Annotated in this window: 105 protein-coding genes, 1 tRNA gene, 1 pseudogene and 1 riboswitch (1 of these 108 cut by a window edge); of the genes and pseudogenes, 74 read left to right on the forward strand and 33 right to left on the reverse strand. The window is 72.4% G+C overall.

Annotated elements, in window-relative coordinates; translation table 11 throughout:
* Positions 1–76: 76 nt before the first annotated feature.
* From AAW13_RS10345 to AAW13_RS10355, 3 genes are all read left to right on the forward strand, one after another.
* Positions 77–1,012, forward strand: coding sequence for a hypothetical protein (locus AAW13_RS10345; protein WP_046728480.1), 936 nt, complete (start codon positions 77–79; stop codon positions 1,010–1,012).
* A 171-nt stretch (positions 1,013–1,183) separates the two neighbouring features.
* Positions 1,184–1,630: a hypothetical protein gene (locus AAW13_RS10350; RefSeq protein WP_240528589.1), complete on the forward strand. Its 447-nt coding sequence runs from the start codon at positions 1,184–1,186 to the stop codon at positions 1,628–1,630.
* A gap of 202 nt (positions 1,631–1,832) precedes the next feature.
* Positions 1,833–3,881, forward strand: a complete 2,049-nt coding sequence (locus AAW13_RS10355; RefSeq protein ID WP_046728482.1) for a phosphocholine-specific phospholipase C — start codon at positions 1,833–1,835, stop codon at positions 3,879–3,881.
* A gap of 164 nt (positions 3,882–4,045) precedes the next feature.
* On the opposite strand, the gene AAW13_RS10360 is transcribed toward AAW13_RS10355, so the two are convergent.
* Positions 4,046–4,999, reverse strand: a complete 954-nt coding sequence (locus AAW13_RS10360; RefSeq protein WP_046728483.1) for a DMT family protein — start codon at positions 4,997–4,999, stop codon at positions 4,046–4,048.
* Complete coding sequence (locus tag AAW13_RS10365; protein WP_046728484.1) at positions 4,996–5,790, reverse strand: phosphatase PAP2 family protein; 795 nt, start codon at positions 5,788–5,790, stop codon at positions 4,996–4,998. Before AAW13_RS10365 ends, AAW13_RS10360 begins: the two co-directional genes overlap by 4 nt.
* A gap of 250 nt (positions 5,791–6,040) precedes the next feature.
* Here AAW13_RS10365 and AAW13_RS10370 point away from each other — a divergent pair, with 250 nt between their 5' ends.
* Positions 6,041–6,655, forward strand: a complete 615-nt coding sequence (locus tag AAW13_RS10370; protein ID WP_046728485.1) for a TetR/AcrR family transcriptional regulator — start codon at positions 6,041–6,043, stop codon at positions 6,653–6,655.
* 148 nt (positions 6,656–6,803) lie between these two features.
* Here the strand turns inward: AAW13_RS10370 and AAW13_RS10375 are convergent, their stop codons facing one another.
* From AAW13_RS10375 to AAW13_RS10385, 3 genes are all read right to left on the reverse strand, one after another.
* The gene (locus tag AAW13_RS10375) at positions 6,804–7,961 is read right to left on the reverse strand and encodes a DUF2510 domain-containing protein (RefSeq protein WP_046728486.1); all 1,158 of its coding nucleotides are present in this window, start codon (positions 7,959–7,961) and stop codon (positions 6,804–6,806) included.
* 133 nt (positions 7,962–8,094) lie between these two features.
* Positions 8,095–9,237, reverse strand: coding sequence for an anhydro-N-acetylmuramic acid kinase (locus tag AAW13_RS10380; protein ID WP_046728487.1), 1,143 nt, complete (start codon positions 9,235–9,237; stop codon positions 8,095–8,097).
* Between the two features lie 4 nt (positions 9,238–9,241).
* A complete protein-coding gene (locus AAW13_RS10385; RefSeq protein ID WP_046728488.1) occupies positions 9,242–10,513 on the reverse strand; it encodes an MFS transporter in 1,272 nt (423 codons plus the stop codon).
* Between the two features lie 179 nt (positions 10,514–10,692).
* On the opposite strand from AAW13_RS10385, the gene AAW13_RS10390 reads away from it, so the two are divergent.
* Positions 10,693–13,374: an ATP-binding protein gene (locus tag AAW13_RS10390; RefSeq protein ID WP_046728489.1), complete on the forward strand. Its 2,682-nt coding sequence runs from the start codon at positions 10,693–10,695 to the stop codon at positions 13,372–13,374.
* A 67-nt stretch (positions 13,375–13,441) separates the two neighbouring features.
* Here the strand turns inward: AAW13_RS10390 and pcaDC are convergent, their stop codons facing one another.
* The 7 genes from pcaDC to AAW13_RS10425 all read right to left on the reverse strand — a co-directional run bounded on the left by pcaDC (position 13,442) and on the right by AAW13_RS10425 (position 20,004).
* Positions 13,442–14,614, reverse strand: a complete 1,173-nt coding sequence (gene pcaDC, locus AAW13_RS10395; protein ID WP_046728490.1) for a bifunctional 3-oxoadipate enol-lactonase/4-carboxymuconolactone decarboxylase PcaDC — start codon at positions 14,612–14,614, stop codon at positions 13,442–13,444.
* Complete coding sequence (gene pcaB, locus AAW13_RS10400; RefSeq protein ID WP_046728491.1) at positions 14,611–15,942, reverse strand: 3-carboxy-cis,cis-muconate cycloisomerase; 1,332 nt, start codon at positions 15,940–15,942, stop codon at positions 14,611–14,613. Before pcaB ends, pcaDC begins: the two co-directional genes overlap by 4 nt.
* A complete protein-coding gene (gene pcaG, locus AAW13_RS10405; RefSeq protein WP_046728492.1) occupies positions 15,939–16,541 on the reverse strand; it encodes a protocatechuate 3,4-dioxygenase subunit alpha in 603 nt (200 codons plus the stop codon). The genes pcaB and pcaG overlap by 4 nt, the downstream gene beginning before the upstream one ends.
* A gap of 6 nt (positions 16,542–16,547) precedes the next feature.
* Entirely contained in the window at positions 16,548–17,321 is a 774-nt protein-coding gene (gene pcaH, locus AAW13_RS10410) for a protocatechuate 3,4-dioxygenase subunit beta (protein ID WP_046728493.1), read from the reverse strand.
* Positions 17,322–17,405: 84 nt separating this feature from the next.
* Complete coding sequence (locus tag AAW13_RS10415; protein WP_046728494.1) at positions 17,406–18,608, reverse strand: thiolase family protein; 1,203 nt, start codon at positions 18,606–18,608, stop codon at positions 17,406–17,408.
* A complete protein-coding gene (locus tag AAW13_RS10420; RefSeq protein ID WP_046728495.1) occupies positions 18,605–19,249 on the reverse strand; it encodes a CoA transferase subunit B in 645 nt (214 codons plus the stop codon). Before AAW13_RS10420 ends, AAW13_RS10415 begins: the two co-directional genes overlap by 4 nt.
* Complete coding sequence (locus AAW13_RS10425) at positions 19,249–20,004, reverse strand: CoA transferase subunit A (protein WP_046728496.1); 756 nt, start codon at positions 20,002–20,004, stop codon at positions 19,249–19,251. The genes AAW13_RS10420 and AAW13_RS10425 overlap by 1 nt, the downstream gene beginning before the upstream one ends.
* Before the next feature lie 180 nt (positions 20,005–20,184).
* Here AAW13_RS10425 and AAW13_RS10430 point away from each other — a divergent pair, with 180 nt between their 5' ends.
* A complete protein-coding gene (locus tag AAW13_RS10430; RefSeq protein ID WP_046728497.1) occupies positions 20,185–20,649 on the forward strand; it encodes a MarR family winged helix-turn-helix transcriptional regulator in 465 nt (154 codons plus the stop codon).
* Here AAW13_RS10430 and AAW13_RS10435 read toward each other — a convergent pair.
* Complete coding sequence (locus AAW13_RS10435; protein ID WP_046728498.1) at positions 20,646–21,641, reverse strand: DUF3048 domain-containing protein; 996 nt, start codon at positions 21,639–21,641, stop codon at positions 20,646–20,648. The two genes, AAW13_RS10430 and AAW13_RS10435, sit on opposite strands and share 4 nt — an antisense overlap.
* A 92-nt stretch (positions 21,642–21,733) precedes the next feature.
* Positions 21,734–22,798, reverse strand: coding sequence for an ATP-dependent DNA ligase (locus tag AAW13_RS10440; protein WP_046728499.1), 1,065 nt, complete (start codon positions 22,796–22,798; stop codon positions 21,734–21,736).
* Positions 22,799–22,889: 91 nt separating this feature from the next.
* Here AAW13_RS10440 and ligD point away from each other — a divergent pair, with 91 nt between their 5' ends.
* Both ligD and AAW13_RS10450 read left to right on the forward strand, forming a co-directional pair.
* Positions 22,890–23,909: a non-homologous end-joining DNA ligase gene (gene ligD / locus AAW13_RS10445; RefSeq protein WP_046728500.1), complete on the forward strand. Its 1,020-nt coding sequence runs from the start codon at positions 22,890–22,892 to the stop codon at positions 23,907–23,909.
* Positions 23,910–24,086: 177 nt separating this feature from the next.
* On the forward strand, positions 24,087–25,112 hold the full coding sequence (locus tag AAW13_RS10450) for a LacI family DNA-binding transcriptional regulator (RefSeq protein WP_046728501.1): 1,026 nt from the start codon (positions 24,087–24,089) through the stop codon (positions 25,110–25,112).
* Positions 25,113–25,129: 17 nt separating this feature from the next.
* On the opposite strand, the gene AAW13_RS10455 is transcribed toward AAW13_RS10450, so the two are convergent.
* On the reverse strand, positions 25,130–25,921 hold the full coding sequence (locus tag AAW13_RS10455; protein WP_046728556.1) for a VOC family protein: 792 nt from the start codon (positions 25,919–25,921) through the stop codon (positions 25,130–25,132).
* Between the two features lie 290 nt (positions 25,922–26,211).
* On the opposite strand from AAW13_RS10455, the gene AAW13_RS10460 reads away from it, so the two are divergent.
* Together AAW13_RS10460 and AAW13_RS10465 are read left to right on the forward strand one after the other, a co-directional pair.
* The gene (locus AAW13_RS10460; protein ID WP_206306183.1) at positions 26,212–26,466 is read left to right on the forward strand and encodes a WhiB family transcriptional regulator; all 255 of its coding nucleotides are present in this window, start codon (positions 26,212–26,214) and stop codon (positions 26,464–26,466) included.
* A gap of 126 nt (positions 26,467–26,592) precedes the next feature.
* Entirely contained in the window at positions 26,593–27,204 is a 612-nt protein-coding gene (locus AAW13_RS10465) for a hypothetical protein (protein WP_046728503.1), read from the forward strand.
* A gap of 33 nt (positions 27,205–27,237) precedes the next feature.
* On the opposite strand, the gene AAW13_RS10470 is transcribed toward AAW13_RS10465, so the two are convergent.
* The 4 genes from AAW13_RS10470 to ssgD form a co-directional block, all read right to left on the reverse strand.
* A complete protein-coding gene (locus AAW13_RS10470) occupies positions 27,238–28,212 on the reverse strand; it encodes an acyl-ACP desaturase (RefSeq protein WP_046728504.1) in 975 nt (324 codons plus the stop codon).
* Positions 28,213–28,439: 227 nt separating this feature from the next.
* Positions 28,440–29,216, reverse strand: a complete 777-nt coding sequence (gene ddaH / locus AAW13_RS10475) for a dimethylargininase (RefSeq protein WP_046728505.1) — start codon at positions 29,214–29,216, stop codon at positions 28,440–28,442.
* 98 nt (positions 29,217–29,314) lie between these two features.
* Entirely contained in the window at positions 29,315–30,952 is a 1,638-nt protein-coding gene (locus AAW13_RS10480) for an ABC-F family ATP-binding cassette domain-containing protein (protein WP_046728506.1), read from the reverse strand.
* 274 nt (positions 30,953–31,226) lie between these two features.
* Complete coding sequence (ssgD, locus tag AAW13_RS10485) at positions 31,227–31,640, reverse strand: spore wall synthesis regulator SsgD (RefSeq protein WP_046728507.1); 414 nt, start codon at positions 31,638–31,640, stop codon at positions 31,227–31,229.
* 201 nt (positions 31,641–31,841) lie between these two features.
* On the opposite strand from ssgD, the gene AAW13_RS10490 reads away from it, so the two are divergent.
* From AAW13_RS10490 to mmpA, 4 genes are all read left to right on the forward strand, one after another.
* Complete coding sequence (locus AAW13_RS10490) at positions 31,842–32,945, forward strand: WD40/YVTN/BNR-like repeat-containing protein (RefSeq protein WP_420855445.1); 1,104 nt, start codon at positions 31,842–31,844, stop codon at positions 32,943–32,945.
* Positions 32,946–32,991: 46 nt separating this feature from the next.
* A complete protein-coding gene (locus AAW13_RS10495; RefSeq protein WP_046728509.1) occupies positions 32,992–33,324 on the forward strand; it encodes a plasmid stabilization protein in 333 nt (110 codons plus the stop codon).
* A gap of 70 nt (positions 33,325–33,394) precedes the next feature.
* Positions 33,395–34,096 (forward strand): endonuclease V, encoded by a 702-nt coding sequence (locus AAW13_RS10500; protein ID WP_046728557.1) that lies wholly within the window; start codon positions 33,395–33,397, stop codon positions 34,094–34,096.
* Between the two features lie 56 nt (positions 34,097–34,152).
* Positions 34,153–34,293 (forward strand): morphogenic membrane protein MmpA, encoded by a 141-nt coding sequence (gene mmpA / locus AAW13_RS45855; RefSeq protein WP_167391700.1) that lies wholly within the window; start codon positions 34,153–34,155, stop codon positions 34,291–34,293.
* A gap of 19 nt (positions 34,294–34,312) precedes the next feature.
* Here the strand turns inward: mmpA and AAW13_RS10505 are convergent, their stop codons facing one another.
* Positions 34,313–35,491, reverse strand: coding sequence for a saccharopine dehydrogenase family protein (locus AAW13_RS10505; protein ID WP_046728510.1), 1,179 nt, complete (start codon positions 35,489–35,491; stop codon positions 34,313–34,315).
* A gap of 179 nt (positions 35,492–35,670) precedes the next feature.
* On the opposite strand from AAW13_RS10505, the gene AAW13_RS10510 reads away from it, so the two are divergent.
* From AAW13_RS10510 to AAW13_RS10525, 4 genes are read left to right on the forward strand one after another with little or no spacing between them, the layout of a single operon-like run.
* Entirely contained in the window at positions 35,671–36,897 is a 1,227-nt protein-coding gene (locus AAW13_RS10510) for a CaiB/BaiF CoA transferase family protein (RefSeq protein WP_071659496.1), read from the forward strand.
* Positions 36,897–37,910 (forward strand): LLM class F420-dependent oxidoreductase, encoded by a 1,014-nt coding sequence (locus AAW13_RS10515; protein WP_046728511.1) that lies wholly within the window; start codon positions 36,897–36,899, stop codon positions 37,908–37,910. Before AAW13_RS10510 ends, AAW13_RS10515 begins: the two co-directional genes overlap by 1 nt.
* A gap of 42 nt (positions 37,911–37,952) precedes the next feature.
* The gene (locus AAW13_RS10520) at positions 37,953–39,167 is read left to right on the forward strand and encodes an acetyl-CoA C-acetyltransferase (protein WP_046728512.1); all 1,215 of its coding nucleotides are present in this window, start codon (positions 37,953–37,955) and stop codon (positions 39,165–39,167) included.
* A gap of 40 nt (positions 39,168–39,207) precedes the next feature.
* On the forward strand, positions 39,208–41,385 hold the full coding sequence (locus AAW13_RS10525; RefSeq protein WP_046728513.1) for a 3-hydroxyacyl-CoA dehydrogenase NAD-binding domain-containing protein: 2,178 nt from the start codon (positions 39,208–39,210) through the stop codon (positions 41,383–41,385).
* Positions 41,386–41,421: 36 nt separating this feature from the next.
* Here the strand turns inward: AAW13_RS10525 and AAW13_RS10530 are convergent, their stop codons facing one another.
* Positions 41,422–42,129 carry a MerR family transcriptional regulator gene (locus AAW13_RS10530; protein WP_046728514.1) on the reverse strand — a complete coding sequence of 236 codons (708 nt, stop codon included), beginning with the start codon at positions 42,127–42,129 and terminating at the stop codon, positions 41,422–41,424.
* Between the two features lie 253 nt (positions 42,130–42,382).
* Here AAW13_RS10530 and AAW13_RS10535 point away from each other — a divergent pair, with 253 nt between their 5' ends.
* Together AAW13_RS10535 and AAW13_RS10540 are read left to right on the forward strand one after the other, a co-directional pair.
* Positions 42,383–43,822, forward strand: a complete 1,440-nt coding sequence (locus AAW13_RS10535) for an amino acid permease (protein WP_046728515.1) — start codon at positions 42,383–42,385, stop codon at positions 43,820–43,822.
* Positions 43,823–43,864: 42 nt separating this feature from the next.
* Positions 43,865–44,356 carry a macro domain-containing protein gene (locus AAW13_RS10540; RefSeq protein ID WP_046728516.1) on the forward strand — a complete coding sequence of 164 codons (492 nt, stop codon included), beginning with the start codon at positions 43,865–43,867 and terminating at the stop codon, positions 44,354–44,356.
* Positions 44,357–44,425: 69 nt separating this feature from the next.
* Here AAW13_RS10540 and AAW13_RS10545 read toward each other — a convergent pair whose 3' ends face one another.
* Positions 44,426–45,916 carry a M1 family metallopeptidase gene (locus AAW13_RS10545; RefSeq protein ID WP_046728517.1) on the reverse strand — a complete coding sequence of 497 codons (1,491 nt, stop codon included), beginning with the start codon at positions 45,914–45,916 and terminating at the stop codon, positions 44,426–44,428.
* 241 nt (positions 45,917–46,157) lie between these two features.
* Here AAW13_RS10545 and AAW13_RS10550 point away from each other — a divergent pair, with 241 nt between their 5' ends.
* Entirely contained in the window at positions 46,158–48,110 is a 1,953-nt protein-coding gene (locus AAW13_RS10550; RefSeq protein ID WP_046728518.1) for a Xaa-Pro dipeptidyl-peptidase, read from the forward strand.
* A 112-nt stretch (positions 48,111–48,222) separates the two neighbouring features.
* Here the strand turns inward: AAW13_RS10550 and AAW13_RS10555 are convergent, their stop codons facing one another.
* Positions 48,223–49,170: an FAD-dependent oxidoreductase gene (locus tag AAW13_RS10555; RefSeq protein ID WP_107483287.1), complete on the reverse strand. Its 948-nt coding sequence runs from the start codon at positions 49,168–49,170 to the stop codon at positions 48,223–48,225.
* A gap of 65 nt (positions 49,171–49,235) precedes the next feature.
* Between AAW13_RS10555 and AAW13_RS10560 the strand changes: the two genes are divergently transcribed.
* Complete coding sequence (locus tag AAW13_RS10560; protein WP_046728519.1) at positions 49,236–49,493, forward strand: hypothetical protein; 258 nt, start codon at positions 49,236–49,238, stop codon at positions 49,491–49,493.
* 59 nt (positions 49,494–49,552) lie between these two features.
* Positions 49,553–51,193, forward strand: coding sequence for an ABC-F family ATP-binding cassette domain-containing protein (locus tag AAW13_RS10565; protein ID WP_046728520.1), 1,641 nt, complete (start codon positions 49,553–49,555; stop codon positions 51,191–51,193).
* 140 nt (positions 51,194–51,333) lie between these two features.
* Here AAW13_RS10565 and AAW13_RS10570 read toward each other — a convergent pair whose 3' ends face one another.
* Together AAW13_RS10570 and AAW13_RS10575 are read right to left on the reverse strand one after the other, a co-directional pair.
* Entirely contained in the window at positions 51,334–53,763 is a 2,430-nt protein-coding gene (locus AAW13_RS10570; RefSeq protein WP_046728521.1) for a Tex family protein, read from the reverse strand.
* Between the two features lie 165 nt (positions 53,764–53,928).
* Positions 53,929–54,798, reverse strand: coding sequence for an SCO6745 family protein (locus AAW13_RS10575; RefSeq protein ID WP_046728560.1), 870 nt, complete (start codon positions 54,796–54,798; stop codon positions 53,929–53,931).
* Between the two features lie 186 nt (positions 54,799–54,984).
* Between AAW13_RS10575 and AAW13_RS10580 the strand changes: the two genes are divergently transcribed.
* Positions 54,985–55,956 (forward strand): GlxA family transcriptional regulator, encoded by a 972-nt coding sequence (locus AAW13_RS10580; protein WP_046728522.1) that lies wholly within the window; start codon positions 54,985–54,987, stop codon positions 55,954–55,956.
* A gap of 7 nt (positions 55,957–55,963) precedes the next feature.
* Positions 55,964–56,611, forward strand: a complete 648-nt coding sequence (locus AAW13_RS10585; RefSeq protein ID WP_046728523.1) for a DJ-1/PfpI family protein — start codon at positions 55,964–55,966, stop codon at positions 56,609–56,611.
* Here the strand turns inward: AAW13_RS10585 and AAW13_RS10590 are convergent.
* Positions 56,586–57,338, reverse strand: a complete 753-nt coding sequence (locus AAW13_RS10590) for an enoyl-CoA hydratase/isomerase family protein (protein ID WP_046728524.1) — start codon at positions 57,336–57,338, stop codon at positions 56,586–56,588. The genes AAW13_RS10585 and AAW13_RS10590 overlap by 26 nt on opposite strands.
* A gap of 242 nt (positions 57,339–57,580) precedes the next feature.
* Between AAW13_RS10590 and AAW13_RS10595 the strand changes: the two genes are divergently transcribed.
* A complete protein-coding gene (locus AAW13_RS10595) occupies positions 57,581–58,075 on the forward strand; it encodes an ATP-binding protein (RefSeq protein WP_071659504.1) in 495 nt (164 codons plus the stop codon).
* An 18-nt stretch (positions 58,076–58,093) separates the two neighbouring features.
* On the opposite strand, the gene idi is transcribed toward AAW13_RS10595, so the two are convergent.
* Positions 58,094–58,687, reverse strand: coding sequence for an isopentenyl-diphosphate Delta-isomerase (gene idi, locus AAW13_RS10600; protein WP_046728526.1), 594 nt, complete (start codon positions 58,685–58,687; stop codon positions 58,094–58,096).
* A 623-nt stretch (positions 58,688–59,310) separates the two neighbouring features.
* Here idi and AAW13_RS10605 point away from each other — a divergent pair.
* The 20 genes from AAW13_RS10605 (at position 59,311) to AAW13_RS10695 (ending at position 80,450) form a co-directional block, all read left to right on the forward strand.
* Positions 59,311–61,083 (forward strand): DUF5941 domain-containing protein, encoded by a 1,773-nt coding sequence (locus AAW13_RS10605; RefSeq protein WP_046728527.1) that lies wholly within the window; start codon positions 59,311–59,313, stop codon positions 61,081–61,083.
* Positions 61,080–61,832, forward strand: coding sequence for a phosphocholine cytidylyltransferase family protein (locus AAW13_RS10610; protein WP_046728528.1), 753 nt, complete (start codon positions 61,080–61,082; stop codon positions 61,830–61,832). The genes AAW13_RS10605 and AAW13_RS10610 overlap by 4 nt, the downstream gene beginning before the upstream one ends.
* On the forward strand, positions 61,820–62,881 hold the full coding sequence (locus AAW13_RS10615) for an iron-containing alcohol dehydrogenase family protein (RefSeq protein ID WP_046728529.1): 1,062 nt from the start codon (positions 61,820–61,822) through the stop codon (positions 62,879–62,881). Before AAW13_RS10610 ends, AAW13_RS10615 begins: the two co-directional genes overlap by 13 nt.
* Before the next feature lie 13 nt (positions 62,882–62,894).
* Positions 62,895–63,638 (forward strand): CDP-alcohol phosphatidyltransferase family protein, encoded by a 744-nt coding sequence (locus AAW13_RS10620; protein ID WP_046728530.1) that lies wholly within the window; start codon positions 62,895–62,897, stop codon positions 63,636–63,638.
* Positions 63,635–64,519, forward strand: coding sequence for a glycosyltransferase family 2 protein (locus tag AAW13_RS10625; protein ID WP_046728531.1), 885 nt, complete (start codon positions 63,635–63,637; stop codon positions 64,517–64,519). Before AAW13_RS10620 ends, AAW13_RS10625 begins: the two co-directional genes overlap by 4 nt.
* A 132-nt stretch (positions 64,520–64,651) precedes the next feature.
* Positions 64,652–65,581 carry an ABC transporter permease gene (locus AAW13_RS10630; RefSeq protein ID WP_046728532.1) on the forward strand — a complete coding sequence of 310 codons (930 nt, stop codon included), beginning with the start codon at positions 64,652–64,654 and terminating at the stop codon, positions 65,579–65,581.
* Positions 65,582–65,588: 7 nt separating this feature from the next.
* The gene (locus tag AAW13_RS10635; protein WP_420855451.1) at positions 65,589–66,353 is read left to right on the forward strand and encodes an ABC transporter ATP-binding protein; all 765 of its coding nucleotides are present in this window, start codon (positions 65,589–65,591) and stop codon (positions 66,351–66,353) included.
* Positions 66,354–66,756: 403 nt separating this feature from the next.
* On the forward strand, positions 66,757–67,659 hold the full coding sequence (gene hpnC, locus AAW13_RS10640; RefSeq protein ID WP_046728534.1) for a squalene synthase HpnC: 903 nt from the start codon (positions 66,757–66,759) through the stop codon (positions 67,657–67,659).
* On the forward strand, positions 67,656–68,609 hold the full coding sequence (gene hpnD / locus AAW13_RS10645; RefSeq protein WP_046728535.1) for a presqualene diphosphate synthase HpnD: 954 nt from the start codon (positions 67,656–67,658) through the stop codon (positions 68,607–68,609). The genes hpnC and hpnD overlap by 4 nt, the downstream gene beginning before the upstream one ends.
* The gene (locus AAW13_RS47745; protein WP_420855446.1) at positions 68,609–68,746 is read left to right on the forward strand and encodes a DUF6380 family protein; all 138 of its coding nucleotides are present in this window, start codon (positions 68,609–68,611) and stop codon (positions 68,744–68,746) included. Before hpnD ends, AAW13_RS47745 begins: the two co-directional genes overlap by 1 nt.
* Entirely contained in the window at positions 68,743–70,167 is a 1,425-nt protein-coding gene (gene hpnE, locus AAW13_RS10650; RefSeq protein ID WP_046728536.1) for a hydroxysqualene dehydroxylase HpnE, read from the forward strand. The genes AAW13_RS47745 and hpnE overlap by 4 nt, the downstream gene beginning before the upstream one ends.
* 68 nt (positions 70,168–70,235) lie before the next feature.
* Entirely contained in the window at positions 70,236–71,300 is a 1,065-nt protein-coding gene (locus tag AAW13_RS10655; RefSeq protein WP_071659497.1) for a polyprenyl synthetase family protein, read from the forward strand.
* A gap of 117 nt (positions 71,301–71,417) precedes the next feature.
* Entirely contained in the window at positions 71,418–73,409 is a 1,992-nt protein-coding gene (gene shc / locus AAW13_RS10660) for a squalene--hopene cyclase (protein ID WP_046728538.1), read from the forward strand.
* Positions 73,410–74,051: a phosphorylase family protein gene (locus tag AAW13_RS10665; protein WP_046728539.1), complete on the forward strand. Its 642-nt coding sequence runs from the start codon at positions 73,410–73,412 to the stop codon at positions 74,049–74,051.
* Positions 74,052–74,056: 5 nt separating this feature from the next.
* Positions 74,057–75,079: an adenosyl-hopene transferase HpnH gene (gene hpnH / locus AAW13_RS10670; protein WP_046728540.1), complete on the forward strand. Its 1,023-nt coding sequence runs from the start codon at positions 74,057–74,059 to the stop codon at positions 75,077–75,079.
* Positions 75,080–75,083: 4 nt separating this feature from the next.
* Complete coding sequence (gene ispG, locus AAW13_RS10675) at positions 75,084–76,241, forward strand: flavodoxin-dependent (E)-4-hydroxy-3-methylbut-2-enyl-diphosphate synthase (protein WP_071659498.1); 1,158 nt, start codon at positions 75,084–75,086, stop codon at positions 76,239–76,241.
* 27 nt (positions 76,242–76,268) lie between these two features.
* Positions 76,269–78,266: a 1-deoxy-D-xylulose-5-phosphate synthase gene (dxs, locus tag AAW13_RS10680; protein WP_071659499.1), complete on the forward strand. Its 1,998-nt coding sequence runs from the start codon at positions 76,269–76,271 to the stop codon at positions 78,264–78,266.
* Positions 78,263–79,648: an aspartate aminotransferase family protein gene (locus tag AAW13_RS10685; protein WP_046728096.1), complete on the forward strand. Its 1,386-nt coding sequence runs from the start codon at positions 78,263–78,265 to the stop codon at positions 79,646–79,648. The genes dxs and AAW13_RS10685 overlap by 4 nt, the downstream gene beginning before the upstream one ends.
* Positions 79,649–79,707: 59 nt before the next feature.
* Positions 79,708–80,331 (forward strand): helix-turn-helix domain-containing protein, encoded by a 624-nt coding sequence (locus tag AAW13_RS10690; RefSeq protein WP_046728097.1) that lies wholly within the window; start codon positions 79,708–79,710, stop codon positions 80,329–80,331.
* Positions 80,328–80,450: a DUF6126 family protein gene (locus AAW13_RS10695; RefSeq protein WP_046728098.1), complete on the forward strand. Its 123-nt coding sequence runs from the start codon at positions 80,328–80,330 to the stop codon at positions 80,448–80,450. The genes AAW13_RS10690 and AAW13_RS10695 overlap by 4 nt, the downstream gene beginning before the upstream one ends.
* Positions 80,451–80,477: 27 nt before the next feature.
* Here the strand turns inward: AAW13_RS10695 and AAW13_RS10700 are convergent, their stop codons facing one another.
* Positions 80,478–81,275 (reverse strand): tyrosine-protein phosphatase, encoded by a 798-nt coding sequence (locus AAW13_RS10700; RefSeq protein WP_046728099.1) that lies wholly within the window; start codon positions 81,273–81,275, stop codon positions 80,478–80,480.
* 175 nt (positions 81,276–81,450) lie between these two features.
* Here AAW13_RS10700 and AAW13_RS10705 point away from each other — a divergent pair, with 175 nt between their 5' ends.
* From AAW13_RS10705 to AAW13_RS10720, 4 genes are all read left to right on the forward strand, one after another.
* On the forward strand, positions 81,451–83,535 hold the full coding sequence (locus AAW13_RS10705; RefSeq protein WP_046728100.1) for an alpha-galactosidase: 2,085 nt from the start codon (positions 81,451–81,453) through the stop codon (positions 83,533–83,535).
* Positions 83,536–83,842: 307 nt separating this feature from the next.
* A riboswitch (cyclic di-AMP (ydaO/yuaA leader) is annotated at positions 83,843–84,003 on the forward strand.
* 4 nt (positions 84,004–84,007) lie between these two features.
* Entirely contained in the window at positions 84,008–84,928 is a 921-nt protein-coding gene (locus tag AAW13_RS10710; protein WP_046728101.1) for a M23 family metallopeptidase, read from the forward strand.
* 187 nt (positions 84,929–85,115) lie between these two features.
* Complete coding sequence (locus AAW13_RS10715; protein ID WP_046728102.1) at positions 85,116–85,832, forward strand: DUF6250 domain-containing protein; 717 nt, start codon at positions 85,116–85,118, stop codon at positions 85,830–85,832.
* Between the two features lie 145 nt (positions 85,833–85,977).
* Positions 85,978–86,763, forward strand: a complete 786-nt coding sequence (locus AAW13_RS10720) for an SGNH/GDSL hydrolase family protein (RefSeq protein ID WP_046728103.1) — start codon at positions 85,978–85,980, stop codon at positions 86,761–86,763.
* A gap of 114 nt (positions 86,764–86,877) precedes the next feature.
* Here AAW13_RS10720 and AAW13_RS10725 read toward each other — a convergent pair whose 3' ends face one another.
* Entirely contained in the window at positions 86,878–87,480 is a 603-nt protein-coding gene (locus tag AAW13_RS10725; protein WP_206306184.1) for a TetR/AcrR family transcriptional regulator, read from the reverse strand.
* A 42-nt stretch (positions 87,481–87,522) separates the two neighbouring features.
* On the reverse strand, positions 87,523–88,050 hold the full coding sequence (locus AAW13_RS10730) for a GNAT family N-acetyltransferase (protein ID WP_046728105.1): 528 nt from the start codon (positions 88,048–88,050) through the stop codon (positions 87,523–87,525).
* Here AAW13_RS10730 and AAW13_RS10735 point away from each other — a divergent pair.
* Positions 88,049–88,651, forward strand: coding sequence for a helix-turn-helix domain-containing protein (locus AAW13_RS10735; protein WP_071659500.1), 603 nt, complete (start codon positions 88,049–88,051; stop codon positions 88,649–88,651). The genes AAW13_RS10730 and AAW13_RS10735 overlap by 2 nt on opposite strands.
* Positions 88,648–89,796 carry an MFS transporter gene (locus AAW13_RS10740; protein ID WP_046728106.1) on the forward strand — a complete coding sequence of 383 codons (1,149 nt, stop codon included), beginning with the start codon at positions 88,648–88,650 and terminating at the stop codon, positions 89,794–89,796. The genes AAW13_RS10735 and AAW13_RS10740 overlap by 4 nt, the downstream gene beginning before the upstream one ends.
* A 4-nt stretch (positions 89,797–89,800) precedes the next feature.
* On the opposite strand, the gene AAW13_RS10745 is transcribed toward AAW13_RS10740, so the two are convergent.
* The gene (locus AAW13_RS10745; protein ID WP_046728107.1) at positions 89,801–90,979 is read right to left on the reverse strand and encodes a glutamate dehydrogenase; all 1,179 of its coding nucleotides are present in this window, start codon (positions 90,977–90,979) and stop codon (positions 89,801–89,803) included.
* Positions 90,980–91,087: 108 nt separating this feature from the next.
* On the opposite strand from AAW13_RS10745, the gene AAW13_RS10750 reads away from it, so the two are divergent.
* The 8 genes from AAW13_RS10750 to AAW13_RS10790 all read left to right on the forward strand — a co-directional run bounded on the left by AAW13_RS10750 (position 91,088) and on the right by AAW13_RS10790 (position 98,532).
* Positions 91,088–92,308 (forward strand): MBL fold metallo-hydrolase, encoded by a 1,221-nt coding sequence (locus AAW13_RS10750; RefSeq protein ID WP_107483290.1) that lies wholly within the window; start codon positions 91,088–91,090, stop codon positions 92,306–92,308.
* Positions 92,309–92,662: 354 nt separating this feature from the next.
* The gene (locus AAW13_RS47750; RefSeq protein WP_420855447.1) at positions 92,663–92,962 is read left to right on the forward strand and encodes a hypothetical protein; all 300 of its coding nucleotides are present in this window, start codon (positions 92,663–92,665) and stop codon (positions 92,960–92,962) included.
* A 439-nt stretch (positions 92,963–93,401) separates the two neighbouring features.
* Positions 93,402–95,753: a sensor histidine kinase gene (locus AAW13_RS10765; RefSeq protein WP_240528590.1), complete on the forward strand. Its 2,352-nt coding sequence runs from the start codon at positions 93,402–93,404 to the stop codon at positions 95,751–95,753.
* A gap of 92 nt (positions 95,754–95,845) precedes the next feature.
* On the forward strand, positions 95,846–96,280 hold the full coding sequence (locus AAW13_RS10770) for a roadblock/LC7 domain-containing protein (protein WP_046728213.1): 435 nt from the start codon (positions 95,846–95,848) through the stop codon (positions 96,278–96,280).
* A 2-nt stretch (positions 96,281–96,282) separates the two neighbouring features.
* Entirely contained in the window at positions 96,283–96,654 is a 372-nt protein-coding gene (locus tag AAW13_RS10775; protein WP_046728109.1) for a DUF742 domain-containing protein, read from the forward strand.
* On the forward strand, positions 96,632–97,231 hold the full coding sequence (locus tag AAW13_RS10780) for a GTP-binding protein (protein WP_046728110.1): 600 nt from the start codon (positions 96,632–96,634) through the stop codon (positions 97,229–97,231). The genes AAW13_RS10775 and AAW13_RS10780 overlap by 23 nt, the downstream gene beginning before the upstream one ends.
* Before the next feature lie 61 nt (positions 97,232–97,292).
* Complete coding sequence (locus AAW13_RS10785) at positions 97,293–97,874, forward strand: GAF domain-containing protein (protein WP_046728111.1); 582 nt, start codon at positions 97,293–97,295, stop codon at positions 97,872–97,874.
* Positions 97,875–97,932: 58 nt separating this feature from the next.
* On the forward strand, positions 97,933–98,532 hold the full coding sequence (locus tag AAW13_RS10790) for a TetR/AcrR family transcriptional regulator (protein WP_046728112.1): 600 nt from the start codon (positions 97,933–97,935) through the stop codon (positions 98,530–98,532).
* A 130-nt stretch (positions 98,533–98,662) separates the two neighbouring features.
* Here AAW13_RS10790 and AAW13_RS10795 read toward each other — a convergent pair whose 3' ends face one another.
* Positions 98,663–99,913 carry a YbfB/YjiJ family MFS transporter gene (locus AAW13_RS10795; RefSeq protein WP_079178774.1) on the reverse strand — a complete coding sequence of 417 codons (1,251 nt, stop codon included), beginning with the start codon at positions 99,911–99,913 and terminating at the stop codon, positions 98,663–98,665.
* A gap of 367 nt (positions 99,914–100,280) precedes the next feature.
* On the opposite strand from AAW13_RS10795, the gene AAW13_RS10800 reads away from it, so the two are divergent.
* From AAW13_RS10800 to AAW13_RS10850, 11 genes and pseudogenes are all read left to right on the forward strand, one after another.
* Entirely contained in the window at positions 100,281–101,210 is a 930-nt protein-coding gene (locus AAW13_RS10800) for a LysR family transcriptional regulator (RefSeq protein ID WP_046728113.1), read from the forward strand.
* 129 nt (positions 101,211–101,339) lie between these two features.
* Positions 101,340–102,053, forward strand: coding sequence for an SDR family NAD(P)-dependent oxidoreductase (locus tag AAW13_RS10805; RefSeq protein ID WP_046728215.1), 714 nt, complete (start codon positions 101,340–101,342; stop codon positions 102,051–102,053).
* Positions 102,054–102,085: 32 nt separating this feature from the next.
* On the forward strand, positions 102,086–102,457 hold the full coding sequence (locus tag AAW13_RS10810; RefSeq protein WP_046728216.1) for a nuclear transport factor 2 family protein: 372 nt from the start codon (positions 102,086–102,088) through the stop codon (positions 102,455–102,457).
* Positions 102,458–102,636: 179 nt separating this feature from the next.
* Positions 102,637–103,665, forward strand: coding sequence for an L-threonine 3-dehydrogenase (gene tdh / locus AAW13_RS10815; RefSeq protein ID WP_046728114.1), 1,029 nt, complete (start codon positions 102,637–102,639; stop codon positions 103,663–103,665).
* Positions 103,666–103,684: 19 nt separating this feature from the next.
* Positions 103,685–104,878, forward strand: coding sequence for a glycine C-acetyltransferase (locus tag AAW13_RS10820; RefSeq protein WP_046728115.1), 1,194 nt, complete (start codon positions 103,685–103,687; stop codon positions 104,876–104,878).
* 31 nt (positions 104,879–104,909) lie between these two features.
* Positions 104,910–105,812, forward strand: coding sequence for a LysR family transcriptional regulator (locus AAW13_RS10825; protein WP_046728116.1), 903 nt, complete (start codon positions 104,910–104,912; stop codon positions 105,810–105,812).
* A gap of 69 nt (positions 105,813–105,881) precedes the next feature.
* Positions 105,882–106,475 (forward strand): helix-turn-helix domain-containing protein, encoded by a 594-nt coding sequence (locus AAW13_RS10830; protein ID WP_046728117.1) that lies wholly within the window; start codon positions 105,882–105,884, stop codon positions 106,473–106,475.
* Positions 106,472–107,012 (forward strand): annotated as a pseudogene (locus AAW13_RS10835) (N-acetyltransferase family protein). Before AAW13_RS10830 ends, AAW13_RS10835 begins: the two are co-directional and overlap by 4 nt.
* Positions 107,013–107,042: 30 nt before the next feature.
* Positions 107,043–107,402: an MmcQ/YjbR family DNA-binding protein gene (locus AAW13_RS10840; protein WP_046728118.1), complete on the forward strand. Its 360-nt coding sequence runs from the start codon at positions 107,043–107,045 to the stop codon at positions 107,400–107,402.
* A gap of 107 nt (positions 107,403–107,509) precedes the next feature.
* A tRNA-Pro gene (locus tag AAW13_RS10845) sits at positions 107,510–107,583 on the forward strand.
* 193 nt (positions 107,584–107,776) lie between these two features.
* The gene (locus tag AAW13_RS10850; RefSeq protein ID WP_046728119.1) at positions 107,777–108,685 is read left to right on the forward strand and encodes a TIGR01777 family oxidoreductase; all 909 of its coding nucleotides are present in this window, start codon (positions 107,777–107,779) and stop codon (positions 108,683–108,685) included.
* On the opposite strand, the gene AAW13_RS10855 is transcribed toward AAW13_RS10850, so the two are convergent.
* Positions 108,682–109,377 (reverse strand): GntR family transcriptional regulator, encoded by a 696-nt coding sequence (locus tag AAW13_RS10855; protein WP_046728120.1) that lies wholly within the window; start codon positions 109,375–109,377, stop codon positions 108,682–108,684. The two genes, AAW13_RS10850 and AAW13_RS10855, sit on opposite strands and share 4 nt — an antisense overlap.
* 156 nt (positions 109,378–109,533) lie before the next feature.
* Between AAW13_RS10855 and AAW13_RS10860 the strand changes: the two genes are divergently transcribed.
* The 3 genes from AAW13_RS10860 to AAW13_RS10870 form a co-directional block, all read left to right on the forward strand.
* Complete coding sequence (locus AAW13_RS10860; protein ID WP_046728217.1) at positions 109,534–110,508, forward strand: ornithine cyclodeaminase family protein; 975 nt, start codon at positions 109,534–109,536, stop codon at positions 110,506–110,508.
* A 10-nt stretch (positions 110,509–110,518) separates the two neighbouring features.
* Positions 110,519–111,538 carry a dihydrodipicolinate synthase family protein gene (locus AAW13_RS10865; RefSeq protein ID WP_046728121.1) on the forward strand — a complete coding sequence of 340 codons (1,020 nt, stop codon included), beginning with the start codon at positions 110,519–110,521 and terminating at the stop codon, positions 111,536–111,538.
* A gap of 61 nt (positions 111,539–111,599) precedes the next feature.
* A protein-coding gene (locus AAW13_RS10870; RefSeq protein ID WP_079178771.1) for an ATP-binding SpoIIE family protein phosphatase crosses the window boundary here: on the forward strand, positions 111,600–113,762 show its 5' portion. Its footprint extends 27 nt past the window's final position; only the first 2,163 of its 2,190 coding nucleotides appear in the window; the start codon lies at positions 111,600–111,602; its stop codon lies beyond the right edge, outside the window.

Genomic DNA, 113,762 nt, shown 5'->3' on the forward strand with positions numbered 1-113,762 from the left:
CATACGAACGCCCCCGCGGTGGCGTCAACGGCCTGTGAGCACCGAGCCGTTCGCCGTCCGCCCAGGGAGTCGCCCGATGAAGCGCACCGCCTTCCGCCGCAAGGCCGCGCGACTGAGCGCCGTCGCCGCCGTGGCCGCGCTCGCCCTCACCGGCTGCTCCCGGACGTCCGGCGACGGCTCGGCGCCCACCGCCGCCCACCGGGTCCGCGACCTCACCTACGCGGAGGACCTGCGGGTCTCGGACGCCGAACAGCGCCTGGTCGCCCGGTGCATGGCCCGGCACGGCTTCCGCTACTGGACGGACCGCCCGCTGACCCTGGCCGAGAGCAGGCCGCTCGGCTACGTGCAGGACGACGTGGGCTGGGCCCGTACCTACGGATACGGCAGCCGGATCACGGCGAAGGAGGACCGCGCCCGGCTGCGCAACCCCAACAGCGCCTACCGCGCAGGCCTGGGCACCACCCGGAAGGCGGCGTACGACAGCGCGCTCGACGGCGGCCGGCAGGCCGAACTGCTGCGTACCGAGGCCCCGGGCGGGGGCAGGGTCAGCAAACGGACCGGCGGCTGCGACGCGGAGGCGGAGCGGACGCTGTACGGCGACCCGGGGACCTGGTTCCGGCTCGACACCACGGCGAGCAACCTGCGCCCGCTCTACGTCGGCGCACTCCTGCACGACCAGCGGTTCACCGCCGCCGTGCACGCGTGGTCGGCCTGCATGAAACGGGCCGGTCACGCGTACCGGGACCCCGACGCGGCCCGGCAGGCCACCCGGGAGCACCCCGCGGTCCAGACCCGGGCGGAGGAGGCCAGGAGCTTCGCCGCCGAGACGCGGATCGCGGTCGCCGACGCCACCTGCGCCCGCGCGGTCTCCCTCAGGTCCGTCGGCCAGGACCGCGAGGCCCACTACCTGGCCCGGCTGGACGGCGAGTACGGCGCCCGGCTGGACGCCTACCGGCAGGTGCGGCTGACCGCGCTGGAGCGCGCCGAGCGGATCGTGCCGGCCCGCACCTGAGACCCCCGTACCCGAGCCCCCGTAACCGAGCCCCCGTACCCGAGCCCTCCGCACCTGGCACCCCCGCATCCGACACTCACCGCACCCCCCCATGACTCCGCGGCACCCGCCGCGGCCCTCTCCCACACCTACCGCCTCCGACGAGGCAGAACGGGATTCACCATGCGCAAAATGACCCTCGCCCTCACCACTCTGGCCCTCGCCGCCGTCGGTTTCGCCCTCCCCGTGAACGCGCAGGCCTCCGCGGGATGCAACGCGCAGTGGCCGGGCCGCGACGGCAACGTGCGGGCCTGGAAGGACTGGGACTGCGCGGGCGGCCTGCTCGGCGTCACCGCGGGCAACGACGCCAGCTGGGCGGACGGCGCCGGCGGCTTCCAGGGCGTCGGCAACGTCGCCTCGTCCGTGATGAACAGCGGCTACGTCGGCGGCAAGGACGTCGTGGCCTTCTACTACTACGCCGACTACTCGGGCGGTTACGGCTGCCTCAAGCCGGGCGAGCTCTACGTGGACGACCTCACCCGCGACCACTTCACCGACGGTCACTCCATGAACGACAACATCATGTCCCACCAGTGGGTGACGGCGAGCGCCTGCGCCGCGGGCTCGTTCATCAGCTGACCCCCCGGCCGACCGGTCACGGCTGTCCCCCGGCCGTGACCGGTCCAGTCGTCCTACCCGTTCCCCACCTCCCGTACGGCCGAGTTTCACATGCGCGCCACCAGACCCTTCCCTGACGTTCGATGCCCTTGGAACACTCGCACCCGCACACATCCGCCCTGTTCCGGCCATCCCGTACGTCAGGATGAGAGGTCGTCCACTCATGACCGAAGTCAACCGGCGCCGTTTTCTTCAACTCGCGGGCGCCACGACGGCGTTCACCGCGTTGTCCAGCAGCATCCAGCGTGCCGCCGCGCTGCCCGCGAACCACCGCACCGGGTCGATCGAGGACGTCGAGCACATCGTCGTCCTGATGCAGGAGAACCGTTCGTTCGACCACTACTTCGGCACCCTCAGAGGTGTCCGCGGCTTCGGCGACCCGCGTTCGGTCACCCAGAACAACAAGTCCGTGTGGCACCAGTCGAACGGCACGAAGGACATCCTGCCCTTCCACCCGGACGCCGACGACCTGGGCCTCGCCTTCATCCAGGACCTCCCGCACGGCTGGGCCGACACCCACAGCGCGGTCGACAACGGCAAGTACGACAAGTGGGTGCCGGCCAAGGGCTCCACGACGATGGCGTACCTGAACCGGGACGACATACCGTTCCACTACGCGCTCGCCGACGCCTTCACCGTCTGCGACGCGTACCACTGCTCGTTCATGGGCTCCACCGACCCGAACCGCTACTACATGTGGACGGGGTACACGGGCAACGACGGCCAGGGCGGCGGGCCGGTCCTCGGCAACGACGAGGCCGGCTACAGCTGGACGACCTACCCCGAGCGCCTGGAGAAGGCGGGCGTCTCCTGGAAGATCTACCAGGACGTCGGCGACGGCCTGGACGCGGCCGGCGGCTGGGGCTGGATCCAGGACGCCTACCGCGGCAACTACGGCGACAACTCGCTGCTCTACTTCAAGCAGTACCAGAACGCCAAGCCCGGCGACCCGCTGTACGACAAGGCGCGCACCGGCACCGACGCCACCAGGGGCGAGGGCTTCTTCGACCAATTGAAGGCCGACGTCAAGGCCGGCGAGCTGCCGCAGATCTCCTGGGTCGTCGCCCCGGAGGCGTTCACCGAGCACCCCAACTGGCCCGCCAACTACGGTGCCTGGTACGTCTCCCAGGTCCTCGACGCGCTCACCGCGGACCCCAAGGTGTGGGCGAAGACGGCCGTGTTCATCACGTACGACGAGAACGACGGCTTCTTCGACCACCTGATCCCGCCGTTCCCGCCGGCCTCCGCCGCGCAGGGCAAGTCCACGGTCGACCCGAGCCTCGACCTCTTCAAGGGCGACGCGAGCCATGCCGCCGGTGCCTACGGCCTCGGCCAGCGGGTGCCGATGATCGTCGTCTCCCCGTGGAGCAAGGGCGGTTACGTCTGCTCCGAGACGCTCGACCACACCTCGATCATCCGGTTCATGGAGGCCCGCTTCGGCGTCCACGAGCCGAACATCTCGCCCTGGCGGCGTGCGATCAGTGGCGACCTGACCGCCGCGTTCGACTTCTCCCGCAAGGACACCAAGCCGGTCGCACTGCCCGGCACCGACGGCTACCGACCGCCGGACAGGAACCGGCACCCCGACTACGTGCCCACGCCGCCGGCCAACCCCTCGCTGCCCAGGCAGGAGCGCGGCTCGCGGCCCACCCGGCCGCTCAAGTACGCCCCGGTGGTGGACGGCGCGCTGGACGCGTCGGCCGGCAAGTTCACGCTCACGTTCGCGTCGGGCGCCCACGCCGGCGCGGTGTTCCTCGTCACCTCGAACAACCGCGCCGACGGCCCCTGGAGCTACACCACCGAGGCCGGCAAGTCCGTCTCCGACACCTGGAACTCGGCGTACTCGGGCGGTGCGTACGACCTGACCGTGCACGGACCCAACGGCTTCCTGCGGACCTTCCAGGGCCCCGGCAAGGTAGCGGGCCCCGAGGTCACCGCCCGGCCGCACGGCGACGACATCGAGCTGACGCTCACCAACCGGGGCTCCGGCACGGTGAAGCTGACGCTGGCCGACGGCTACGGCGGCCGGACGCGCACGTTCACCGTGCGCGCGGGGGCGACCGTGCGGCACGTCGTCCACCTCGGGCACAGCCACCGCTGGTACGACGTGACGGTCACCTCCGACGCCGACAGGACGTTCCTGCGGCGGTTCGCCGGGCACGTGGAGAACGGGGAGCCGGGTGTGAGCGACCCGGCGATCATCACGGAGTGACCGGGGGTCGAGCCGGACACGGCCGACGTCCGTGGAGAGCCGCGGGCGTCGGCCGTGGCGTTTCGCCCTCCGTGGGAGCGGGAGCCTTGTTCGCGCGGCCGCGGGTGCGTGGGGGCTGGTCGCGCAGTTCCCCGCGCCCCTGACGGGGCGCCGCACAGGGCCGTTCAGAGGGTTGTGAGGTGTTCCGTCTCTGGTTTCTGGTGGGGGAGCAGGGCCTGTTCCGCTGCTCTCCGCGCCTCCTCCAGGGCCAGTACCGCGGCCACCGGATGCTGTTCGTCCGGGGCCGTGAGCGGTGCCGGCGGGGTCACGCGGGTGAGCAGCACCACGCCCCAGGAGGCCAGAGCCGCGCCCGCCAGGGCCAGCAGGACGCCCGTCGCGCCGCCCTTCAGCCCCTGGCCCAGGAGGGTCAGGCCGATCACCGCCGCCGCCACCGGGTTGGACAGGGTGACGACCGCCAGCGGGGCGCCGAGGCCGCCTCGGTAGGCGGTCTGGGAGAGCAGCAGGCCGCCCACCGCGAACGCGGCCACCAGCACGGCCCCCACGATCACCTCGGCGCTCAGCAGCGGGCCCGAGGGGTCCGTCGCCGCCACCGTCACCGTCTGGGTGAGCGCGGAGGCCACGCCCGAGGCGAGACCGGACGCGGTCGCGTGGCGCAGGCCGGGGCGGGTGCCCGGACGGGACAGGGCGCCGATCAGGACGGCCGTCGTACCGGCCACCGCGAGGGCTTCGGCCAGGCCCAGCACCCGGTGGGGTGCCGGACCCGAGGCCGTGACGAGCAGGGCGCCGAGGCCGAGCAGGGTGAGGGCGGTGCCCCGCCACTCCGTCGGCGTGACCCGGCGGCCGGCCACCCGCGCTCCCATCGGCACGGCGGCGACCAGGGTGAGCGCGCCCAGCGGCTGGACGAGGGTGAGCGGGCCGTACTTGAGGGCGACGACGTGCAGCAGGGCGGCGCCCGCGTTCAGGCCGACCGCGGCCCACCAGGCTCCGGAGCCGAGCAGTCGTACCAGGCCCGTTCCGGGGGTCTTCGAGGCGAGGCGTTCCTGGGCGACGGCGGCGGCCGCGTAGGCGACGGCCGAGACCAGGGACAGGGCGACGGCGACCACGGCCGCGGTGCTCATCGGCCCGCCCCCGCCAGTACGGGCTCTTCCGGTACGAGGGTGCGGGTGCCGCGGCCGGCCGTGGTGGCCGTGCGGTGCGGCGGGTTCATCAGGGCGAGGGCGACGCCGAGCATCGCGGTGGCGACGATCGCGTCCAGCCAGTAGTGGTTCGCGGTGCCCACGATCACCAGCAGGGTGACCGCGGGGTGCAGCAGCCACAGCCAGCGCCAGCGGGAGCGGGTCGCCACGATCAGGCCGACCGCCACCATCAGGGCCCAGCCGAAGTGCAGCGAGGGCATCGCCGCGAACTGGTTGGAGAGGTGGTCGCGGGCGGGCGGGCCGTAGACGGAGGGGCCGTAGACCCGCGCGGTGTCGACGAGGCCGGTCGCGGCAAGCATCCGGGGCGGTGCCAGCGGGAACGTGAAGGGCAGCACCAGCGCGGCGGCGGTGACCGCGGCGAGGACCCGGCGGGCCCAGACGTAGTGCGCTGGGCGCCGCAGGTAGAGCCAGACCAGGAAGGCCACCGTGGCGGGGAAATGAACCGTGGCGTAGTAGGTGTTGGCCAGGTGGACGAGGGTGTCGCCGTGCAGCAGTGCGGACTGCACGTCGACCTCCGAGGGCAGACGCAGTGTCCGTTCCAGGTCCCAGATCCGGTGGGCGTTGTGCACCGCCTCGGCGGTGTGGCCGATGGCCAGTTGCCGGCCGGACTTGTAGACGAGGAAGAGCCCTGCGACGAGCAGGAGCTCACGGAGGAGCGGCGGCCGGGCTATCGCGCCCGGCTCCGGTTCTGCCGGCTCGGACTGGGATCTCATCCCAGGCCCCCTCACTGACGGTGGTGCTGTGTCGAGTCCGGGCGGTGGCCCGGACTCGCCGATACTCATCGATACGGAAGCGTACCGAAACGCCATGGTACCGATACGCCACTGTACCGATACGGCCGAGTACCGGTACAGTGGCGTATCGATAGACGTGGGCCACACTGGTTGTAGGTTTCCGCCCCGGCCGAACGGCGGGCGGTGCGGAAGTGATCCGCAAGTGATGCGCGAGTGAGGAGAAGAGCACATGACGTCGCAGGCCGCGGACGGACCGGACATGGTCGCCGCCTCGCGCCGCTCCAAGATCACGCCGGAGCGTGAGCGGGAGTTCTTCGACGCCGTGCTCGAACAGATCCGCGAGTGCGGTTACGACTCCGTGACCATGGACGGCGTCGCCGCCAGCACCCGGTGCAGCAAGTCCACGCTGTACCGGCAGTGGAAGACCAAGCCGCAGTTCGTCGCGGCGGCGCTGCGGGCCAACCGCCGGGTGCGCTTCGTCGGCATCGACAACGGCTCCCTCGCCGAGGACCTGCGGGAGGTCGCGCGGGCCGCCGGCGACTGGTCACGCAAGGACACCAAGCTGCTCCAGGCGCTGGGCCACGCGGTGCACTCGGACGCGGAGCTGGCGCAGGCGCTGCGCGAGGCCCTGGTCGAGCCGGAGATCGCGGCGCTCCAGGACATCCTGCGCCGCGGTGTCGAGCGGGGCGAGGTGGCCGAGGGGCATCCCGCGCTGGACTACGTCCCCGCCATGATGTTCGGCGTCCTGCGGGTGCGGCCCGTGCTCACCGGCGAGTACGCCGACGCCGACTACCTGGTCCGCTTCGTGGAGGCCGTGGCGCTGCCCGCACTCGGACTGACCTGATGACCCAGGCCGCCGTCCACGGGATGACTGGACGGTGACCTGTTCGCGCCGCACCGTGGGGACGGGGGCGGCGCGCACCCCCCGGCCGGGTGGGGCGCCCCTTTGAGCGGAGGGGCGCTCCACCCGGCCGAACACTGTTCCCGGGCGGTCAGGTGTCCTGGCCGCTGCCGCCGCCCGTGGACACCTTGATGCCCGCGGTGATCGAATCGATCACCGACTCCTTCTGGCCGACGTCCACGCCGAACCGGACCACCACGATCTGCTGGGAGTTCGCCGGCGACGGGAAGGCCAGCGACTCGACGTAGCCGTCGGCGCCCTTGCTGGTGACGACCTTCCAGCGCACCAGGTAGCCCTTCTGCCCGGCCACCGTGACCGCCTTGGAGGCCAGCACCTGGTGCGAGGTGATCGAGCCGTAGGTCGTGCCGCCGTACGACTCCTTGGCGCCGGCCGAGATGTCCGCCTTGGCGACCGCCTCGGCCGTGCTGCCCGAGGTGCCCAGCAGGACCGCGGGGGCCGAGTAGGCGCCGCCGGCGGTGCAGGGCTGGGAGGTGTCGCCGGGGCACTTGTAGGAGTCGTTGGAGGTCACCGACGCGCCCGCCTGGGTCTGCTGGCCGTACCAGTCGGAGGGGATCGGGAGGCTGATGCCCGACACCGGGTCCGTCACCGAACCGCTCTTGATCTTCGGTGCCTCGGACTGGTTCGGGGCGGGCGACGCCCCGCCGTCCGAGCCACCGGAGCCACCGGAGCCGTTCGAGCCACCGGAGCCACCGGAGCCGTTCGAGCCGCCGGAGCCGCCGGAGCCGCCGGAGCCGTTCGAGCCACCGGAGCCGCCGAACGGGAAGCCCTGTCCGCCGTTCTGCCCGTTCTGGCCCTCGGTGCCGCCCTGGCCGAAACCGCCCTGTCCGCCCGGCCCCTGCTGCGAAGCCTGGTTGTCGTTGTCGCTGCCGTTCGCGGTGAGCGCGTACACACCCACCCCGATGGCGGCGAGCACCGCCGCGGCGATGCCGACGGCTATGCCGGTACGCAGCCCGCGTCTGCCCGCGGGCGGCGCCGCCGGGTACCCCGGGTATCCCGGATAGGCCGTCGGGTACGCCGGATGGACGCCGTCGGCCTGCGGATACGTCCCGTCCGCGGCCGACGGGGCGCCGGCGGCCGGCGGCTGCGGCGGGGGACCCCAGTCCGCGCCCGATCCGGCGGGGCGGGTCTGTTCCGTCCACGCCTTGCCGTCCCACCAGCGTTCGGTGGCCGGACCGTCACTTGTCTGCCCCGGGTCGGGGTACCACCCGGGAGGAGTCACCTGCGTCATGCTCCTACCGTATGAGGCGTCGGTGAAAGTGGGATGAGAGGATCCGGCGACTTTCGGATGAGTGCCTCAGGCGCGCTTCACATGGCCGCGGGCCGCCGACGAGGCGCAGCCGGCCGCGTGCCCGCGGCCCGCCTCACTCGATCCGCAGCCGCGCCGGCGGACCCGGCGCCGGCGGCGGCAGCCGCAGCCCCTCCCGGCCCGGGGTCAGCGAGCCCAGGAAACTCGGGTGCCGGGCGCCGGTGGCGGACGGGACGGTGCCCGGCAGACCGTGCGCCGTGAGGAAGCCGAGGACCGCGAACGCGTACGCCTCCTTCGCCGCCGCGGGCAGCCCCAGTTCGTCGGAGACACGGACCGGTGTCCCGGGCAGCAGGCCGCGCAGCGCCTCCAGCAGCACCGGGTTCCGGGTGCCGCCGCCCGAGGCGATCACCTCCGTCGCCCCCGCGCCCCGCACCGCGTCCGCCACCGTACGGGCCGTCAGCAGGGTGAGCGTGGCCAGCGCGTCCTCCGCGGACATCCCCTCGGGAGCCCGCCAGTACCCCGGGTGGAACAGCTCCTTGCCGGTCGTCTTCGGCGCGGGGAGCGCGTAGTACGGCTCCGCCAGCAGCCCGGCGAGCAGCGCCGCGTCCGGCCGGCCGCGTGCCGCCAGGGCGCCGTCCACGTCGTACGGCAGCCGCCCGGCCGTGAACTCCCGGGCGGCCGCGTCCAGCAACGCGCATCCCGGCCCGGTGTCGAAGGCCGTACCGTCCGGGGCGGTGAGGTTGGCGATCCCGCCGAGGTTCAGCGCCACCGGCGTGCCCGGCCGGCCGCGCAGCCACAGCAGGTCCACCAGGCTCACCAGCGGGGCGCCCTGGCCCCCGGCCGCCACGTCCCGCGGCCTCAGGTCGGCGACCACCGGCAGCCCCGTCGCCTCCGCGATCCAGGCCGGCTGCCCGAGCTGGAGTGTGCCGTGCACCCGGCCGCCCTCCGCCCAGTGGAAGACCGTCTGCCCGTGCGAGGCCACCCACTCGGCCCGCCCGCCGCACAGCTCGCGGTCGGCCCGGACGGCCGCCGCCGCGAACGCCTGCCCGATCCGGGTGTCCAGCAGGCACACCCGCGCCAGCGGCACCGCGGCCGGGGGCAGCGCCGCGGCCAGGGCGTCCCGCAGTTCGTCGTCGTACGGCGTGCTCACCATCCCCAGCGGCTTCAGCAGCAGCGTGTCGTCCACCAACCGCAGCTCGGCCGCCGCCGCGTCCACCGCGTCGTACGACGTCCCGGACATCAGACCGATCACCAGCACTGTCTCAACCCGCCTTCCGCCGGGGCGCCGCGAGGAGCGCCAGGACGCTGACCGCGCAGGCCGCCGCCGCGTAGTAACCGGGGACGTCCGGGTTCCCGGTGCGCCGTACCGCCTCCGTGATGATGAGACCCGCACAGCCCGAGAACACGGCATTGGACAGGGCGTAGGCGAGTCCCAGACCCGTGCAGCGGGTCCGCGCCGGGAACATCTCGGCCAGCAGCGCGGGCCCCGGCCCGGCCATCAGCCCCACCAGCACACCCGCGCCGCACAGGGCCGCACCCTTCACCGCCCCCGAAGTCCCCGCGTCCTGGAGCAGGTTGAGCAGCGGCAGCGCCAGCAGCACCACGAGCCCGGCGCCCGCGAGCATCACCGGCCGCCGCCCCACCCGGTCGCTGAGCAGCCCCGCCGGGAGGATCGCCGCCGCGAACCCCAGGTTCGCCAGCGCGGTCGCCAGCAGCGCCGCCCGGAAACCGGTGTGCAGGGTGGTCTGGAGGTACGACGGCAGCACGACCAGGAACGTGTACCCGGCCGCCGACCAGCCCGTCACCCGTCCGGCGGCCAGCGCGATCGCCCCCGCCGACACCCGCACGCCCGTCACGGCCGGCTCCCGGAACTCCGGTGTCTCGTCCAGCCCCGCCCGCAGCCACAGCGCCAGCGCACCCAGGGGGAGCGCCAGCAGGAACGGCAACCGCCATCCCCAGACAACGAACTGATGTCCGGTCAGCAGCACGGACAGTCCGACCGCGACACCCACCCCGCCGAGCAGCCCCAGTGCCACGGTGAACGACTGCCATGCCCCGTACAGCCCTCGGCGCCCCGGCGGCGCGTACTCGGTCAGCATCGCCACCGCGCCCCCGAACTCACCGCCCGCCGACAGTCCCTGAATCACCCTCAGGAACGTCAGCAGCCAGGGCGCCGCCGCACCCGCCTGCGCATACGTCGGCAGCAGCCCGATCAGCGCCGTGGCCCCCGTCATCAGCGCCACCATGAGGATCAGCACCGGCCGCCGCCCGTGCCGGTCGGCCAGCCGGCCGAACAGGGCCGCGCCCAGCGGACGGAAGAAGAACGCCAGCCCGAACGAGGCGTAGGTGCGCACCAGCCCCTCGGCCGCGCTACCGCCCTCCGGAGTGAAGAACCGCTCGGCGACGACCGTCGCGACGAAGCCGTAGACGGCGAACTCGTACCACTCGATGAAGTTGCCGACCGAGCCCGCGGCCAGCGCCCGGAGCGGCCGGTTCCGCCCGGTGGCCGCTCGATCCTCGAAAACCAGATTCATGTGCCGACTATTGACGGTGCGTCAGCTGAACACCGGCAGGTCGGGGCCGACACGCGTCGTCCCGCCGCACCGCCTTCACCCGTCACGGCAACAGCTGCCCGGACCCGCCTCCGGACAGCCAACCGGACGGCTACGCTCGTGGTCTGTACGTCGTTCGGGCGACTTGGGGAGGTAGCGGGATGACGGAGGAACAGCTCCCGGGGGACGCCTCGGCACCCCTCTGGGAGCGCGACGCCGAACTCGCCGCCATCACCGAGGCACTTGACGCGCTGGGCGACGACGGCTCCACCACCGGGAACCTGCTGGTGCTGCGCGGCGAGGCCGGGCTCGGCAAGACCGCGCTGCTGGCCGAGACCCGCCGGATGGCGGAGCGCCGCGGCTGGACCGTCTGGTCCACACGTGGTGTCGAGACCCTGCGCAGCGTGCCCTTCCACGTGGTACGGCAGCTGCTCCAGCCCGCCCTGGTCTCCCTGCTGCCCGAGGAGGCCCGGGAGTACCTCGGCGACTGGTACGACATCGCGGGACCCGCCCTCGGCATCACGGACCCCGGCGACCGCCAGGCCGACCCGCAGGGCGTCTGCGACGGCCTGGTCGCCGCCGTCCGCCGGCTCGCCAAACGCGACTGGCCGCTGGTCCTGCTGATCGACGACGCGCACTGGGCCGACCAGGAGACCCTGGCCTGGCTCGCCGCCTTCGTCGAACGCCTCGACGACCTCTCCGTCCTGGTCCTGGTCGCCCGCAGGCCCGGCGAGGTGAGCGGCGACAGCGCCCGCTACCTCGACGCCGTGGCCGCCGCGGCCGGCCACACCGTGCGCGGCCTCACCGCCCTCACCCCGGACGCCACCGCCGGCCTCACCCGCGCCACCCTCGGCGCGCACGCCGACGCCCCGTTCTGCCGCGAGGTCTGGGCCGTGACCGGCGGCAACCCCTACGAGACCGTGGAACTCCTCGCCAAGGTCCAGGACAGCGAGGTCGAACCCGTCGAGGCCAGGGCCGGGGAACTGCGCGCCCTGAACCGCTCCGCCCGCGGCGGCGGACTGGTCACCCGGCTCGAAGGACTCGGCGTCGACGCCACCCGGTTCGCCTGGGCCGCCGCCATCCTCGGTACCGGTATCTCCGTCGACCTCGTCGCCCAGCTCGCCAGCATGACCGTCGAGGACGCCGAGCGCTGCGCCGAACTGCTGCGCAACGCGCGTATCCTCACCGCGCCCGACCCGGCCGGCTCCCGGTCCCACGCCGGCGACCTGGAATTCGTCCACCCGCTGATCGCCACGGCCGTCTACAACTCCATCCCGCCCGCGATGTGCACCGCCATGCACGGCATCGCCGCCCAGATCGTCATCGACGACGGCCGGGGCATCGCCGAGGCCTCCCGGCACCTGCTCAAGGTGCATCCGGACGACGACGAGGAACTCGTCGAACAGCTGCGGGACGCGGCCAAGGAACACCTCGCCGTCGGCGCCCCGGACGCGGCGCGCCGCTGCCTCGAACGGGCGCTCCTCGAACCGCCCCTGCCCGAGGTCCACGCGCGCGTCCTCTACGAACTGGGCTGCGCCACCCTGCTCACCAAGCCCGTCGTCACCATCGGGCACCTACAGAGCGCGCTCGGCATGTCCGGTCTCGCCGGCGCCGAGCGCGTCGACGCAGTCTTCCGCCTCTCCCAGGCCCTCCTCCACAACGACCAGCTGGAGGAGGCCGTCCGCACGGTCGAGGCGGAGGCCGCCCGCCATGACGAAGGGCCCGCCAGACTCCGGCTCCAGGCCGTCCAGTTCATGTGGGAGGGCATCGCGGGCGAGGCCGTCTCCCCGCACCGCTCCGAACGCCTCGCCGCTCTCGCGGACACCTGCACCGGCCGCGACAACTCCGAGCGCGCCCTGCTCATGCTGCGCGGCTTCGACCTGCTCATCCAGGGCGAGAGCGCCGAGGAGGTCGTCGAACTGTGCGACCGTGCCCTGGTCAACGGCCGGCTCGCGCCCGGACTCGGCTGGACGGACACCGAGTGGGGCATCGAACTCCTCCTGATGCTCGCCAACGCCTACGTGTACACCGACCGCCTCGACCGCGCGGAGGCCCTGTACAACGAGGGTCTGCGCGCCTACGAGTCGGCCGGCTGGAGCGGCGGCCACCTCGCCCTCGCCCATGCGTACGTCGGCCTCGGCCACCGCAGGCGGGGGCGGCTGCGGGACGCGGAGACCTCCCTGCGGGAGTCCCTGCGGATCGCCGAACGGGTGGGCCGCCGGCTGCCCCTGTACTGGACCGCCACCTGCAACCTCGTGGACACGCTGCTCGCCCGCGGCCATGTCGAGCAGGCCTGGGCGACCGCGGAGCAGTACGGCTTCGCCCCGCCCTACCCCTCCACCATCGTGATGCCGGACCCGAGGTCGGTACGCGGCCGGCTGTTGCTCGCCGTCGGCCGCAGGGCGGAGGCCGTCAACGAACTGGAGGCGGCGGAGAAGGCGGCGGCCGCGCGCGGTCACTTCAACCCCGTGGTGGTGCCGTGGGCACTCGACCTCGCGCGGGCGCTCGCGAACGAGGACCCGGTACGGGCGGCCCGGCTGGCCGCCGACGCCCGACGGCAGGCGGAGCGGTTCGGCACCGACACGGCCATCGGCGAGGCCCTGCGGTGCGCCGCGGCGCTGGAGACCGGGCAGCGGCAGGTACGGCTCGCGTCGCAGGCGGTGGCCTATCTGGAGGCCTCGCCCTGCCAGTACGAGCACGCGGCGGCGCGGGTGGAGTACGGGATCGCCGCCCGGTCCGTGGCCGAACTGAACCGCGGGCTGGCACTGGCGCGGTCGTGCGGCGCGGACGGGCTGGTCGCCCAGGCGCGAGAGGTACTGGAGACGGGGCGCGGGCTGCGCTGACGGGTCTTCCTCGACGGCGGCCGCGGGTCGGCGGCCGGGACGAACGCCGGTACCGCCGACGGTCTGGTCACCCCTCTTCTTCCGGTTCCGCCGCTTTCCCCGCTGCCTCCGCTTCCGTCGCTGCCTCCGCTTCCTCCGCCAGCACCCGCTGGGCCGCCGCGAACGCCGAGTTCGCCGCCGGGACACCGCAGTAGACGGCCGTCTGGAGGAGCACCGCGCCGATCTCCTCCGGGCTGAGCCCGTTGCGCCGGGCGGCCCGCACATGCATCGCCAGCTCCTCGTAGTGCCCGTGGGCGACCAGCGCGGTGAGGGTGATCATGCTGCGCTCGCGGCGGGAGAGGGTGGGGTCGGTCCAGATCTCGCCCCAGGCGTAGCGCGAGATGAAGTCCTGGAAGCGGGCCGTGAACGGCGTCTGGCGAGCCTGCGCCCGGTCCACGTGCGCGTCGCCCAGCACCTCCCGGCGTACCGCCATGCCCCGCAGCGCGCCTCCGTCCAGGTGGGCGCGGAGCGCGGTGAGGACCGCCTCCGGGCACTCCGCGGGCGCCAGGTGCGCGGCCCCGGGCAGCTCGACCAGCGTGGACGCCGGTACCGCGTCCGCGATCTCACGCAGATGCGGCGGCGGGGTCGCGGGGTCCTGCCGGCCCGCGATCAGCAGGGTGCGGACGGCGATCCCACCGAGCCGGTCGCGCAGATCGAAGGCGGCCAGCGCGTCGCAGCAGGCGGCATACGCCTCCGGGTCGGCCGCCCGCTGGTCCTCGACCAGCCGCGGCACGGTGAAGCCGGACGTGAACCAGCGGGCGGGGGCGTTCTCCGCCAGCCACTCCACGCCCTCCCGGCGCACCCGCCCGGCCCGCTCCTCCCAGGGAGCGGACCCGCCGAAGTGGGCCGAGGAACAGATCGCGGCCAGACTCTCCAGCCGGTCCGGGTGGTGGACGGCCAGGTGCAGTCCCACGGCCCCGCCCAGCGAGACGCCCGCGTACGCGAACCGGTCGATGCCCAGCGAGTCGGCGAGCGCGAGCACCAGGCCGGCCAGATCGCCCACGGTGGCGCCCGGCTCGATCAGACCGGCCGCCGAACCGCCGTGCCCCGGCAGGTCCCAGCGGACCACCCGGTGACCGGCCGACAGCTCGGGCGCCACGGCGTCCCAGAGGGCGTACGAGGTACCCAGGGACGGGCCGAGCAGCAGCGGCGGCGCCGAAGCGGAGCCCTCGACGCGGTGGTGGAGAAGGTTCTCGGTCAACGTCGCTCCAGAGCACGGTCGGTGAGAGCACCGGCGGCGCCGGTGTAGCGGGCGGGGTCGGTGAGGTCGTCGAGGTCCAGGTCCTTCAACTCGGCTTCCTCCGAGAGGAGTTCACGCAGCGTCCGGTGCTCGGTGCGGGTACGGGAGGCGACTTCGGTGAGCAGCTCCTTCGCCCGGGCCCGGCCCAGCACGGGGGCCAGCCCGGCGGACAGCCGCTCCGAGACGATCAGCCCGTCGGTGAGCCCCAGGTGCTCGCGCATCACCGCCGGGTGCACCCGCAGCCCCTCCGCCAGCTCCGCCGCGTCCCGGGCCGCGCCGCCCACCGTCCGCAGCAGGTCCCGCAACGGTTCCCACTCGGCGTGCCAGGCGCCGGCCGGCCGCTCGTCCTCCGCGACCAGCGAGCCGTACAGGACGGCGGCGAGCTGCGGGGCCCGCCGGGCGGCCGCCGCGATCAGCGTGGACCGGACCGGGTTCGCCTTGTGCGGCATCGCCGACGAACCGCCCCCGCCGCCCTCGGAGACCTCACCGATCTCGGTCCGGGACAGCGTCAGCACATCGGCGGCGATCTTGCCCAGGGCGCCGGCCGTGAAGGCCAGGCAGCCGCCGAGATCGGCGACGGGCGTGCGCAGGGTGTGCCAGGGCAGCGGCGGGGCGGCGAGGGCGAGTTCACGGGCGTAGGCCTCGGGCAGCGCCACCGGGTCGGCGGCGCCGTACGCTCCGAAGGCGGCCAGGGTGCCTGCCGCGCCCCCGAGCTGAACGGGCAGCGACGCCCGCACCCGCACCGTGCGGTCGCGGGCGTCGAGCACCAGCGCACGCCAGCCGGCCGCCTTCAGCCCGAACGTCGTCGGTACCGCGTGCTGGGTGAGCGTGCGTCCGGGCATCGGGGTGTCCCGGTGCTCGGCGGCCGTCCGCGCCAGGGCCGCCTCGGTGCGTCCGAGGTCGTCGAGCACCAGGTCCAGGGTGCGGGCGGCGACCAGCATCGTCGCCGTGTCCATGATGTCCTGGCTGGTCGCGCCCCGGTGGACATACGGCCCGTGCTCCGCGCCGGCCGCCTTCGTCAGGTCGGCGACCAGCGGGATGACCGGGTTGCCGCCCGCGCGGGCCCGCTCGGCGAGGCCGCCGACGTCGAAGCGGGCCGGGTCGGCCGCCTCGGTCACCGCGGCCGCGGCCCCGGCCGGGGCCAGCCCGAGCGTGGCCTGGGCACGGGTGAGGGCCGCCTCCGCGTCCAGCAGCGCCCGCAGGAACGCGGTGTCGCCGGTCGCGGCCGCGGCCGCGGAACCGGACCAGCCGGGGCCGAGCAGCCCCGTGTCACCTCCGGCGTACGTCACCGGTACTCCAAGAAGACCGTCTCGCCCTCGCCCTGGAGGCGGATGTCGAAACGGTAGGTCCGGTTGCCCTCCTCGACGGCGATCAGCGTGTCGCGTCGCTCGCCGACCCGGGTGAGCAGCGGATCGGCGCCGAGCGCCGCGTCGTCGCCCGGCAGGTAGATCCGGGTGAACAGATGCACCAGCAGTCCGCGCGCGAACACGCACGCACTGAGGTAGGGCGCGCTGTCGCCACGGGCGCCGGGCCGCAGCGTCCGCGCGTACCAGTGCCCGTCGGCGTCGGTCTGGATCCGGCCCCAGCCGGTGAACTCCACGCCGTTGCGGCCGAGGTAGGCACCGCTGGCCGGGTCACGCCGGATCGAACCGTCCGTGGTGGACACGTTCCCGTCCGGGTCGGCGCCCCACAGCTCCACGAACGCGTCCGGCAGCGGGTTGCCCTCGCCGTCCAGGACGTACCCGTGCACGGTGACCGTGTCCGGGTGGCCGAGGGGCGCGATGTCCTCGCCGCCGCGGAAGGGCAGCGCGTAGCCGTAGAACGGGCCGACCGTGTGCGACGGGGTGGGCAGCACGGTCTCCGCGCTGCTCGTGTCGGTCTTCGTCATGGCAGGTCAGCGTCCTTCTTCGATCCAGGTGGCGTTCGGGCCGTCCAGCACGATGTCCCAGTGATAGCCCATCGAGAACTCGGGCACGGACAGGCTGTGGTCGTATGTCGCGACCAGCCGCTGCCGGGCCGCGTCGTCCGTCACCGACTGGATGATCGGGTCGTACGGGAACAGCGGGTCGCTCGGGAAGTACATCTGCGTCACCAGCCGCTGCGTGAACGCCGAGCCGAACATCGAGAAGTGGATGTGCGCCGGACGCCAGGCGTTGAGGTGGTTGCGCCAGGGGTAGGGGCCCGGCTGGACGGTGGTGAAGTGGTAGCCCCCGTCGGCGTCGGTGATCGTACGGCCGACACCCGTGAAGTTCGGATCCAGCGGGGCGTCGTGCTGCTCACGCTGATGCGCGTACCGGCCGGCCGAGTTGGCCTGCCAGATCTCGATCAGCTGCCCCCGGACCGGCCGCCCGTCCCGGTCGAGCAGCCGCCCGGAGACGGTGATCCGCTCCCCGATCGGCTCGCCCTGGTGCTGCCGGGTCAGGTCGTTGTCTATCCCGGTGATGTCCCGCTCCCCGAACGCGGGGGAGTGCAGCTCCACCAGCTCCGGGTCCTTGCTGGTGTCGATGGCGACGGGGGGCTGCTTCGGATACCGGAGCAGGGAGGACCGGTAGGGGGCGTAGTCCCGCCGGGGATGGTGTTCTACGGCTCCGCCTTCGGCCACGCGCTTCTCGTAGGCGGCGTGCTCGGCGGCGATCTCGAGGTCGATGTCGGCCTGGGTGAGTGTCATTGAAAGTCCTAGCTGTAAGCGCCCCTTCAGGGGCACGGGGAACTGCGCGACAAGCCACAACGCAACCCGCGGGCGGTATATGGCCTATCGTTCGAGAACAAGCGCGAGTCCTTGCCCGACGCCGATGCACAGCGTGGCCACACCGACACCGCTCCCACGCCGCGCCAGTTGGTGCGCCACCGTCCCCGCCAGCCGAGCCCCCGACGCACCCAACGGATGCCCCAACGCGATGGCACCACCCTGCGGATTGAGAATCGCCGGATCGAACTCCGGCCACTCGGCGACACATCCGAGCACCTGCGCCGCGAACGCCTCGTTCAGCTCGAGAACCGACAGATCGTCAAACCCCTTGCCCGCCCTGGCCAGCGCGCGGTTGACGGCCTCCACGGGCGCGAGCCCGAAGTAGTCGGGGTCCAGCGCGTGCACGCCGGTCGCGGAGACCCGGGCCAGTGGCTCCCGCCCGAGCGCTTTCAGCCCCTCCTCGTCGGTCAGCAGCAACGCCGCCGCACCGTCGTTGAGCGGTGACGCGTTCCCCGCGGTCACCGTCCCGCCCTCCTCGCGGAAGGACGGCTTGAGCTTGGCCATCGCGGCCAGGGAGGCGTCCGGCCGTACGCACTCGTCCGCGCCGAAGACCACCGGGTCGCCCTTGCGCTGCGGAACGGACACCGGCGCCGACTCGGCGTCGAACAGGCCCTGTTCCTGCGCGGCGGCCGCCTTCCGGTGGGAGGCGAGGGCGAACTCGTCCTGCTGCTCGCGGCTGATCTTGTGCTTGTCGGCGATGCGCTCCGCCGACTCGCCCAGCGGGATGGTCCACTGCGGGTCCATCCCCGGGTTGACCATCCGCCAGCCCAGCGTGGTCGAGTACAGCTCGGCATGCCCGGCCGGGAACGGCCGGTCGTTCTTGGGCAGTACGTACGGCGCCCGGGTCATCGACTCGACGCCGCCCGCCACCGCGATCGAGGCGTCCCCGACGGCGATCGCGCGGGCCGCCTGGATGACCGCCTCGAGTCCGGACGCGCACAGCCGGTTGACGGTCACACCCGGGACCGACGTCGGAAGGCCCGCCAGCAGCGCGGCCATCCGGCCCACGTTGCGGTTCTCCTCACCGGCGCCGTTGGCGTTGCCGAAGTAGACGTCCTCGATCCGGGCCGGATCCAGGTCCGGGGTGCGGGCGAGGAGTTCCCGGATCGCGTGGGCGGCCAGGTCGTCCGGGCGCACACCCGCGAGACCGCCGTTGTAGCGGCCGACGGGCGTGCGGACCGCGTCGACGATGTACACCGTGTTCACAGCAGGCCCTCCGGGACGATCAGCTTGGCGTCGGTCTTCGCGGTGATCTCCTCGACACCGACCCCGGGCGCGGTCTCCACCAGCACCAGGCCGTCGTCGGTCACGTCGATCACGCCCAGGTCGGTGATGATCCGGTCGACGCACGCCTTGCCGGTCAGCGGCAGCGCGCACTCGGTGAGGATCTTCGCCGAGCCGTCCTTCGCGGTGTGCGTCATCACCACGATCACCGTCCGCGCGCCGTGCACCAGGTCCATCGCCCCGCCGATCCCCGTGACCAGCTTCCCCGGGATCGCCCAGTTCGCCAGATCACCCCGCGCGGAGACCTGCATCGCGCCCAGCACGGCGACGTCGATGTGGCCGCCCCGGATCATCGAGAACGACAGCGCCGAATCGAAGAAGGACGCGCCCGGCAGCACCGTGACGGTTTCCTTCCCGGCGTTGATCAGGTCCGGGTCCACGGCGTCCTCGGCCGGGTACGGGCCGGTGCCCAGGATGCCGTTCTCCGACTCCAGGACCACCTCCACACCCTCCGGGAGATAGTTCGGGATGAGCGTGGGCAGGCCGATGCCGAGGTTGACGTACTGGCCGTCCCTCAGCTCGCGGGCCGCCCGCGCGGCCATCTCCTCGCGCGTCCAGGCCATCAGCTGCTCACCGTCCGCTGCTCGATCTTCTTGTCCGCCGCCTGCTCCGCCGTCAGCGCCACGACACGCTGCACGAAGATCCCCGGCAGGTGCACCGCGTCCGGGTCGATCTCACCCGGCTCGACCAGCTCCTCCACCTCCGCGACCGTGACCTTCCCGGCCATCGCCGCGAGCGGGTTGAAGTTACGGGTGGACTTGTTGAAGACCAGGTTCCCGTGCCGGTCGCCCTTCGCCGCCCGCACCAGCGCGAAGTCCGTGCGGATGCCCCGCTCCAGCACGTACTCGGTGCCGTCGAACTCCCGCACCTCCTTCACCGGAGAGGCCAGCGCCACCCCGCCGGAGCCGTCGTACCGCCACGGCAGACCGCCCTCGGCGACCTGGGTGCCCACCCCCGCCGGGGTGTAGAACGCCGGGATCCCCGCACCCCCGGCCCGCAGCCGCTCCGCCAGCGTCCCCTGCGGGATCAGCTCCACCTCCAGCTCACCCGCCAGGTACTGACGCGCGAACTCCTTGTTCGCCCCGATGTACGACCCCGTCACCCGGGCGATCCGGCCCGCCGCCAGCAACACCGCGAGACCCGTCTCCATCGCCCCGCAGTTGTTCGAGACCACGCTCAGGCCCGTCACACCACGCTCGTACAACGCGCCGATCAGCACGTTCGGGACACCGCTCAGCCCGAAACCACCCACCGCCAGGGACGCGCCGTCCACAACATCGGCCACCGCCTCCTCGGCCGTGGCGACCACCTTGTCCATCCGTGCAGCCCCATCTCTGAATTAATCAGGGCACTGAGTATTTCAGCGAGATGTCCTTCACGCTGCCATCGCTCTCGCCACCCGTCAAGACCTCGGGCGATGGCAGACGGGCGTGGAGACAGGAGAGGTGGCCACGAGTATTGTTCAGTGCACCAACGAATTCGGACCTTGGGAGCGCATATGGCCGCGGTGGATCTCACCACCCACCCCGGGCACCTGGCCCGGCGCCTCCAGCAGGCCCACTACCTGCTGTGGAACACGATGGTGTCGGAGGAGATCACCTCGCCGCAGTTCGCGGTCCTGAACGCGCTGGTCGCCGAGCCGGGGCTGGACCAGCGGACCGTGGGGGAGCGGGTCGGTCTCGACCGGTCGACCATCGCCGAGGTCATCAGCCGGCTCGGCCGGCGCGGACTCCTCGACAAGGTCCGCGACCCGCAGGACGGCCGCCGCTCCCTGCTGCGCCCCACCGACGACGGGCTGCGCACCCACCGCAAGCTCGCCGTGCGCACCGCCCGCATGAACCAGGTCTTCCTGGCCCCGCTCTCGGCCGCGGAGCAGGCCCAGTTCTTCGACCTGATCCGCCGCGTCTCGGACGCGGCCGAGGGGCTGCGCAACCCCGCGGAGCCCCTGGTCCCGCAGGGCTAGGCCGCGGCGAACACCACCCACACCTGTCCGTCGGCGAAGTCCACGGGACGGCCGTCCGTCCCGGTGAAGGCGGTGCCGTCCGTGGCCGCCGGGCGGTCCCAGGTGGCCTCGAACGAGCGGCCGTCGCGCAGCACTTCGGCCCTCCCCGACCCCACCGTCCGGGTGTACGGCGTGTGGTTGCCGAGCACGTCGTGGTACCGGGACGTGGTCACCCGCACGTACTGCACCACGACCGTCGCCGGCGCCAGTCGCTTCCCGGCCGCCGTCCGGGCCGGGGTGCCGTCCATCGACACCAGCCACCGGTGCCGGCCGGCCGACCAGGTGAAGGTGAAGCGGGCCGACGGGTACCGCACGGTACGCGCGGCCGTGACCGTGCCGCCGGCCGGGGCCGGGCCGTGACGGAAGCCGGCGGGGAGCGCCGCCCTGCCGGGTGCCCCGTCGGTCATCAGCCGTGCCGGACGGAGATACAGGTTGTGCGGGGCCGGTCTGCCGCCGCCCCGGTAGTAGGCGCCGGGCGCGTCGTCCGGGGTCTCCGGCCGCAGGGGCGCCCTCTCGATCAGGGGGAGCAGCTTGCGCTGGGCGCCGGAGAAGGCGAGCGTCGGCCGGCCGAACTGACGCAGCAGTTCCAGGTCCGACTCGCGAGCGCTGCGGACCGGTCCCACGACCTCCGGCAGCGTGCTCGCGTACACCGCCATCAGCCGGCTGAGGCCGCCCTCCACCTGCTCCGCGTACACCACGTCCGCCGCGTCCAGTCCGGTCTGGGGGCGGGCCGCGGCGACATTGTCGATCTTCACGGCCAGCACCGGGCCGGCGGCGGTCCGCCCGCTCGGTGCGGGGGCGCTCGGTGCCGGGGTGCCGTGCGGTGCCGGGCTGCCGTGCGGTGCGCGGCCGTCGTCGGCCGTACCGTGCCGGGTGCACCCCGCGGTGAGGGCGGCCGCCAGCGCGGCCGCCCCGGTCAGTACCGTCCGGCGCGTCGGCGCCCCCTGTCGCATCCCCACCGTCGCCACCCCGTTCGTCCCCCTGATTGTGTGCTCAACGGGTCATCGGTGGCCATACCCGGTCGATTCCGATCGCGCGCCGCAAGCTACGACCCCAGGATCTCCGTGAGGTCGTACCGCACCGGCTCCTCCAACTGGGCGTACGTGCAGCTCTCCGGCGTGCGGTCCGGACGCCAGCGGCGGAAGCGGGCCGTGTGCCGGAACCGGGCCCCGTTCTCCATGTGGTCGTACGCCACCTCCGCCACCCGCTCCGGCCGCAGCGGGATCCACGACAGGTCCTTCTTGCCGGACCAGCGGCTCGGCGCGCCGGGCAGCCGGGCCGACTCGTGGGCGGCCTCCTCCGCCCAGGCGGCCCACGGATGCCCGGAGACGTCGTCCATGCGCAGCGGCGCCAGCTCCTCGATCAGCTCGGCCCGCCGCTTCATCGCGAACGCGGCGGACACACCCACGTGCTGGAGGGCGCCCCGGTCGTCGTACAGGCCGAGCAGCAGCGAGCCGACCACCGGGCCGCTCTTGTGGAGACGGTAGCCCGCCACCACGACGTCGGCCGTCCGCTCGTGCTTGACCTTGAACATGGCCCGCTCGTCCTGGCGGTACCGCAGCGTCAGCGGCTTGGCGACGACCCCGTCGAGACCGGCCCCCTCGTACTGCTCGAACCACTGTCGGGCCACCTCGGCATCGGTCGTCGCGGGCGCGAGGTGCACGGGCGGGGTCGCTCCGGCCAGGGCCCGGTCGAGCAGGGCGCGCCGGTCGGTCAGCGGGAGGTCCAGCAGGGACTCGTCGGCCAGCGCCAGCAGGTCGAAGGCGACGAAGGAGGCGGGCGTCCGCTCCGCCAGCGTCCGCACCCGCGAGTCGGCCGGATGGATCCGCTCGGACAGCGCGTCGAAGTCCAGCCGGCCCTCCCGGGCGATCACGATCTCCCCGTCCAGCACGCACCGCTCGGGCACCCGCTCGGGCAGCGCCGCCACCAGTTCCGGGAAGTACCTCGTCAGTGACTTCCCGGTACGGCTGCCGATCTCCACCTCCGGGCCGTCCCGGAACACGATCGCGCGGAAGCCGTCCCACTTCGCCTCGTACTGCATGTCCGGCGGGATCCTCGCCACCGGCTTGGCGAGCATCGGCTTGACGGGCGGCATCACCGGCAGATCCATGGGTCCGACTCTACGAGCGCTCACCACGGCCCGCTCGTCGCGCGGCACGGGCCGATGTGCGGGGCGGGGAGGGTACGCCTACCGTGGCCGCATGGGTGATGCGGTGCAACTGGAGGTGGCCGGCCGGACCGTGCGGCTGTCCAGCCCGGACAAGGTGTTCTTCCCGGAACGTGGTCTCACCAAGCTGGACGTCGCCCGCTACTACGCGGCCGTGGCCCCCGGCATCCTGCGCGCCCTGCGCGACCGACCCACCACCCTCCAGCGCTATCCGGACGGCGTGGAGGGGGAGTGGTTCTACCAGAAACGCGCGCCCAAGGGCATGCCCGACTGGATCCCCACCGCCCACATCACCTTCCCCAGCGGCCGTACCGCGGACGAGATGTGCCCCACCGAGGAGGCCGCCGTGGTGTGGGCGGCGCAGTACGGCACCCTCACCTTCCATCCCTGGCCGGTCCGCCGCGGCGACGTCGACAGCCCCGACGAACTCCGCATCGACCTCGACCCGCAGCCCGGCACCGGCTTCTCCGACGCGGTCCGCGCCGCCCACGAACTGCGGGCGGTCCTGGCGGAGTTCGGCGGCCTGCGGGGCTGGCCCAAGACCTCCGGCGGCCGTGGCCTGCACGTCTTCGTGCCCATCGAACCCCGCTGGACCTTCACCCAGGTCCGGCGGGCCGCGATCGCCGTGGGCCGCGAACTGGAACGCCGGATGCCGGAGCAGGTCACCATCAAGTGGTGGAAGGAGGAACGCGGCGAGCGCATCTTCGTGGACTACAACCAGACCGCCCGCGACCGCACCATCGCCTCCGCGTACTCCCTGCGGCCCCACCCCCACGCCCCCGTCTCCGCGCCGCTGCGCTGGGACGAGGTCGACGACGTCCGCCCGGAGGACTTCGACCTCGTCACGATGCCGGCCCGGTTCGCCGAAGCCGGCGACGTGCACGCCGACATGGACGACCACGCCTTCTCCCTCGACGCTCTCCTGGAACTGGCCCGCCGCGACGAACACGAGCACGGCCTCGGCGACCTGCCGTACCCGCCCGAGTACCCGAAGATGCCGGGCGAGCCGAAACGCGTCCAGCCGAGCCGAGCCCGCCCCGACCACCCCTCCTGACCCACCAACCGGCCCTCCTGACCCACTGACCGGCCCGCCGACCACCCCCCCACCCGCCGACCGGTCCCTCCGTGCCGTTGGTCTCCCTTCGCTCGGGCCCGTTGCTACGGGAGCGCTCACGTCGTGCCGTTCACCCGGGGCTATGCTGATCGTCAGCCGCCGACGAGGAGGGCCGAGGTGTCCGAGGCAGTGTCGCGCCCCACGCTGGAGGCCGTGGCCGCGCGGGCCGGGGTGTCCAGGGCCACCGTGTCACGGGTCGTCAACGGCGGCGACGGGGTGCGCGAACCCCTCGTCGAACGGGTCCGGCAGGCGGTCGCGGAACTCGGCTACGTACCCAACCAGGCGGCCCGTTCCCTGGTGACCAGGCGGCACGACGCCGTCGCCGTCGTCATCGCCGAACCCGAGACCCGGATCTTCACGGACCCCTTCTTCGCCCTCCAACTGCGCGGCATCAGCAAGGAGCTGACCGCCCACGACAACCAGCTCGTGCTGCTGCTCACCGAAGGCCGGGACGACCACGCGCGCGTGGCCCGCTATCTCGCCGGCGGGCACGTCGACGGCGCCCTCGTCTTCTCGCTCCACCTCGACGACCCGCTGCCCGGCCTCATCGAGGGCGCCAAGATCCCCACCGTGTTCGGCGGGCGGCCCGGCTGGAGCGACGGCTCGAAGGACGCCGTGTACGTCGACTGCGACAACCGGGGCGGCGCCCGGGACGCGGTACGCCATCTCGCGGGCCTCGGCCGGACCCGGATCGCGCACATCACCGGCCCCCTGGACCAGACCTCGGCGGCCGACCGTCTCGACGGCTACCGGGACGTCATGGGGGAGGCCGACCCACGGCTGATCGTGGCGAGCGACTTCACGCCGACCGGCGGGGAGCGCGCCATGGCCGAACTCCTCGACCGCTGCCCGGACGTGGACGGCGTGTTCGCCGCCAACGACCTCACCGCGCTCGGTGCCCTGCGCGTGCTGCGCGAACGGGGCCGCCGGGTGCCCGAGGACGTGGCGGTGATCGGCTTCGACGACGTGCTGCCCGTCACCGAGCAGACCGCGCCGTCGCTGACGACGGTCCGTCAGGACATCGAGGAGATGGGCCGGCTGATGGCCCGGCTGCTGCTGCGCACCCTGACCGGAGGCGTGTCGGCGCCCGCGCCGTCCAGCGTCGTCCTGCCCACGACACTGGTCCGCCGCGCGTCCGCCTAGGTCCTGTCGCGGTCGGTTCAGGTCTGCTGTGGCTCGCTCCTGATCACCGCGAACCGGGCGCCGTACGGGTCGGCCAGTTTGGCCATCCGGCCCACGCCTTCCAGCGTGGTGGCAGGCATCCGCACCCTGCCGCCCGTCTGCTGGGCCTTCTCCACCACCGCGTCCGGGTCCTCGACCTCGAAGTACGGCAGCCAGTACGCGCCCGCCTGGGCCTCCGCCGGGTCCTCCGCCAGCGGGACCATCCCGCCGAACACCGACTCCTCGTCGCCCTGCGGCGGATTGACGCAGGTGTAGGTGCCGCCGGGGAACGGCAGCCCGGAGGTCTCCAGGCCCAGCACCTTGTAGTAGAAGGCGGCGGCCGCCGCGATGTCCGCGGTGTACAGCTCGACCCAGCAGAGCGAACCCGGTACGCCCGCCAGGTCCACGCCCTTGCGCAGCGCGGGCTGCCAGATGCCGAAGGGCACGCCCGCCTGGTCGGAGAGGAGCGCCATCCGGCCCTTGTCCATCACGTCCGTAGGCTGGACGACGACGCCGCCGTGGGCCTGTTCGGCGGTCTTGGCGGTGGCCTGCGCGTCGTCACTGCGGAAGTACACCGTCCAGGCCGGCGGGCCCTGTTCCGGAGTGGTCTGCACCCCGCCGGCCACGGTCCGGCCGTCCAGCTGGAAGAAGCCGTAACCGCCGGCGTCGGGCCCCGCCGACTGGAACCGCCAGCCGAAGAGGCCGCCGTAGAAGGCGGCGGCGCCGTCGATCTCGGGGGTGCCCAGGTCGAGCCAGTTGGGAGCGCCGTCGACGAAACGGGTGGTGAGCATCATCGCCCTCCTCAAAGGGTCCTGTCCTCTGCTCTGCTCTGCTCTGCCGAGTCTTCCACCGCCCGCTGACATTCGGTGCCCGACCACGCCCACCGACGCGGGTTGCCCACGCCCACCGACGCGGGTTACCCACGGTCACCCGGCACACCCGCCGAGTTGTGGATCCGTTCCGCGTGCCGCCGTGCAAGTGCGTGCCGGTCGGGCGCATCATCGATGCTGGCGCGGTGTGCTGCCGACGCGTTGAGCGGGCGTTGATCGAACGTTTTTCGCGCCACGGCACGATCCTGGCCATGCACTTCGAGACCACCACCATGCCCCGCACGCCCGTCCCGGCCTGGCAGGCGCAGGCGCTGTGCGCGCAGACCGGGGCGGACTTCTTCTTCCCTGAGCCCGGCAGCTCGGTGCGCGAGGCGAAGCGCATCTGCGGTATGTGCGAGATGCGTCCGGCCTGCCTGGAGTACGCACTGGACAACGACGAACGCTTCGGAGTCTGGGGCGGCCTGTCCGAGAAGGAACGCCTGGAACTGCGCCGGGCCGCCCGCTAGCACTCACGGCACGGCACGCACGGCACGCACGGCACACACGGCACGCACGGCACGGCACGGCGTGCGCCTCGTGCCGGTCCGGGTCACGCTGGAGGGGAGACGGTCCGGGCGCGAGGGCGAGGTTCCATGGGGCACACGCAGCAGGGGGCGCCGGTGACGAACGCCCCGGCGAGCGGACCCGCCCGCACCGGGAGCGTCTTCTTCTCGTTCGCCCCGTGGATCATCTTCGGTTTCGTCGCCGGCCCCAGCACCTGGGAGTACGCGGCACTGGCCGCGCTGGCCGCCGCCGTCGTGCTGTCCGGCAGGGACATGCTCCAGGGCCGGTTCTATCTCCTGGACATGGCCGGCATCGTGTTCTTCGCCGTGCTCTCGGTCCTCGCGCTGGCCCTGGACCGCCACGAGCTGATCTGGCTGGAGACCTACGCCCAGGTGCTCTCCAGCGCGGTGGTGGCCGTGGTGGCGCTCGGCTCACTGGCCGTCGACCCGTTCACCGCCCAGTACGCCCGCCGCTCGGTGCCGCGCGAGCACTGGGACTCGCCCGTCTTCGTCCACGTCAACAGGGTGCTGACCACGGCCTGGGGAGCGGTCTTCCTGCTGATGACCCTCTCCACCTGGCTGGCGATCCGGATCCCGGCGGGCAGCGACTGGTTCAACTGGGTCGTCCCCGTCGTCCTGCTGGTGTGGGCGGTGAAGTTCACCGAGCGCTTCCCCGAGCGGTACAAGCGGCGGGCGGCATAGCGCGTCGGCGCCCCGCCCGCCGTTCCCGCGGCGTCAGGCGCCCGCGCGGGCCGCCATCCGGGCCTTGCGCGCGGCCAGCTTCTCGTCGAACTTGAGGGCCTCGGCGTTCAGGCCGCCCATGAACAGGCCGAGTTCCTCCTGCGCCTGGAGCCCCTCCGGGCCCAGACCGTCGATCTCCAGGACCTTCAGGTGACGCAGCACCGGCTGGAGCACGTCGTCATGGTGGATGCGCATGTTGTAGACCTCGCCGATCGCCATCTGGGCGGCGGCGCGCTCGAAGCCGGGAATGCCGTGGCCGGGCATCCGGAAGTTGACCACGACGTCCCGCACCGCCTGCATCGTCAGGTCGGGGGCCAGCTCGAAGGCGGACTTCAGGAGGTTCCGGTAGAAGACCATGTGCAGGTTCTCGTCGGTCGCGATACGGGCCAGCATGCGGTCGCAGACCGGGTCACCGGACTGGTGGCCGGTGTTGCGGTGCGAGATGCGGGTCGCGAGTTCCTGGAAGGCCACGTAGGCGACCGAGTGCAGCATCGAGTGGCTGTTGTCCGACTCGAAGCCCTCGCTCATGTGGGACATCCGGAAGGCTTCCAGCTTGTCCGGGTCGACCGCGCGCGAGGCCAGCAGGTAGTCACGCATCACGATGCCGTGCCGGCCCTCCTCGGCGGTCCAGCGGTGCACCCAGGTGCCCCAGGCGCCGTCCCGGCCGAACAGCGAGGCGATCTCGTGGTGGTAGCTGGGCAGGTTGTCCTCGGTGAGCAGGTTCACCACCAGGGCGATCCGGCCGATCTCGGTGACCTTGGACTGCTCCTTCTCCCAGGCCTGCCCGTCCTCGAAGAAACCGGGGAAGTTACGGGCGTCGGTCCAGGGCACGTACTCGTGCGGCATCCAGTCCTTGGCGACCTTCAGATGGCGGTTCAGCTCCTTCTCGACCACTTCCTCCAGGGCGTACAGCAGCCGCGCGTCGGTCCAGGCGGACGTGCTGCCGAGGTGGGGAGAAGTGATCGTCACGAGAACTCCAGGGGGACGCCGAACAAGGGGGAGGGAACGCGAGAGAACCGGCGAGCGGGGCCGGGAACCTACGAGATCGTAGGCTACGAATCCGTAGGTTACGAAGCCGTAGGTTAAGTGCGCTGTAAAGACCGCTGATCAGGCGCCGTGCGCAAGGCGAATCGGGACATGCCAAGCAGTCGCCGGACCCGCAGGTCCCAGGGCCGCGGAGGTGAATCGACCCCCCGTCAGACGTACAGCTCCCGCAGCCGGACCGAGAGGCACGTCACACATCCCTCCAGCTTCTCGAACTCGGAGATGTCCACCGTGACGACGTCGTGGCCGAGGTCGGTCAGCAGCTCCGCGGTCTTCGGCGCGCTCGCCGACATCAGCAACTTGCCGCCGCCGAGCAGCACCACGTGGGCGCCCGCGTCCTCGGGCACCGCGAGGAAGCCCGGGAACAGCGAGGGCCGGTCCACGTTCGGGATGTGCCCCAGAACCGTTCCGTCGGGCAGCGCGGTCACCGCCGACTTCAGGTGCAGCACCTTGCTCACCGGCACGGCCACCACGCGGGCCCCCAGCGGCTCGAACACGGCCCGCAGCTGCTGCACCCCGGCCGCGTTGGTCCGCCCGCCGCGGCCGACGTAGACGGTGTCGCCCACCTTCAGGACGTCACCGCCGTCCAGGGTGCCCGGTTCCCAGACCCAGTTGACGGAGCAGCCGAGGCGGGCCACCGCCTCCTCGACGCCCGCGGTCTCCGCGCGCCGGGACTCGGCGCCGGGCCGGGTGATCAGCGCGACGTTCCGGTACATGACGACCGTGTCCTCGACGAAGACCGAGTCCGGGCAGTCGTCCTCCGGGTCCACCTCGACGGTCTCCCAGCCGTGCGCGCTCAGCGCCTGCGCGTACGCCTCCCACTGTTCCTGGGCGAGTCCGACGTCGACCTTCTCCCGCTCGATGTGCGTCACCAGTCCTTCGGCGAGGCGCGGGCTGGGGCGGCGGATGAGGGCCTTCTTGCTGGGCACGTCGGGTCTCCGGGGTCGGGGATGCGGTCCGGTGCCCGTGGTGGGGGCCCCGGACCGCCATCATGCAGGGCGGGCCGGTGTCGACAAAACCCCTGTCGTCAGGCTGTGCCCTCGCCGAGACGTGCCACCTCCTCCGGCGTGGTGGCCGTCAGCTCCCCGTCCGCCATCAGCAGCCAGCGGGTGATCCCGACCGATTCCAGGAACGGCATGTCGTGACTGGCCACGATCAGGGCGCCCTGGTACGACTCCAGGGCCGTGGTCAGCTGCCGGACGCTCGCCATGTCGAGGTTGTTCGTCGGCTCGTCCAGCATCAGCAGCTGCGGGGCGGGTTCGGCCAGCAGCAGCGCGGCCAGTGCCGCGCGGAAGCGTTCGCCGCCGGAGAGCGTGGCCGCCCTCTGGTCGGCGCGGGCACCCCGGAACAGGAAGCGGGCCAGGCGCGCCCGGATCCGGTTGTTGGTGGCGCCCGGCGCGAACCGGGCCACGTTCGCCACCACGCTCAGCTCGTCGTCCAGGACGTCCAGGCGCTGGGGCAGGAAGCGCAGCGGCACCTGCGTGCGTGCCTCGCCCGCGACCGGCGCCAGTTCCCCGGCGATCGTGCGCAGCAGCGTCGTCTTGCCCGAGCCGTTGCGCCCGATCAGCGCGATCCGCTCGGGGCCGCGCAGATCCAGGATCCCCCCGACCCGTGAACCATGGGCGAGTTCGAGGTTCTCCAGGGTCAGTACGGTGCGCCCCGGCGGCACGGCCGTGTACGGCAGTTCGACGCGGATCTCGTCGTCGTCCCGCACCGCCTCCACCGCCTCGTCGAGCCGCTCCCGCGCCTCGGCGAGCCGCTCCTCGTGCATGATGCGGTGCTTGCCGGCGGACTCCTGCGCGGCCCGTCTGCGCGCCCCCATGACGATCTTCGGTTCGCGTTTCTGCTCGTACATCTTCTGCCCGTAGCGCTTGCGGCGGGCCAGTTTGACCCGAGCGTCGGACAGTTCGCGCCGCTGCTTGCGGACGTCGGCCTCGGCGACCCGCACCATGCGCTCGGCCGCCTCCTGTTCGACGGCGAGGGCCTCCTCGTACGCGGAGAAGTTGCCGCCGTACCAGGTGACCTCCCCGGTGTGCAGATCGGCGATCTGGTCGACCAGGTCGAGGAGTTCGCGGTCGTGGCTGACCACGATCAGCACACCGGGCCAGGAGGTGACGGCCGCGTACAGGCGCTTGCGGGCGTACAGGTCGAGGTTGTTGGTGGGCTCGTCGAGCAGCAGCACGTCCGGGCGGCGCAGAAGCAGCGCGGCCAGCCCCAGCAGCACCGACTCGCCGCCGGAGACCTCGCCGACGGTCCGGTCCAGGCCGATGTGGCCGAGCCCCAGTTCGCCGAGGGTGACCAGGGCGCGCTCCTCGACGTCCCAGTCGTCGCCGAGGGTCTCGAAGTGCGCGTCGGACACGTCACCCGCCTCGATGGCGTGCAGCGCGGCCCGCCGGGCGGCGATGCCGAGCACCTCGTCGACGCGCAGCGCGGTGTCCAGCGTGACGTTCTGCGGGAGGCAGCCGACCGCGCCGGCCACCTTGACGGTGCCGTCCGACGGGGTGAGCTCGCCGGCGACGAGCTTGAGAAGGGTCGATTTCCCTGATCCGTTGACGCCGACCAGACCGGTGCGGCCGGGGCCGAAGGAGACGTCGAGGCCCTCGAAGACGGTGGAGCCGTCGGGCCAGGAGAAGGACAGGGCGGTACAGGTGACGGAAGCAGACATAAGGGCGCCTCGCGGTTGCTTGTGGTGTCGGGGGCAATCGCGTGCCGAGACACCGCGGGGCAGCAGCCGAGGGGCCGGGGAATCCCGTGCCGGAGGACGGCTCGTACGCCGAGGTCGAACGCCACAGACACACCTCACGGGTGTGACGCGGTGTCTCGGGACCTCAGACGAGCAACGTCCTTCTCCGATCGACGACAACAGGACGTGGTACAGGCTAGGAAGGCGCCAGGAGGGGTGTCAAAGGAATTGAGCCCGTACGGGCACGGACCGTGGTTCAGGCGTCCCGCATCAGTTCGGCGAGGTCGTGGTCCAGGTCCAGCTGGAGGTGTTCGAGCCCGGTCGGCACCAGATCCCCGGTGGCCTCCAGGAACCGGGTTATCTCGCCGGTGCGCACATGGACGACGGCGGTGCCCTCGGGGGCGTGGAACTCCAGCACCGTCCGGTCGTAGCCGTACGGCCGCACCCGCACGTCCCCGTCGCCCTCCGGGGCGTGCAGTCCGGCCGCGAGCAGCTCACGGGAGAACGTCCAGCAGACGTCGACACCCTCCAGGGTGGACGGCGCGGGGAAGGTCATGCGGACGGCGAACGGGTCCTCGCGGTCGTAGCGCAGGGTGGCGGGAATGCTCGGCATGCGCGGTGACGCGGCGACCAGGCGGGCCTCTACGGGCTGCTCGATGACGGTGGACAACGCCTTGCTCCCTCATGACGACTGAACGAATATCCGGGCGGGTGGGGCCTGGCACTGGAAGAGACGACGGAAGTGGCAGATCCGTGCACACGAAGTGCGAGTGACCTCTGTCACCGGGCCTATTCACACCGTCGGCTTACCTCTGGCGGGGCCAGGGGGCCCTCTGGACGCCACCGGGACAGTGGGCTAGCTTCGCGCGCCATGAGGCGTTTGGGGAGCACGCGACGGACCGGACGGGCACGACGGACGAGGCGGGTGGCGGCCGTGGGGGTGGCGTGCACGGCGATCCTGGCCGCGCTGACCGCGGGCTCCGCGCACGCCGCGGCACCGGCGCCCCACTGGGCGCTCAAGGACACCGGCACGCCCGGCGTACGCTTCCGCGGCCTGGCCGCCGTCGACCGGCACACCGCCTGGCTGGCGGGCACCGGCGGCACCGTGCTGCGCACCACGGACGGCGGGGCCGACTGGCGGAACGTCTCCCCGCCGGGCGCGGGCGACCTCCAGTTCCGGGACGTGGAGGCGTTCGACGCCCGCCACGCGGTGGTCCTGGCCATCGGCGAGGGGGAGGCGTCCCGCGTCTACCGCACCGAGGACGGCGGCGCGACCTGGACCGAGTCGTTCCGCAACACCGACCCGGCCGCCTTCTACGACTGCCTGGCCTTCTTCGACCGCCGCCACGGCCTCGCCATGAGCGACCCCGTCGACGGCAGGTTCCGCATCCTGTCCACGAGTGACGGCGGCCGCTCCTGGCGGGTGCTGCCGGACTCCGGCATGCCGGCCGCCCTGGACGGCGAGGCGGGCTTCGCGGCGAGCGGCCAGTGCCTGGTCACCTCCGGACCGAAGGACGCCTGGCTGGCCACCGGCGGCGGCGCGTACGCGCGCGTGCTGCACTCCGCCGACCGCGGACTGACCTGGACCGCCGCCGACACCCCGGTCCCGGCGGGCGACCCCGCCAGAGGCGTCTTCGCCCTCGCCTTCCGCGACCGCGCCCACGGCCTGGCCGTCGGCGGCGACTACCGGGCCGGCCAGCCCTCCCCGCGGGCGGCCGCGGCCACCCCGGACGGCGGCCGCACCTGGCGGCCCGCCACCACCCCGCCGCCCGGTTACCGCTCCGGCGTCGCCTGGCTCCCGCACAGCCGCACCGCGGCCCTCGCCGTCGGCCCCACCGGCACCGACCTCACCACCGACGGCGGCCGTACCTGGCGCACCGTCGACACCGGCTCCTACGACACCGTGGCCTGCACCCCGGACCTGAGTTGCTGGGCCGCCGGCGAGCAGGGGCGGGCGGCACGTCTGGAGGACTGAACCGCGGGTACCCGGTGGCGGCACAGTCACGAAGGGAGCGGTCGTCATGCCACGCGGATCCAGTCCCAAGCGGGAACGCCAGTACGAACACATCAAGGAGAGCGCGCGCGACCGGGGCGAGAGCGAGAGCCGTGCCGAGGAGATCGCCGCCCGGACCGTCAACAAGGAACGCGCCCGGTCCGGCGAGTCCAGGACCGCGAGCCGTACGTCCACCCAGGACATGTCGTCCGGCAGCCGCGGCGGCAAGCGGTCGCACAGCGGCTCCGAGGGCCCGACCCGGGACCAGCTCTACAACGAGGCCAAGCAGCGCGGCATCGAGGGCCGGTCCAGCATGAACAAGGCCCAGCTGCAACGCGCGGTGAACGCCAAGAAGAGCTGACCCGTCGTACGAACCCTCCGCACTCCCGTGGCGGCACGCGCGCGTGCCGCCACGTACGCTCGTGCCCACCATGACGACCGTGACGACCGTACGCGCACCCGCGGGCTGGCCCGCGACCGAGGAAGCCGCCCTGGCCGTACAGGACGGACTGCGGGGGCGGGTGGTCCTCGACGAGCCGGGCCCGGCGCCCGGCACCGGGCACGTGACGGGCGTCGACGTCGCCTACGACGACGAACGCGACCTGGTCGCCGCGGCGGCCGTCGTGCTGGACGCGGCCACCCTGGAGACCGTCGCCGAGGCGACCGCCGTCGGCCGGGTCTCCTTCCCGTACGTGCCCGGCCTGCTCGCCTTCCGCGAGATCCCCACCGTGCGCGCCGCCCTCGACGCCCTGCCCTGCCCGCCCGGACTGGTGGTCTGCGACGGTTACGGCCTCGCCCACCCGCGCCGCTTCGGCCTCGCGAGCCACCTCGGCGTCCTCACCGGCCTGCCCACCATCGGCGTCGCCAAGAACCCCTTCACCTTCGCGTACGACGACCCGGGCGTCCCGCGCGGCAGCCACGCGCCGTTGCTCGCCGGCACCGAGGAGGTCGGCCGCGCCCTGCGCACCCGGGACGCCGTCAAACCGGTGTTCGTCTCCGTCGGCCACCGGGTGGGCCTGGACGAGGCCTGCGCCCACACGCTCGCGCTGACCCCGGAGTACCGCCTGCCCGAGACCACCCGCCGCGCGGACGCGCTGTGCCGCAGGGCACTGCGGGAGGCCCGGACCGAGTAGCGATTCTGAGTACGAGTACGGATGCCGCTGTTACAGTCCGGCGGCAGGCTGTCCGCATGACGACACAGCGTAAGTCCCTGGCCAACCCCGCCCGGCCCGTCGAGGGCCCCATGACGGCCGCGCTGGTCCTCGCCGTGGTGGCGGGGCTCGCATGGACGGTCGGGATGCTCTACACCGTGCTCCAGTGGCAGGCCTAGAGGCCGGGAACCCAGGGGTTCACCGGGTCGCCGCCACCCGGAACCCGATCCCGGCCGCCCGCAGCCGTTCGATGAGCGCGTCGCCCATCGCCTGCGCCGTGGTGACCTGGCCGGCGGTCGTGGGCAGCGCGTCGAAGGCGAGGGACAGCGCCCCCTCGGCGAACATCTTCGCCGTCTCGCCGTAACCGGGATCGCCGCCCGAGACCTCCGTGAAGACGCGCCGGCCGCCGCCCTCGCCGACGAACCGCACCGTGAACCAGCTGCGCGCCCGCCTCTCGGCGCTCGGCCCCTCGCCGGGCCTGAGCCGGTCCGACAGCCAGCGCCGGGCGGACGGCACCTGGGCGGCCGCGGCGACCGCGCCCACGGCCGCGACCCCGCCGAGCGCCACCGGCAGATGCCTGACGGCCGCGTAGTGCCGGTAGCGGAAGTCGGGCCCGTAACGCTCCAGGGCCCTCGCCGAACGGCGCACGATCTGGGCGTCGATGGTGGGCAACGGCAGCGCCCAGGCCCCGATCTCCTTGGCGAACCGAGGGGCCCCGGCCGGCGCGGTCGCCCGCCGGTTCAGCAGCCGGGGCTCGTGCCGGGCCCGGTCCCGCGCGGCGGCGGCCAGCTGCCGGGGACGCGCGAACTGGTCGAGCGCGGAGGCGAGGGTGCCCCCGGAGAAGGCCGCGTCGGCGGTCACGAAACCGTCCACCGTCAGGGGCACGCCCTCCGGCAGCCGGCGGACCGTGAAGTACGCGCCCAGGTCGTGCGGGACCGAGTCGAAGCCGCACGCGTGCACCAGACGGGCGCCGGTCTCCCGCGCGCGTGCGTCGTGCCGGACGTACATCAGGTCCACGAACTCGGGTTCGCCGCACAGGTCGAGGTAGTCGGCCCCGGTGTCCGCGCAGGCCGCGACCAGGTCCTCGCCGTACCGGCCGTACGGGCCGACCGTCGAGGCCACCACGCGCGCGTGCCCCGCGAGGGCGCGGACCGAGGCCGGGTCCCCGGCGTCGGCGCGCAGCAGTCCGATCTCCGGGCCGCCCGGCAGCCGTTCGCGCAGCGCCTCCAGCTTGCGTTCGTCACGGGCCGCGAGCGCCCAGCGCAGCCCCGCGGGGGCGCGCGTGGCCAGGTACTCGGCGGTGAGCTCGCCGACGAAGCCGGTGGCTCCGAACAGCACGATGTCGTACGGACGGTCCGTCGTTTTCAGCCTGCTCATGACACCTCTCGGTCCTGCAACCCGCGCCGTTGTCGGTGGCTGAGGCTAGCGTGAGGGGTGCGGACGCACCCCCACCGGGTATCTTGACTAAGCGCTTGCTCGTCCACTCTTGTGCCCAGTGGAACCGGTTCTTAGCATCGTCGGTGTTACATCAGTTGTGTCACATGACTGGGGGCGGCATGACCACGGCAGGGACGCCAGGACACGGCCCGCTCTCCGGCGTGCGCGTGGTCGAGCTGGCAGGCATCGGACCGGGCCCGTTCGCCGCCATGCTCCTCGCCGACCTGGGCGCCGACGTGGTCCGCGTCGACCGGCCCGGCGGCCAGGGACTCGCGATCGACCCCGCCCACGACGTCACCAACCGCAACAAACGCTCGGTGCTCGTCGACCTGAAGTCCACGGACGGCCCCGCCCGCGTCCTCGATCTGGCCGCCCGGGCCGACATCCTGATCGAGGGCTACCGCCCCGGCGTCGCCGAGCGCCTCGGCGTCGGCCCCGCGGACTGCCACGCGCGCAACCCCCGTCTGGTCTACGGCCGGATGACCGGCTGGGGCCAGGAGGGGCCGCTGGCCCACCGGGCCGGCCACGACATCGCCTACATCGCCCTCACCGGCACCCTCGGCATGATCGGCCGCCCCGACGAACCGCCGGCCGTCCCCGCCAACCTCCTCGGCGACTACGCGGGCGGCTCCCTCTACCTGGTCGTCGGCGTCCTGGCCGCGCTGTACCACGCGCGCGCGACCGGTACCGGCCAGGTGGTGGACGCCGCCATCGTGGACGGCACCGCACACCTCGCGTCGATGATCCACGGCATGGTGGCCGCGGGCCGCTGGCAGGACCGGCGCGGCGCCAACCTGCTGGACGGCGGCTGCCCGTACTACGGCACCTACGAGACCGCCGACGGCGGCCACATGGCGGTCGGCGCCCTGGAGCCCCAGTTCTACGCGGAGTTCCTCGACCGGCTCGGGGGCGTCGCCGACCTGGCCGACGCCCGCAAGGACTGGACCCGCTGGGATGAGCTGCGCGAGCGGGTCGCCGCCCGCTTCAAGGAGCGCTCGCGGGCCGAGTGGACGGCCGTCTTCGAGGGCTCCGACGCCTGCGTGGCCCCCGTGCTGTCCCTGTCCGAGGCCCCGCACCACCCCCATCTGGCAGCCCGCGCCACCTTCACCGACCACGCCGGCATCACCCAGCCGGCCCCCGCCCCCCGCTTCTCCGCGACCCCCACCAGCGTCCGGACGGCGCCCGCACACCCGGGCGCCGACACCCCCGGGGTGGCCCACGACTGGGCGGTACCGACCCTGCTGGACGCCCCTGTGCCCGACACCCACGTGCCCGGCGCCTCTGGTCCTCGCGCCTCCGGCCCCGACGGCCCCGACGGCCCCGACCATGACAAGGACATCGCCTGATGGAGCTCTCCACCTTCCTCGACTACGCGGGTGATCCGCGCGGTGCCGCGGACCGGGCGGCCGCGCTGGAGTCGGCGGGGCTCGACGCGGTCTGGGTCGCGGAGGCGTACGGCTTCGACTCGCCCACCGTCATGGGCTACCTGGCCGCCCGCACCGAACGGATGAAGATCGGCTCCGCGATCCTCAACGTCTACTCCCGTACCCCCGCCCTCATCGCCCAGACGGCCGCGGGCCTCGACGCGATCTCCGGCGGCCGGGCGATCATCGGCCTCGGCGCCTCCGGCCCGCAGGTGGTCGAGGGCTGGCACGGGAAGGCCTACGACAGGCCGCTCGGCCGGACTCGCGAGACCATCGAGCTGACCCGGCGCATCCTGCGCCGCGAGGTCATCGACCACCACGGCATCACCGACATGCCCCGCCCGGGCGGCCTCGGCAAGCCCCTGAAGATCCTCACCAGGCCGGTCCGTCCCGAGGTCCCGCTCTACGTCGCGTCCCTCGGACCCGCCAACGTCCGGATGACCGCCGAGATCGCCGACGGCTGGCTGCCCACCCTGTTCATCCCCGAGAAGGCCAAGGACGTCTGGGGAACCGCGCTGGCCGAGGGCGCCGCCCGGCGCGACCCGGCCCTCGGCGAGCTGAAGACCGTCGCCGGTGGACTGCTGGCCATCGGCGAGGACGCGGCCGCCGCACGCGACCTGGCCCGCCCCCGGATCGCCCTGTACGTCGGCGGCATGGGGGCGCGCGGCAAGAACTTCTACAACGACCTCGCCGTCGCCTACGGCTACGAGAAGGAGGCCCGGCTCATCCAGGAGCTGTACCTCGACGGCCGGCACCGGGACGCCGCGGCGGCCGTACCGGACGAGTTCTGCGAGCTCATATCCCTGTGCGGTCCCGAGGGCTACGTCCGCGAGCGCATCGAGGCCTTCCGCGAGGCCGGCGTCACGATGCTGGACGTCACTCCCGTCGGCCCGGACCCGGCCCGCCTGATCGAGACCGTCAAGAACTGGCTCTGACCCCCTCCCGCTCTCGAAAAACCCTCGTTGAAAGGCTTGTCAGTGAGCACCGAAGCGTACGTGTACGACGCGATCCGCACCCCGCGCGGCCGCGGCAAGGCGAACGGCGCCCTGCACGGCACCAAGCCCATCGACCTGGTCGTCGGTCTCATCCACGAGATCCGCGACCGCTTCCCGGGCCTCGACCCGGCCGCCGTCGACGACATCGTGCTCGGCGTCGTCGGGCCGGTCGGCGACCAGGGCTCCGACATCGCGCGGATCGCCGCGCTCGCCGCCGGACTGCCCGACACGGTGGCCGGCGTCCAGGAGAACCGCTTCTGTGCGTCCGGCCTCGAGGCCGTCAACATGGCCGCGGCCAAGGTCCGTTCGGGCTTCGAGGACCTGGTCCTCGCCGGCGGCGTCGAGTCCATGTCCCGGGTGCCCATGGCCTCGGACGGCGGCGCCTGGTTCAACGACCCGATGACCAACCTGGCCGTCAACTTCGTGCCGCAGGGCATCGGCGCCGACCTGATCGCCACCATCGAGGGCTTCTCGCGGCGGGACGTCGACGAGTACGCGGCGCTCTCCCAGGAGCGCGCGGCGACGGCCTGGAAGGAAGGCCGCTTCGACCGTTCCGTGGTCCCCGTGAAGGACCGCGCGGGCCTCACCGTCCTCGACCACGACGAACACCTGCGGCCCGGCACCACCGCCGACTCCCTCGCCAAGCTGAAGCCCTCCTTCGCCGACATCGGCGAACTCGGCGGTTTCGACGCGGTCGCCCTTCAGAAGTACCACTGGGTCGAGCGGATCGACCACGTCCACCACGCGGGCAACTCCTCCGGCATCGTCGACGGCGCCTCCCTGGTCGCCATCGGCTCGAAGGAGATCGGCGAGCGCTACGGCCTCACCCCGCGCGCGCGGATCGTCTCGGCGGCCGTCTCCGGCTCCGAGCCGACCATCATGCTCACCGGCCCCGCCCCCGCCACCCGCAAGGCCCTCGCCAAGGCCGGGCTGACCATCGACGACATCGACCTCGTCGAGATCAACGAGGCGTTCGCGGCGGTCGTGCTGCGCTTCGTGAAGGACATGGGCCTGTCCCTGGACAAGGTCAACGTCAACGGCGGCGCCATCGCCCTCGGCCACCCGCTCGGCGCCACCGGCGCGATGATCCTCGGCTCGCTCGTCGACGAACTGGAGCGCCAGGACAAGCGCTACGGCCTCGCCACGCTGTGCGTGGGCGGCGGCATGGGCATCGCGACCATCGTCGAGCGCGTCTGACATCCCCGCGGAACCAAGAGACCTCACGGAGACACGAGCCATGACCGAGAGCACCACCATCCGCTGGGAACAGGACGACACCGGCGTCGTCACCCTCGTCCTGGACGACCCCGACCAGTCCGCGAACACCATGAACGCGGCCTTCGTCGAGTCGATCGCCGCGATCGCCGACCGTCTGGAGGCCGAGCAGGACTCGGTCCGGGGTGTCATCTTCACCTCCGCCAAGAAGACCTTCTTCGCCGGCGGCGACCTGCGCGACCTGATCCGGGTCACCCCGGAGACCGCCCAGGACCTCTTCGACGGCGGCCTCGCGATCAAGCGCAACCTGCGCCGCATCGAGACCCTGGGCAAGCCGGTCGTCGCCGCCATCAACGGCGCGGCCCTCGGCGGCGGCTTCGAACTCGCCCTCGCCTGCCACCACCGGGTCGCCCTTGACACGCCCGGCACGAAGATCGGCTGCCCCGAGGTCACCCTCGGCCTGCTCCCGGGCGGCGGCGGGGTCGTCCGCACGGTCCGCCTGCTCGGCATCGCCGACGCCCTCCTGAAGGTCCTCCTCCAGGGCACCCAGTACAACGCCCGCCGGGCCCAGGAGAACGGCCTGGTCCACGAGGTCGCCGCGACCCCCGAGGACCTCCTCGCCAAGGCCCGCGCCTTCATCGACGCCAACCCCGAGTCGGCGCAGCCCTGGGACAAGCCGGGCTACCGCATCCCCGGCGGCACGCCCGCCAACCCGAAGTTCGCCGCCGACCTGCCCGCCTTCCCGGCCAGCCTGCGCAAGCAGACCAACAACGCCCCCTACCCGGCGCCGCGCCGCATCCTGGCCGCCGCCGTCGAGGGCAGCCAGGTCGACTTCGAGACCGCCCAGGTCATCGAGGCCCGCTACTTCGTGGAGCTGGCCGCCGGGCAGATCTCGAAGAACATGATCCAGGCGTTCTTCTTCGACCTCCAGGCCGTCAACTCCGGCGCCAACCGTCCCCAGGGCATCGAGCCGCGCAAGGTCACCAGGGTCGCCGTCCTCGGCGCGGGCATGATGGGCGCCGGCATCGCGTACTCGTGCGCACGCGCGGGCATCGACGTCGTCCTCAAGGACGTCTCGGCCGAGGCCGCCCTCAAGGGCAAGGGCTACTCCGAGAAGCTGTGCGCCAAGGCCGTCGCCAAGGGCCGTACCAGCCAGGAGAAGGCCGACGCGCTGCTCGCCCGGATCACGCCCACCGCGGACCCGCAGGACCTGGCCGGCTGCGACGCGGTGATCGAGGCCGTCTTCGAGGACACCGCCCTCAAGCACAAGGTGTTCCAGGAGATCGAGTCCGTCGTCGCCCCGGACGCGCTGCTCTGCTCCAACACCTCCACCCTGCCCATCACCGCCCTCGCCGAGGGCGTCGAGCGCCAGGCCGACTTCATCGGCCTGCACTTCTTCTCGCCCGTCGACAAGATGCCGCTCGTCGAGATCATCAAGGGCGAGCGCACCGGCGACGAGGCCCTCGCACGCGCCTTCGACCTGGTCCGGCAGATCAACAAGACGCCGATCGTCGTCAACGACTCCCGCGGCTTCTTCACCTCCCGGGTGATCGGCCACTTCATCAACGAGGGCGTCGCCATGGTCGGCGAGGGCATCGAGCCCGCGTCCGTCGAGCAGGCGGCGGCCCAGGCCGGCTACCCGGCCAAGGTGCTCTCCCTGATGGACGAGCTGACGCTCACCCTGCCCCAGAAGATCCGCCGCGAGTCGAAGCTGGCGGTCGAGGAGGCGGGCGGCACCTGGCAGGCGCACCCGGCGGAGGCGGTCATCGACCGCATGGTCGACGAGTTCGGCCGCCCCGGCCGCAGCGGGGGAGCGGGCTTCTACGACTACGCCGAGGACGGCGGCCGCGCCGCCCTGTGGCCCGGTCTGCGCGAGCACTTCACCCGGCCCGGCCGGGAGATCCCGTTCCGGGACATGCAGGAGCGGATGCTCTTCGCCGAGGCCCTGGACACCGTCCGGCTCCTGGAGGAGGGCGTGCTGACCTCGGTCGCCGACGCCAACATCGGCTCGGTCTTCGGCATCGGCTTCCCGGGCTGGACCGGTGGTGTCCTCCAGTACGTCAACGGCTACGAGGGAGGGCTCCCCGGCTTCGTGGCCCGCGCGCGTGAACTCGCCGAGACCTACGGCGAGCGCTTCGCCCCGCCCGCGCTGCTGGTCGACAAGGCGGCGAAGGGGGAGACCTTCACCGACGGGCGCTGAGCCGGCGCCGCGCCGGGTGCGCGGAGCGGGCCCTCCTCAGGGGCCCGCGAGCCACCGGCGCACCTCCGCACTGAGCGAGCGCTGGAACGCCGTCAGCAGTGCCTGGACCACCAGCGGCTGCATGTGGGCGGACAGGGACTTCACGTCCGCCTCGGCCCGCTCCGCCACCTCGGCCCGGAACAGCTGGGAGAGCTCGTGCGCGGCCGCCCGCGCGTGCTCGGTCAGGACGGTGCGCGCGGCCAGGATCGCCTTCTCGGACAGCGGTACGTCGAGGAGCTGCACGGCCAGCCGGAACAGGCCGGGGTCGATGCGGTAGGCGTCGCCGTCGGGCCGTACGACGTCCATCGCGACGAGCCGTTCGACGTCCGGCGCCTCCAGCGGGCGCCCGGCCCGGCGGCGCAGTTCCCCGGCGGTGACCGTCTCCTCGGTGTCCGGGGCCCAGGAGGCGACCGCGGCCCGGTGGATGGCCAGGTCGTGATCGCTCAGGCCGGGCGGCAGCCGCCGCAGGTAGCGCTCGATCGCGGCCAGCGTCATGCCCTGCTGCTGCAACTCCTCGATCAGCGCCAGCCTGGCCAGGTGTTCCCGCCCGTAGTGCCCGACCCGCCGCGGACCGATCACCGGCGGCGGGAGCAGCCCCTTCGTGCCGTAGAACCGGACCGTGCGGACCGTGGTGCCGGCCCGTGCGGCCAGCTCGTCGATCGTGAGCGCGGGCTCCCCGGACTCGCTGTCCGTGTCGGTCGTCATGTGCAGCAGTATCGCTGTCACACCGGCACTGTGACACGCGGGTGTCGCGTACACGCGTTCGAGCGGACGTCACTCACCCGTCATGATCGAGACCTTGTGAGAAGTTCCGCTCTGTGATCCACGTCATCGCATGTGCCGCGAGGGCCGGGGGAAGGTTGCGCCTTGGTCTGTGCAAACAACCGAGCGCGCCGACCGAGTACGTCCGGACAGCCGAGCGCGATCCGCTCGGGCGCACCAGAGAGTGGAACCACCTGTGAGCAAGGACGCCGTCGACACGGCACAGGCCGTCGCCACCCGGACCGACGCGGCCCGGACGCCCGCGGACGCGGGCGACGCCGGCTACAGCAAGGACCTCAAGCACCGCCACGTCAACATGATCGCCATCGGCGGCGCGATCGGCACCGGCCTCTTCCTGGGGGCCGGCGGACGCCTGCACAACGCCGGCCCGGCACTCGCCCTCGCCTACCTGGTCTGCGGAATCTTCGCCTTCTTCGTGGTACGCGCCCTCGGCGAGCTGGTCCTGTACCGCCCCTCCTCCGGCTCCTTCGTGTCGTACGCGCGCGAGTTCCTCGGTGAGAAGGGCGCGTACGTCGCCGGCTGGATGTACTTCCTCAACTGGTCCACGACCGGTATCGCCGACATCACCGCGATCGCGCTCTACACGCACTACTGGAGCATGTTCACGAGCATCCCGCAGTGGACGCTCGCGCTCGTCGCCCTGGCCGTGGTGCTGGCGGTGAACCTGATCTCGGTGAAGATCTTCGGCGAGATGGAGTTCTGGTTCGCAATCATCAAGGTCGCCACCCTGGTCGGCTTCATGCTGATCGGTGTCTTCCTGCTGGCCACCCAGCACAAGGTGGACGGCACGACCCCGGGCCTGAGTGTCATCACCGACCACGGCGGCGTCTTCCCGCACGGTGTGATGCCGGTCGTCCTCGTCATGCAGGGCGTGATCTTCGCGTACGCGGCCCTGGAACTCGTCGGCGTCGCGGCCGGCGAGACCGCGGAGCCGGAGAAGGTCGTCCCGCGCGCGGTGAACTCCATCATGTGGCGCGTCGGCCTTTTCTACGTCGGTTCGGTCGTCCTGCTGGCCCTGCTCCTGCCCGGCTCGGTCTACTCGGCCGACGAGAGCCCCTTTGTCACGGTCCTCTCCAAGATCGGGGTCTCCGGCGCCGGCGACGTGATGAACCTGGTGGTCCTCACCGCCGCGATGTCGTCCCTCAACTCCGGCCTGTACTCCACGGGCCGCATCCTGCGCTCGATGGCGGCGGCCGGCTCCGCCCCGAAGTTCACGGCCCGCATGAACCGCAGCCAGGTCCCCTACGGCGGCATCCTGCTGACCTGCGCGGTCTGTGTGCTCGGCGTCGGGCTGAACTACCTGATGCCCAGCCAGGCCTTCGAGATCGTGCTGAACGTGGCCTCCCTCGGCATCATCAGCACCTGGGTGATCATCATGCTCTGCCACCTGATCTTCGTCCGCAGGGCGAAGGCGGGCCTGGTCGAGCGCCCGTCGTTCCGCCTCCGCTTCAGCCCGTACACCGAGCTGGCCACGGTCGCCTTCCTGCTGGTCTGCCTCGGCATGATGTGGAACGACCCGGCGGTCGGCCGCAAGACCCTCCTGCTCATCCCGGTGATCGCCGCGCTCCTGGTGGCGGGCTGGTTCGGCGTCCGCCGCAGGGTCGCTTCGAAGTAACAGGCAGGCGCCGCTGTCAGTGGCATCTCCTACGGTGGTGCCATGGCGGAGATCACGTACGTCCGGGGGGACGCCACCGCGCCGGCGGGCAAAGGCGTCAAGGTGATCGCCCATGTCTGCAACGACCTGGGGGGTTGGGGAAAGGGCTTCGTGCTGGCGGTCTCGCGCCGCTGGCCGGAGCCCGAGAAGGCGTACCGGGCCTGGCACCGCGACCGCGCGAACAACGACTTCGCCCTGGGCGCGGTCCAGCTGGTGCGCGCCGACCGCTACCTGTGGGTGGCCAACATGATCGGCCAGCGCGGCACCAGAACGGGCAGCAAGGGCGTCCCGGTCCGCTACGAGGCGATCGACGCCGCACTGGCCAAGCTGGCCGACGCGGTGATCGAACGGGGCGCGTCCGTACACATGCCCCGCATCGGCTGTGGACTGGCGGGCGGCAAATGGTCCCGGATCGAGCCGCTGATCAACGAACGCCTGCTGACCCGAGGAATCCCGGTCACGGTCTACGACCACGGCACCGAATCGCCCCTTTAGGGGCGCGAGGAACTGCGCGACCAGCCATACGCGGCCCGCAGCCCCCCACTCACCGCACCCGGCACCTGCTCAGTGCACGTCGTTCGTGGCCTCGATCCGCTTCCAGGACTTCGGCTGCGCTCCAGCCCCCACGGCCTTCGCCACACCCCCCACGGCCTTCGCCGCAGGCACCGCCGGCTTCGTCGGCTCGAACAGCCACGCGTCGAACAGCGCGCCCAGCGACTTCCCCGACACCTTCTCCGCGTACGCCTCGAAGTCCCCCACCGAAGCGTTCCCGTACGCGTGCTCCTTCGGCCACCCCTTCAGGATCGCGAAGAACGCGTCGTCACCGACCGCGTTCCGCAGCGCCTGCACGGCCAGCGCCCCCCGGTCGTACACGGCGACGTCGAACTGGTCGTCCGGACCGGGATCCCCCGGCTCGACCGTCCAGAACGCGTCGTCGGCCGGATGCGACGCGTACACGTAGTCGGCGAGTTCCTGCGTCGTGCCCTCGCCCTCGTGCTCCGACCACAGCCACTGCGCGTACCGGGCGAACCCCTCGTTGAGCCAGATGTCCTTCCAGCCCTTGAGGGAGACGTCGTCCCCGTACCACTGGTGGGCCAGTTCGTGCACGACCACCGAGGTGTTGGAGCCGTTCGCGAACTGCTTGGGGCTGTAGTACACGCGGGTCTGCGTCTCCAGCGCGTACCCGGTGGTGGTGTTCGGCACGTACCCGCCGGCCGAGGCGAACGGATACGGCCCGAAATAGCCGGACAGCCAGTCCACCAGCTCCCCGGTGCGCTCCACGCTCGCCCGCGCCGCCCCGTCGTTGTCGCCGAGGTCCTCGCTGTAGGCGTTGACGACCGGCACACCGCCCTCGGAGGTGCTGGTGGTGATGTCGAACTTCCCGACCGCCAGCGTGGTCAGGTAGGTCGCCTGCGGCTTGTTCTGCCGCCAGTTGTAGCGGGTCCAGCCCAGCTTCGAACTCGTCGACTGGAGCAGGCCGTTGGAGATGACCTGGGTGCCGTCGGGCACGGCCACCGACACGTCGTAGGTCGCCTTGTCCAGCGGGTGGTCGTTGCTCGGGTACCACCACCAGGCCGCCTCGGGCTCGTCCGCCGCGACAGCGCCGTCCGGGGTGCGGTGCCAGGTGTTGAAGCCGTACGCGCTCTTCGTCGACGGCACCCCGCTGTAGCGGACGACCACGGTGATCGGCGTGCCCTTCGCCAGCGGCGACTTCGGCGTGATCACCAGCTCGTGCTGACCGGAGGTGGTGAAGGCGGCCTGCGCCCCGTTGACCCGCACCTCGCTGACGTCCAGCAGGAAGTCCAGGTCGAAGCTGGACAGGTCCTGGGTGGTCCGCGCCAGGATCGTGGCCGTTCCGGCCAGTTCGTCGGTCGCGGGCTGGTACTGGAGGCGCAGGTCGTAGTGGGAGACGTCGTAGCCGCCGTTGCCGTAGTACGGGTAGTAGGGGTCGCCGATGCCCGGCGCGCCGGCGGTGTGGCTCGCGGCCGATGCCGGGATCGCCAGCAGCAGGGAGGCCGCCGCGAGGACGCCCGGCGCGAGGATTCTGCGGTGCAAGTGAACTCCAGGTCGGTAGGGGGCCGGGGCGCGCCCGCCGCAACCGGCCGGCACGCCGCGTCGATGGAGCATGCGTCTGGTGGATGGAGCACGAGTCTGTCCGGAGCCTATTCAGTCCCTGTGTCCCCTGGCCTGTCCATGGCACCTGCTGTCACACGATCGCCATTCGGCCGTAATCCGATCCGACGGTCCCTCATGCGCCCCCTTCTGCACGGGAGTTGACCGAGGTAGCGTCCGCCGCATGCCGATTCGTACGCGCTTCACGATCTGGAGACCGTTCGCCGTGGCGGCCGTCGCGGCCCTGATCGCCGCCTTCCTCACCCCGGCCGCGGCGCAGGCCGCCGGTACCCCCCGGGAGAGCCGGCCCGTCTACTCGTACGCCGACGCCATCCGCGAGGCGGTCTGGGTGGACACCGGACTCGACTCCGACGGCGACGGGAGGACCGACCGCGTCGCCGCCGACATCGTCCGCCCCGCCGAACCCGCCGCCCAGGGCCGCAAGGTGCCGGTCATCATGGACGCCAGCCCCTACTACTCCTGCTGCGGCCGCGGCAACGAGAGCCAGCTCAAGACGTACGACGCCCAGGGCGACGTCGTCCAGATGCCGCTGTTCTACGACAACTACTTCGTGCCCCGCGGCTACGCGTTCGTCGGCGTCGACCTCGCGGGCACCAACCGCTCGGACGGCTGCGTCGACGTCGGCGGCCGCTCGGACATCCAGTCAGCCAAGGCCGTCGTCGACTGGCTGAACGGCCGGGCCAAGGCGTACCGCAGCCGTACCGGCACCACCACGGTCAAGGCGACCTGGACCAACGGCAGAACCGGCATGATCGGCAAGAGCTGGGACGGCACCATCGCCAACGGTGTCGCCGCGACCGGCGTGAAAGGCCTGAAGACGATCGTCCCGATCAGCGCCATCTCCTCCTGGTACGACTACTACTTCGCGCAGGGTGCCCCGCTGTACGACTCGGGCCCCGACTGGCTGGCCGACGCGGTGGAGAGCGACGCGGCCCACGCCGGGTGCGCCGCCGTCCAGCGGAAACTGGTCGACGAGGCCCCGCGCAGCGGTGACTGGACCGGCCTGTGGACCGAGCGCGACTACGTCAGGGACGCGGCCAGGGTGAAGGCCAGCGTGTTCCTCGTGCACGGCATGCAGGACCTCAACGTCCGCACCAAGCACTTCGGCCAGTGGTGGGACGCGCTCGCGAAGAACGGTGTCGAGCGCAAGATCTGGCTCTCCCAGACCGGTCACGTCGACCCCTTCGACTACCGGCGCGGCGCCTGGGTCGACACCCTGCACCGCTGGTTCGACCACGAACTCCTCGGCTACGACAACGGGATCGACCGAGAGCCGATGGCCGACATCGAACGCCACCCCGACCAGTGGGTCACCTCCGCCGCCTGGCCGCCGAGCGGTACGCGGACCACCACCCTGCGCCCGGCCGCCGGCACCCAGGCGGGTGTCGGCACCCTCGGCCTGCGCGCGGGCGGCGGCACCGAGACCTTCACCGACGACCCGCAGCACAGCGAGACCGACTGGGCGGCCCGGATCGCCACCCCGACCTCGGACAAGGCCGGTTTCCTCACCGCGCCGCTCACCCGCGACCTGCGGGTGTCCGGCTCGTCCGAGGTCACGGTCACGGCCACCCCGACCACGTCGACGGCCCACCTGACCGCCGTCCTGGTGGACCTGGGCCCGGACACCGTCCGGGACTACTCCGATGCGGCCGAGGGCATCACCACCCTCACCGACCGGACCTGCTGGGGCGAGAGCACGGCCGGTGACAGCGCCTGCTTCCTGAGGACCGCCGCCAAGACCAAGGCCGTCGACTACACCGTCCTCAGCCGCGGCTGGGCCGACCTCGGCACCTACGCCGACCCGGGCAAGGGCGTGCCGCTCACCCCGGGCAAGGCGTACACGATCACCGTCGACCTGGCGGCCACCGACCACGTCGTGCCCAAGGGCCACCGGCTGGCGCTGATCGTCGCGGGCACGGACAAGGACCTCATCGATCCGCCGTCCACGACTCCGACGCTCACCCTGGACCTGTCCCGCACCGCGGCCGGGGTCCCGCTGGTCGGCGGCCGGGCCGCGTTCACGGCCGCGACCACGGCCCGCTGGACCGCCCCGGCGAAGCGTGCCCTGGCCGGCCTCCGCGCCCCGCACACCGTCCCCCACGTCCCCGCGAGCTGACCTTCGCGTCCCCGCGAGCTGATCTCCGGGGCTCCGCGAGCTGACGTCCGGGGCTCCGCGAGGTGATCTCCGGGGCTCCGGACGACCTCCGGGGCCCCGGCAGCACACGTTCCTAGGCGGCCGGTCCGGCGTCCACCAGGCCGGCCGCCTCCCGTGCGCACCCCCAGGCAACCGTGATCCCGGCGCCGCCGTGCCCGTAGTTGTGGACCACCACCCCGCCGTCCGGGCGGAGTTCACGCGCCAGCCGGACCGCGCTCCGGTACGGCCGCAGCCCCACCCGGTGCGCCAGGACCCGCGCCCCGGCGATCTCCGGCCGCACCGCGGCACATCGCGCCACGATCGCGGCCGCGACGGCCGGATCCGGCTCCAGCGACCAGGCGTCCTCCTCCGCCGTCCCCCCGAGCAGCAACCCGCCCGGCTGCGGGAAGAAGTACGCGGACGCACCCCCCTCGACCTCGTCGACGGACGTGTACCAGGTCGTTATCCCCGGGTTCTCCACCACGACCAACTGCCCGCGCACCGGACGCACGGCCGGATCCGGTACCAGCGAACGAGCGCCCAGCCCGGTGCAGTTGACCACGACCGGCGCGGGCACCCCGGCCAGTGCGGCCACCTCCCGCTCCTCGACCGTCCCGCCGGCCCGCTGCAACCGCCGCCGCAGCCAGGCCAGATGGACCGGCATGTCGATCAACGGCAGCCTGGCCGCGACACCTTCGCCCGTGTCGGTGAGCCCCGGCACCCGGGCCGCCCAGGGGCCCAGCCCCTCCAGCCGCAGCCCCTCGTGTACGCCCTCGACCAGTCGTACGCCCGTCTCCTCGGGGCGCGCAGCCAGCTCCTCGTACACGACGAGGGACGCGAGGGCCCATTCGCCGACCAGCGCCTCCGGTTCGATGCGGTACGGCCACCACAGCGCACCGGCGACCGCCGAGGTCGTACGCCCGCCGGTCTCCCGCGCCCACACCCGCACCCGGCGGCCGCTCTCGGCCAGCACCACCGCCGTGGTCAGCCCGGCCACCCCGGCACCGACCACGATGACTTCGTCACTCAGCTCGTTCGCCACGTCGTGACGTTAGCGGAATATGTCATGCCGCGCTCAGAACGTCCCGCTCTGGGGACAGTCACAGCATGTCCGCCGCATACGCGACCTCCGGCCTGGCCCCGGCGACGCGCGCCGCCGGCGTCGAGGTCACCTCGTGCCGCCGGTTACGGCTCACGGCATACCGCCTCGACCGGCTCTCGCGGCCCCGCAGCCTCGAACTCCTCGACGGCGTCCTGGCACCCGGCAGCCACCGCGTCCCCCTCGGCGGCAGGGCGGTCAGGGGCGGCTACCCTGTCGTGGCCCGGAGCACGGACGGCGTCCCGGTGGCGGCGACGACCCGCTGACCGGGGCGGCCGAAAGGGGCGCGGGACCCGGACCGGGGGCCGTTAGGATCGGCGTTCTGATGACTGCCACCCTCGTCGCCAAGAACCTCGCCGCCGGGCACGGCGACCGCTCGCTCTTCTCCGGACTCGACCTCGTCGTCGCGCCCGGGGACGTGATCGGTCTGGTCGGTGCCAACGGCGCGGGCAAGTCCACCCTGCTCCGGCTGCTCGCCGGCCTCACCGCCCCCGAGCAGGGCGAGCTGCGCCTCTCCCCGCCGACCGCGAGCGTCGGTCACCTGCCCCAGGAGCCGGAGCGGCGGCCGGGGGAGACCGTCCGCGCGTTCCTCGCCCGGCGCACCGGCGTCGCCGAGGCCCAGCGGGTGATGGACGAGGCGACCCAGGCACTGGTGGACGGCGCGCCGGGCGCCGACGACGCCTACGCCGTCAGCCTGGAGCGCTGGCTCGGCCTCGGCGGCGCCGACCTGGACGAGCGCGCCGAGGAGGTCGCCGACTCGCTCGGCCTGGCCGTCGACCTGGACCAGCCGATGACCGCCCTGTCCGGCGGCCAGGCGGCCCGCGCGGGCCTCGCCTCCCTCCTGCTCTCCCGCTACGACGTCTTCCTGCTCGACGAGCCCACCAACGACCTCGACCTGGACGGCCTGGAGCGCCTCGAACGCTTCGTGACCGGGCTGCGCGCGGGCACGGTCGTCGTCAGCCACGACCGGGAGTTCCTCACCCGCACGGTCACCAAGGTCCTCGAACTCGACCTGGCCCAGCGGCAGATCAACCTGTACGGCGGCGGCTACCAGGCTTACTTGGAGGAACGCGACGTGGCCCGCCGGCACGCCCGCGACGACTACGAGGAGTACGCCGACAAGAGGGCCGCCCTCCAGGACCGGGCCCAGATGCAGCGCTCCTGGATGGACAAGGGCGTCAAGAACGCCCGGCGCAAGGCGTCCAACGACAACGACAAGATCGGCCGCAAGTTCCGCAGCGAGGCCAGCGAGAAGCAGGCCGCCAAGGCCCGGCAGACCCAGCGCATGATCGAACGCCTGGACGTCGTCGAGGAACCGCGCAAGGAGTGGGAACTGCGCATGGAGATCGCGGCGGCCCCGCGCTCGGGGGCCGTCGTGGCGACCCTGCGGGACGCCGAGGTACGGCGCGGTGACTTCACCTTCGGCCCGGTCTCCCTGGGGATCGACTGGGCGGACCGGGTCGCGGTGACCGGGGCGAACGGCGCGGGCAAGTCCACGCTGCTCGCCGCGCTGCTCGGCCGGGTGCCGCTGGACGCCGGGCACGCCGCCCTCGGCCCCGGCGTGGTGGTCGGCGAGGTCGACCAGGCCCGCAGGATCTTCCACGGCACCGAGTCCCTGCTGGACGCCTTCTGTGCCGCCGTCCCGGACACCGAGCCGGTCGAGGTCCGTACCCTGCTGGCCAAGTTCGGTCTCAAGCAGGACCACGTACTGCGCCCGGCGGGCACCCTCTCCCCGGGCGAACGCACCCGTGCCGCCCTGGCGCTGCTCCAGGGCCGCGGCGTCAACCTGCTCGTCCTGGACGAACCCACCAACCACCTCGACCTGCCGGCCATCGAGCAGCTGGAGTCCGCCCTCGACACCTACGAGGGCACCCTCCTCCTGGTCACCCACGACCGCCGCATGCTGGACGCGGTCCGCGTGACCCGCCGCCTGGAGGTGGCGGCGGGCAAGGTCACGGAACGCTGAGACCCGGCGCTCCCCGGGACCCGGCCGCGGGGCACCGCCGGACCGGCGACCGCCCCGGGGACGCGAGGAACCGTGCGACCGGCCACGACGGCCCCGCGGTCCCCCTCGGCCTCACCGGCCCACGGCTCCCGGCGAAGCCGTCACCGCTTGCCGTTCTTCGGGTCCAGCAGGCCCGCGCGGCGCAGCGCGTCGGCCATCGCGCTGTTCGCCGGTGCCGGAGCCGAAGACTGGCGTGCCCCACCACCCTGGCGTGCCCCGCCGCCTTGGCGCGCTCCGCCGCCGCTCTGGCCGCCACGGCCGCCGCCCTGCCCGCGCTGCTGTGGCGGACGCCCGCCGCGCTGCGGCCGCCGCTCGGCGCCGGGAGCGGCCTGGGGGGCCTGTGCCTCGTCGTCGAGACGCAGCGTCAGCGAGATCCGCTTGCGCGGGATGTCCACGTCGAGGACCTTCACCTTGACGATGTCACCCGACTTCACCACGTCCCGGGGGTCCTTGACGAACGTCCTGGACATGGCCGAGACGTGCACCAGACCGTCCTGGTGCACCCCGATGTCGACGAACGCGCCGAACGCCGCGACGTTCGTGACCACGCCCTCCAGGATCATCCCGGAGGCCAGGTCGGAGATCTTCTCGACGCCCTCCTTGAAGGTCGCCGTCTTGAAGGCCGGACGCGGGTCGCGCCCCGGCTTCTCCAGCTCCTTGAGGATGTCGGAGACGGTCGGCAGACCGAACGTGTCGTCCACGAAGTCCGTCGGCCGCAGCGAGCGCAGCACCCCCGTGTTGCCGATGAGCGCGGCCACCTCCTGGCCGGACGTCTTCACCATCCGCCGTACGACGGGGTACGCCTCGGGGTGGACGCTGGACGCGTCCAGCGGGTCGTCGCCGCCGCGGATGCGCAGGAAGCCCGCGCACTGCTCGTAGGCCTTGGGGCCGAGCCGGGCCACGTTCTTCAGCTGTGAGCGCGAGGTGAACGGGCCGTTGGCGTCCCGGTGGGTCACGATGTTCTCGGCGAGCCCGGAGGTGATGCCGGAGACCCGCGCGAGCAGTGGCGCGGAGGCGGTGTTGACGTCGACCCCGACACCGTTCACACAGTCCTCGACCACGGCGTCCAGCGAGCGCGAGAGCTTCACCTCGGACAGGTCGTGCTGGTACTGGCCGACGCCGATGGACTTCGGGTCGATCTTCACCAGCTCGGCGAGCGGGTCCTGGAGCCGGCGCGCGATGGAGACGGCGCCGCGCAGCGACACGTCCATGTCCGGCAGTTCCTGCGAGGCGAACGCGGACGCCGAGTACACGGAGGCGCCGGCCTCCGACACCATCACCTTGGTGAGCTTCAACTCCGGGTGCTTGGTGATGAGTTCACCGGCGAGCTTGTCGGTCTCGCGGGACGCCGTGCCGTTGCCGATCGCGACCAGCTCGACCGTGTGCTCCTTGGCGAGGCGGGCCAGCTTGGCGATCGCCTCGTCCCACTTGTTGGCCGGGACGTGCGGGTAGATGACGTCGGTGGCGACGACCTTGCCGGTGGCGTCGACCACGGCGACCTTGACCCCCGTGCGGAAACCCGGGTCGAGGCCCAGCGTCGCGCGGGTGCCGGCCGGGGCGGCGAGCAGCAGGTCGCGCAGGTTCGTCGCGAAGACGTCGACCGCCTCGTCCTCGGCGGCCGTGCGCAGCCGCAGCCGCAGGTCGATGCCGAGGTGGACGAGGATCCGGGTGCGCCAGGCCCAGCGGACCGTGTCCGCAAGCCACTTGTCGGCGGGCCGCCCCCGGTCGGTGATCCCGAACCGGTGGGCGACGGTCCCCTCGAACGAGGAGGGGCCCTCGGTGGGCTCCTCCGGCTCCAGGACGAGGTCGAGGACGTCCTCCTTCTCGCCGCGCAGCATCGCGAGGATCCGGTGCGAGGGCAGCTCGGTGAACGGCTCCGCGAAGTCGAAGTAGTCGGCGAACTTGGCGCCCGCCTCCTCCTTGCCGTCCCGCACCTTCGCGGCCAGCCGGCCCCGTACCCACATGCGCTCCCGCAGCTCACCGATCAGGTCGGCGTCCTCCGAGAACCGCTCGGTGAGGATCGCGCGGGCCCCCTCCAGGGCGGCCTGCGGGTCGGCGACGCCCTTGCCGGCGTCCACGAACGCGGCGGCCGCCGCGAGCGGCTCCACCGTCGGGTCGCCGAGCAGTCCCTCGGCCAGCGGCTCGAGACCGGCCTCCCGCGCGATCTGCGCCTTGGTGCGCCGCTTCGGCTTGTACGGCAGGTAGATGTCCTCCAGCCGCGCCTTGGTCTCGGCGCCCCGGATCTGCGCCTCCAGCTCGTCGGTGAGCTTGCCCTGCTCCCGCACCGACTCCAGGATCGCGGTGCGCCGCTCCTCCAGCTCCCGCAGGTAGCGCAGCCGCTCCTCGATCGTGCGCAGCTGCGCGTCGTCGAGCATCTCGGTCGCTTCCTTGCGGTAGCGGGCGATGAAGGGCACCGTCGAACCGCCGTCGAGCAGCTCCACGGCAGCCTTGACCTGCCGCTCCCGTACGCCGAGCTCCTCGGCGATCCTGCCTTCGATGGACCCTGGAACCAGGAACCCGGGTGTCGTCACGATCCCGTACCGCCTTCTCCACTGAGGTTGCGCGGCAATTGTGGCAGGTGACACCGACAAGGGAGCCGCAGGGCGGCGTTCCCGCGACACGAACGGCGTGCCGGACACGCCACGCGCCCCCGGGAACCGGTCTCCGGAGCCGGTCTCTTCTCCGGCCGGGACCGCTCAGCCCTTCCCGATCAGGTCCGCCGGGAAGGCGCCCGCGGCCACCGCCGTCCTCGTGAAGCCCGTGGCCAGTTCCGTCAGCCGGGTCACCCCGTCGGCCCCCAGGTGCGCGTACGGTGCCCGGTCGAGGCGGTCCGTCTCCGTCTCGATCTCCGCCCGCAGCGCCGTCCCCGTCCCGGTCAGCTCGCCGGCGGTGTCGAGCAGCCCGCGCTCCCGGAGCCGGTCCGCCGCCGCGTCCCAGTCGTCCCGGGTCCAGCCGCGGGTGGCGGACACCCACTTGGGGTGCATGCCCTTGCCGGTCGCGGTGTGCGTCACCACCGCCTCGAGGCCGTCCAGGCCGGCCGCGACCAGCACCGCGAGATGCCCGTCGCCGCGGTGCTCACGCAGCAGCGTCGTCGCGTACCAGTAGGCGAGGTGGGGTTCTCCGGGCACCGGCAGGTCCGCGTGGGCCGAGTACAGCGGCCGGCCGGGACGGGAGCACGCCTCGGTGGCCCGCAGCGCGAGTTCCGCCGCCTCGGCCATCGCGCCGGACTCCACCGCGTCCGCGCCGAGCAGCCGCCGCATCGACGCGTCGACGGCACGCAGGCGGGCGGCGAGGACGTCCTCGGGGGACACCGTCTCCCAGACGGCCGGTACGTGCCGGGCCACCAGTTCGTGCTTGTAGTTGTAGAACGCCGCCGTCACCGTCCCGGCCCCGACGGGTCCCAGCGCGGCCGCCCGCACCGCGAAGTTGACTGCCCGCGGGTGGGTGACGCCGAGCGCGGCCAGTTCCTCGGCCAGTTCGGGGCTGAAGAAGTGCGTCGCGTGCAGGGAGTTGAGCAGGTTGTGGCAGCGGCGGCCGGCGCGCGGCTCCAGGACGGCGGTAGTCATGACGAGCACGTTACTGACTGGTCGGTACGGACTCCAGATCCAGGTCCTCCGGATCCGGACGGGCGACGGCACGAAAGGCCGGGCGAAGGCAGAAGGAGGGGCGAGGGCAGGAAAGGACGGGCGATGGCAGGAAAGGTGGGGAACTCGTCGTTGCGGCCATGCCGGGCCGCGTCAAGAATCGACGGCATGGCGCAGCGAACCGTCCTCGTCGTCCTCTTCGACGGCGTCCAGAGCCTGGACGTCACCGGCCCCGTCGAGGTGTTCACGGGCGCCGAGACGCACACCCCGGGCAGCTACCGCATCCGTACCGCCTCGGTCACCGGCGCCCCCGTGCGCACCTCCAGCGGGCTGACCGTCGTACCGGACGGGGTCCTGGCCGAGGAGACGTCCGGCCCGCACACGCTGCTCGTGCCCGGCGGGCGGGGGACCCGGCGCCGTGATCCGGAGCTGGTGGCGTGGCTGCGGGCGTACGGTCCGGGCGCCGGGCGGCTCGTCTCCGTCTGCACCGGTGCCGTCCTGCTCGCCGCGGCCGGCCTCCTGGACGGCCGGCGGGCGACCACCCACTGGGCGTACTGCGACAAGCTGGCCCGCGACCATCCCGCCGTCGACGTCGACCCCGACCCCATCTACGTCCGTGACGGTCGCGTCGCCACCTCGGCCGGTGTCACCTCCGGCATCGACCTGGCCCTCGCCCTCGTCGAGGAGGACCTGGGCCGGGAGGTCGCGCTGACCGTGGCCAGGCACCTGGTGGTGTTCCTGCGCAGGCCCGGCAACCAGGCCCAGTTCAGCGTCCAGCTCGCCGCGCAGACCGCGCGGCGCGAACCGCTGCGGGAGGTGCAGCAGTGGGTGACCGAGCACCCGGCCGGCGACCTGAGCGTGCCGGCCCTGGCCGCCCGCGCCGCCCTCTCGCCACGCCACTTCGCCCGTGCCTTCCAGGCCGAGACCGGCACGACACCTGGCCGGTACGTCGACCGGGTCCGCCTCGAACACGCCCGCCGGCTCCTGGAGGACACCGGTGACGGCGTCGAGGAGGTCTCCCGCGCCAGCGGCTACGGCACGCCCGAGGCGATGCGGCGCGCCTTCCTGAAAGCCCTCGGCGCGACCCCTGCCGAGTACCGGCGCAGGTTCCGCCCCGTTTCCGTCGGTCAACCCGGTTAGGAGAGCCATGCAGCTCGCGATCGTCCTCTACGACCGCTTCACCGCCCTGGACGCCGTGGGACCGTACGAGACCCTGGGCCGGCTCCCGGGCTCCGAGCTGGTCTTCGTCGCCGAGCGGACCGGCCCCGTCCGCAGCGACAACGGGAGCCTCGCCCTCACCGCCGACCGGACCCTGGCCGACGTGCCCCGCCCGGACGTCGTGGTCGTCCCGGGCGGCCCCGGGCAGACCCCGCAGATGGCGAACACGGCCCTCCTCGACTGGATCCGCGCCGCCGACGCCACCAGCACCTGGACCACCTCCGTCTGCACCGGGTCCCTGCTGCTCGCCGCCGCCGGCCTGCTCCGGGGGCGCCGGGCCACCTCGCACTGGCTGGCGCTGCCGGAGCTGCGCGGGTTCGGTGCCGAGCCGACCGGGGAGCGGGTGGTGACGGACGGCAAGTACGTGACCGCGGCCGGCGTCTCCGCCGGCATCGACATGGGGCTCACCCTGCTCGGCCGGATCTCCGGGGACACCGTCGCCCAGGCCGTGCAGCTCGGCATCGAGTACGACCCGCAGCCGCCCTACGACGCCGGGTCCCCGGACCGGGCGCCCGCCGAGGTCGTCGAACTGCTCCGCTCCAGGAGCCGTTTCATCCTCGGGGAGCCGACCACGTGAACCGGGCCTGACGGCGCTCCAGGAACGCGGCCACGCCCTCCGCCGTGTCCCCGCTCGCGCCCGCCTGCCGCGCCCAGTGGTCGTCCCGGTCCGTGCGGCCGTTCGCGAACTCCTTCGCCGCGGCCTGTGTCAGCTGGGAGCGCGAGACCAGGATCCGGGTGAACTCGGCCACCCGCTTGTCCAGTTCCCCCTCGGGCAGCACCTCGTCGACCAGGCCGGTGCGCAGCGCCCGCTCGGAGTCGATCAGCTCGCCGGAGAAGAGCAGGTACTTGGTGGTGGCCGGGCCGACGAGGGACACCAGGCGGCGGGTGGAGGCGGCCGGGTAGACGATGCCGAGCCTGGCCGGCGTCACCCCGAACTGCGCGCCCTGCTCGGCGAACCGCAGGTCGCAGGCGGCGGCGAGCTGGGCGCCACCGCCCACGCAGTGGCCGCGGACCGCGGCCAGGGTCGGCTTGGGGAACGCGGCCAGGGCCTCCTCGGCCGCGACGGCGAGGGCCTGGGCCGCGGCGGAGGAGCCCTGGAGGGTGGAGATGTCGGCACCGGCACAGAAGGTGGCGCCCTCGCCGGTGAGGACCAGCGCCCGGACGGCGGGGTCGGCGGCGAGTTCCCCGAGGAGGGGCGGCAGGGCCCGCCACATCGCCGCGGTCATCGCGTTGCGTTTGGCCACGTTGCCGATCACTACGGTGGCGACGGCGTCGTTGACCCGGTGGTCGAGGCGGGGCTCCATGTGCGGGATGGTAGCCGCGCGTGGCGCCGCCCCCGCGCCCCCCGGGGTTGCAGTACAACCCTAATAGTTCGCGAAGTCGGCTTTTGGCGGGCCAGGAGCGGTCGCACAACTGACGTTGTCATACGCCAACGGTCAGATCCGTTCGATAGTTGCTGACTTGTGTTCAGTCATCCGGAGCGGAGCGGGTCGTTACCAACACTCGACGTGTGGTGACAATCGAGCGCGAGGGTGGCGACCGGACGATGGAGAACCACGGGCGCGGGCACGACCCGCGTCCAGAGGGAGGCGGCCCGCCGCCGCCGGATCCGCTGCCGTACGAAGGAGTCTGGCGGTTCACTGCCGCCGCCGTGGACGCCTCGGTCCCGCAGGCGCGCCGCGCCGTACGGGACCTGCTCCAGCGCCAGGGCGTCCCGGTCTCGGAGGACCTGGTGTACGGGCTGCTGCTGATCGTCTCCGAACTGGTCACCAACGCGGTCAAGCACGCGGCGCTGCTGTCGCCGGTGCTGGCCGTGGAGGTCGCCGTCGGCGCCGAGTGGGTACGGGTGTCCGTGGAGGACAACCACCCCTACCGTCCGACCGCCCTGGAGGCCGACCACGGCCAGACCGGCGGCCGGGGCCTGCTGCTGGTCCGGGAGATCGCCCGGGAGGCGGGCGGGGTCGTGGACGTGGAGCACACGTCGAGCGGCGGCAAGGTGATCTGGGCCGCCCTGCCGCTCAAACCCGCGACGCTGCCCTGAGGGGCCGGGTGAAACTTCTCACCAGCCCGCGGACGGGCCCGTCAGCTCCCTGACCGCCGGCCGGGCCGCGTCCAGCACGGTCATGAACCAGGAGGAGAAGGGGTCTTCGGCGTGCCGCTCGGCCAGTTCGGCGGCCGTCACGAAAGCGGTGGCCTCGACCTCCTGCGGGTCGGGTACCAGCGGCGCCTGCACCATCCCGACGAACAGGTGGTTGAACTCCTGCTCGACCAGGCCCGAGGCCGGGTCCGGGTGGTTGTAGCGGACCGTGCCCGCCTCGGCGAGCAGCGACGGCGAGACGCCCAGCTCCTCGAAGGTACGGCGGGCCGCCGCCGCGAAGGGCGCCTCACCGGGGTAGGGGTGGCCGCAGCAGGTGTTGGACCACACCCCGGGGGAGTGGTACTTGCCCAGCGCCCGCTGCTGGAGGAGCAGTCTGCCGTGTTCGTCGAAGAGGAAGACGGAGAACGCCCGGTGCAGCTGCCCGGGCGGCTGGTGCGCGGCCAGCTTCTCCGCGGTGCCGATGGTCACACCCTTCTCGTCGACGAGTTCAAGCAAGATCGCGTCCGCGGTGCCTTCCGACGTGCTGTCCGTCGTGGTGGCAGGTGTGATCGGCATACCCATCCTTCGCCTCGGTCCTGGCACCCCAAGTCTGCCGTACGAAACCGACACTTCCGACACTTCCCGTGCGGGCACGCCGGAAGGGGGCCCGGTTGTTGATCGTGCCCTAAGCGTACGAACGGGAACCCTGGGAGCCCCAAGGGGTACCTGTTCGGGGAGACCTCGAACACAAGGCCGCCGTGCTCCGCCCGGCAGCTCGGCTCCAGGGGGTGTCGGCAGGCCCGCGCGGCAGCTTCGGCGTCCTCGGTGCGACCATCGGGCCGAGCCGCCCGCAGCCGCCCTGGCCTGCGGAAACGAGGGCCGGATCGCGGCTTCACCGGTTACCCGCTGTGAGGTGGCGCGCATCGTGCGTGACCGGTCGTCGGTGGCCGGGGTGTGGGCCCGCATGTCTCCAATGCCCGGTCTGTGAGCGCGGTTTGTGGCCCGGGGCCCGGATCACGGATGATGATCTCGGCAAAGAGCGGGTCGGCGTGGGCCGTCCGCGCCATGAACGGCCGGTGAACAAGCAATCCTCACCATCCGCTAACCTCTGCCGAATGCCGTCCGGGGGCCACCAGGCACATGTGCCCCATCACGCAGCAGACCGGCGCCCGTGCGCCGCACCCAGGGAGTGAGTTCGGTTGTCGACCGCCATCGTCACCGGTCAGCCGGTCCCCGGATCGTCACTGGAGAGCGATCTGCGGGCACTCGGCTTCGAGGTGCGTCCGGCCGCCGACGCGTCCGACGCCGCGGCCCTCCTCGCGACCGTACCCGGCGACCGGCGGGTCGCCGTGGTCGACGCCCGCTTCGTCGGCCACCCGCACGCCCTGCGTCTCGGTCTCACCGACCCGCGTTTCCCGCTCGCCGCGATCCCCGGCGCCGTCACCGCCCAGCCGGCCGCCCGGCAGGCCCTCACCCGGGCCCTGGCCCGGGAGGCCGCCACGGGCGGCGGCACCGTCCTCGCCGTGGACGGCCTCGTCACCGCCCTGGACGCCGACGTGCACCGCCCCGAGCTGGGCAGCCTGGTCGCCGCCGTGCCCGCCGACCCGCAGACCCGCAACGAGGCACGGCAGGCCGTGGCTGCCGTCGACGACGAGGCCGTCCGCCTGAAGTCGGCCGTGAAGTCCCGCGACGGCTTCTTCACCACCTTCTTCATCAGCCCGTACTCCCGGTACATCGCCCGCTGGTGCGCGCGCCGCGGACTGACCCCCAACCAGGTCACGACCGCCTCCCTGCTCACCGCCCTGATCGCGGCGAGCTGCGCGGCCACCGGCACCCGCGCCGGGTTCGTCGCGGCCGGCGTGCTGCTCATCGCGTCCTTCGTGCTGGACTGCACCGACGGCCAGCTCGCCCGCTACTCGCTCCAGTACTCCACGCTCGGCGCCTGGCTGGACGCCACCTTCGACCGGGCCAAGGAGTACGCCTACTACGCCGGCCTCGCGCTGGGCGCGGCCCGGGGCGGCGACGACGTGTGGGCACTGGCACTCGGCGCGATGATCCTTCAGACCTGCCGGCACGTGGTCGACTTCTCCTTCAACGAGGCCAACCACGACGCCACCGCCAACACCAGCCCCACCGCCGCCCTCTCCGACCGGCTCGACAGCGTCGGCTGGACGGTCTGGGTGCGCCGGATGATAGTTCTGCCCATCGGCGAACGGTGGGCACTGATAGCCGTCCTGACGGCGGCCACGACCCCGCGGATCACCTTCTACGTGCTGCTGGCCGGCTGCGCGCTCGCGGCGTCCTACACCACCGCCGGGCGGGTGCTGCGGTCGCTGACCCGCAAGGCCAGGCGGACCGACCGGGCGGCGAGGGCGCTGGCGGACCTGGCGGACTGCGGTCCGGTGGCGGCGCTGGTCGCCCGGGTCCTGCCGCGCCGCTCCCTCCTCCCCGCGTTCGTCTGGGCCCTCGCCGGGACCGCCCTGCTGCTCCTCACGGCCTGGTTCGACGGCCCCGGCCTGCCGGTGGTCCTGGCCGCCGGCGTCTACGCCCTGATCTCGGGGGAGGCCGTGCGCAGGCCCCTGAAGGGCGCCCTGGACTGGCTGGTCCCGCCCCTCTTCCGCGCCGCCGAATACGGCACCGTCCTGGTGCTCGCGGCCAAATCCGGGGTGAACGGAGTCCTTCCGGCGGCTTTCGGCCTGGTGGCCGCCGTCGCCTACCATCACTACGACACGGTGTACCGCATCCGCGGTGGCGCCGGGGCACCACCGGCCTGGCTGGTCCGTGCCATCGGGGGGCAGGAGGGGCGGACGCTGCTGGTGGCCGTCCTGGCCGCGGCGCTCACCGCCGCGCAGTTCGAGGTCGCGCTCACGGTCCTGGCCGTGGCCGTGGCCGGGCTGGTGCTCGTCGAGAGCATCCGCTTCTGGGTGTCCGCAGGGGCTCCCGCCGTACACGACGAAGGAGAACCCGCATGATCGGCCTCGTGCTGGCGGCCGGCGCCGGACGGCGTCTGCGCCCCTACACCGACAGCCTGCCCAAGGCGCTGGTGCCGGTGGGGCCTGCGGGCATAGAGGACTCGATCACCGTTCTCGACCTGACCCTCGGCAACTTCGCCGAGATCGGCCTGACCGAGGTCGCGATCATCGTCGGCTACCGCAAGGAGGCCGTCTACGAGCGCAAGGCGGCCCTGGAGGCGAAGTACGGCCTCAAGCTCACCCTCATCGACAACGACAAGGCCGAGGAGTGGAACAACGCCTACTCCCTGTGGTGCGGCCGTGACGCCCTCAAGGACGGCGTGATCCTCGCCAACGGCGACACCGTGCACCCGGTCTCCGTCGAGAAGACGCTGCTGGCCGCCCGCGGCGACGGCAAGAAGATCATCCTCGCGCTCGACAGCGTGAAGTCGCTGGCGGACGAGGAGATGAAGGTCGTCGTCGACCCCGCCAAGGGCATGACGAAGATCACCAAGCTGATGGACCCCGCCGAGGCGACCGGCGAGTACATCGGCGTCACCCTCATCGAGGGCGACGCCGCGCCCGAGCTCGCCGACGCGCTGCGGACGGTCTGGGAGACCGACCCCCAGCAGTTCTACGAGCACGGCTACCAGGAGCTGGTCAACCGCGGCTTCCGGATCGACGTCGCGCCGATCGGCGACGTCCGGTGGGTCGAGATCGACAACCACGACGACCTCGCCCGGGGACGGGAGATCGCGTGCCAGTACTGACCCGGCTGATCCCCTCACCGGTCGTCGTCGACATCCGCCCGGGTGCCCTCGACGACCTGGCGAGCGTGCTCGCCGACGAACGCATCTCGCACTCCGGCCGGCTCGCCGTCGCCGTCAGCGGCGGCTCGGGCACCAGGCTCCGCGAGCGCGTGGCGCCGAGCCTGCCCGGCGCCACCTGGTACGAGGTCGGCGGCGGCACCCTGGACGACGCGGTCCGGCTGGCCGGCGACATCAGGGCCGGCCGCTACGACGCGGTCGTCGGTCTCGGCGGCGGCAAGATCATCGACTGCGCCAAGTTCGCCGCGGCACGCGTCGGCCTGCCCCTGGTCGCCGTGCCGACGAACCTCGCGCACGACGGCCTGTGCTCGCCGGTCGCCACCCTCGACAACGACGCGGGCCGCGGGTCCTACGGCGTGCCGAACCCGATCGCGGTCGTCATCGACCTCGACGTCATCCGCGAGGCCCCGGCGCGCTTCGTGCGCTCCGGGATCGGTGACGCCGTCTCCAACATCTCGGCGATCGCGGACTGGGAGCTGTCCCACCGCGTCAACGGCGAGAAGGTCGACGGTCTGGCGGCCGCCATGGCCCGGCAGGCCGGCGAGGCGGTGCTGCGCCACCCCGGCGGCATCGGGGAGAACGACTTCCTCCAGGTGCTCGCCGAGGCGCTGGTGCTCAGCGGCATCGCCATGTCGGTGTCGGGCGACTCCCGCCCGTCGTCCGGCGCCTGTCACGAGATCAACCACGCCTTCGACCTGCTGTTCCCGAGGCGTGCCGCCAGCCATGGCGAGCAGTGCGGACTCGGCGCGGCCTTCGCGATGTACCTGCGCGGAGCCCACGAGGAGTCCGCGTTCATGGCCGACGTGCTGCGCCGGCACGGTCTGCCGGTGCTGCCGGAGGAGATCGGCTTCACCGTGGAGGAGTTCGTCCGGGTCGTGGAGTTCGCTCCGGAGACCAGACCCGGCCGGTACACCATCCTCGAACACCTCGACCTCAAGACCCACCAGATCAAGGACTTCTACGTCGACTATGTCAAGGCCATCGGTAGCTGAACTCCGTCCGGTCGTGCACCCCGTGGGGGTCAAGGACCGGCGCAGCGGTGAGCACTGGATGGGGCGCCTCTACATGCGTGAGGTGTCCCTGCGGGTCGACCGCTACCTGGTGAACACCAGGGTCACGCCCAACCAGCTCACGTACCTGATGACCGTCTTCGGCGTGCTCGCGTGCCCGGCCCTGCTGGTGCCGGGCGTCTGGGGCGCCGTGCTCGGCGTGGTGTGCGTCCAGATGTACCTGCTGCTCGACTGCGTCGACGGCGAGGTCGCGCGCTGGAAGCAGCAGTACTCGCTGGGCGGGGTCTACCTCGACCGGGTCGGGGCCTACCTGACCGACGCGGCCGTCCTCGTCGGACTCGGGCTGCGCGCCGCCGACCTGTTCGGCAGCGGCCGTATCGACTGGCTCTGGGCCTTCCTCGGCACCCTGGCCGCGCTCGGCGCCATCCTGATCAAGGCCGAGACCGACCTGGTCGGCGTCGCCCGTCACCAGGCCGGGCTGCCCGTGGTCAAGGAGGCCGCCGCCGAGATGCGCTCCTCCGGGATGGCGCTGGCCCGCCGGGCCGCCGCCCTGTTCCGGTTCCACCGGCTGATCCTCGGCATCGAGGCCTCGCTGCTGATCCTGCTGCTCGCCGTGGCCGACCACTTCCACGGCGACCTCTTCTGGACCCGGCTCGGCACCGCCGTGCTCGCCGGCATCGCGCTGCTCCAGACCCTGCTGCACCTGGTCTCCGTCCTCGCCTCGAGCAGGCTGCGGTGAGCGCCGGGCTGAAGGTCGGCGCGGTCGTCATCACCATGGGCAACCGCCCCGACGAACTGCGCGCACTGCTCGACTCGGTCGCCAAGCAGGACGGCGAGCGGGTCGAGGTGGTCGTGGTCGGCAACGGCTCGCCGGTCCCGGACGTCCCCACCGGCGTCCGCACCCTGGAGCTCCCCGAGAACCTCGGCATCCCCGGCGGACGCAACGTCGGCATAGAGGCCTTCGGACCCAGCGGCCGCGACGTCGACATATTGCTCTTCCTCGACGACGACGGCCTGCTCCCCGAGCACGACACCGCCGAGCTGTGCCGGCAGGCCTTCGCCACCGACCCGAAGCTCGGCATCATCAGCTTCCGCATCGCCGACCCGGACACCGGCGAGACCCAGCGCCGGCACGTACCGAGGCTCAGGGCCTCCGACCCGATGCGCTCCTCCCGGGTCACCACCTTCCTCGGCGGTGCCAACGCGGTCCGCACCCAGGTCCTCGCCGAGGTCGGCGGCCTGCCGGACGAGTTCTTCTACGCCCATGAGGAGACCGACCTGGCCTGGCGCGCCCTCGACGCCGGCTGGATGATCGACTACCGCTCCGACATGGTGCTCTTCCACCCCACGACCGCCCCCTCCCGGCACGCGGTCTACCACCGGATGGTCGCCCGCAACCGGGTCTGGCTGGCCCGGCGCAACCTGCCCGCCCCGCTGGTCCCCGTCTACCTGGGCGTCTGGCTGCTGCTGACCCTGGTGCGCCGCCCCTCCCGCCCGTCCCTCCAGGCCTGGTTCGCCGGCTTCCGGGAAGGCTGGACCAGCCCGTGCGGGCCCCGCCGCCCGATGCGCTGGCGGACCGTGTGGAAGCTCACGCGACTGGGCCGTCCCCCGGTGATCTGACAAGCTCGAAGGGGGTGTGGCCGCGACGGCCGCCCCCTCGGAACCGTATCCGCTCGCGGATACGTGTCGCGTCGGGTAGCACAATTCCGTAAGACATGAGTAAGACGAACCTGAGGACGAAGGCTTCCACCCTTGAGTGAGACAACGCATGACGGCGGGATCGCGGTGAGCGCGGTGCCGGCGCCCGACGAGGGCCTCACGGCGGCGCAGCTGGCCGCCAAGTACGGGCTCGCGGTGAGCGGCGCCCGGCCCTCGCTCGTCGAGTACGTACGCCAGCTCTGGGGCCGTCGCCACTTCATCCTGGCCTTCTCGCAGGCGAAGCTCACCGCGCAGTACAGCCAGGCCAAGCTAGGTCAGCTCTGGCAGGTGGCCACACCGCTGCTGAACGCGGCCGTGTACTACTTCATCTTCGGTGTCATCCTGCACGCCAGCCGCGGGATGTCGCAGGACGTCTACATCCCGTTCCTGGTGACCGGCGTCTTCACCTTCACCTTCACGCAGAGCTCGATCATGACGGGTGTCCGCGCGATCTCCGGCAACCTCGGGCTGGTGCGCGCGTTGCACTTCCCGCGTGCCTCGCTGCCGGTCTCCTTCGCCCTCCAGCAGCTCCAGCAGCTGCTGTTCTCGATGATCGTCATGGTCGCCGTGGTGGTCGGGTTCGGCAGCCGTCCGGGTCTGTCCTGGGTACTGGTCGTGCCGATCCTGTTCCTGCTGTTCCTGTTCAACACCGGGCTGGCCCTGATCGTGGCCCGGATGGGCGCCAAGACGCCGGACCTCGCCCAGCTGCTGCCGTTCGTCCTGCGCACCTGGATGTACATGTCCGGCGTGATGTTCTCGATCACCAAGATGATGGAGGGCCGGCCGGAGTGGGCGCGTACGCTCCTCCAGCTCAACCCGGCCACCGTCTACATGGACCTGATGCGCTTCGCCCTCATCGACGGCTACGGCGCCTCGAACCTCCCGCCGCACGTCTGGGCCGTCGCCCTGGCCTGGGCGGTGGCCGTCTTCGGTGGCGGATTCGTGTACTTCTGGAAGGCGGAGGAGCGGTACGGCCGTGGCTGAGCAGACCATGGGGGAGCGGATCCCCACCGTCATCGCGGAGGACGTGCACATCGTCTACCGCGTCAACGGCGCCAAGACCGGCAAGGGCAGCGCGACCTCGGCCCTCAGCCGTATCGTCCGGCGCGGCGACGAGCGGGGCGTCCGCAAGGTGCACGCGGTCCGCGGGGTCTCCTTCACCGCCTACCGGGGCGAGGCGATCGGCCTGATCGGGTCCAACGGCTCCGGCAAGTCCACCCTGCTGCGCGCCATCGCCGGCCTGCTGCCCGCCGAGAAGGGCCGGGTCTACACCAACGGCCAGCCCTCGCTGCTCGGCGTGAACGCGGCCCTCATGAACGACCTCACCGGCGAGCGCAACGTCATCCTCGGCGGTCTCGCCATGGGCATGTCCCGCGAGGACATCCGGACCCGCTACCAGGAGATCGTCGACTTCTCGGGCATCAACGACAAGGGCGACTTCATCACCCTGCCGATGCGCACCTACTCGTCCGGCATGGCGGCCCGGCTCCGGTTCTCCATCGCCGCCGCCAAGGACCACGACGTCCTCATGATCGACGAGGCGCTGGCCACCGGTGACGCGGCGTTCCGCAGGCGCTCCGAGGACCGGATCCGCGAGCTCCGTGAGCACGCCGGCACGGTGTTCCTGGTCAGCCACAACAACAAGTCCATCCGTGACACGTGCGACCGGGTCCTGTGGCTGGAGCGCGGCGAGCTGCGGATGGACGGGCCGACCGAAGAGGTGCTCAAGGAGTACGAGAAGTTCACGGGGAAGTAGCCCCCGGTACCGGGGAGAGCGGCTTCCGGTTCCACGGGCGGGCGCCCGGTTTCGGCCAGGGCCCCGGCGGAACCTTCCGGCGGGGCCCGGCGTCTGCAAAGGAAACGTCAACTCCGGCTCGCCTTAGGAATCTTGACGCCAATCGGTGTGTTGTTGTGATCTGCGGGACACCCCGACGAACCTCGATGCGTTGTACAACGTAAGCTGTACCGGTCCCGGAAAGCGGCAAGTGGGGCGATAATGCGCGACACCCTCTGCCGGGCCGCCCCGCGGACTTGTGGGCGGCGTGTCCGAAATAGTGTGTATTGGGTCGGCAGTGTAGAACGGGAGATGTGACGGCAATGGCTACGGAAACTCCCCAGCTCAACGCAGGCCGCGCCGTCCTCGCCCCGGGCAGCGGACGGTGACCGCAACCGCCCCGGCGCGGACCGGAGACGCGGAGCGCGGCACGCTGGCCAAGGCCGCGGACGAGAACTTCCCCGTGGCCCCGTTCTTCCTGCCGAAGGCCTGGCGCGACGACCTGATGGCGGTGTACGGATTCGCCCGCCTCGTCGACGACATCGGTGACGGCGATCTGGCCCCCGGCGGCGCCGACGCCCGTCTGCTCGGAGTCTCCGACGCGGAGGCCGGGGACCGCCTGGTGCTGCTCGACGCCTTCGAGGCCGACCTCCGCCGTGTCTTCGACGCCACCCCGCGCCACCCGCTGCTGCGTCGCCTCCAGCCGACCGTGCGCCGCCGCTCCCTCACCCCCGAGCCGTTCCTCGGGCTGATCGCCGCCAACCGCCAGGACCAGATCGTCAAGCGGTACGAGACCTACGACGACCTGCTCGCCTACTGCGAGTTGTCCGCCAACCCCGTCGGCCGCCTGGTCCTCGCCGTCACCGGCACCTCGACCCCCGAGCGGATCCGGCTCTCCGACGCGATCTGCACCGCCCTACAGATCGTCGAACACCTCCAGGACGTGGCCGAGGACCTCGGCCGCGACCGCATCTATCTGCCCGCCGAGGACATGAAGCGTTTTCACGTCCAGGAGGCGGATCTCGCCAGGAAAACCACGGGCGCATCGGTGCGTGCACTGGTTGCATACGAAGCACAACGCGCCGGTGCTCTCCTGAATGAAGGCGCCCCCCTTGTGGGTAGCGTCCACGGCAGGTTGAAGCTGCTGCTCGCGGGGTTCGTGGCGGGGGGAAGGGCGGCGATCGGCGCGATCGCCGCCGCCGAATACGACGTACTTCCCGGCCCGCCCAAGCCCGGCAAGGGCCGGTTGCTGCGTGAGGTGGGCGTGACTCTGCGAGGAGAGGGGTGATCCGGACCGTGGACTCTCCCACACACGTGTCCGCACCGGTACTCGCCGCCTACAGCTACTGCGAGACCGTCACCGGACAGCAGGCACGGAACTTCGCCTACGGCATCAGGCTGCTGCCGGCGCCGAAGCGGCGCGCCATGTCCGCGCTCTACGCCTTTTCCCGGCGGGTGGACGACATCGGGGACGGCACGCTGGCGGACGACGTGAAGGCGGCCCGCCTGGAGGACACCCGGGCGCTGCTCGCCCGGGTCCAGGAGGGCGCGGTCGGCGAGGACGACACCGACCCCGTCGCGGTCGCCCTCGCGCACGCCGCCCAGGCCTTCCCGATCCCGCTCGGCGGCCTGGACGAGCTGATCGACGGCGTGCTGATGGACGTACGCGGCGAGACCTACGAGACCTGGGACGACCTCAAGGTCTACTGCCGCTGCGTGGCCGGTGCCATCGGCCGGCTCTCACTCGGTGTGTTCGGTACCGAACCAGGGGCGCGTGGCGTCGAGCGCGCGCCGGAGTACGCGGACACGCTCGGGCTCGCGCTCCAGCTCACCAACATCCTGAGAGACATCCGCGAGGACGCCGGCAACGGCCGTACCTATCTGCCCCAGGACGACCTCGCCAAGTTCGGCTGTTCGGCCGGGTTCCACGGACCGACCCCGCCCGAGGGCTCGGACTTCGCGGGCCTCGTGCACTTCGAAGTACGCCGTGCCCGTGCCCTTTTCGCCGAGGGCTACCGGCTGCTCCCCATGCTCGACCGGCGCAGCGGCGCCTGCGTCGCCGCCATGGCCGGCATCTACCGCCGCCTGCTCGACCGCATCGAGCGCGAACCGGAGGCGGTGCTGCGCGGCCGGGTCTCGCTGCCCGGACACGAGAAGGCGTACGTCGCCGTACGCGGCCTGTCCGGGATCGACACCCGGCGGCACACCTCCCGGCTGACCGCCAGGAGGCGTGCCTGATGGGCGAGGCGCGCCGGGGCGCACCCGTCGGAGGGAAACGGCAGGCAACCCTCCGGGGCCGCGTGGCGTCCCTGACTGCGACGGTCTGCCCCGGCCGGTTCCGGCCACGCGACGGGCAGGCGGGAGAGGGCGCATGAAGAGCGACGGCACGCGGTCCGAAGGGACGCACGACGACATCCCGTCCGGGCGCACCGCCGTCGTGGTCGGCGGCGGACTCGCGGGCGTCACGGCGGCGCTCGCGCTCGCCGACGCGGGGGTGCGCGTCACCCTGCTCGAAGGCAGGCCGAGGCTCGGCGGGCTCGCCTTCTCCTTCCAGCGCGGCGATCTGACCGTCGACAACGGTCAGCACGTGTACCTGCGTTGCTGCACCGCCTACCGCTGGTTCCTCGACCGCATCGAGGGCACGGCGCTGGCACCGCTACAGGACCGGCTCGACGTGCCCGTGCTCGATCTCGCCAAGCCCGAGGGGCGGCGCCTGGGCAGGCTCCGTCGCGACCCGCTGCCCGTACCCCTGCATCTGGGGCGCAGCCTGGCCGCCTATCCGCACCTCTCGCTCGCCGAGCGGGCCAGGGTCGGACGCGCCGCGCTCGCGCTCAAGGGACTGGACCTCGCCGATCCGAGCCTGGACGCACAGGACTTCGGCAGCTGGCTGGCCGCCCACGGCCAGTCGGCGCGTGCCGTCGAGGCCCTGTGGGACCTGGTCGGGGTCGCCACCCTCAACGCGGTCGCGGGCGACGCCTCACTGGGGCTCGCCGCGATGGTGTTCAAGACCGGTCTGCTGTCCGACCCGGGCGCGGCCGACATCGGCTGGGCCCATGTGCCGCTGGGCGAACTGCACGACCGGCTGGCCCGCAAGGCGCTCGACTCCGCGGGCGTGCGTACCGAGGTCCGTACACGCGTCACCTCCGTCTCCACTAACGAGAACGGGAGCTGGAACGTTCAGGTTCCCGGCGAGACGCTCACCGCGGACGCCGTGGTGCTGGCCACCGCCCAGCGCGAGGCCCACGACCTGCTGCCCGACGGCGCCCTCGACGCCCCCGGGAACCTGCTGGAGATCGGCACCGCGCCGATCCTCAACGTCCATGTGGTCTACGACCGTACGGTGCTCACCAAGCCGTTCTTCGCGGCCCTCGGCTCCCCGGTCCAGTGGGTGTTCGACCGCACCGACGCCTCGGGGCTGCGGGAGGGACAGTACCTCGCGCTGTCCCAGTCGGCCGCCCAGGACGAGATCGACGCACCCGTGGCCGTACTGCGCGAGCGGTATCTGCCCGAACTGGAACGGCTGTTGCCCGGCGCGCGCGGCGCCGGGGTGCGGGACTTCTTCGTGACCCGGGAGCGCACCGCGACGTTCGCCCCCACCCCCGGCGTCGGGCGGCTGCGGCCCGGCGCCCGCACCAAGGCACCCGGCCTGTACCTGGCCGGAGCGTGGACCGCCACCGGGTGGCCCGCGACCATGGAGAGTGCGGTCCGCAGCGGTGTCCTCGCGGCCGACGCCGCGTTGAACACCCTGGGCCGGCCCCGCCCCCGCCACCTCTTCGAGTTCGAGGAGGCGGCGTGACACTCGACCAGCGGGTGGCAGGCCTCCGCACCCCCGGTACCGCAACAAGAGGAGAAACTGTGCCCACTGTGCCCCCGGCCGAGAAGGCCGATCGAGAGACCGCAGTGGACGTGACCGCGCTCCTGGAACGCGGCCGGACCCTTGCCACACCGGTACTGCGGGCGGCCGTCGACCGCCTGGCACCTCCCATGGACACCGTCGCCGCCTACCACTTCGGCTGGATCGACGCCGAGGGCAACCCCGCGGACGGGGACGGCGGCAAGGCCGTACGCCCCGCCCTCGCCGTGCTCTCCGCCGAGGTCACCGGGGCCGCCCCCGAGGTCGGCATCCCCGGCGCCGTCGCCGTGGAACTCGTCCACAACTTCTCCCTGTTGCACGACGACCTGATGGACGGCGACGAACAGCGCCGCCACCGGGACACCGTCTGGAAGGTGCACGGCCCCGCCCAGGCCATCCTGGTCGGCGACGCGCTGTTCGCCCTCGCCAACGAGATCCTCCTCGAACTCGGCACCGCCGAGGCCGGCCGCGCCACCCGCCGGCTCACCACCGCCACCCGCGCCCTCATCGACGGCCAGGCCCAGGACATCTCCTACGAGCACCGCGACCGGGTCAGCGTCGAGGAGTGCCTGGAGATGGAGGGCAACAAGACCGGCGCCCTGCTCGCCGCCTCCAGCTCCATCGGCGCCGTGCTCGGCGGCGCCGACGACCGCACCGCCGACACCCTGGAGCGGTACGGCTACCACCTCGGCCTCGCCTTCCAGGCCGTCGACGACCTGCTCGGCATCTGGGGCGACCCGGAGTCCACCGGCAAGCAGACCTGGAGCGACCTGCGCCAGCGCAAGAAGTCCCTGCCGGTCGTCGCCGCGCTCGCGGCGGGCGGTCCCGCCTCCGAGCGGCTCGGGCAGATCCTCGCCGCCGACGCCAAGAGCAGCGACTTCGAGAACTTCTCCGAGGAGGAGTTCGCGGCCCGCGCCGCCCTCATCGAGGAGGCCGGCGGCCGCGAGTGGACCGCCGAAGAGGCGCGCCGTCAGCACACCATCGCCATCGAGGCCCTGCACGCCGTCGACATGCCCGACCGGGTACGGGCTCGGTTCACGGCGCTGGCGGACTTCGTCGTCGTACGAAAGAGATGATCACTATCGGTCGAATAGCCCTCGCGTAGTCGCCGGCCGGTGCGAGCGCGCAGCCAGCACCGGCCGACGGCGGACCCACAGCAGAACGATTTCGCACGACTGCACGAAGGGGAAGCCATGACAGCGACGACCGACGGAAGCACCGGGGCCACCCTGCCGCCCCGGGCCGACTCGGCCAGCACCGAACTCACCACCCCCGTGGCGGCCGGGGTGCAAGAAGCCGCCGAACGCGCGGTACGGCGCGCCACCGACCAGCTGCTCGCCCTCCAGGACGCCCAGGGCTGGTGGAAGGGCGACCTGGAGACCAACGTCACCATGGACGCCGAGGACCTGTTGCTCCGTCAGTTCCTGGGCATCCGCGACGAGTCCACGACCGCCGCGGCCGCGCTCTTCATCCGCGGCGAGCAGCGCGAGGACGGCACCTGGGCCACCTTCTACGGCGGCCCCGGCGAACTCTCCACCACCATCGAGGCGTACGTCGCCCTGCGGCTCGCCGGCGACGCGCCCGACGCACCGCACATGGCCAAGGCGTCGGCCTGGATCCGGGAGCGCGGCGGGATCGCCGCCGCCCGGGTCTTCACCCGGATCTGGCTGGCCCTGTTCGGCTGGTGGAAATGGGAGGACCTGCCCGAACTCCCTCCCGAACTGCTGTACTTCCCCAAGTGGTTCCCGCTCAGCATCTACAACTTCGGCCAGTGGGCCCGGCAGACGATCGTGCCGCTCACCGTCGTCTCGGCGAAGCGCCCGGTACGGCCCGCGCCCTTCCCGCTGGACGAGCTGCACACCGACCCGGCCGACCCCAACCCGGCCCGCCCGCTGGCCCCGCCCACCACCTGGGAGGGCCTGTTCCAGCGGCTCGACAAGGTTGTCCGCGGCTACCGCAGGGTCGCGGTGCGCCGGCTCCGCGGCTCCGCCCTGAACTCGGCCGCCCGCTGGATCGTGGAACGGCAGGAGAACGACGGCGCCTGGGGCGGCATCCAGCCCCCGGCCGTGTACTCGGTGATCGCCCTCCACCTGCTCGGCTACGACCTCGAACACCCCGTGATGCGCGCGGGCCTGGAGTCGCTGGATCGTTACGCCGTGTGGCGCGAGGACGGCGCCCGGATGATCGAGGCCTGCCAGTCGCCGGTGTGGGACACCTGTCTCGCGGCCATCGCGCTCGCCGACGCCGGGCTGCCCGCCGATCACCCGCAACTCGTCAAGGCCGCCGACTGGATGCTCGGCGAGCAGATCGTCCGGCCCGGCGACTGGGCCGTGAAACGCCCCCAGCTCCCGCCGGGCGGCTGGGCGTTCGAGTTCCACAACGACAACTACCCCGACATCGACGACACCGCCGAGGTCGTCCTCGCGCTGCGCCGCATCAGACACCACGACCCCGAGCGGATGGAGAAGGCCATCGGGCGCGGGGTGCGCTGGAACCTCGGCATGCAGTCGAAGAACGGGGCCTGGGGCGCCTTCGACGTCGACAACACCAGCCCGTTCCCCAACCGGCTGCCGTTCTGCGACTTCGGCGAGGTCATCGACCCGCCGTCGGCCGACGTCACCGCGCACGTCGTGGAGATGCTCGCCTTCGAGGGCATGTCCCACGACCCGCGCACCCGGCGCGGCATCGAGTGGCTGCTCGCCGAACAGGAGCCGGACGGCTCGTGGTTCGGCCGCTGGGGCGTCAACTACGTCTACGGCACCGGGTCCGTGGTGCCCGCCCTCACCGCGGCCGGACTGCCCGCCTCGCACCCGGCGATCCGCCGCGCGGTCACCTGGCTGGAGAACGTCCAGAACGACGACGGCGGCTGGGGCGAGGACCTGCGCTCCTACAAACACGTCGGCGAGTGGAGCGGGCGCGGCGCCTCCACCGCCTCCCAGACGGCATGGGCGCTGATGGCGCTGCTGGCGGCGGGGGAGCGGGACGCCAAGGCCGTGGAGCGGGGCGTGCGGTGGCTCGCCGAGACCCAGCGGGAGGACGGCTCCTGGGACGAGCCGTACTTCACCGGCACCGGCTTCCCCTGGGACTTCTCCATCAACTACCACCTGTACCGGCAGGTCTTCCCGCTCACCGCGCTCGGCCGCTACGTCCACGGCGAGCCGACTCCCGAGGCCGAGAGGAGCTGAATGAGCACCACGCCCGCTCCGGCCCCGCTGCTGATCGCCTGCGCGCTCGGCATCGAGCACCTCGCCCTGCGCGCCGGCGAACGCGGCGGCGCGGACGGGCCCGTCACCGTGCTGCGCACCGGCATGGGACCCAGGGCGGCGGAACGGTCCGTCACCCGCGTCCTGGCCGACCCGGCGCTGGCCGGCGCCGCCGTGCTGGCCACCGGCTTCTGCGCCGGACTCGCCCCCGGGATGCACCCCGGCGACCTGGTCGTCGCCGAGGAGGCCCGGGACCCGCGCGGCAGCGTGCCGTGCGTCGGTACCGAACTCCTCGTGAAGGAACTCGTACGGACCCTGCCCGGCCGCACCGTCCACACCGGCCCGGTCACCGGCTCCGACCACGTCGTCCGCGGTCACGAACGGGCTGACCTGTTCGCGACCGGCGCGATCGCGGTCGACATGGAATCGGCGGCCACACTCCTGAGCGCCGTACGCGTGGGCGAGCGCCCGGTTGCGGCCGTACGAGTGGTCGTGGACGCTCCTGAACATGAACTCGTCCGGATCGGCACGGTGCGCGGTGGAATATCGGCTTTCCGCGTTCTTCGATCCGTTCTTCCAGCTTTCTTCGAATGGCACCGTTCTTTGCTGCTCCCCCGGAGGTGAGCCAGATGGCCATGCCGCTGCGCCAGTCGATCAAGGTCGCTACCTACTTGGCTGAACAGAAGCTCCGCAAGCGGGACAAGTTCCCGCTGATCGTGGAGCTGGAACCGCTCTTCGCGTGCAACCTGAAATGCGAGGGGTGCGGCAAGATCCAGCATCCGGCAGGGGTGTTGAAGCAGCGCATGCCGGTCGCGCAGGCCGTCGGGGCGGTGCTGGAGTCCGGTGCGCCGATGGTGTCCATCGCGGGCGGCGAACCACTGATGCACCCTCAGATCGACGAGATCGTGCGGCAGTTGGTGGCGCGACGGAAGTACGTCTTCCTGTGCACCAACGCGATGCTGCTCCGCAAGAAGATGGACAAGTTCACGCCGTCGCCGTACTTCGCGTTCGCGGTGCACATCGACGGGCTCCGCGAGCGGCATGACGAGTCGGTGGCCAAGGAGGGCGTGTTCGACGAGGCCGTGGCGGCCATCAAGGAGGCCAAGCGGCGCGGCTTCCGGGTGACCACCAACTCGACCTTCTTCAACACGGACACCCCGCAGACCATCGTCGAGGTGCTCAACTTCCTCAACGACGACCTCAAGGTCGACGAGATGATGATCTCGCCCGCCTACGCCTACGAGAAGGCTCCCGACCAGGAGCACTTCCTCGGCGTCGAGCAGACCCGCGAACTGTTCAAGAAGGCGTTCTCCGGCGGCAACCGGAAGAAGTGGCGGCTCAACCACTCCCCGCTCTTCCTGGACTTCCTGGAGGGCAAGGTCGACTTCCCGTGCACGGCCTGGGCGATCCCGAACTACTCGCTCTTCGGCTGGCAGCGCCCCTGCTACCTGATGAGCGACGGGTACGTGCCGACGTACCGGGAACTCATCGAGAAGACCGACTGGGACAAGTACGGCCGCGGCAAGGACCCGCGCTGCGCCAACTGCATGGCGCACTGCGGCTACGAGCCCACCGCCGTGCTCGCCACCATGGGGTCCCTGAAGGAGTCGCTGCGCGCGATGCGCGAGACGGTCTCCGGGAACCGGGAGTGACGGCATGACCGCAGTCTCCCTGGGCCTCCCGGAGGTCCCGGCCCGGCCGGTGGCCGAGCGCAGGGTGTCCCGGCAGATCCATGTCGGCAGGGTGCCGGTCGGCGGCGGCGCCCCGGTGTCCGTGCAGTCGATGACCACGACCCGCACCTCGGACATCGGCGCCACCCTCCAGCAGATCGCCGAGCTGACAGCGTCCGGCTGCCAGATCGTCCGGGTCGCCTGTCCCACGCAGGACGACGCGGACGCCCTCGCGACCATCGCGCGGAAGTCGCAGATCCCGGTCATCGCGGACATCCACTTCCAGCCGAAGTACGTGTTCGCGGCGATCGAGGCCGGCTGTGCCGCGGTCCGCGTGAACCCGGGCAACATCAAGCAGTTCGACGACAAGGTCAAGGAGATCGCGAAGGCGGCCAGGGACCACGGCACGCCGATTCGCATCGGCGTCAACGCCGGCTCCCTGGACCGCCGGCTGCTCCAGAAGTACGGCAGGGCGACCCCCGAGGCGCTGGTCGAGTCGGCGCTGTGGGAGGCGTCCCTCTTCGAGGAGCACGACTTCCGGGACATCAAGATCTCCGTGAAGCACAACGACCCGGTCGTGATGATCGAGGCGTACCGGCAGCTCGCCGCCCAGTGCGACTACCCGCTGCACCTCGGCGTGACCGAGGCGGGCCCGGCCTTCCAGGGCACGGTCAAGTCGGCCGTCGCCTTCGGGGCGCTGCTCTCCCAGGGCATCGGCGACACCATCCGGGTGTCCCTGAGCGCCCCGCCGGCCGAGGAGGTCAAGGTCGGCATCCAGATCCTGGAGTCGCTGAACCTGCGGCAGCGCCGCCTGGAGATCGTCTCCTGCCCGTCCTGCGGCCGCGCCCAGGTCGACGTCTACAAGCTGGCGGACGAGGTGACGGCGGGCCTGGAGGGCATGGAGGTGCCGCTCCGGGTCGCCGTCATGGGGTGCGTGGTCAACGGCCCCGGCGAGGCCCGGGAGGCCGACCTCGGCGTCGCCTCCGGCAACGGCAAGGGGCAGATCTTCGTCAAGGGCGAGGTCATCAAGACCGTGCCCGAGTCGAAGATCGTGGAGACCCTCATCGAGGAAGCGATGAAGATCGCCGAGCAGATGGAGCAGGACGGCGCCGGGTCCGGAGCACCCGCCGTCACGGTGAGCTGAACAGCACGGACCGAGAGGGGGCCGAGCGTGACGATTCTGGAGACCATCCGGGGACCACGTGACCTGAAGGCGCTGTCCGAGGCGGAACTCGGCGAACTGTCCGAAGAAATACGCGAGTTCCTGGTGCACGCGGTCGCCAGGACCGGCGGCCACCTCGGGCCCAACCTGGGCGTCGTGGAGCTGACCGTCGCGCTGCACCGGGTCTTCGAGTCCCCGGCCGACCGCATCCTGTGGGACACCGGCCACCAGAGTTACGTCCACAAGCTGCTGACCGGCCGTCAGGACTTCTCCAAGCTGCGCGGGAAGGGCGGCCTGTCCGGATACCCCTCACGCGAGGAGTCCGAGCACGACGTCATCGAGAACAGCCACGCCTCCACCGCGCTCGGCTGGGCCGACGGTCTCGCGAAGGCCCGCCAGGTGCAGGGGGAGAAGGGCCATGTCGTCGCGGTCATCGGCGACGGCGCGCTGACCGGCGGAATGGCCTGGGAGGCGCTCAACAACATCGCGGCCGCCAAGGACCGGCCGCTGATCATCGTCGTCAACGACAACGAGCGGTCCTACGCCCCCACCATCGGCGGCCTCGCCAACCACCTGGCGACCCTGCGCACCACCGACGGCTACGAGCGGGTGCTGGCCTGGGGCAAGGGCGTGCTCCTGCGCACGCCGATCGTGGGCAACACCGTCTACGAGTCCCTGCACGGCGCCAAGAAGGGGTTCAAGGACGCCTTCGCCCCGCAGGGCATGTTCGAGGACCTGGGCCTCAAGTACGTCGGCCCGATCGACGGCCACGACATCAGGGCGGTCGAGTCGGCGCTGCGCCGCGCGAAACGTTTCCACGGCCCGGTGCTGGTGCACTGCCTCACCGAGAAGGGCCGCGGCTACGAGCCCGCGATCGCCCACGAGGAGGACCACTTCCACACCGTCGGCGTGATGGACCCGCTCACCTGCGAGCCGCTCACGCCGTCCAGCGGTCCGTCCTGGACCTCGGTGTTCGGTGAGGAGATCGTCCGCATCGGCGAGGAGCGGGACGACGTCGTGGCGATCACCGCGGCCATGCTGCACCCGGTCGGCCTCGGCAGGTTCGCCGAGCGCTTCCCCGACCGGGTCTGGGACGTCGGCATCGCCGAGCAGCACGCGGCGGTCTCCGCGGCGGGGCTGGCGACCGGGGGACTGCACCCGGTCGTCGCCGTCTACGCCACGTTCTTGAATCGCGCCTTCGACCAGTTGCTGATGGACGTGGCACTGCACCGCTGCGGGGTGACGTTCGTCCTGGACCGGGCGGGCGTCACGGGCGTCGACGGCGCGTCGCACAACGGGATGTGGGACATGTCGATCCTCCAGGTGGTCCCGGGTCTGCGGATCGCCGCCCCGCGCGACGCCGAACAGCTGCGCCTCCAGCTGCGCGAGGCCGTCGCCGTGGACGACGCGCCCACGCTGGTGCGGTTCCCGAAGGAGTCGGTGGGCCCGGAGATCCCGGCGGTCGACCGGGTCGGCGGGGTGGATGTGCTCCATCGCGACACGGACGCGCGGGTGCTGCTGGTCGCGGTCGGCGTGATGGCGCCGGTGTGCCTCCAGGCCGCCGAGCTGCTGGCTGCCCGTGGAATCAACTGCACGGTGGTGGACCCCCGTTGGGTCAAACCCGTGGATCCCGCGCTGCCGGTGCTGGCGGCGGACCACGAACTCGTGGCGGTCGTCGAGGACAACAGCAGGGCGGCCGGCGTCGGTGCGGCGGTGGCGCTGGCGCTCGGCGACGCCGACGTGGACGTACCGGTACGGCGGTTCGGGATTCCCGAGCAGTTCCTGGCGCATGCGAAGCGGGGGGAGGTGCTGGCCGACATCGGGCTCACGCCGGTGGAGATCGCGGGGCGGATCGGGGCAAGCCTCGCGGGGTGGGGGGCCGAAGGCGCCCACGGGGGTGCCGCGGGGATCCGTACGGCGGCTGCGGCGCCGTCCGGGCTGGTCGCGCAGTTCCCCGCGCCCCTACGGGGCGCTGACGCCGAGGGTGTTGACAAGGAGAGGCAATGAGTACGGAGTTCGACCTCGGGGCGCTGCTCGCCGAGCGTGGTGGTGAGCGGTACGAACTGCACGGCAAGTACCTGAACCACCAGCTCCCGCGCATGCTGCACACCATCGGCTTCGACAAGGTCTACGAGCGGGCCGAGGGCGCCCACTTCTGGGACGCGGAGGGCAACGACTACCTGGACATGCTCGCCGGGTTCGGAGTGATGGGCCTGGGCCGGCACCACCCGGTCGTCCGCAAGGCCCTGCACGACGTCCTGGACGCGCAGCTCGCCGACCTCACCCGGTTCGACTGCCAGCCGCTGCCCGGCCTGCTCGCCGAACGGCTCCTCGCGCACAGCCCGCACCTGGACCGGGTGTTCTTCGGCAACAGCGGCACGGAAGCCGTCGAGACCGCCCTGAAGTTCGCCCGGTTCGCCACCGGCAGACCGCGGGTCCTCTACTGCGACCACGCCTTCCACGGCCTGACCACGGGCTCCCTGTCGGTCAACGGCGAGAGCGGCTTCCGGGACGGCTTCGCCCCCCTGCTGCCCGACACCGCCGTACCCCTCGGCGACCTGGACGCGCTCGCCCGGGAACTGAGGAAGGGCGACGTCGCCGCCCTGATCGTCGAACCGATCCAGGGCAAGGGGGTGCACGAGGCCCCGCCCGGCTATCTGCGCGCCGCCCAGGAGCTGCTGCGCAGGCACAAGGCGCTGCTGATCGCCGACGAGGTGCAGACCGGCCTGGGGCGCACCGGCGACTTCTACGCCTACCAGCACGAGGAGGGCGTGGAGCCGGACCTGGTGTGCGTGGCGAAGGCGCTGTCCGGCGGGTACGTCCCGGTCGGCGCCACCCTCGGCAAGGACTGGATCTTCAAGAAGGTCTACTCGTCCATGGACCGCGTCCTGGTCCACTCGGCGAGCTTCGGTGCCAACGCGCAGGCGATGGCCGCCGGGCTCGCCGTCCTCGCCGTCATGGAGAACGACCGGATCGTCGCCAACGCGCGGGCGACGGGGGAACTGCTCAAGTCCCGGCTCGCCGCACTGACCGACAAGTACGAACTGCTCGCCGACGTGCGCGGCCGGGGCCTGATGATCGGCATCGAGTTCGGCCGGCCCGGCTCGCTGAAGCTGCGCAGCCGCTGGACCATGCTCCAGGCCGCCCGCAAGGGCCTCTTCGCACAGATGGTCGTCGTACCGCTGCTGCAACGGCACCGGATCCTCACCCAGGTCTCCGGCGACCACCTGGAGGTGATCAAGCTCATCCCGCCGCTGATCGTCGACGAGACGGACGTGGACCGCTTCGTGGACGCCTTCACGGACGTCATGGACGACGCCCACAGCGGCGGCGGCCTGATGTGGGACTTCGGGAGGACGCTCATCAAGCAGGCGGTGGCCAACCGCTAGCTTTTTGTCTCTGAGGCAAAGAAATTGCCGCTGAGGCAAATCTGCGGCTGAATGGAGGCATGAACGCCTCCGAGAACGAGCGGGCGGGCGGGCCGGTCGAGGACCTGCCCGTCGTCGCCCCGCAGCTGCGGTCCCTGCGCCGCCGTGCCGGTCTCACCCTGGAGGCCGCGGCCCGCGACGCCGGACTGTCGGCCGCCCATCTCTCCCGGCTGGAGACCGGGCAGCGCCAGCCCTCGCTGCCCATGCTGCTCGCACTCGCGCGTGTCTACGGTACGACGGTTTCCGAGCTGCTGGGCGAGACGGCCGCCGACCGTGACGCGATCGTGCGCGCCGGCGACATGGAGCCGACCCGGGCCGGCGGCTGGACGTACTGGCCGGCCGGGGCCCCCGGCCGCGGGATGCAGTCGCTGCGCGTCCGGGTGCCGTACGGCTCGCAGGGCGACATCGTGCGCGTGCACCCCGGCGAGGAGTGGCTGTACGTCCTGCGCGGGCGGCTCCGGCTCCGCCTCGGCGACAGCGCGCACGTGCTCGCCCCCGGCGACAGCGCGCACTTCGACTCGCTGACCCCGCACCGGCTCGCCGCCGAGGACCACGACGGCGTCGAGCTCCTGTTCGTCCACACCCTGTTGCAGAGTCCCACGGCCGCCCTGTGCCTGGGACCGATCACTGGAGAGCTGCCGTGAGCAATCTGGAGGAGAAGTTCCCCCGGGCCCTGTGGGTCCGGCTCATCATCTACATCGCCGTCGGGCACGTCTTCGCCGCGTTCCTGTTCCTGCTGTTCGAACTCGGCGGCAAGGGCTGAGCCCACGCCCGGACCCGGCCCGCGGCCTCAGCCGAGCAGGCGCTCGCGCAGCCGCTCCCGGGTCCGCGCGGTGAGCCCGAGCCCCTGCGCCAGGTAGGTGTCGACGTCGCCCCACGTCTCCTCGATGCTCTCGAAGGCCGCCGTCAGGTACTCCGCGCGGGCGTCGAAGAGCGGGCTGAGCAGCTCCATCACCTCGGGGCTGTAGACGCTGTCGCCGCTGCCGCTGCGCTTCACCTTGTAGCGGCGGTGCTTGGCGTTGGACTCCAGGTAGTCCGCGAGGATCGCGTCCCGCTCCACGCCCACCGCGAGCAGCGTCACCGCGACGGAGACGCCCGCCCGGTCCTTGCCGGCCGCGCAGTGCATCAGCGCCGGGACGCTGTCCTCCGCGATGGCGTGCAGCACGCGCGCGTGCTCGTCGGTGCGCTCCCTCACGATCGTGCGGTACGAGCTGACCATCCGGCCCGCGGCCCTGCCGTCGCCGAGGAGCCCGCGCAACTGCTCGATGTCGCCCTCGCGGACCATCGTCCAGAACTCGGCACCGTGCGCCGGGTCGGTCAACGGCAGGTTCACGTTCCGCACGCCCGGCAGCTCGACGTCGGGGCCCTCCAGCTTCTGGTCGGCCGCGTTGCGGAAGTCGAAGATCGTGTGCAGGCCGAGGGAGGCGAGGAACTCCGCGTCCTGCTCGGTCGCGTGCGCCAGGTGCCCGCTGCGGAACAGCACGCCGTACCGCACCCGCCGCCCGTCCACGGTCGGCAGGCCGCCCACGTCACGGAAGTTGCGCACACCGGCCAGCTCGGGCTCGGTGGACGGGACCTGCTGCGTCACGGGGACTCCTCCCGGCCGGTCCCGTCGGCGCGGCTCGTCGACGGGCACTGCGTCGACCATACGACATCGGTTTCCACGGGCAATGAGTTGTCCACAGGCGTTGCCTCCGGAGCCCGCGGCCCTTGATGATGTTCGTGCTTGAGCGGATCTGTTGGCACCTGTGTGAGGTTTCTCGATGGTGGACATCGCCGAAAACGGTCGTACCTGGCTCCTGTCGGGCCCTGGCAGCAGCTACGCGCTGCATCTCACGGAGGCCGACGAACTCCTTCACCTGCACTGGGGGCCCAGGATCCGGCTCGCGGACGCCGAAGCCCTCACTGTCCGGCCGCTGCCCGACTACTGGCCCTTCGAGTCCCCGCTCGACGGCCGTGAGGAGTACCCCGTAGAGGGCGGCCCCCGCTTCGTGCGCCCGGCGCTGTCGGTGCGCACCGAGAAGCGCCGCGGCACCGAGTGGACCTTCGAGTCGTACGAGACCGGCGGCGACGGCGGTGACGAGGAACTGCGGCTCCGCTTCCGGGACGACGAGATCGTCATCACCCTGCACTACCGGATGCGCGGCGACGTCGTCGAGCGCTGGGTGACCGTCGGCAACGAAGGGCCCGCGCGCGTGGAGCTGCTGCGCGCCGACCCGGCCACCTGGACGCTGCCGGACCGCGAGGGCTGGCGCCTCTCCCAGCTGCACGGCCGCTGGGCCGCCGAGTCCCGGCTGGTCAGCGCCCCGCTCACCTACGGTGAGAAGGTCATCGGCAGCCGCCGCGGCCACACCGGCCATCAGCACCTGCCCTGGGTCGCCCTGGACACCGACGCCACCGAGGAGCACGGGGAGGTCTGGGGCTGTGCCCTCGGCTGGTCCGGCTCCTGGCGGATCGCCGTCGCCCAACTCCCGGACGCGCGCGTGCAGATCACCGGCGGCGCCGGCTACGACGACTCGGGCCTGCTGATGCTGGCCGAGGGCGAGTCGTACACCAGCCCCGTCTTCGCCGCCCTCTGGTCCGACGGCGGTTTCGGCGGGGCCAGCCGCGCCTGGCACGCCTACCAGCGGGCGTACGTCATCCCGGAGGCCGACCGGGACCGGCCGGTGCTGTTCAACTCCTGGGAGGCCACCACCTTCGACATCTCCGAGGAGCAGCAGGCCACCCTCGCCCGGCGGGCCGCCGCGATCGGCGTCGAACTCTTCGTGGTGGACGACGGCTGGTTCGGCGCCCGCACCAGCGACCACGCCGGCCTCGGCGACTGGACGCCCAACCCGGACCGCTTCCCGAAGGGCCTGAAGCCCCTCGGCGACTACGTGCACGCCCTGGGTATGCAGTTCGGCATCTGGGTGGAGCCCGAGATGGTCAACGCGGACAGCGACCTGTACCGCGCGCACCCCGACTGGGTGCAGTACCAGCAGGGGCGGAAGCGGACGGAACTGCGCAACCAGCTCGTCCTCAACCTCGCCCGCGAGGACGTCCAGGAGTACCTCTGGGAGCAGCTCGACGCCCTGCTGTCCAGCGCCCCGATCGACTACGTCAAGTGGGACTTCAACCGCTGCTTCACCGACGCGGGCTGGCCCGGCGAGCCCTACCCGCAACGCCTGTGGGTGGACCACGTGCGCGGGCTGTACGCCCTGCTCGACCGGATCCGCGCGGCCCATCCGACCGTCGCCATCGAGTCCTGCTCCGGCGGTGGCGGCCGGATCGACCTCGGCGTCATGAGCCGCACCGACGAGGTGTGGACCTCCGACAACACCGACCCGCTGGACCGGCTCGCCATCCAGCACGGCTTCAGTCAGATCCACCCCGCCCGGGTGATGTCCGCCTGGGTCACCGACAGCCCGAACCACCAGCTCAACGACCGGGTCAGCAGCCTGCGGTTCCGGTTCGTCAGTTCCATGGCGGGAGCGCTCGGGGTGGGCGGCGACCTCTCGAAGTGGACCGAGGAGGAGCTCGCCGAGGCCGGCCGCTGGGTGGAGCTGTACAAGGAGATCCGGCCGCTGGTGCAGCGCGGCGACCAGTTCCGGCTGCGGCCGCCGACGGGCGGGCTCAGCGCGGTGCAGTACACCCTGGGCGAGGAGATTGTCGTCCTCGCCTGGCTCCAGGCGCAGAGCTACGGCGAACCCGCGCCCGCGCTGCGGCTGCGGGGCCTCGACCCGACGGCGTCGTACGAATGCCGCGAAACGGGCGAAGTGTACCGGGGTGCCGTCCTGTTGCACCACGGGCTGCGCACCGGCCTCAAGGGTGACCTGGATGCGACGGTCATCCGATTCCGCCGCATCTGATCCGTCTGACCGAATTGGCCCGTTAATCACAACTCGCTCTGGAATAAGGGGACGTGGCGTGACGTGCGTGAGGAGCGTCATATTCGTGACCGTCCGTCGCGCGTCATGTCCACGTAATTCCGGTGCTTTTCCAGGGGAGTCGGCGGAACGGGAAAGATCGGAATCCACGGAGGGTGACGGGGAATTCCCGTAACGGATCACGGGGCGGCGGGGCGGCGGGAACCGTTCGCTTGTCCGCGCGCGTCCTGCTCGCTTACGTTCGCCACGCATCCGGGCGGAACGCCTAATCCTGCCGCCGCCCGGAATCCCCACACACTCACCCGTGCCCGGCAGGAGCGGGGGACCCACCAGGTACGACCGCCTGTTCCGGTTCCCGGGACGGCCAGGGGTGCAGCGACGCAGCGATGCGTGGCCGGGCAGCTCCAGCCCGAACCCGACAGCTCACCTCGCAGGCGCCGGAGAGGAACGCGCCATGCCCGCGAAGGGTAAGCACCGTCGTCCCAGGCCCCAGCGCCTCACCCGTTCGATGGCCGTCGCCGGAACCGGCGGCGCCGCGCTGGCTCTGCCGCTCATGGGGGCCACCGGCGCCCACGCGGCCACCCCGCAGTCCGTTTCCGCGCGGGCCCCGCAGTCGACACCGGCCGCCGAGAAGGCGGCCGTGAGGCAGGCGACGGCGGTGCGGTCCGCCACCGCGCGGTCCGCGCACCGCACCTACACCGTGGTGCCCGGCGACTACCTCTCGAAGATCGCCCGGGACCAGGACGTCCGCGGTGGCTGGCACCGGCTCTACGCCGACAACCGGCAGGCCGTCGGCGACGACCCCTCGCTGATCCATCCCGGCCTCAGGCTCGTCCTCGGCGGCCGCGGCGCCACGGCGTCGGGCGCGACGGACTCCGGTGCCCGGCCGGGGACCCGGTCGTCCACCCCCTCGCAGGCGTCCACGGCGAACGCGTCCACGTCGAACGCGTCCACTGCGATCGCCTCCGGCTTCACCCTCCCGGTCAGCGGCGCCGCCGTCGGCACCGGCTACCACGTGGCCGGCGGCATGTGGTCCAGCGGTTACCACACGGGCGTCGACTTCGTCGTCCCGACCGGTACCCCCGTGAAGGCCGTCGGCGAAGGCACGGTCGTCACGGCCGGGTGGGGCGGTGCCTACGGCAACCAGGTCGTCATCCGGCTCGCCGACGGCTACTACGCCCAGTACGGCCACCTCTCCGCGCTCTCCGTCTCGGCCGGCCAGACCGTGACCGCGGGCCAGCAGATCGGCCTCTCCGGCGCGACCGGCAACGTGACCGGGCCGCACCTCCACTTCGAGATCCGCACCACCCCCGACTACGGCTCGGACGTGGACCCGGTCGGCTACCTCCGCTCGAAGGGCCTCGCCGTCGGCTGACGGGGGCCCACTGGTCTGACACGCACTCCGAAGGCCGGACCCCGATCCCCGGGTCCGGCCTTCGGTATGTCCATCTCGTGGCGCGGACGTGTCAGGTGTCGACAGCGAAGGTCCGGCCACGGCACAGTGATCCCGTTGGGTGAAAGCGCTTTCCGACCTCTTCGTCACGCCGGAAGGAACCTGCCGTATGACGACCACCCGCCGACTCTTCGGAGCCCTGGCCGCCGGAGCCGCCCTCGCGGCCCTCGCCCCCGTCACGCCCGCGAGCGCCGCACCCCGCCATCGCCGCCTGCTCGCCCACGACGACTTCCGCCACGGCCTGGGCCAGTGGTCCGTGGAACTGGAGCAGGGCGGGACGGTCGCCGCGAGGGACGGGCTCCTCGAGGTCGACGTGCCCGCCGGGGCGACGATCTGGTTCCGGCGCCGGCTCGAAGGGCCGTACGTCCTGGAGTACACCGCCACACCGGTCTCGGCGGGCGGCCCCGACGACCGCGTCTCCGACCTCAACAACTTCTGGAACGCCACCGACGTCCGCTCCCCGGGCGACCTGTTCGCCACCCCGCGGCACGGAGCGCTCGCCGAGTACGACTACCTCACGACGTACTACGCCGGCTACGGGGCCAACTACAACACCACGACCCGGCTGCGCCGTTACGTCGGCGAGCCCGGCGTCCGGCCGCTGGTCTACGACTACACCGAACCGCTGCTCGTGGCGAACGAACCCAATCACGTCCGGATCGTCTCCGACGGCCCGGTGGTCCGCTGGTGGAACAACGGACGGCTGGTGTTCGACTACACCGACCCGCAGCCGTACACAGGCGGGCACTTCGCCTTCCGGACCACCTGGAGCCACTTTCTGATCAGCGACTTCCGGGTCTGGGGATCATCGCGTCAACGTCCCTGACCGGAGCCTTATTCCGGGCTTGGCAAAGTATTTAAAAGTGTCTTATCTCACCGATCGTCAACCCCTTATTACGGTCGCGTAGGTCACAGTCAAAGGTGAATCATGGTCCGATGTGGCAGACGATTCGAAGAGTGACAACGCATCAGTGATCGGGTCGTACGTGGCGCTGGGGGACAGCTTCAGCGAGGGCGTCGGCGACCCGGGGCCCGACGGGGCGATGGTCGGCTGGGCCGACCGGTTCGCGGTACTGCTGTCGGACCGGCGGCCCGAGGGCGACTTCGCGTACACCAACCTCGCCGTCCGCGGGAAACTCCTCGACCAGATCGTGGCGGACCAGGTGCCGCAGGCCCTGGAACTCGCCCCGGATCTGGTCTCCTTCTGTGCGGGCGGCAACGACATCATCCGTCCCGGCACCGACCCGGACGAGGTGGCCGAGCGGTTCGAGCGGGCCGTGGTCCGGCTGACCGGGGCCGTCGGCACGGTCATGGTGACCACCGGGTTCGACACTCGCAACGTGCCCGTGCTCAAGCACCTGCGCGGCAAGATCGCCACGTACAACGGCCATGTCCGGGCCATCGCCGACCGGTACGGCTGCCCGGTGCTCGACCTGTGGTCCCTGAAGACCGTGCAGGACCGGCGGGCCTGGGACGACGACCGGCTGCACCTGTCACCCGAGGGCCACACGCGTGTGGCGCTGCGCGCCGGTCAGGTGCTCGGCCTGGAGACCCCGGCCGACCCCGACCAGCCATGGCCCCCGCTGCCGCCCCGCGGCACCCTGGAGGTCCGTCGCGACGACGTGCACTGGGCCCGGGAGTACCTGGTCCCGTGGATCGGACGCCGGCTGCGCGGCGAGTCGTCCGGCGACCATGTGACGGCCAAGGGCGCGCTCTCCCCGGACGACATCAAGATGCGGATCGCCTCCGTCGCCTGAGGTGCGTACGTGGGGTGCGCGGGTGTCGCCCGAGGTGCGTACGTGGGGTGCGGGTGTCGCCCGAGGTGCGCACGTGCGGTGCGGGTAAGGGGTGTCCTTCTTGCGGGGCGCCCCTTACTCCTCGCCGGGCAGGCCCAGTTCGCGGGCCAACGCCTCGTCCACCCACTGCTGAGCCCGGGCCCGTGGTACGGCGCCCGGGTACGACGTGAGCTGTACGGCGAGCCCGTCGAGCAGCGCCGTCAGCCGCAGTGCCGCCGCCGCCGGGTCGGGGCACCGGAACTCACCGGCGGCCACCCCCTCGGTCACGACCTCGGCGATCGCCGCCTTCCACTGCTGGTCCAGCTCCTTGGTGACATCCCGCAGGGCGGGCTCGCGCAGGGCCACCGCCCAGCCCTCGATCCACAGCCGCCAGCCCTTGGCCTGCCCGGTCGGCGCGTACCAGCGCACCGCCGCCCGCAGCCGGCGCAGCGCCGACGTCCGGCGGCCGAGCAGCTTGCGCAGATGGGCCAGATCGCCCTCGGCGGCATAGGTGAAGGCGGCGGCGACCAGCTTCTCCTTCGTCGAGAAGTGGTAGAGCACCAGCGCGTTGCTCACGCCGAGGGCCGACGCGACATCGGCGATCCGCACCGCCGCCACGCCCCGCGCCTCGATCTGTTCGATGGCGGCCCGCAGCAGTTCCTCGCGCCGCTCGGCCACACTCAACCGCACTCTCGCCACGCGGTCACCCTAATCGGTCGCCCCACCGCCCGCGTTGCCGTCTCAGGACAGCGGCAGCCGCATGAGCGTCAGGTCCAGCCAGCGGCCGAACTTGGTGCCCACCTCCCGGACCGTGCCCGCGTGCTCGAAGCCGAACCGTTCGTGCAGCCGGACGGAGGAGGTGTTACGGGCCTCGATCCCGGCGATCATCACATGGTGGCCGGCCTCCCGGGCCGCGACGACGAGGCCGGCCAGCAGCGCGGAGCCGACACCGAGGCCCTGCCTGCCCTCGCGCACGTAGACGGAGTTCTCCACCGTGTGCCGGTAGCCGTCCAGGGCGCGCCACGGGCCGTAGACCGCGAATCCCGCCACCTCGCCCGGCGCGTCCGCCACTTCGGCCACGAGCGCCGATCCGCGCTCCAGGTGCGCCGCGAACCAGGCCGCCCCCTCGGCCGCGGTCTGCGGGGTCTCGGTCCACAGCGCGGTCGAGTGCTCGACGGCGTGGTTGCGGATCGCCCGCACCGCCTCCGCGTCCCGGGCTTCCGCCGGACGGACCGTCACCGCCGGGTTTCTCTCGTATATTGGATTCATGTCCAACATAGTAGATCCCGCGGCGGACGTTCTGGTGGCACGGATCGCCGCCCGGGTCCGCACCGAACGCGAGCGCCGCCGCTGGACCCTCGCCCAGCTCGCGGACGCCTCCGGGGTCTCCCCGGCGATGATCAGCCGGATCGAGCGCGGCGAGAGCAGCCCGACGGCCGTCGTCCTCGGCAAGCTGTCCGCCGCCTTCCAGCTGAGCGTCGCCTCCCTGCTCGCCCTCGCCGAAGGCACGCCGGACCCCGAGCCCGACACGGCGGGAGTACGGCGCGGCGCCGACGCGGCCGAGTGGCGCGACCCCGGCACCGGCTACCGGCGCCGCCAGATCACCGGCCCCCGCTTCCCCGCGGAGATCGCCGAGATCCACCTGCCCGCCGGAGCGCGCGTCCCGTATCCGGCGGCGGCCTTCGCCTTCGTACGGCAGCTCGTCTGGGTCCTCGACGGGCACCTGACCTTCCACGACGGCGAGACGGTCCACGAACTCGACGCCGGCGACACCCTCGAACTCGGCGCCCCCGCCGAGCGTGTCTTCGCCAACACCACCGACGCCGAATGCCGTTACGCCGTCGTCCTCACCCGCGACACCCGCCCGTGAGCCGCCCGCTGCCCCGGGGCGGCACGTTCCTGCTGGCCGTCGTGGCCGGCACGGCGATCGCGAACAACTACGCCCTCCAGCCCGCGCTCACCACCGTCGCCGCCGACCTGGACGTGCCGCTGTCCGTGATCGGCCTGGTCCCGACCGCCGCGCTGGCCGGCTGCACGGCCGGCTTCGCCCTGCTCCTGCCGCTCACCGACCACCTGGCCCCGAACCGGCTGGTCGCCGCCCAGCTGACCGCCCTGGCCGTCGCGCTGACACTCGCCGCGACCGCGCCCGGCCCCGCCGTCCTGCTGGCCGCCTATCTGCTGGCCGGCGCCGCGGCCAGCGTCGCGGCGCAGGCGAGCAACATCGCGGGCCGGCACGCCCCACCGGGCCGCGGTGGAACCGGGGTCGCCGTCGTGGCCGCCGGCATGTCGGCCGGCATCCTGCTGAGCCGGCTGGCGGGCGGCGCCCTCACCGACGCCCTCGGCTGGCGGCGGATGCTCCTGGTCTTCGCCGTCATCGCCCTGCTCGGCGCGGCCGCCGCCGTGACCCTGCTGCCCCGGCACCGGCCCCCCGCCCGCGGCGGTTACCTCGCCACCCTCAGGGCACTGCCGCCCCTGCTCCTGAAGCACCGGCGGCTGCGGCTCGCGGTCGCCACCGGAGCTCTCTGGTACCTCGCCTTCAACCTGGTCTGGATCGCCCTGGCCCTGGCCCTCGCCGGGCCGCCCCACTCGCTGGGCCCGACCGCCATCGGCCTGTACAGCCTGGCCGGGCTCCTCGGTTTCGCCGTGCTCCCGCTCACCGGCCGGCTCACCGACCGGTACGGCCCGCGGACCGTGATCACCGGCGCCGTACTGGCCGCCGCGGCCGGCACCGGCCTGCTGGCCACCGGCCTGGACACGCCCTGGGTCACCGCTCTCGGGCTCGCCGTCCTCGACGCCGGCTGCTTCGCCGCCCAGGCCGCCAACCAGAGCCGTGTCATCGCCCTGGACCCGGCCCGCTCAGGCAGCCTCAGCAGCGTCTACCTCGTCGTCTACTTCACCGTCGGCGCCCTCGGCGCGGCCGCCGCCGCACCCCTGCTCGACGCCTTCGGCTGGCCGGCCACCGCCCTCACGGCGCTCGCCGCGCTGCTCCTCGCCGCGGGACTCACGCGCCGCTGACCCGTCAGCGGTACCAGCCGAACCGCTCCGCGATCACCGGCAGCCGGTCGCTCACCAGGGCGTGCGCGGCGGCACGCGGCGTCGTGCCGTCGGACTCCGCGCGGTCCAGCATCAGCCCCACCAGAGCCCGCATGGAACGCCGGGTGTGCGCGAACGCCTCGTCCGCGTCGGGGCCGATGTCGCCGAACAGGGTCCACCACCACCAGGCGTTGGTACCCGAGTTGACCACCACGTCCGGCAGTATCGTCACCCCGCGCGCGGTGAGCCGTTCCTCCGCCTCGGGCAGCACCGGCATGTTGGCCGCCTCCACGATCCAGCGGGCGGTGACCAGGTGCTCGTTGGCCGCGTCGATCGCGTACGACACCGCGGCGGGCACCAGCACCTCCGCGTCCGCGGCCAGCCAGGCGTCACCCGGCAGGTCGAGGTCGCCCGGACGCAGCGCCGCGCGGTCGACGGTGCCGTACGCGTCCCGCGCCCGCAGCAGCGCCTCGACGTCCAGCCCCCCGGGGTTGGCGACGGTGCCCTTGACGTCGGCGACGGCCACCACCGTGAGCCCCGCGCAGGCGAGGAAGCGCGCCGTTGCCCCGCCCATCGTGCCGAGCCCCTGGACGGCGACCCGCGTCCCCCGGTACGGCACCCCGGCGCGGTCCAGGGCCGTCAGCGCCGACTCGGCGACCCCGCAGCCGCCGGCCAGCTCGTCGAGACCGATGCCGTCCACCTCGACGGCGAAGGCGTCCGCCAGCCGCCGCCGGGCCGCCGTCTCGTCGTCCAGCAGCGGGTACACCGCCTGGACCGAGGAGACCAGCCCCGCCTCGGCGGCGGCCCGGTCCACCAGATCCTGGGTGAGCCCGAGGTCCTCACCGGTGGTCCAGAAACTCTCGATGTACGGCCGCATGGCCCGCAGGTAGCGGACCAGCAGCGGGTACGCCCCAGGGTCCTGCGGATCGCAGTCGATACCGCCCTTGGCGCCGCCCAGCGGGACGTAGCGGCCCTCCGGGTTGTAGTGCAGGGCCTCCTTCATCGTCATCCCGCGCGCGAGCCCGGTCACCTCCTCCAGGGTGCAGCCCGGCCGCATCCGCAGACCGCCGCTGGCCACGCCCCGCACCAGCCGGTCGACGACCAGGAAGCCCTGGCGGCCGGTGACGTGGTCGGTCCAGACGAGAGACATCAGGGGAGCGGGCACGGGGGCTCCTCGGGAGCTGTGTGAAGGAACGGTGTTACTGAACAGTGGGTCAGTATTGGGAGGCGGGTGGTGCGGTGTCAACGCCGACCCCCGGAGGGGCCGACCATAATGGAGGACCTCGGCTATACCACTGGAGGTACCGTGACCGGTTCGAGTTCCCTGAGCTCCGGGCTCCGCGCGCTGCGGCCCGCCGCCTTCGGCGCGGACCCCGGCGGCGAGCGCCTGGCCCGCATCCAGGGCTCACCGCACTTCAAGGACGGTGTCTTCCAGAACCCCGGCGGCGTCGCCCGCACCCGGCCGTCGGGCTCCATGCTGGACTTCGCCAAGAAGTACTTCGAGAAGCAGGAGCGCGCCCGCCGCGCCCCCCGGGGCACCATCCCGGTGCACCCCACCACCGTCGCCGACCTCGCCAGGCCCGCGTCGAGCGGCCTGCGGGCGACCTGGACGGGCCACTCCAGCGTCCTCGCGGAGATCGACGGACACCGCGTCCTGTTCGACCCCGTCTGGGGCGAACGCTGCTCGCCGTTCCCCTTCGCCGGGCCCAGGCGGCTGCACCCGGTGCCGCTGCCGCTCGCCGCGCTCGGCCCGGTCGACGTGGTGGTCATCTCGCACGACCACTACGACCACCTCGACCTGCCGACCATCAGGTCGCTGGCGGGCACGGACACCCTCTTCGCCGTGCCGCTCGGCGTCGGCGCCCACCTCGAACAGTGGGGCGTGTCCCCCGACCGGCTGCGCGAACTGGACTGGCACGAGGAGACCAAGGTCGGCGGGCTCACCCTGACGGCGACCCCCGCCCGGCACTTCTGCGGCCGTGGGCTGCGCAACACGCAGCACACCCTGTGGGCGTCCTGGGTCGTCGCCGGCGAACGGCACCGGATCTACCACAGCGGTGACACCGGCTACTTCGACGGCTTCAAGGACATCGGCGCGGACCACGGCCCGTTCGACCTGACGATGATCCAGATCGGCGCGTACAGCGAGTACTGGCCCGACATACACATGACGCCGGCGGAGGGCATGCGCGCCCACCTCGACCTCCAGGGCGGACAGCCGCACGGCGTGCTGCTGCCGATCCACTGGGGCACCTTCAACCTCGCCCCGCACGCCTGGGCCGAGCCGGGGGAGTGGACCAGGGACGCCGGTGACGAGGCGGGCCAGGCGGTAGCCCTGCCGCGCCCCGGAGAGCCCTTCGAGCCGTCCGGGAAGCTGCCCGCCGACCCGTGGTGGCGTACGGTGTCGGCGCCGATCGCCCGGCCCTGGCGCCTCACGGTACGGCCAGGCAACGCGCCGGAACGGGAGGACCTCGACCTCGCGAGCGAGGCCTGACGGCGCCTGGGTGACGGCTGCCGTCACCTATGTGGGCTTGGCGTGAAAATGGCGTGCATGCCCCTGCACGACCTGGGCAGGGGCACCGCCATGAGCCATGAGCCATGAGCCATGAGCCATGAGCCATGAGCCATGAGCCATGCGCATGTGCAACGCCCGCTTCCTTACCAGGGCTTGAGCTCTCCCGGCGCTTCTGCACCGAGGTCGTGCGCCCCCTCCTGGAGGAGGTCGTCCCGCGCCTGCCGCACTCCGCGGCCCGCCTCGGCCCGGGCTCCGACGTGCTCGGCTACGACACCGCGCTCCGCCGACCACACGGGGGGCCCGCGCCTCCAGCTCTTCCTGAACTCCCATGACGTGGCCCGTCACGCCGGACGCATCAGACATGTGCTCGCCGAACATCTCCCCAGGACCTTCCATGGCCGGCCCACCCATTTCGCCGCCACGGACGACCAGGGCGCCCGCATCAGGGATCCGGAGGTGCGGGAACTGCCGCGGGCCGGCGCGGTGGACCAGTTCATCGACAGCGTGGACGTCCTGACGCGCCCGGATCTGACCCGGGCCGTGAGCGACGCGGTGACGGGCGTCGACGCCCACGACGGACCGCTCCGCGGGACGGGGCCGAGCAGTCGAGGCCATAGCGGTCACCACGGGTGACATTCGCGGGGGTGATGCCGAGGGCGCCGGGAGTCGGCGGAACGGTCGTCCGGGCCGCCGGAGGGGTGCGGAGGGGGTGCGTCGGGGGTGCGTACCGGCCGCTGGAGGGGGAGTGCCACGACGGGCGCCGCGGCTCGCGCTCTCGGTGCCTGACCGCTTTTGAGCAGGTCGGATCGGTCGATGACCATTCAGGGGCATGATGCAGAGGGGGTTATCGGCCTTTCGTACGAAGGCTCATACCAGAGCGGGACCATCTCCGGGTGACTTTGTCAACTGCCCACCGCACATGATGCCTCGGCGACTACTGTGAGTGTCCGCCGGGCGACCCGGGGCCGAAAACTTCCGCGGCCCCCTCGGTCGGCACCGCGATGGCGCATGCCCCGCCTCGCGCGAACCCGCGCGAGAGATCCAGGCCCGACGGACCAGTACGAGGACGCAGATGTCTCACCTCCGTGCACCGGCCGCCCGCGCCGACCGCCGTGAGGGCGGCCGGCACGGACGTCCGGTCGCCCGACCCGTTCCCGCGCTGCCCGAGGCACACATACGGCCACAGCTGATGCGTCTCGCCGTACTGCCGCCGGTCGCGGTGGCACTCAGCGGCTGCGCGGCCGTCCTCTTCACCGTCCGCTCCACCGGGGCGCGGCCCAGCCTCACCCTGCTGGTCGTGCTCGCCGGAGCGGTCTCGGTGACGGCCGCGGGCATCGTGATCGCCGCCGTGGCCGCCGGCCGCGCCGCCCGCTCGGTCAGCGACCGCGTGGACGTCCTGCGCCGCAGCGCCGCCCGCGGCGAGGCCGACGTACGCGCCCTGGTCGAGGCCCTGCGCCGGGGCGAGAACCCACCGCAGCGCAAACCGCGCGGCGGACCGCCCGAGGACGCCGACGACTTCGAGTTGCTCGCCGCCGACCTGTCCCGCGCGCACGACGGCGCCGTCACCGCCGTCGTGCAGGCCGCCCAGCTCTCCAGCCAGGCCGGCAGCGAACAGAAGCTGGAGGTCTTCGTCAACCTGGCACGGCGGCTCCAGTCCCTCGTGCACCGCGAGATCTCGATCCTCGACGACCTGGAGAACGAGATCGAGGACCCCGACCTCCTCAAGGGCCTCTTCCACGTCGACCACCTCGCCACCCGCATCCGGCGGCACGCCGAGAACCTCGCCGTGCTCGGCGGCGCCGTGTCCCGCCGGCAGTGGAGCAACCCCGTCTCCATGACCGAGGTGCTGCGCTCCGCCATCGCCGAGGTCGAGCAGTACTCCCGGGTCAAGCTCGTCCCGCCGATCGACAGCGAACTGCGCGGACACGCCGTCGCCGACGTCATCCACCTGCTCGCCGAACTCGTCGAGAACGCCACCGTGTTCTCCGCCCCGCACACCCAGGTGCTGCTCCGCGCCAACCTCGTCACCTCTGGCCTCGCGGTCGAGGTCGAGGACCGCGGACTCGGCATGCCGGTCGGCGAACAGTCCAAGATGAACGCCCTGCTCACCGACCCCGACCAGGTCAACGTCGCCAGCCTGCTGGCCGACGGCCGCATCGGCCTCTTCGTCGTCTCCCAGCTCGCCCGCCGCCACGGCATCCACGTCCGCCTCCAGACCAACATCTACGGCGGCGTCCAGGCCGTGCTCGTCGTCCCGCAGGCCCTGCTGGGCACGTCGGGCGCGGCCGCGGCGGTACCGCAGCCGCGTGACCCGGCGGCCGCGGGCGGTGCGCCGACCGCGTCGGGCGGCGCACCGGGAGCCGGGGCCGCGCGACCGGCCGACGCCGACGGGACGCCGGAGGCCGGCGGTGCGGGCAACGCGGGCGGTGCGGGCAGCGCGCGGGCCGGCACCGGTGCCGGAGGCCGGACGGCCACGTCGAACGGTTCACCGGCCGGCCGGCAGCCGGGGCCCGCGGGGGCCGCGGCCGGGGGACGACGTCGGCACGCGCAGCCGGACGGGGCACCCGTGCCGCTGCCGGTGCGCGGCGCCCAGGACACCCGGCCCAACCCCGCCGAGGCGCTGCCCGGCATCCGGCCCGAGGACCGGCTCACGGTCGCCGAGAACGCCGGCGCCCCGCCCGTCCCACGCGTCGGCGCCGTACGCGGCACCATGGGCAAACCCCAACTGCCCCGCCGCCGCGCCCAGGAGCACATCGTCCCCCAGCTGCGCGGCGGACCGGCGCCACGCCAGGACAACGGCGAGGCCCCGGCCGGACACGACCCCGGCCTGATGGCCGCCTTCCAGCGGGGCATCGGCCTCGCGGAGGCCCAGCAGCACCTGGAGGCCACCCAGCCGGAGCCGTCGGCCACCGAACCGGTCGAACCGGTGTCCCCGTCCCCCGTGGGCACAGCACACGGCGAGCCACTCCACACCGGGCTCACCGGGACGGGCTTCACCGACATGGGCGTCTTCGACACGGCAGGCACCGGGGGCGACGCGGCCAGCAGCACGTCCCACGCCACGCATGCGGACGCCACGCACATGGGGGTCGCGCACATGAACACGGGCCCCGTGCCGGGCACCCCCATGACTCCCGGCCACATGGACGCCCGGCACATCGACGCCGGCCACACGGACACCCAGCACATCGACGCCGGGCACATGGATGCCCGGCACACGGATACCGGACACACCGCACCGGACCACGTGATGGGCGACCACACGACCGGCGACCACCCGGCCCAGCCGCACCTGGCCTGGGCACACCGGGACCCGGCCGACCCCCGGTCCGTGTCCCGGCCCCCCTCGCGCTCCCCGGTCCTGCGCCCGGTGCCCACCTCCGAGTTCACCACCCGGCCCGACGGGAGCACACCGGCCGGATGACCAGCACCACCTCCACCTCCGCCCCCACCTCCGCCCCCACACCCACCCCCAGCGCTCCCGCAGACCTTCGTACCCCAAGGAGTCGATCCACCATGGCGAGCGATGCGCCGACCGCCCAGGTATCCGACCTCGACTGGCTGATGAGCGGCCTCGTGCAGCGCGTACCGCACACCACGAGCGCCGTACTGCTGTCCTGCGACGGACTGGTGAAGTCCGTCCACGGCCTCGACCCCGACAGCGCCGACCACATGGCGGCGCTCGCCTCCGGCCTGTACTCGCTCGGCCGCAGCGCCGGCGTCCGCTTCGGTGACGGCGGGGACGTCCGGCAGGTCGTCGTCGAACTCGACTCGACGCTGCTGTTCGTCACCACCGCCGGCTCCGGCACCTGCCTCGCCGTCCTGGCCGGCCGGGAGGCCGACGCCGCCGTCCTCGGCTACGAGATGGCGATGCTGGTGAAGAGCGTGCGCCCGTACCTCGTCACCGCGCCCCGGCAGCACGCCGTCGAACCCACGGCGATGAGGCCTTGAGGGTGGCGGCAGCCGGCGACGGGCCGTGGCTCGACGACGCGGCCGGACGCCTCGTGCGCCCGTTCACGGTCAGCAACGGCCGCACCGAGCCCAGCATCGCCCTCGACCTCATGTCGCAGGTGATGGCCACGGGCTCCACGCCCCTCGGCTACCTCGGCCCCGAGCACGCACAGGCGCTCGACCTGTGCCGCGGGCCTCTCTCGGTCGCCGAGATCGCCGCGCACCTCAAGCTGCCCGCCGTGGTCACCAAGGTGCTGCTCTCCGACCTCGTCGACTGCGGGGCGCTCACCGCCAAACCCCCCGCCTTCCACCACAACCCCACTGACCGGTCCCTCCTGGAGGCAGTGCTCGATGGACTACGACGACAGCTCTGACCCCTTCCCCACGGCGCTGAAAATCCTGGTGGCCGGTGGGTTCGGGGCCGGCAAGACGACCTTCGTGGGCGCGGTCAGCGAGATCGCGCCGCTGTCCACGGAGGAGCTCCTCACCACGGTGAGCGCCGCGACCGACAACCTCGACGGCATCGAGAACAAGGTCGAGACGACCGTGGCCATGGACTTCGGCCGCATCACCCTGGACCCGGAACACGTGCTCTACCTCTTCGGCACGCCCGGACAGGAGCGGTTCTGGTTCATGTGGGACGAGCTGTCCGAGGGCGCGCTCGGCGCGGTCATCCTCGCCGACACCCGCCGGCTGGAGGACTGCTTCGCGGCCGTCGACTTCTTCGAGGAACGCGGCCTCGGCTTCATCGTCGCCGTCAACGAGTTCGACGGCTCCTACCGCTACGACCCCGAGGAGGTACGGGCCGCCATCGACCTCGACCCGGAGGTCCCCGTCGTCCGCTGCGACGCCCGGATCTCCAGCTCCGGCGTCCAGACCCTGCTCACCCTCGTCCGTCACCTCATCGCCCACGCCCCGGTCTCCGCGCCGAGCCACGGCGCCCACAGGTGAAGCCCGCACATTCCTCACGGAGCCCCTATATGACCCACGTCCACAGCGACGGAGCCCGCGCATGAGGTACGACCCGTCGCGCCCGGCCGGTCGCCTGCTGCTCACCCCGGAGGACAGAGAGGCACCCGAGCGCACCCGGCGCCTCGGCCAACTGCGCCTGGGCGGACGCCCCGACCCCGAGCTCGACATCTACGCGGACCGGCTCGCGGAGGTCACCGGAGCGCCGTACGCCATGGTCAACTTCATCGACCAGAACCGGCAGTTCTTCGCCGGCCTGCACCTGCCGACCCTGGCGCCGCCCGTGGTGAAGCCGGACGGCAGCACCCCTGTACTCGGCCGGGAACTGGCCCGGGACCATGGCTTCTGCCCCCATGTGGTGGTCCGGCGCAAGGCACTGGTCCTGGAGGACGTCTGCGACTACCCGCGGTTCGCGGGCAACCCGGTCGTCGACGAGTTCGGCATCCGCTCCTACCTGGGCGCCCCGCTCATCGACAGCACGGGGACGGCGCTCGGCACGGTGTGCGTGGTCGACGTGGAGCCCCGCCCCTGGGGCCGGCCCGGTCTGGAGACCATCAAGGCGTCGGCGGCGGAGCTGGTGGCCCGCCTGGAACGGCGCGAGGCCGACGGGTTCCCGCTGCTGTGACGACGGGAACGGACCTCCGCACTAGCCGACCGGTCTAGTACTTCCGTACGCTGGCCCCATGGGACGTACCAGTGACGCCAAGGGGAAGATCCTCGACGCCGCCCGGTCGCTGATCGAGGGGCGCGGGTACGCGGCGCTCGGGGTGGCCGAGATCTGCAAGGCGGCCGGGGTGCCGAAGGGGAGCTTCTACTACTTCTTCGAGTCCAAGGAAGCCCTCGCGCTCGCGGTCGTGGACGAGCACTGGGCGGCGCAGAAACGCGACTGGACCCGGGTCCTGACCGGTGACGGGGAGCCGCTGCGGCGGCTGCGGCGGCTGTTCGAGGAGACGGAGGCCGGCCAGCGCGCCGCGCAGCGGGACTGCGGCACCGTGGCGGGCTGCCTGTTCGGGAACCTCACCCTGGAACTGAGCAACCAGACCGAGGCGGTCCGCGGACGGTTGCAGGAGATCTTCGAAACCCAGGTCGACATGGTGGAGTCCGTCGTGGCCGAGGCCCGCGCGCGCGGCGAGGTGGGCGTGACCGACACCCGGGAGGCGGCGCGGGCGGTGGTGGCCCAGCTGGAGGGCCAGGTGATGTTCGCCAAGCTGTACAACAGCACCGACCGGCTGAGCCCGCTGTGGCAGAACTGCCGGGCCCTGCTCGGCGCGACAGCGGCCTAAGGGCACGTGACCACGGTCCGGGGACGCGTGACCGAGCCCTGCGCCTGCGTTGCCGAGGCCTGGGACCTGTGACCAGGGCCGACCGGGGCCACCACGGCCGTACCGGCATCACGTCGCCCCCACTCACGTCTCACCCGCCCACCACAGGCTCCCGGCCCACGTCCTCCCCGCCCACCACAGGCTCCCGGCCCACGTCCTCCCCGCCTGCCATGTGCTCTGGGCCCACATGCGCCCCGCCCACCACGTGCCCCGGGCCCACATGCGCCCCGCCTGCCACGTGCAGTCCGCCCACCTGCTGTCCGCCCGCGTCGTGCGGGAAGCCGATGCGCAGGACGGCGGCGGAGGCGGCCGAGGTGAGGACCACCAGGGCGGCCAGGAGCAGGGCCTGGTGGTAGCCGTGGCGCAGCAGCGGGGCGACGGCCAGCGGGCCGAGGATCTGACCGACGGAGTACCCGGCGGTCAGCAGGGCGACGGAGCGGGGGAACCGCAGCTGCGCCCCGGTGGCCAGAGCCAGGGTGCTGACCCCCAGGAAAGTGGCGCCGAACAGTGCCGCCGAGCCGAGGGCGGCGGCCGTGCTCCCGGTCAGCGCGGGCAGGGCGATGCCGACCGCCTGCACCGCCAGCGCGGTCAGCAGCAGGCCGGGACGGGACCACCGGCGCCCCAGCCGGGCCCACAGCGCCGACGACGGCACGGCGGCCAGCCCCACCACGATCCAGGCACCGGTGCCGGCCCAGCCGGGGGAGCCCTGTCCGATCGCCGCGACGAGGAAGGTCCCCGCGACGATGTAGCCGACGCCCTCCAGGAAGTAACTGACGAACAGCGCGCCGAACCAGCGACGGACGCGGACCCGCGGCCGGTCACCGGCGACCGCCGCGGCCGGCGCTTCCTCGGGCCGCAGGTTCCAGGAGACCGCGGTCAGTACCGCGGCGAGCGCGGCGGCGGCCCACCAGGCGGCCCGCCAGTCGGCGACCGTCCGCAGGGCCAGGACCAGCAGGCCGGACAGCGCGATCCCGGCACCCACACCCCCGAAGGCCCACCCCGGCAGATGCGGCGGGTGGTCCCGCAGGTGATGCAGGAGCGAGGCCACGGCGATGACGAAGACCAGGGCGCTGGCCGCCCCGGCCAGCAGCCGCAGCACCTCCCACACCGCCGTGCCGCGGGTGACGGGCATCGCGGCGAGGGTGGCCGTCAGCAGGACCAGGGCGCCGCGCAGTGCGGCACGTGACCTGACCAGCGCGGGGGCCAGGGTGCCGGCCAGCGCGCCGAGGAGGTATCCGACGTAGTTGGCCGTCGCGAGGTTCGCCCCGGCGCCGGCGGAGAGCCCCGCCTGAGCGTGCATCAGGGGCAGGATCGGGGTGTAGACGAAACGGCCGACCCCCATGCCCGCGGCGAGCGCGGCCGCGGCCCGGACCACATGGACGCGGGGAGCGGGGGCGCCCACCGCAAGGCCTCGGCCCCGCCCGGGGCGCCTGGGCGCCAGGATCTCGCGCACGGAACGCTCCCTGTCTCTCGTCGTCAGTCGTCGTCTCAGGCCGTCTCTGGGGCGACGCCACTCCGGCATCCGGCGCCGGCGGTTCGCCGTTTCTCGCCGCCCTTCAGCGTTCTACGGTGTTCACAGGCGTTCGTAGGCGTTCGTAGGCGTTCTTCGTCGTTCTTGGGCGGTGACCTCATCGTGCGCCCGGTACCGGCGGCGTGGCCACGACCGGCTGCCTCGCTGCTGGGAGGCGCTGTCTCCCAGCGCGCGTAGCATGACGCGCGTGGAACTGCGTCAGCTGCGTTACTTCGTCGCGGTCGCCGAGGAGCTGAACTTCGGCCGGGCCGCCGAGCGGCTGCTCATCGCCGGGCCCTCGCTCTCCCAGCAGATCAAGGCACTCGAACGTGACCTGGGTGTCCGGCTGTTCGACCGGGACCGCCGTTCGGTCTCCCTCACCCCGGCCGGCGCCGACCTGCTCCCGCACACCCGGGCCCTGCTGGAGCGGGCCGACGACCTCCAGCGCCGGGCCGGCCGGCTCTCGGGGTCCCAGTCCGTCCGGCTCGGCTACGTCAACTGGCTTCCGCCGGACCTGACTTCGCGTACGGCCGCGGTGGTCCGGGTGCATGTGGACGCCTGGGTCGCCCCCTCCCACACCCAGGCCGCCCGGGTCGCCGACGGCAGCCTGGACCTCGCCGTCTGCTGGGTCCGCACCGAGGACCTGAAGCGGCTCGGGCTGCGGGCCCGGCTGATCGGCGCCGACCGGCTCTACGCCGTGGCCAAGGGCACCGACACCGGGGACGTACGGGCTCGGGACACCGACGTCCTCATCGACGACGACATCACCTCCTGGGCCTCGTGGAACGGGTACGCCGAGGAACTGACCGGGGCCGTCGGCGCCCGTGCCGTCCGCATCTCCGACGGCGCGATCACCGGGCCCGCCTTCTTCGACCACGTCCGCCGCTGCACCCGTCCCGTCCTCAACTCGCCGAAGGGGCAGGCCACCGCGCTGCCGCCGGACCTGGTCCGTCGCGAGATCGTCGGGCCGAAGGTGTACTGGACCTGGTCCCTGGTGTGGCGCGAGAGCGAGGACAGGCCCGGTGTCCTGGCGGCCGTCGACGCCCTGTGCGACGGCGTCGCCGACCTCGGGATCCACGCCGCGGACGCCTGGCTGCCCGCCGACGACCCGTACCCCTCTCCGCGCTGAGCTGCGCTGGGAGGCCGTGCCTCCCAACCGGGAGGAAACTGATCCTGGCGTCCCCGGTCCACCCGGCCTACGTTCCAAATAGTCGACCGGTCGGCTAGTAGCCGGTCCACGATCATGGAGAAGGTCATCATGAGCACATCGCAGCAGAAGGTCGCCATCGTCACCGGCGCTTCCCAGGGCATCGGCGCGGCCCTGGTCGAGGGCTACCGCAAGCTCGGTCACGCCGTCGTCGCCACCTCGCGCTCGATCACCCCGAGCGGCGACGCGGACGTCCTGGCCGTCCAGGGCGACATCGCCGACCCGGCGACCGCCGAGCGGGTCGTGGCCGCCGCGGTGGAGCGGTTCGGCCGCGTCGACACCGTGGTCAACAACGCGGGCGTCTTCGTCGCGAAGCCCTTCACCGACTACACGGCCGAGGACTACGCCACCGTCACCGGCATCAACGTGGACGGCTTCTTCCACCTCACCCAGCAGGCGATCCCGCACCTGCTCGCCCAGGGCGGCGGACACATCGTGAGCGTCACGACCAGCCTGGTCGACAGCGCGGACGCCCGGGTGCCCTCCGTCCTCGCCTCGCTGACCAAGGGCGGCATCCAGTCCGCGACCAAGTCCCTGGCGATCGAGTACGCCACCCGTGGCATCCGCGTCAACGCCGTCTCGCCCGGCACCATCAAGACCCCCATGCACGCGGCGGAGACCCACGAGTTCCTCGCCGCCCTGCACCCGGTCGGCCGGATGGGGGAAGTGAGCGACATCGTCGACGCGGTGCTCTTCCTGGAGACCGCGCCGTTCGTCACCGGCGAGATCCTGCATGTCGACGGTGGTATGAGCGCCGGTCACTGAGCGCGCGTCAGATCCAGGAGCGAGGAGTGGACATGATCACCACGGCCGACGACACGGCGATCCTGAGCGGGGTGGTGGACCGCTGGAAGGCGGGCGTCGACGCGCACCGCCCGGAGGACGTCGCCGCGCTCTTCACCGAGGACGCCGTCTTCCAGGGACTGCACCCCTACACGGTCGGGCGCCAGGGTGTAGCCGCGTACTACGACGCCCAGCCGCTCGGCATGAAGGCGGCGTACCGGATCCTGGAGACCCGGCGGCTCGCCGAGGATGTGGTCCTCGGCTATCTGGCCGTCGAGTTCTCCTTCGCGGACCGGCCGCCGCGGGACGTGAAGCTCTCCGTCGTCGTCACCCGGGTGGCGCAGGAGTGGTACATCGGCCACTACCAGGTCTCCCGTCTCGAATAGGCGGGCCCCGCCGGGCGGTTCGGGGGGCGTGAAGCGGAGCTGTGGCGGCGCTTAAGAAAACCTCGATGGACCCCGGCGCCCGGGTACGGCAGATTGCTGTGCGATACCACCCCCCATGCCCGGTCGCGGGCCGCTTCGGCGTGCCCGCGGCCGGGATCTCACGCACAGGAGCCGTAGCGTTGAAGGCGCTGGTCAAGGAGAAGGCGGAGCCCGGGCTGTGGCTCGCGGACGTGCCGGAGCCCGCGGTCGGACCGGGTGACGTACTGATCAAGGTGTTGCGGACCGGCATCTGCGGCACCGACCTGCACATCCGGGCCTGGGACGGCTGGGCGCAGCAGGCCGTCACCACCCCCCTGGTGGTCGGGCACGAGTTCGTCGGCGAGGTCGTGGCGACCGGGCGGGACGTCGTGGACGTCAAGGCCGGCGACCGGGTCAGCGGCGAGGGGCACCTGGTGTGCGGCAAGTGCCGTAACTGCCAGGCAGGGCGGCGCCACCTGTGCCGCGCCACGGTCGGCCTCGGCGTGGGCCGCGACGGGGCGTTCGCCGAGTACGTCGCGCTGCCCGCCGGCAACGTCTGGGTGCACCGCGTCCCCGTCGACCTCGACGTGGCCGCCATCTTCGACCCGTTCGGCAACGCCGTGCACACCGCCCTGTCCTTCCCGCTGGTCGGTGAGGACGTCCTGATCACCGGCGCCGGACCGATCGGCCTGATGGCGGCGGCGGTGGCCCGGCACGCGGGCGCCCGCCACGTCATGATCACCGACGTCAGCGAGGAGCGCCTCGACCTGGCCCGCAAGATCGGCGTGAGCCTGGCGCTGAACGTGGGCCAGGCCTCGATCGCCGACGGGCAGCGGGAGCTGGGCCTGCGCGAGGGCTTCGACGTGGGCCTGGAGATGTCCGGCCGGCCCGAGGCGATGCAGGACATGATCGCCAACATGACGCACGGCGGCCGGATCGCCGTGCTCGGCCTGCCCGCCCGGGAGTTCCCCGTCGACTGGGCCCGGATCGTCACCTCGATGATCACGATCAAGGGCATCTACGGCCGCGAGATGTTCGAGACCTGGTACGCCATGTCGGTGCTGCTGGAAGGCGGCCTCGACCTCGCGCCCGTGATCACCGGCCGGTACGGGTACCGCGACTTCGAGGCGGCGTTCGCCGACGCGGCGAGCGGCCGCGGCGGCAAGGTCATCCTCGACTGGACTGCGTAATTCCTTAGGAGCTTCTGGCATGTTCGACTCCGTACGCGACGACCTGCGCGTCACCCTCGACGAGATCCGCGCCGCCGGGCTGCACAAGCCCGAGCGCGTGATCGGCACCCCGCAGTCCGCGACCGTCGCGGTGACCGCGGGGGGCCGCCCGGGCGAGGTCCTCAACTTCTGCGCCAACAACTACCTCGGCCTCGCCGACCATCCCGAGGTGGTCGCCGCCGCCCACGAGGCGCTGGACCGCTGGGGCTACGGCATGGCCTCGGTCCGCTTCATCTGCGGCACCCAGGAGGTCCACAAGGAGCTGGAGGCGCGGCTGTCGGCGTTCCTCGGTCAGGAGGACACGATCCTCTACTCCTCCTGCTTCGACGCCAACGGCGGGGTTTTCGAGACCCTGCTCGGCGAGGAGGACGCGGTGATCTCCGACGCCCTCAACCACGCCTCCATCATCGACGGCATCCGGCTCTCCAAGGCCCGCCGCCTCCGCTACGCCAACCGTGATCTCGACGACCTGGAAAGGCAGTTGAAGGAGGCGGCCGGGGCGCGCCGGAGGCTCGTCGTCACCGACGGCGTGTTCTCCATGGACGGCTACGTGGCACCCCTGCGCGAGATCTGCGACCTGGCCGACCGGTACGACGCGATGGTCATGGTCGACGACTCGCACGCCGTCGGCTTCGTCGGCCCGACCGGCCGCGGCACCCCCGAGCTGCACGGCGTCATGGACCGCGTCGACATCGTCACCGGCACCCTCGGCAAGGCCCTCGGCGGTGCCTCCGGCGGCTATGTGGCGGCCCGTGCCGAGATCGTCGCCCTGCTCCGCCAGCGCTCCCGCCCCTACCTCTTCTCCAACACGCTGGCGCCGGTGATCGCGGCCGCCTCGCTCAAGGTGCTCGACCTGCTGGAGTCGGCCGACGACCTGCGTGTGCGCCTCGCCGAGAACACCGCGCTGTTCCGCCGCCGGATGACCGAGGAGGGCTTTGACATCCTTCCCGGCGACCACGCCATCGCCCCCGTGATGATCGGGGACGCGGCGCGGGCCGGGCGGATGGCGGAGCTGCTGCTGGAGCGGGGCGTGTACGTGATCGGTTTCTCGTACCCGGTGGTCCCGCAGGACCGGGCCCGGATCCGCGTCCAGCTGTCCGCGGCCCACTCGACGGAGGACGTCGACCGCGCGGTGGACGCCTTCGTCGCGGCCCGCGCGGAACTGGCGGCCTGACCACCGCGGACATATTGCAATAATCGACCCCATGATCGAGGCGCGGCGGCTCCACATCCTCCGTGCGGTGGCCGACCACCGCACCGTGACGGCGGCTGCCGCCGCGCTCTTCCTCACCCCGTCGGCGGTCTCGCAGCAGCTCGCGGCGCTGGAGCAGGAGACCGGCCACCGTCTGGTGGAGCGCGGCGCCAAGGGCGTCCGGCTCACCCCGGCCGGGGAGATCCTGCTCAGCCACACCAACGCGGTCCTCGCTCAGCTGGAGCGGGCCGAGGCCGAACTGGCCGCCTACGGCTCCGGTGAGGCCGGCACCGTCACCGTCGCCGCGTTCGCGACCGGCATCGCACAGGTGGTCGCCCCGGCCGTGGCCCACCTCGCCCGGACCGCCCCCGGCATCCGGATCCGCGTCCAGGACGCCGAGGGCGACGCCAGCCTCCCCATGGTCCTGGACCGCCAGGTCGACGTCGCGGTCGCCGTCGAGTACCGGGGCGCCCCGCCCGCCGACGACCCCCGGCTCACCCACGTACCGCTGTACGCCGAGCCCTTCGACGCGGTCGTTCCGCTCCACCACCGCCTCGCCGAGGCCCCGGAGGTCCCCCTCGCGGAACTGGCCAAGGACCCCTGGATCGGCCCGTACCCCGGCAACCCCTGTCATGACGTGGTCGTGCTGGCCTGCGAGAACGCCGGCTTCCAGCCCCGCCTCGAACACTCCTCCGACGACTTCCGCGCCGTGGTGGCGCTGGCCTCGGCAGACGCGGGTGTGGCCCTGGTGCCCCGCTCCGCGCTCCGTGGCACGGACCTGACCGGCGTGGTCGTACGCCCCGTCGACGGGGACGCCCCGACCCGTCGGGTCTTCGCGGCCGTACGGCGCGGGGCGGAGGGGCATCCGCTGATCCGCCCGGTGCTGGAGGCCCTGGGCGAGGCGGCACGGCCGTGAGCCGTCATCGACACGGGTGTTTCGCCTTCCTTAACACGGGTGTTTCATTTACGGGATAGCGTCCCGTAAATGAAACACGAGGAAGCGGTCGTCCCCGAGCCGTCCGGCAGCGGTCTCGACGCCCGCCTCGGCCGGCGCCTGGCCGAGCTGCGCACCGCGCACGGCTGGTCCCTCGGTGAGCTCGCGGAGCGCAGCGGACTGAGCAAGTCGACGCTCTCCCGGGCCGAACGCGCCGAGACCAGCCCCACGGCCGCCCTGCTCAACCGGCTCTGCGGCGTCTACGGCCGGACCATGTCCCAGCTGCTCAGCGAGGTCGAGGCGGCACCCGCGCCGGTGCTGCGCGCGGCCGACCAGCAGGTGTGGGAGGACCGGGCCGCCGGCTTCGTACGACGGTCCGTGTCACCACCGCACGGCGGACTGCGCGGTGAACTCGTCGAGGGCCGGCTGGCGGCGGGCGCGGACCTCTCCTACGACCGCCCGCCGGTCCCCGGCCTCGAACAGCACCTCTGGGTGCTCGACGGGACCCTCGCCGTGACCGCGGACGGAACCGAACACCGGCTGGACGCCGGGGACTGCCTGCGGATGCGGGTGTGGGGGCCGACGCGGTTCCGGTGCCCCGGACCGGCGCGGGCGCGGTACGTCCTGGCGGTGGTGCGGCCATGACGGTACTGCGCCTCGGGGCGGATCAACTGGTCCGGCGGACCGGGGAACTGGCCGAGCTGCTGGCCGACACGGTGAACGCCGGCGCGTCCGTCGGCTTCCTCGCGCCCCTCGGCCGGGACCGGGCCCTCGCCTGGTGGCGGGGGAGGGCGGAGGCCGTGGCGGCCGGGCAACTCGCCGTGTGGGCGGCCCTGGGCGGCCCTGGACGGCGCGGGCCGGGCGGTCGGCACCGTCGGCCTCGCCTTCCCCGACAAGCCCAACAGCCGGCACCGCGCGGAGCTGGTCAAGCTGATGGTCCACCGCGACGCCCGCGGGCGGGGCGTCGGCCGTGGGCTGCTGGCCGCCGCCGAAGCGGCCGCCGTGGAGGCCGGGATCACCCTGCTCCATCTGGACACCGAGACCGACAGCCCCGCCGAGCACCTCTACCGCACGGCCGGCTGGACCCGCGCCGGGATCATCCCCGACTACGCGCTCGACCCGTACGGGGAGCTGCGGCCGACGACGCTCTACTACAAGCGCGTGGACGCTCCGGCCCGCTGACTGTCAGTGCCGGGGGCTACGGTTCGTGGCATGCCGGAAGCCGAAGACGTACGCCGAGTCGCCCTGTCCCTGCCGGACACCGCGGAGAAGACCGCCTGGAACATGCCCACCTTCCGGGTCGCAGGGAAGATGTTCGCCACCCTCCCCGAGGACGAGACCTCGATCGCGGTGCGCTGCCCCAAGGAGGAGCGCGACGAACTGGTGCTCGCCGAACCGGACAAGTTCTGGATCGCCGATCACGAGGCGATGTTCGCCTGGGTCCGCGTCCGGCTGACCGCGCTCGAGGACGAGGCCGAGCTGCGTGACATCCTCGCCGACTCCTGGAGGCAGGCGGCCCCGACCCGACTCCTGGACTCCTACCCGGAGTTGGGCCTGCCGGACGGGGCCTGACCAGGTGCGGCCGCTCCGCGTCCGGAAAGCCGTGCGCGACCACCGAGCCGAGTGCGGTATTGTTTCCTTGCGCGTTTCGACCGGGGAAATCCCAGGTCAAACGGCACCGGGACGTGGCGCAGCTTGGTAGCGCACTTGACTGGGGGTCAAGGGGTCGCAGGTTCAAATCCTGTCGTCCCGACGGTGCGAAGGGTCTTCGCAGGCGGCAGCCTGTGGGGCCCTTTTTCGCATGCGTCGGTTCCTCCTGCCGCCGGGTCCTTCATGCCGCCCGGTTCCTCCTGCCGCCAGGTTCCTTATGCCGCCCGGACTTCCCGCCGGGGTACGCTGGCGAGCGAGAGTTTGAATTCTCAAACATTCGCTCATCGGAGAACGTCATGCGCGTCGCGATCACCGGCTCCTCCGGACTCATCGGGTCCGCCCTCACCCGCTCCCTCCTCGCCGACGGCCACCGTGTGCTGCGCCTGACCCGCGGCAAGGCCGCGCCACGGCCGGCCGACGGCACCGACTCCGCGCCCTGGGAGCCGGGCAGCCGGCTGGACCCGGCCGTCCTGGACGGCGTCGACGCCGTGGTGCACCTGGCCGGCGCGGGAGTCGGCGACCGGCGCTGGACCGAGGCCTACAAGCGGGAGATCCGGCTCAGCCGCCTCGACGGGACGCGGACGATCGCCGAGGCGTGCGCCGCGGCCGCCCGGCCGCCCCGTGTGCTGGTCTCCGCCTCGGCCACCGGGTACTACGGTGACACCGGCGACCGGGTCGTCACGGAGTCCGACCCGGCCGGGAGCGACTTCCTGGCCTCCGTCTGCGTCGAATGGGAGGCCGCCGCCGCACCGGCCGAGGCGGCCGGGGTCCGGGTCGTGCACCCGCGGACCGGGCTCGTGGTCTCCGCCGACGGCGGCGCCTGGGGCAGGCTGTTCCCGCTCTTCCGGTTCGGGCTCGGCGGCCGGCTCGGCTCCGGCGACCAGTTCTGGCCGTTCATCTCACTGCCCGACCACATCGCGGCGCTGCGGTACACCATCGACCGCGACGACATCGCCGGCCCGCTCAACTTCACGGCCCCCGAACCGCTGACGAACCGTGAGATCACCCGGGCGACGGGCCGGATCCTGCACCGGCCCACCCTCGCCGCCGTCCCCGCCTTCGCCCTCAGGGCCGTCCTCGGCGAGTTCGCGGACGGCATCACCGGCAGCTGCCGCGCGGTCCCTGACCGACTGCTGAAGGCGGGCTTCGCCTTCCGGCAGCCCGCCGTCGACGACGCCCTGCGCGCGGCCCTCCGCAAGGCCTAGAGGCTCACCCCGGAGGTCGCCAGCACCACCGCCAGCGTCGAGCCCGCATCGATGCGGCGGTCCTCGCCCGTCACCATCCGGTGCGCCGCGAGGATGTGGTCACGGGTGGCGGCCGCGGCGGCCTCCGGGTCCCGGCGCTCGCAGGCCTCCAGGATGGCCGCGTGGTGGTGCCCGGCCGGGCTGTGCCGCAGGTCGAAGTGGATGCGGATGCGCTCGGCCTGGCCGGTCAGGCCCTCGATCTCGCGCAGCAGCACCGCGGACCCGGCGCGCCGGTAGAGAGCCATGTGGAAGCGGCGGTTCAGCTCGTTGAAGTCCCGCTGCGCGTGGGCGCCGGCCAGCGCGGTGGCCAACTGCTCGTGCGCCTCCCGCATCGCCGCGAGATCCTCCTCCCGCAGCCTCGGCACGGCGAGCCGGGCGGCCAGCGTCTCCAGGTGGATGCGCAGCGCGGCCACCTCCTCGGCGAGCCCCAGGTCGACCTCGGCCACCACCACACCCCGGTAGGGCAGTCGTCGTACCAGACCGGCGCTGTCCAGCTGGAGGATGGCCTCCCGGACCGGGGTCCGGCTCAGGCCCAGGCTCGCGGCGATCTCGGTGGGGTCGAGCCGGTCCCCGGGGGCCAGCTCGCCGGCCACGATGCGCTCTTGCAGGTGCTCGAACACCAGGTCAGCGGCGCGCCGCTGGATGCTGGGCATATCCCACCCGCTCCTTCGTTCTTCCCTTTTCCGCTGCGGACAACTTAGCGGCACACCTTGTCTGTACAGAATATCCAATGTTCAATGTCCAGCACATTGGATCCTGTACGGGCTCCTGTGCTCCCGGCCTTCCTCGCGCATCCCGACGGAGTGCACGTGACGATCTTTCTCACCGACGCCGACGTCCGAGCCGCGTTCGGCTGGCCCGAGGCCGTCGCCGCCCTGCGCGCGGCCTACTCCGCGCCCCCGGACGAGTCCCGCTTCCCGCCCCGCGCCATGGCCCGCGCCGAGGGCCGGTGGCTGCGCACCCTCAGCGGGGTGCCCGGCGACGGTGCCCCGATGGGCGCCAAGCTGATCGCGGCCGCCCCGCGCAACCGGCGTGCCTCGTACCTGATCCCCCTGTTCGACCAGGAGACGGTCGAACTGCTCGCGTTGCTCGACGGCAACGCCGTCACCGGGTTCCGTACGGCGGCCACCTCGGCGCTCGCCGTCGACGCGCTCACCCCTGCCGGGCCGTTGACGGTCGCGGTGATCGGCTCCGGCTTCGAGGCACAGCACCACGTCCGCGCCCTCGCGGCGACCCGCGAGCTGTCCTCGGTCACCGTGTTCAGCCCCGATCCGGCCGGCCGCGCCCGGTTCGTGGACCGGCTCGCCGACCTGGAGCTGCCGTTGCGCACCGCCGGCAGTGCCGCGGCGGCCGTCGACGGCGCCGGGCTGGTGCTGTGCGCGGCGCGGTCCAGGGACGAACGGCCCACCCTGGCCGCGGCGCCGCCCGGCGCCACGGTCGTCTCGATCGGTTCCACGCTGCCCGAACAGCGGGAGCTGGACACCGCGGTCGTCGAGCGGGCCGACCTGATCGTCGCCGACGAGGTCCACGAAGTGGCGTACGGGACCGGGGACCTGATCGCCGCGAAGGAGGCGGGCGTCGACCTCGCCGGCAGGCTGGTCTCCCTCGCCGACGTCATCTCCGGGCGGGCGCCGGGGCGTTCGGGCCCGGACGCGACCGTCGTCTACAAGTCCGTCGGCTCGGCCGTCCAGGACCTCGCGGTCGCCGCGATGTGCCTCCGGCGGGCCGCGGAACTCTCCCTCGGCACCGAACTGCCGGTCACCGTCCACCCGGTCGTGAAGTGAAAGGACCGACATGGCCCGTTACACCCGCGCCGAAGCCCGCGAATGGGCGCGCGAACACCTCGTCGGCGTCGTCAACTGCACCATCCCCTCCTTCACCGGCGACCTGAGGCACATCAACGAGAAGGCGATCCGGCACGACACCCGGCTCGCGATCGAGCACGGCTTCATGGGCACCCTCGGCGTCAGTGAGGTCGCCATCCAGCTCCCCGAGTACCTGGACTTCCTGCGGATCATCAAGGACGAGGCGGGCGACGGATTCCTGCTCACGCACCACGCCAGCTGGAGCACGCTGGAGCAGAACATCGACGCGGTGCGCGGGGCCGAGGAGGCCGGTGCGGAACTCGTCCTCCTGTCCTACCCGCCGAACTTCTACCCGGAGTCCGAACAGGACGTCTACGACTACACCAAGGCGGTCTGCGACGCGACGAACCTGGCCGTCATGCTCTTCCCCATGTACCTGTGGGGGTTCAGCCCACGCGTCCACCCCTCGGACATCCCCGTCCGCCTGCTGCGGCGGCTGATCGACGACTGCCCCAACATCGCCGCGATCAAGGCCGAGGGCGGCTTCCCGGGCATCCAGTCCGTCATCGAGTGCCACCGGCACTTCGGCGACGAGGTGGTCATCTCCATGCCCGTCGAGAGCGAGCTGATCCCGCTCGCCCAGATCATGCCGCTCCGGTTCTCCGCCACCAGCGACCACGAGTACTACGGACCCATGATCCCGCGCGCCTTCCGCCTGCTGCGCGAGGGCAGGTACGACGACGCGGCCGACCTCTACTGGCGGCTGCACCCCGCCCGCAGGATCAAGGGAGGGCTCGCTCCGGCCCTGCACGGCGGCGCCTTCCTCAACCGGCAGGCGTGGAAGTTCCAGGGCTGGCTCCAGGGGTACAACGGCGGCCCGCTGCGCCAGCCCACCCAGCGCATCCACGACGCGCAGATGACCGCCCTGCGCAAGGGGCTCGTCGACGCGGGCCTGGAGCCGAGCATGGACCCGTTCCGCGAGTTCTTCGTGGGCAGGAACCCCGCATAGCCCTCGACCCCGCACGGCTCCCTCCGGTCGTCTCCCCGGACCACGGCGTTAACCTGTCGTTATGTGCCCGAACCGCCCGGAGGGGGCCGAATCCGACCTGTCCCCGGCCGTCAGGACGCGGGCGAAGGCGCTGGCACTGGCGCTCCGGCAGGCCACGGCGAGCGTCGGGGGCCGGGGCGCGCTGCTGCACCGCTGGGACCCCGGCACGGGCATGCTGACGCTGGTGGCGGCGGACGGCGTCGCCGCCGGGGCCGCGCGGGCCTGGAGCGAGCTGCGGGAGGAGCAGGACGTGCCGCCGTCCTGCGCGCTGCGGCGCGGAGTCCTCGTCCGGACGGCCGGGGACAGCCTCGGCACCGGCGCCGCCGGCACGGTGGCGGTCCCCCTGGTCGGGGCCGACGGGCCGATCGGCGCGCTGTCGGTCCTGCTGTCCGGGCCGGACGGACCCGACGACGTACAGCGGTCCTTCCTGCACGCGGTCGCCGCCTGGGCCACCGAGCGCCTGGAGCGCCCCGCCGGCCCGCCGTACCGGGAGTACGACCCGGAACACGAGAAGACGGTCCGGACCGTGGAGCTGACCGCGGCGCTGTCTGAGGCCGTGACCGCCCAGGACGTCGTGCGGGCCGTGGCCGAGCACGTCCTGGCACCGTTCGGAGCCGAGGGGCTGATCGTCTCCGTGTTCGAGAACGGGCGGCTGACCAGGGTCGGCGAGGTCGGGTACCCGCTGGACTACCTGAAGAGGTTCGAGGGCCCGCTCAACGCCGGCATGCCCATCACCGACGTACTGCGGTCCCGCAAGCCGCTGTTCCTGGAGTCACCGGCGCAGATCTACCAGCGCTATCCCGCCGTCACCGACAGGATCCTGATGGGCACCTCGCCGAAGATGGCGTGGGCGTTCCTGCCGCTGGTCGCCTCCGGTCGGGCGGTCGGGGTGTCGGTCCTGTCGTACAGCCGGCCGCGCACCTTCGACGAGGCGGACCGCGCCCTGCTGACCGCGTTGAGCGCGCTGGTCGGCCAGGCGCTGGAGCGGGCCCGGCTGTACGACCTGGAACACGCCCGGGCCCAGGAACTCCAGAGCGCCCTGCTGCCCCGCACGCTCCCGCGGCTGCCCGCCGCCGTCGCGGCCGCCCGCTACCTCCCGGCGGGCCGCGGCGAGCAGGTGGGCGGTGACTGGTTCGACGTGATCCCGCTCTCGGCCGACCGGGTCGCCATGGTGATCGGTGACGTGATGGGCCACGGCATCGCGGAGGCGGCGACCATGGGCCGGCTGCGTACCGCCGTGCGCACCCTCGCCGACCTGGACATGGCCCCGGACGAACTGCTGGGCCATCTCAACGACCTGGTCAGCGACCTCGGCGAGGACTTCTACGCGACCTGTCTGTACGCCGTGTACGACCCGGTGGGCCGCACGTGCTGCTACTCCCTGGCCGGTCATCCGCCACCCGTCCTCGTGTACCCGGACGGCACCGTCCACAGCCCGGTGGTGAGCCCGGACCCGCCGCTCGGCGCCGCCACGCCGCCGTTCGCCGCGCACGAACTGCCGCTGCCCGACGGGAGCCTGGTCGTGCTGTGCACCGACGGGCTCATCGAATCCGCCGACCAGGACGCCGAACAGGGACTGACGGAGCTGCTGCGCGTGCTCTCCACGGCCACAGCGGCCGGCCCGGCCCGCCGCACCGGTACCGACCAGGAGGAGGACGCCCGGCGGCTGGAGGAGCTGTGCGACACGGTCGTCTCGGCGCTGGTCCCGGACCGGGAGCACACCACCGACGACGCGGCGCTGCTCATCGCCCACACCCATGCCATGGCCGCCGACGACGTCGCCTCCTTCGGCCTGCCCGACGACCCGCGGGCGGCCGGCCAGGCCCGCGAGCTGGTCCGCGACCAGCTCGCCCACTGGGGCCTGGACGATCTGTCGATGACCACCGAACTCCTGGTCAGCGAGCTGGTCGGCAACGTGATCCGGCACGCCAAGGGCCCCCTGCGGCTACGGCTGCTGCGCAGCCGCATCCTGACCTGCGAGGTCTACGACGGGAGCCTGAGCACCCCGCGCATCCGGCACGCCACCTACACCGACGAGGGCGGCCGGGGTCTCCAGCTGGTGGCCGCGCTGTCCCGGCGCTGGGGCGCCCGCTACCTCAGCGACGCCAAGTGCATCTGGACCGAACAGGACATCCCGAACGGCTCCGGGGACCGGACGCCGCCGCACTGGTCCCGGCCCGCCGAG

The organism is Streptomyces humi (genome assembly GCF_001005085.2).
Taxonomy (GTDB): domain Bacteria; phylum Actinomycetota; class Actinomycetes; order Streptomycetales; family Streptomycetaceae; genus Streptomyces; species Streptomyces humi.

Bases quoted from the DNA above. Each gene is read 5' to 3' on its own strand.
- AAW13_RS10345 (WP_046728480.1), top strand. From the start codon at position 77: ATGAAGCGCACCGCCTTCCGCCGCAAGGCCGCGCGACTGAGCGCCGTC.
- AAW13_RS10350 (WP_240528589.1), top strand. From the start codon at position 1,184: ATGACCCTCGCCCTCACCACTCTGGCCCTCGCCGCCGTCGGTTTCGCC.
- AAW13_RS10355 (WP_046728482.1), top strand. From the start codon at position 1,833: ATGACCGAAGTCAACCGGCGCCGTTTTCTTCAACTCGCGGGCGCCACG.
- AAW13_RS10360 (WP_046728483.1), bottom strand. From the start codon at position 4,999: ATGAGCACCGCGGCCGTGGTCGCCGTCGCCCTGTCCCTGGTCTCGGCC.
- AAW13_RS10365 (WP_046728484.1), bottom strand. From the start codon at position 5,790: ATGAGATCCCAGTCCGAGCCGGCAGAACCGGAGCCGGGCGCGATAGCC.
- AAW13_RS10370 (WP_046728485.1), top strand. From the start codon at position 6,041: ATGACGTCGCAGGCCGCGGACGGACCGGACATGGTCGCCGCCTCGCGC.
- AAW13_RS10375 (WP_046728486.1), bottom strand. From the start codon at position 7,961: ATGACGCAGGTGACTCCTCCCGGGTGGTACCCCGACCCGGGGCAGACA.
- AAW13_RS10385 (WP_046728488.1), bottom strand. From the start codon at position 10,513: ATGAATCTGGTTTTCGAGGATCGAGCGGCCACCGGGCGGAACCGGCCG.
- AAW13_RS10390 (WP_046728489.1), top strand. From the start codon at position 10,693: ATGACGGAGGAACAGCTCCCGGGGGACGCCTCGGCACCCCTCTGGGAG.
- pcaG (WP_046728492.1), bottom strand. From the start codon at position 16,541: ATGACGAAGACCGACACGAGCAGCGCGGAGACCGTGCTGCCCACCCCG.
- pcaH (WP_046728493.1), bottom strand. From the start codon at position 17,321: ATGACACTCACCCAGGCCGACATCGACCTCGAGATCGCCGCCGAGCAC.
- AAW13_RS10420 (WP_046728495.1), bottom strand. From the start codon at position 19,249: ATGGCCTGGACGCGCGAGGAGATGGCCGCGCGGGCGGCCCGCGAGCTG.
- AAW13_RS10425 (WP_046728496.1), bottom strand. From the start codon at position 20,004: ATGGACAAGGTGGTCGCCACGGCCGAGGAGGCGGTGGCCGATGTTGTG.
- AAW13_RS10430 (WP_046728497.1), top strand. From the start codon at position 20,185: ATGGCCGCGGTGGATCTCACCACCCACCCCGGGCACCTGGCCCGGCGC.
- AAW13_RS10435 (WP_046728498.1), bottom strand. From the start codon at position 21,641: ATGCGACAGGGGGCGCCGACGCGCCGGACGGTACTGACCGGGGCGGCC.
- AAW13_RS10440 (WP_046728499.1), bottom strand. From the start codon at position 22,798: ATGGATCTGCCGGTGATGCCGCCCGTCAAGCCGATGCTCGCCAAGCCG.
- ligD (WP_046728500.1), top strand. From the start codon at position 22,890: ATGGGTGATGCGGTGCAACTGGAGGTGGCCGGCCGGACCGTGCGGCTG.
- AAW13_RS10455 (WP_046728556.1), bottom strand. From the start codon at position 25,921: ATGCTCACCACCCGTTTCGTCGACGGCGCTCCCAACTGGCTCGACCTG.
- AAW13_RS10460 (WP_206306183.1), top strand. From the start codon at position 26,212: ATGCACTTCGAGACCACCACCATGCCCCGCACGCCCGTCCCGGCCTGG.
- AAW13_RS10465 (WP_046728503.1), top strand. From the start codon at position 26,593: ATGGGGCACACGCAGCAGGGGGCGCCGGTGACGAACGCCCCGGCGAGC.
- AAW13_RS10480 (WP_046728506.1), bottom strand. From the start codon at position 30,952: ATGTCTGCTTCCGTCACCTGTACCGCCCTGTCCTTCTCCTGGCCCGAC.
- AAW13_RS10490 (WP_420855445.1), top strand. From the start codon at position 31,842: ATGAGGCGTTTGGGGAGCACGCGACGGACCGGACGGGCACGACGGACG.
- AAW13_RS10495 (WP_046728509.1), top strand. From the start codon at position 32,992: ATGCCACGCGGATCCAGTCCCAAGCGGGAACGCCAGTACGAACACATC.
- AAW13_RS10500 (WP_046728557.1), top strand. From the start codon at position 33,395: ATGACGACCGTGACGACCGTACGCGCACCCGCGGGCTGGCCCGCGACC.
- mmpA (WP_167391700.1), top strand. From the start codon at position 34,153: ATGACGACACAGCGTAAGTCCCTGGCCAACCCCGCCCGGCCCGTCGAG.
- AAW13_RS10505 (WP_046728510.1), bottom strand. From the start codon at position 35,491: ATGAGCAGGCTGAAAACGACGGACCGTCCGTACGACATCGTGCTGTTC.
- AAW13_RS10510 (WP_071659496.1), top strand. From the start codon at position 35,671: ATGACCACGGCAGGGACGCCAGGACACGGCCCGCTCTCCGGCGTGCGC.
- AAW13_RS10515 (WP_046728511.1), top strand. From the start codon at position 36,897: ATGGAGCTCTCCACCTTCCTCGACTACGCGGGTGATCCGCGCGGTGCC.
- AAW13_RS10525 (WP_046728513.1), top strand. From the start codon at position 39,208: ATGACCGAGAGCACCACCATCCGCTGGGAACAGGACGACACCGGCGTC.
- AAW13_RS10530 (WP_046728514.1), bottom strand. From the start codon at position 42,129: ATGACGACCGACACGGACAGCGAGTCCGGGGAGCCCGCGCTCACGATC.
- AAW13_RS10540 (WP_046728516.1), top strand. From the start codon at position 43,865: ATGGCGGAGATCACGTACGTCCGGGGGGACGCCACCGCGCCGGCGGGC.
- AAW13_RS10550 (WP_046728518.1), top strand. From the start codon at position 46,158: ATGCCGATTCGTACGCGCTTCACGATCTGGAGACCGTTCGCCGTGGCG.
- AAW13_RS10560 (WP_046728519.1), top strand. From the start codon at position 49,236: ATGTCCGCCGCATACGCGACCTCCGGCCTGGCCCCGGCGACGCGCGCC.
- AAW13_RS10565 (WP_046728520.1), top strand. From the start codon at position 49,553: ATGACTGCCACCCTCGTCGCCAAGAACCTCGCCGCCGGGCACGGCGAC.
- AAW13_RS10575 (WP_046728560.1), bottom strand. From the start codon at position 54,798: ATGACTACCGCCGTCCTGGAGCCGCGCGCCGGCCGCCGCTGCCACAAC.
- AAW13_RS10580 (WP_046728522.1), top strand. From the start codon at position 54,985: ATGGCGCAGCGAACCGTCCTCGTCGTCCTCTTCGACGGCGTCCAGAGC.
- AAW13_RS10585 (WP_046728523.1), top strand. From the start codon at position 55,964: ATGCAGCTCGCGATCGTCCTCTACGACCGCTTCACCGCCCTGGACGCC.
- AAW13_RS10590 (WP_046728524.1), bottom strand. From the start codon at position 57,338: ATGGAGCCCCGCCTCGACCACCGGGTCAACGACGCCGTCGCCACCGTA.
- AAW13_RS10595 (WP_071659504.1), top strand. From the start codon at position 57,581: ATGGAGAACCACGGGCGCGGGCACGACCCGCGTCCAGAGGGAGGCGGC.
- idi (WP_046728526.1), bottom strand. From the start codon at position 58,687: ATGCCGATCACACCTGCCACCACGACGGACAGCACGTCGGAAGGCACC.
- AAW13_RS10610 (WP_046728528.1), top strand. From the start codon at position 61,080: ATGATCGGCCTCGTGCTGGCGGCCGGCGCCGGACGGCGTCTGCGCCCC.
- AAW13_RS10635 (WP_420855451.1), top strand. From the start codon at position 65,589: ATGGGGGAGCGGATCCCCACCGTCATCGCGGAGGACGTGCACATCGTC.
- AAW13_RS47745 (WP_420855446.1), top strand. From the start codon at position 68,609: ATGGGCGAGGCGCGCCGGGGCGCACCCGTCGGAGGGAAACGGCAGGCA.
- hpnE (WP_046728536.1), top strand. From the start codon at position 68,743: ATGAAGAGCGACGGCACGCGGTCCGAAGGGACGCACGACGACATCCCG.
- shc (WP_046728538.1), top strand. From the start codon at position 71,418: ATGACAGCGACGACCGACGGAAGCACCGGGGCCACCCTGCCGCCCCGG.
- AAW13_RS10665 (WP_046728539.1), top strand. From the start codon at position 73,410: ATGAGCACCACGCCCGCTCCGGCCCCGCTGCTGATCGCCTGCGCGCTC.
- hpnH (WP_046728540.1), top strand. From the start codon at position 74,057: ATGGCCATGCCGCTGCGCCAGTCGATCAAGGTCGCTACCTACTTGGCT.
- ispG (WP_071659498.1), top strand. From the start codon at position 75,084: ATGACCGCAGTCTCCCTGGGCCTCCCGGAGGTCCCGGCCCGGCCGGTG.
- AAW13_RS10685 (WP_046728096.1), top strand. From the start codon at position 78,263: ATGAGTACGGAGTTCGACCTCGGGGCGCTGCTCGCCGAGCGTGGTGGT.
- AAW13_RS10690 (WP_046728097.1), top strand. From the start codon at position 79,708: ATGAACGCCTCCGAGAACGAGCGGGCGGGCGGGCCGGTCGAGGACCTG.
- AAW13_RS10705 (WP_046728100.1), top strand. From the start codon at position 81,451: ATGGTGGACATCGCCGAAAACGGTCGTACCTGGCTCCTGTCGGGCCCT.
- AAW13_RS10710 (WP_046728101.1), top strand. From the start codon at position 84,008: ATGCCCGCGAAGGGTAAGCACCGTCGTCCCAGGCCCCAGCGCCTCACC.
- AAW13_RS10715 (WP_046728102.1), top strand. From the start codon at position 85,116: ATGACGACCACCCGCCGACTCTTCGGAGCCCTGGCCGCCGGAGCCGCC.
- AAW13_RS10735 (WP_071659500.1), top strand. From the start codon at position 88,049: ATGTCCAACATAGTAGATCCCGCGGCGGACGTTCTGGTGGCACGGATC.
- AAW13_RS10730 (WP_046728105.1), bottom strand. From the start codon at position 88,050: ATGAATCCAATATACGAGAGAAACCCGGCGGTGACGGTCCGTCCGGCG.
- AAW13_RS10750 (WP_107483290.1), top strand. From the start codon at position 91,088: ATGGAGGACCTCGGCTATACCACTGGAGGTACCGTGACCGGTTCGAGT.
- AAW13_RS10765 (WP_240528590.1), top strand. From the start codon at position 93,402: ATGTCTCACCTCCGTGCACCGGCCGCCCGCGCCGACCGCCGTGAGGGC.
- AAW13_RS10770 (WP_046728213.1), top strand. From the start codon at position 95,846: ATGGCGAGCGATGCGCCGACCGCCCAGGTATCCGACCTCGACTGGCTG.
- AAW13_RS10780 (WP_046728110.1), top strand. From the start codon at position 96,632: ATGGACTACGACGACAGCTCTGACCCCTTCCCCACGGCGCTGAAAATC.
- AAW13_RS10785 (WP_046728111.1), top strand. From the start codon at position 97,293: ATGAGGTACGACCCGTCGCGCCCGGCCGGTCGCCTGCTGCTCACCCCG.
- AAW13_RS10790 (WP_046728112.1), top strand. From the start codon at position 97,933: ATGGGACGTACCAGTGACGCCAAGGGGAAGATCCTCGACGCCGCCCGG.
- AAW13_RS10795 (WP_079178774.1), bottom strand. From the start codon at position 99,913: ATGGGGGTCGGCCGTTTCGTCTACACCCCGATCCTGCCCCTGATGCAC.
- AAW13_RS10800 (WP_046728113.1), top strand. From the start codon at position 100,281: ATGACGCGCGTGGAACTGCGTCAGCTGCGTTACTTCGTCGCGGTCGCC.
- AAW13_RS10805 (WP_046728215.1), top strand. From the start codon at position 101,340: ATGAGCACATCGCAGCAGAAGGTCGCCATCGTCACCGGCGCTTCCCAG.
- AAW13_RS10810 (WP_046728216.1), top strand. From the start codon at position 102,086: ATGATCACCACGGCCGACGACACGGCGATCCTGAGCGGGGTGGTGGAC.
- AAW13_RS10820 (WP_046728115.1), top strand. From the start codon at position 103,685: ATGTTCGACTCCGTACGCGACGACCTGCGCGTCACCCTCGACGAGATC.
- AAW13_RS10825 (WP_046728116.1), top strand. From the start codon at position 104,910: ATGATCGAGGCGCGGCGGCTCCACATCCTCCGTGCGGTGGCCGACCAC.
- AAW13_RS10830 (WP_046728117.1), top strand. From the start codon at position 105,882: ATGAAACACGAGGAAGCGGTCGTCCCCGAGCCGTCCGGCAGCGGTCTC.
- AAW13_RS10840 (WP_046728118.1), top strand. From the start codon at position 107,043: ATGCCGGAAGCCGAAGACGTACGCCGAGTCGCCCTGTCCCTGCCGGAC.
- AAW13_RS10850 (WP_046728119.1), top strand. From the start codon at position 107,777: ATGCGCGTCGCGATCACCGGCTCCTCCGGACTCATCGGGTCCGCCCTC.
- AAW13_RS10855 (WP_046728120.1), bottom strand. From the start codon at position 109,377: ATGCCCAGCATCCAGCGGCGCGCCGCTGACCTGGTGTTCGAGCACCTG.
- AAW13_RS10865 (WP_046728121.1), top strand. From the start codon at position 110,519: ATGGCCCGTTACACCCGCGCCGAAGCCCGCGAATGGGCGCGCGAACAC.